Below are 115,343 nucleotides of genomic sequence, written 5' to 3'. Positions count from 1 at the left end.
TTGGCTCTCCTTTGTTGGTATACCGACAGTGCAGGCCGCCTACATCCTCATCCCGATGGACGACAACCAGACCAACCACCTCAAAGCCTATGGGATTGCTTATTGGGTCTTGGAACAGGGCACAGAAGTCGATTGGTTGCTCAACTACCGTGGGGGGAGTTTTATGTGTGCCTACCAAGAGAAATTTGAGCGGGAGCTGATTATCCGCGATGTGTCGTACCAAATCCTTTCTGACGCGCAGGCCAACAGCATTTTGAATCAAATCGCCAGCCCCGATGTCAATATGGATGCCGTGCGCCTCGAAAAACCACCCAAAGTAGCCGTCTACTCCCCCAAGAGCAAACAACCTTGGGACGATGCCGTAACCCTCGTGCTGACCTTTGCCGAGATTCCCTACGACATTGTTTTTGACGACGAAGTGCTCACCGACCAGCTTCCCAAGTACGATTGGCTCCACCTCCACCACGAAGACTTCACGGGGCAGTACGGCAAGTTTTATAGTGCTTACCGCCACCAACCTTGGTACATCCAGCAGCAGAAAGAGTACGAAGCCTTGGCCAAGAAATACGGTTTTGCCAAGGTGTCACAGTTGAAGTTGGCTGTGGTCAAAAAAATTCGTGATTTCTGTGCCTCCGGCGGCTTTCTGTTTGCGATGTGCTCTGCCACGGATACCTACGACATCGCACTCGCTGCCGATGGGGTAGACATCTGCGAGTCAATGTATGACGGCGATCCCGCCGACCCAAGGGCACAAGAAAAGCTCAACTTCAACAATACTTTCGCCTTCCAGAATTTCACCATCAGCCGCAACCCCTACGAGTACGAGTATTCCAACATCGACAACCAGCAGTTTGAGCGCGGCCTCAACGAGTCGAACGACTACTTTACCCTCTTCCAGTTTTCGGCCAAATGGGATCCCATCCCGACGATGCTGACCCAAAACCACCAATCGGTCGTCAAAGGCTTTATGGGGCAAACAACCGGCTTTAAGAAGCGGCTGATTAAGTCGGAAGTGGTGATTTTGGGCGAAACCAAAAAGATTGATGAGGCGCGTTATATCCACGGCACCTTTGGGCGTGGTACTTGGACTTTTTACGGCGGCCACGACCCCGAAGACTACCAGCATTTTGTGGGTGAAGAGCATACCGACCTGAGCCTCTTCCCCAACTCTGCCGGGTATCGGCTGATTCTGAACAACATCCTCTTCCCTGCCGCCCGCAAGAAAAAACAAAAAACTTGATTGGTATTGGTAGGTCATCTAGAGGGCAAACCCACAGCCCTCTGATGCTAGCCCTCTCCAAACGCTTCAGGCAAGACCATCACCACCTCTTCACGCTCCACAATGACCTGCCCATCGGGTAGGTCTTTGGTTTTACGTACATACTTTCGGGGCGTAACAATCACAGGGCACACGCTGTCGTGGCTTCGTTTGGAATAATATGCAGCCAATGAAGCAGCCTTTTCGATGACATCCTTGGGAAAGGGCTTGCCTGCTTGGTATTTGATGAGTACGTGCGAGCCCGTTACATCCTTGGCGTGTAGCCAAAGGTCTTCTTTGAAGGCGTATTTTTGGATGAGTAGGTCGTTGTTTTTGGCATTTTTGCCCACCCAAAACTCAAACCCTTGATAATGAAATCGCTTAAAAGGAAACATTTCGACCTTTACGGCAGCTTGTGCTTCTATGTCTATTTTATTGGTTTTAAGGAATTTGCGCAATTCTTTGACCTGCGTAATTGCTTCCAAGGCCAACAATTGCGTTTCGAGTGCTAGGACTTCGGTCTCTTTTCGGGCAATATTGTCTTGAAGTTTGGTACGTTCAATTTTTTGATTTTTGGCTTTGCGGTAATAGTGCTCGGCGTTTTTTTGAGGCGAAAGGTCTTTTTTTAGCTTGATGACGTGCATCTGCTGCGGGTCATAGAAGTCTGGCAATACTACCTGCGTTTCGCCCTGTGGTATTTGGTGTAGGTGGGCCATCAACAGATGCCCTGTGGTTTCGTGGTCTATGCCTTCGTCTAGCTCGCGCAGTCGTTGTGTGTGTTTTTGGACATAAGCTTGTGCCTGTCGCAAGCGGCGCTGTAACAGCCTCTGCGCGGCACTCTTCTCTTGTGTGAGGGTGCTGAGTCTTAGGTAGGCAAAGAAAAACGCATTGACAGCCTCGTGCGCCTCTTCAAAAACTTCGAAGGGAGTAGTCTGCTCTGGCGGCGGCAGGAGCATCAACTGTGGCGCTTCTTGGGGTTGCCACAGATAATATTTTGGGTTTTCTAATTGCGTCACCAACCTTTCGACGATAGCCCAACGCTCTGGCAAGTCTGCCTCAACAAAGGCAGGCTGTGCATCGAGATATGCCTTGATTTCTGTACCTAGTGTAGGGTAAATTTTAGCCAAATTGCCCTCTACAGCCTGATATGCCTCGAAAGTCTGTACCAATGGACGGTCAAGCGCGGCAAGTTTTAACTGATAATCGTTTTCCATCCGTTTGTGAAAACTGATTAAAAACTGCTCCTGCTCAAAGAGGATGACATTGGCACGCCTGCCGTGCATTTTGAATAACAAGGTATGGCCTTCTTCAAAGTGTAGGGCGAAGCTGCGCTCGTTTTGGTATTGGGTAATGGCTACTACCGCCTTATTGAGGATAGGCCGAAATAAGTCAATACTATTGCGCTTGGCACGCTGAAAGTCAGAAACCACGGCCAAACAAGCAAGCTCCGGATTGAGCAAAGCCCTGAGATACAGCTCTTCTTGCAGGCTGAAAAAGCCCAACACTAGTTCGTCTTTGTTTTGACTAAAACAAGCCCCCAAGCGCATTCCTTTGGTCAGCTGGGTTTCATCAATGGGTCGGTAACCTATATGGTAGGCCAACGAGCCCAAACGTCGAGCAAGTTGTTGGGTAAATTGGCGTAAGAAGTAATAATTGTTTTGCATCATATTTGTACAGCCTAAGCTTACAAAAGTACACAAGCTCTTTGTGAATGCAAGGCTTTTTTTCGTACCTTTAACGAGTATAAGCCCTTCCTTGTATGTCTGTGTGGATATGCCGAGCTGGCTGTTTTTCTTAACCCCTAGTACCCAAAACGTCTATGACCCCGAACATTCGTCTGTCTGTTTTATGCATTTGCGGTCTTTTATGGCTTACCCCTGTAGGCTTACACGCCCAGCAAATGTCCAAGCAAGACCGTAAGCGACTTAAAAACGAGCTTAAAGCTTACCAACGCAATCCTCAAGAGCTGCACAAATTCAAAGAAGAACTCAAAGAACGCGAAAGCACACACAGCCAGTTGCAACAAGAATTAGAACGCGCCAAACGCCTGACCCCTTCCAGTACTGAAATCCAAGAATTGGAAAGCGAAAAACAACGCCTAGAGCGCGAACACGAAGCCCTTAAAGCCAGTAAAAAAGCTTCTATCCCAGACAAAGCCAGCCAAAACATCAACGAAGGTGGCTTTCGTGTAGTACTCGAAATTGCCAACCTTGACCAATACCAAGCCACAGATGAGGAAAAGCTGCGCCTAGCGCCGCACCTCTCCCCAGAGGGAACACTACATCTTGTGTTGGGTACTTTTGGGACAGAGGCCGAGGCCAAAAAGTTTCAACAACACCTGCACACGCTGCGCATCAAATCCACCAAAATTGTAACTTCTACCGCTAAAAACGGATAATCGATATTTTTTATGAAGACATCTTCTTTTGTTTCTCTCACCCTACTTTTGGGAGCTTTGTGTATTGCCCTGGGCACACAAGGAGCTCAAGCCCAACAACTCACCAAGGCAGAGCAAAAAGCACTAAAAAAAGAGGCTAAAAACTTACGCCGCAACCCCGAGCAATATCTCCAAATGCAGGATGATAAGGCCAATGTAGAAAGCCAAATCCAACAAACTCAAGATGAGCTCCAACGCCAACAACGTGAAAAAAGCCAACGCGCCGACCAATTAGACCGCCTCCGCGCCGAGATTCGGCTGCTCCAAAGCCAAATTGATGCGCTCAAGGCTGCCCCCAATGTCATCTTCAGGGTACAGATAGGCGCTTATACCAAGCTCCACCAAAATAACAACTACGCCGGGCTACACCCCAACTTCAGCGTAGAAACTACTGAAGGCGCTACCCGATATAGTATCGGCTACTTTATGTCTTACCGAGAAGCCAAGTTTATCCGAGAATATCTCAGCGCACAAGGTGCAGAGGCCTTTATAACCGCCTTTAAAGACGGTAAACGCGTGCAAAGTATGGAAGAATTTAGCTCTCTGGCAGGCGAATAACCGGCCACGTCGCATTTCAATCATCAGCCAAAGGAGAGGCTACACGGCCTCTCAGGCCAAAATAAAATCCTTATGCAACTCATCGACAACGAAGGCCACCAAGACCCCCGAATCAATCTAGCCTTGGAAGAGTATGCCGTTCGTAATTTTGACCCAGACCAAGAGTATGTGCTCTTTTATGTCAACCAACCATCGCTGATTATCGGCAAACACCAAAATACCATCGAAGAAATCAATGCCGATTATGTATCTGAGCACGAAATCACCGTGGTAAGGCGTATTTCGGGCGGGGGAACGGTCTATCACGATTTGGGTAACCTCAATTTTAGCTTTATGACCCCCTTCGATGCACAGAAGGTCAATAACTTTGCTCACTTTACTGCCCCTATTGTGCGCGCATTGCAGGCGCTAGGTATAGAGGCCGAAATGACTGGTCGCAATGATATTGTTACGGCTGATGGCCGTAAAATATCGGGCAATGCGCAGTTTTCGACCAGCCAGAAGATGTTTAGCCACGGAACCCTGCTCTTCAACTCTGATATGAGCCGCCTAGGGCAAGCACTGCGGGTGCGCCCAGATAAGATAGAGTCAAAAGGCATCAAATCGGTACGTAGCCGTGTAGCCAATATCTTATCGCTCCTACCCAAACCAATGAGCCTAGGGGAGTTTAAGACGCATATCAGCCGTCATATTTTTGAAGCAGACACCCCCCCTTTGCGCCGCCTAACCCCCCAAGAATGGAAGGAAGTACACGCCCTAGCGCATAGCAAATACTTTACTTGGGAGTGGAACTATGGCAAATCGCCAGCGTTCAATATTCAAAAAACACACCGCTTTGACTTTGGCCAAATTGATGCCCGCCTACACATCAAAAACGGTAAAATAACCAACCTCAAGTTTTATGGTGACTTTCTCAGTATTGGTAACTTGGCCGAAGTTGAGCACTCCCTGACAGACTGTAGCTACAATGCCGATGCGCTAGCACAGGCTCTGGCCTACATAGACCTAGAGCACTACTTCGGCCCTATCAAAGTCGATGAGTTTGTGCGCTTTTTGTGCTAAGTACTCGCTAGCCTGCTTCGATTTCTGATTCCCAAAATTTGTTGTTATGTACAAAACTATTGACTTAGCCCTCCAAGGTGGAGGCTCTCACGGCGCTTTTACTTGGGGTGTATTGGAGCGCCTGCTCGAAGTGCGCAGCCTCGTTATTGAGGGTGTTTGTGGAACAAGCGCTGGCGCTATGAACGCCACCATTATGGCCTATGGCCTCCATACCGGCGGTAGGCCGGGCGCTATCAAGTTACTGGGCAAATTCTGGAAACGGATTGCAGATGCCAATCAATTCTCACTCCTCAGACCCGGATGGGTAGACTTATGGCTTAGCAATGGCCGAATGGACTATTCGCCCTACTATTATGCGTCTGACTTTTTTACGCAGCTGTTCTCGCCCTATCAATTCAACCCCCTTGACTACAACCCGCTCAAAGACCTACTCGAAGAATTTGTGGACTTTGAGGTATTGCGTGGTAGCGATGCGATGAAACTCTTTATCTGCGCAACCAATGTCCGTACAGCTCGCGCCAAGATATTTGACAACAGCGAACTCAGCGCTGAGGCTGTGCTGGCTTCGGCCTGCCTACCACACCTTTTCAAAGCTATCGAAATTGATGGAGAGGCTTATTGGGATGGTGGCTATATGGGAAACCCTCCTATCTATCCGTTGATAGACAATACCGAAACAGAAGATATTATGTTGGTGCAAATCAACCCAATTTATATCAAAAACATCCCCCGAACGGCTGTCGAAATTCGTGACCGTGTCAATACGCTCAGTTTCAATGCCAGTCTGATGCACGAGATGAGACGCATCAATTTTATTCAAAAAAACTTACACTTAGGCCTGAGCACACACGACAAGTTGCGCAACTTGTTCATACATCTCATCAGCCCTGAAGAAGAAATGGACGGCCTAGGCATCTCCAGCAAATACAACACCCGGTGGGAGTTTTTATTGCGTCTGCGGCAATTGGGTCGAAAAATGGCTGACCAGTGGCTCGAAAAAAACTATGACAAGCTGGGGCAAGAGTCTACTTGTAATATTCAGGATATCTTTTTGTAGGCATTAGCGCTTGTGTACTCCCCAATCAACATTGGCTTGGGCAATGTATACACAAGCACTAAGAGGGGACAATACGCTAACACAAGGCGCGCTATACCCAAGATGTTCTTTATCTGAACCGAGTATCCCTGTTTTCTATCTTTTTCTGTATTTCCTGCACAACTTCATCCAAGTCCTTGACGCTTTTTTCTATTTTGATGTATATCTCTTCGATAGCCTCTTCGGTTTGATATTCTTTGAGTGTAAGCAAATAATACAAGCCCAAAATAGTCGCTACGGGAGCGCGGAGTTTGTGGGCATTCCAAAAAGCATACTCTTGTAATTGTTGGTTTTGCTCTTCTATTTTTTGCGTTCGCTGTTGTACAAGTGCCTCTAATTGGTTGTTGATGGTGCTCAGCTCTTCTTGTGTGCCGGCGAGGGCTTGGTTTTGAGCCTGAATTTCTTCGTTTTGCTGCTGTACCTCTTCGTATAGCGAAGTTATTTGACGTTGGTACTGCTGATTGACCATCTTGAAATATATAAAAGCAAACGAGATGATGATTAGAAAGGAGATAGAGTTTTGGGTCATCAAGTGCGCATAATCTAGGTGTAGCCCAAATTGCTCCATATTGATTCCCAGAAGGTAATGAATAGGGTCATAAGCTACCACAAACAAGACATTGAGCAAGAAGGTGCAAAAAAAAGCCCAGCGCTCAAATCGATAGCTCAAGAACATAAAAGGGAAAAACACACACATAATCAACGGAATGCGCGGCGAGAGGTAGTGAATCAGCATTGGTGGGCTCATATAAAACTTGATGATGACCCCATATACAAATACAAAAGAAGCAAAAATAAAGGCGCTCAAAAAGCGAGCTATGAACTGATAGCCGTACTTACTCAAGGCCAAGGCGATGATTGAAAAGCTGATGATGGCAAATGTGGTGCCCGAACGATATAGATTGCCTATCCGATAAAAGTCTACCAACAAATAGGCGGTATTGACGTGAATAATAAGCCAGTTCATCAAGTTACACAGCGTGATACTCTGCTTGAGGTGTTCCTCTTGCTTCTGCTCGACCCCCCAGTTTTGGGGAATAGTGAGGTATTGGCATACCCTGTGAACGATGTCTGTCTTCTGAGCCAGCATATTGCTACTGTTGCTTTTATGGAAAATATACCTCCCTGCTTCTTACCTGACCATTAGCTTTTGTACCCACTGCCCCTCCGGCCATCGAATGAGCAGTACGTATGTACCCTTGGGCAAGCGTTCCCAATACCAAACACCAGCGGCTCCCCCTTGTGATGTTTGTGTGGCAAAAGCCGTACCGTCTATGCGATACAATATCCACTCATAAGTTTGTGGTAACTCAGGAATCTCTACCCATACCTGCCCTTGCGATGGGTTGGGGTATATTCTCAATTCTTCTTCTAGGCGTTGTTCGATACTTGTGAGCGGGTCTCGGTCGCGTACTTCATACATCAGGGTAGTATCTGTACGGCAGCCGTTAGGAGTAATGGTTTGTAAATAAATAGGGTAAATTCCGGCAAACACAAAGCTGCGAGACGCTTGGGCGGCAGTGCTGGTTTGCCCTGCTCCCAAATTCCAGAACCAAGCGGCGGCCTGTGGTGTAGTCCCTCTGAAAATGGCTGTCTGCCCAGTCCTCAAATCCAAGAAAGGCGGGTCAGCAATAAAGCTTGCGCGGCTATTGGCACAGTCCAACACCACTAAGGTCTTGGTGCTAGTATGGCGACAGCCTTGGGCGTTTTGGGTAGTCAATTGTAAGGTATATGTTCCCGGTACATAATTGGGAGGCAGGGGCTGTGCGACAGGGGCTGTTTGGCCATTGCCAAAATCCCATAAAAAACTGACCGCCTCTGCACTCTCTGCGACCAAGTGCAACGGCTGGCCGGAGGAGAGGTCAAAAGTATCAGGTGCTACCATCGTATGTGTGTATGGCAAAGGCACTATCCGCACCCTGATGGGCGTGCTCTCATACAGAGAGTCTATGTTGGTGATATAGTAGGTTTGTGCAGTTTTTAAGTTATTGATAAACAATGTTTTCCCTGTAGCCAAAGGGCTGGCCGGAGGAAGCTGTGTGTAAAACCTAAAGCGGCTTCCATTGGTAGGTGAGAGGTTGAGGCTTGTCCCCACACAGACCATAATCAGGGTATCGATATTGGGCACAGGGCTACGGCGGGCTTGCTGGTAGCGCCCCAATGCGGTATCGGCTACCATTTGTAAATCGGTGAGGTTGTCTCCGGCTAGGAGGGCAAACGCAACAATACTTGTCTGCCCAGGCTCTAAATTATTGATGCCGACACTGAGCAGTTGCGCAATGTCATTGCCTCCAGCGCCACCGGCAGTGTTGCGCGCATTGTTGAGGGCAGTCCATTTTTCGCTCAGGCTAAAGCCATCATCTATGTTGAGACTTCCCTCGGCTCCGTCTGTATCAAAGGCGTAAAGCACATTGGGTTGATCTGTCAGCAGGCGCAAGCCTCCATAAAGATTCTGATGTGGCTGGTCGAAGGCATAAGCCATCCGGCGCTCCGCATCCCAAAGGCTGCGGTTTTGGGTGATAGATTGGATGTTCCAGTCGGCATACAGCCCCACGCGCAAGGTTGGGAAAGTAACAGGGCTCAGGTTGCGCACTCGGTATTCTACAATCACATATTTGTCGGCTCCGCCGCCACTCCAAGCAAATACCTGTTGCTTCACCTCTACCTCGCTGCGGGCGATATTATTGGGAATATCAGTATATAAGGCTTCTACTACCTTGGTATCGAGTGCGGTTCCGGGCATTACTATTGCCGGATTTAGGGCCGTAAAAGCCTCATTGCGCAAGGTTGCCGGCTCCGCCCGCAGTGCGTCCGAGACCTGCGTGGCGCTACGCCCCAACACCAACCCAGCCTCTGTAAACAAAGCCTGCCCCCGGTATGTAAAAGGCAAAGGATCGAAATTATTCAGATAATCAGCACGCCCCAAGGCAGAGACATTATTCAGCCCCATACTGACTTGATTGACAGAAAAGTTGAGGTAGTTGGTTGGGTTGATATTGAGCCGTACATAGATTGTTTGGCTAAACGCTCCATCGGCACTGAATTGTAGGCCAAACATTGTCTGGCTGTTGGGGGCGGGCGTACTGCCCAATACAAACCGCAACCCATCGGCAGGCAGTAAAATATCGGCTCCCGCAGCCACATTGCCTAAGGAGATATTGCTCTGTATGGGTTGTACAAAGGCGCTATCGCAAATAAAAGCAACTTGTAGGTTGCTGAGCGCCGACACACTCTTGAGCGCAGCCCGCAAAACCCATTGCCCTTGGTTGTTAAAACCCAGCCAAGCCGACTGTAGGTGTATAAAATCGGGCGTTTGTGATAGCGCAGCAGCTACATCGAGTACTCCTGTTCCTAACTTGCCTGTTTGGTTGGCCACACTCTGAGCGCTTACTGTACGCGCTGTTCCCATCAACAATGCCCTTACCTCTAAGGCATTGAGTGTGGGGTATTTGCTCCGCACCAATGCCGCCGCCGCCGCTACTTGTGGTGCGGCAAAAGATGTCCCGCTCACAACCGCATAGTTATTGCTAATCAGGGTCGTAAACACACTTTCACCCGGGGCTAACAAGCTTACTTTATCATTAAAATTAGACCCCGACCAGCGCTCATCGTCCACATTGCTCCCTCCTACAGACAGTACCTGCGCATAGCTAGCTGGGTAGAAGTACCCCTCATCACCGTCGTTGCCGGCGGCAGCCACCAACACCACGTCATATTGCCCGACGAGGCTTTGTAACAAATCTTGCTCAAACTGGCTGGGGTTACCACGCCTCCCCCAAGACATATTGATGACTTTACAGCCGTTTTGAGCTGCATAAATCACCCCGGCATATGCGGCCACATAATTGTTTTGGTCGCTATCGGGGGCTACTTTGAGTGGCATAAAACGACACTGATAGCCCACACCAGCAATGCCTATCGCATTGTTTACTTGGGCAAACCCAACTCCGGCCACCGCTGTGCCGTGGTTGAAGGGTGCTTGGGGATTGGCATCGTTGTTGGCCAAATCATAGCCGGGCACGAACTGGTTGGCCAAATCAGGGTGTGTCAAGTCAAAGCCATTGTCTACCACGCCCACAATCACTGAGGCATCTCCCTGCCCTGCCGGCAACTGCCAAGCTTGTAGCGCCCGAATATTATCTAAATAGTATTGGCTTCCTATTAGGGGGTCGTTGGGTGGGAGCTGTATTAGGGGATAATGCTTATACAAAGGCTCTGCATATTGTACGGCAGGGTCTTGGTGCAAGGAATTCAGCACCATAGCCAACGGTAGGTTGGGGTCTATGTCGAGAATATATATCAGCGCCCAATCGGTAGGAAACGCTTGCTGAGGGGCACGCCTCCGGCTTGTGGTAGTGCGTGCTGGGGGCAACTCTTCCAAAAAACACTGCTGCCGCATTAGTTTGATTGTGTTACAGGTGTTGGAGGCCAATTCTTGAGCACGCACGGCAGCAGTTAGGCTATAGTCCTTGGTACTATGGGGCTTTAGCTTGACAACTACTTTCCCTGCAATATAATCTCCTTCGCTTTGCGCCCACAATGCGTCGCCTACATTGCAAGCGATGATACAAAGCCATACAAAAATGATACGGTAGAGGCGCATATCCCCCCCAACAACTTTTTCTCTCATCATAAGACAACCTGGCATTTGTCTTTTAAAACGTATCTATTGCATTGATGTAACCGCACAGGGCTAAAATTTTATCCTCAGGGTGATTTGGAGCTTTACAGGGTTTGAATTTCTTAATCTTCAAGGATTCTCAGCACATACATTTCCCGATTTTGATTGGGGACATCACAGGTGCCTCCAAACAACTAAGACAAAGAAAAACAGATTCATACACAAGCCCGAAAGTAAGTTGAAACGCATCGCTGATTTGTAATTGGCCGCCGCCGCATCTGCTATTACTGCCCGAAACCAATAGGCATAATACCCCAACAACGGAGACATAAAACCTACAAACAACAACGCTACATGCCAATGGTAATACCTGATGAAATATGCCACAAAGGCCAACCCCACAAGCCCCAAACCTAAGCCCACAAAGGCAAATGTGCCGCGTATGCCCAACAAGCGGCTAATGGTCAGGTCTCCACGGCGTGCGTCTTCGTCGTGTTGGTAGACTTGGGTCATTGGGTATGATGCCCAAAGCATCCAACAACTCAATACTGCCGCTCCCGTAACTCGGGGGCTATACCAAAGCAAATCACTCAGACTGTATTTGCCTACTGCCTGAGCGACAATCAAGATAATCCAAGCCCCTTGAAAGAGGCCGATTACTAACCAACTAGCCAAGGGATACTTTTTGAGGCGGATTTTGTCATAGCTATATGCTCTTGATACCAAGATGTATATCAATACCCCAACCCCAAACCGCCAATCTACCATTATGATGGCCAAGGCTATGGCCAAAGCATCCATCACCTGAGCAGTGTAGAGTAATTGTTTGCTGACTTGAGGAGGGTGCTCTAACCCTCCAATACTGCCTTCATCTTTATCATAATAAGAATTATAACCATTGCTGGCCGGATAGACTAGAAGATGCAAGATAAGAAACGCCCAAAGCGCCTCGGGGATACGCGGGACAGCCGCCACTGCTATGGCGAAAAAATACACTGGCATCAAGAAAAAGGAAAACGGGATGCGCAAGTGCAGCAAAGTGGCGCGTGTGAGCATAAAGAAAAAGGTTTAGGGGTAAATATGGAAAGTATACCAAGTTTATGTGATTTCAGTGTCATTGGATTGTCTTGATTTCCAATGACTTTCGGCGCATACATTCCCAAACTAATTTTGCTTGAGTATATATGGTGTTGGAGCACCAGTAAACCGACACCCATCTGATAACGAACAGTCGAGCAAAATAGCTTTTATTATCGAGAAAAACCTACTAGCTCATCAGTATAGTTGTTGTGCTAGGTGTTGCATAGCCTCCTTTACGGGGCGGCGCTCGTAGAGTACCCCATAGACCATCTCCGTAATGGGCATCATCACGTCTAAGGGCTGGCGCAGATGCTGTATGCTTTGTACGGCATAGTAGCCTTCGGCAATCATTCCTAGCTCCACCTGAGCCGATTGTACGGTATAGCCCCTGCCAATCATATTGCCAAACGTACGGTTACGACTAAACTGCGAGTAGGCCGTTACGAGTAAGTCGCCTAGGTAGGCTGAAGTGCTCAAGTTGCGCGTCTCTGTCGGGCTGATAGCCTGTAGAAACGCCGCTATTTCTTGCATCGCATTGCTGACAAGAACGGCCTGAAAGTTGTCGCCATAGCCGTGTCCATGGGCGATACCACAGGCCAAGGCAATGATATTTTTCATCACCGCAGCATACTCTATCCCCTCCCAGTCGTGGTGTGGAGTCGCCTTGATATAGGCACAGCTCAGGCGCTGGGCTACTGCCTCGGCTATGGCCGGCGTGGCAGCGGCAATGGTCAGGTATGATTGTTTTTCAAGAGCCACCTCCTCGGCGTGACAAGGACCTGCAATCACGGCCTGTTGCGCAAATGGTACACCCAAGGCACTCTGTAGGTAGCTGGTTACGAGCTGGTGTCGTGCCGGAACCACCCCCTTGACCGCAGAGATGAGCACCTTGCCCGCCAAATCTTCTGCTACAAGGGGGGCTAAAGCCGCCTCCACAAAGGCCGCCGGCACCGCTACTATCACTGCCGCCGCTTGGCTGACGGCCTGTTTTAGGTCGCTGAATAACAAAACTTTATGTGTATCAATCGTTACTGCGCTCAAATACGAAGGGTTACGCCCCTGTTGTTGGATGTGTGTGAGGGCTTCGGTATCGCGCAACCACCAATGTACTGCGCCCGCCTGCTCACTCAAAATCTTTACCAAGGCAGTAGCCCAACTCCCTCCACCAACCACCGCAATGGGTGCATTGTGTAAATGTGTCATATCTTGTTTGTCTACTTAATGATTCCCTCCTGTTGAGATACTGCTCAAAAAGCACAGTCAAAAGGAGGCTATGGGCGAAATAAGAGGGTTTTTTTGGCAATTCCTAATAAAGCTCCCCCCATAGGCTGTAGATGACGGTGAATAAAGCCATTATTTTGTTTAGCCAAACACAAGCATTCATTAAACAACAAATCTCAAAAGCCCCTACAGACTAAAAAACTTTATTTGACTATTATCTGCCTTTATCAGCTCAATAAGAGTATCTGAGGGGCTTTTTTAATTAAAAAAAACGGAAAATACTACAATATCGGACATAGATAGCCCAATAGTAAAAAAAAATAGGTGTTAAAACTTGGATTTTTGTTTAACCCTAGTTACCTTTGTTTAAACAAAAGCAGAAGAACACAGGACCTAAACTCCAAACTTATGGCAACTTTAGATTTCACTTCCATCAATGCCGTTTCGAAGAGCTTGAAGCCTTTCGCTTTAAAGCTAACCAAGGACTCCGAAGAGGCGAATGATCTGCTACAAGAAACGCTCCTCAAAGCGTTTACCAATCGCGATAAATTTACAGAAGGAACCAACCTGAAAGCGTGGCTATACACGATTATGAAAAACACCTTCATCACCAATTATCAGCGCTTGGTACGTCGTAATACTTTTATCGATACTACTGACAATATGCACTACATCAACTCTAGCGACAGCGTTACACAAAATGATGCCTACGCTACCTTTGCGATGGACGATATTCAAGGGGCTATCGATTCGCTAGATGAGGCATACCGTGTGCCCTTTATGATGCACTATCGCGGCTTCAAGTACCACGAGATTGCTGAGAAGCTGCAAATCCCTATCGGTACTGTCAAAAACCGCATCCACATCGCCCGAAAGGAATTGAAGGCGTCTCTCGCACAATACGCATAAGAACACCAACCGCAGGGGCACAAGCTTTTGCGGTTTTTTTGATTATTTTCAATATCCCGTCAAGAGTTAGGCTTAAATGTTGTATATTCGGCAGGCGTAGGGTTAGTAGTTGTCCGGCTGTTTATTTTTTAATCCCAACAGCCTAACAATTGCCCCAAACTCTGGTTTATACATTCGAATTCCGCCCATTTCAACTACATTTTTATGGCCAATATTTCATCTACCAACGGCACTATCAAGGATAATAATACAGCCCTCAACCAAAACCCTCATTATGGCAAGCGCCGCCCCACCCAACAACGGGGCAAAAAAGTGTGCGTTATTGGAGCGGGGTTCGCAGGCATTGCTGCCGCCACTAGTTTGGCCCAAGAAGGGTATCAAGTAACGGTATTAGAAAAAAACAGTGGCCCCGGGGGGCGTGCCCGTGTGTTTGATACCGATGGCTTCGTGTTCGATATGGGCCCCAGCTGGTATTGGATGCCCGATGTTTTTGAGGCCTACTTTGCCAAATTTGGCGCAAAGCCTTCTGATTATTACGAACTAATCCGGCTAGATCCTTCCTATCAGGTAGTTTTTGGCCAATACGATACCCTTCCCATCCCGGCAGATATGGCAGAGTTTGAGCAAATGCTCGAATCACTAGAGCCGGGCAGCAGCCTACAACTGCGTAAGTTTTTGGCACAGGCCGCCTACAAATACCAAGTAGGTATCAACGACTTGGTCTACAAACCAAGCCGCTCTGTGTTGGAGTTTGCGGATATGCGCCTGCTCTTGGCGCTTTTTCGGATGGATGTGTTCCAGTCATTCCACAAACACATTCGTCGCTATTTCAAACACCCCAAGATACTCCAACTGATGGAGTTCCCGATTTTGTTTTTGGGAGCATTGCCCCAAAATACCCCCGCGCTTTATAGCCTGATGAACTATGCCGACATCCAGCTCGGTACATGGTATCCTAAAGGCGGGATGCACAAAATAGTAGAAGGGATGGTGCGCTTGGCCGAAGAGTTTGGCGTTGAGTTTGCCTATAACCAAGATGTACAGCGCATAGAGGTACAAGGCCGTATGGCGCGTGCCATACATACCCAAGAACGTAGCTGGGAGGCCGATATCGTTGTGGCTGGGGCTGACTATCACCACGTAGAGCAAAACCTGCTACCTGAATCACACCGCCGATACAGTGCCAAATATTGGGACAGCCGCGTGATGGCTCCTTCCAGCTTGCTCTTCTATCTTGGCGTTAACCGTCGCATTCCCAAGCTGTTGCATCACAATCTCTTTTTTGATGTGCCTTTTGAGAAGCACGCCCGCCAAATTTATACTACGCCTCAATGGCCCGAAGAACCGCTCTTCTATGCCTCTTGCCCCTCCAAAACAGACCCTACGGTAGCGCCTAACGGTCAAGAAAACCTTTTCTTGCTGGTGCCCCTAGCCCACAGCCTGCAAGACCCCGAAGAAACGCGTGAAAAATATTACCACATCATTATGGATAGGCTCGAAGCCTACACAAGCATCGATATCCGCTCGTCGGTGGTATATAAACGTAGCTATGCCCACAGCGACTTTGTCAGTGATTATAATGCCTACAAAGGCAATGCTTATGGCTTGGCCAATACCCTGATGCAAACGGCCATTCTCAAACCGGGGCTTAAAAATAAGAAAGTTCAGAACCTTTACTTTACCGGTCAGCTCACCGTTCCCGGGCCTGGCGTTCCGCCTTCGCTTATCTCCGGGCAGGTAGTGGCCAAAGAGATTGTAAAGGAGTTTAAATAACCAACAAATCTATCTGATAGGATGCCTACAATGCAAGACCTCTACACAACTACTACGCTCAAATGCAGTAAATTGATTACGCAGCACTACAGCACCTCTTTTTCGTTAGGAATAAAAACCTTACACAAGAAATACCATTTTCCTGTGTATGCCATCTATGGGTTTGTACGCTATGCTGATGAGATTGTGGATACCTTCCACGAACACGACAAACGCGCATTGCTAGCACGTTTTCGTGAAGATACCTACCGTGCCATCGAAGAAGGAATCAGCCTCAACCCCGTTCTACATTCTTTCCAGCTGGTCGTCAATCAATACCATATCGAACAGGAGTTGATAGAGGCTTTTTTGCACAGTATGGAAATGGATTTGGACAAGAATGACTACACTCAGCAAGAGTACGAAAAATACATCTACGGTTCGGCAGAGGTTGTAGGGTTGATGTGTTTGCGTGTGTTCTGTGAAGGTGATGAAGCGCGCTACCAAGCACTCAAGGCTCCAGCCAAAAGCCTAGGTTCAGCTTTCCAAAAAATCAACTTCCTCCGCGATATTCAGAGTGATTACCAAGAACGGGGCAGAGTGTATTTCCCCTCCGTTGATTTTGAGGAGTTTACACCCGAAGTAAAAGCGGCTATCGAAGCAGACATTCAGAAAGATTTTGAGCACGGCTATGAAGGTATCTTACAACTACCCAAAGAGGCTCGCCTTGGTGTATACTTAGCCTATGTGTATTATATACAGTTGTTCAAAAAAATAAAACGCTTGTCTGCTACCAAAATTCTAAATGAGCGTGTGCGCGTACCCGACAACCGCAAGATGATGCTCTTGGTCAGCTCTTATGTCCGCAACAAATTTAGCTACCTATAGCCTATCAGACTTTCAATACTACAAACCAATTTGGTATACATTTAACTACAAAGAACGCAAAGGAGTGCAAACACTGGGGGGCTTTGTGAACTTTTCGAAAGTCCCTATGTAGTTAAGCAGCTTGTTGAATCAAAGCCAAATTCGAAAATGTCCAGTGGCAAGTCAATATTTTGGTGAAAAATACACGCCACTGGACATTTTTGGAAAAGTAGCTCGGCGCTCCAGCTCCTAGACAAACTGAAGCCTCATTTTGGGGGTAAATAAGATCTATTCCACTGTGGGATTTGCGAAATATCCAGTGGCGTGTGAAAAACATTCATACGCGTTTCTCTTCTACGGTCTCGGCTATGAGGGCAGTGAAATTTTACCCATTGTAAAGGCAGGCAATGGCCCTAAAGCAAGCCCTTGGCCGGTAAGTGTTTCGTTGGCCAACAGGGCAAACAACACAGCCTCCTTTGCTTCTGGAGCAATCCCCAAGCTATTACTTTGCTGTAGTTGTATGTGGGCAGGCAAAGCCTGACGAAGGCGCTCCATCATATTGTCGTTATATGCTCCTCCTCCGCTAACATATACTTGTACGGGTGTGCTACCAAGTGCTTTGTGCAACGCCTCCGCAATAACCTCAGCACTTAGCTGGGTCAGGGTAGCGACCAAATCCTGAGGGGGGATTTGCCTCAGCCCTGCTTTGGCAAAAGTCTGTCGTACCCAAGTCCAATCGAAAAGCTCTAGTCCTGTTGTTTTGGGCAAAGGTGCGTCAAAAAACGGCTCATCTTTAAACGCCGTCAACAATGTTGGGTTTACTTTTCCTGTAGCGGCTATGGCTCCTTGGTCATCATAAGGTTTCTGATAATGATGCCGCATAGCGGTATCTATCAGTGCATTGCCCGGTCCCAAATCAGAGGCCCAGACCAAGGCAGGGTCTGCACCGGCAGGCAAATATGTAGCGTTGCTGATACCGCCGATATTGAGCAAAACCCGCGATTCGGTATCGCTACGATACGACCAATAATCACCATAGGCTACCAATGGCGCACCTTCGCCGCCGTGGGCGACGTGCTTTTGTCTAAAATCACTGATTACGATTAAGCCCGTGCGGGTAGCCAAATGGTCTGCTTCGCCTATTTGCAAAGTCGCATTGGGCATACTTCCTTGCCGGTGTTGGTGTTTGGGAGCGTGGTAGAGAGTGTGGCCGTGGCTGGCAACACAATCTATATCAGTAGGTATGAGCCCCCATTGTTCTAGCGTCTGTAACAACATTGTCGCGTGTTGTTCGGCAAGCCAGGTGTGCAAGAGCGTTACCTTTTCGATAGAGACTAGGCGCTGGTGGAGCACCTGCCTGAGCAATACCTGCTGCAAGCGTGTATAGGGGACAGTGGTAAAGGCCTCTAATTGGCAGCGTGTTTGCAGTCCTTGCCCTTCAATATGGCACAAGGCTATATCAAGGCCATCAAGGGAGGTGCCAGACATTAATCCAACAATACGGCGGGAGGGTTGTTGGGCTATTTGATACAAACGTGCAATGACAGGGTTCATCAGGTTTTAAGGGCAAGATATATCAAAATTTACACCAATGATTAATTTTGGTTATTCCGAAACTTTGGCGTAAACCCTAGCGATAGGTTTGTAAACCTATGGCTAGGGAGATTTTTATACCAAGATTCCCTTGATTGTCAGAGGTTTTTTAACACATCCATTCCCCAAACCAATCTGGATTGGGTATACATCAAAAAGCGTCATTTATTGGTGCGATGCCGGAGGTTGCCTACGGTGCTGCTTCGCAGTTACAGCGCTTTTCTGAAAATATCCAATGGTATGAAAAGTACACATATTTTTTCAATCAGGCGTTTTAGCCTTCCATCAAGTTGGCTACCAATGTTTGAGGCTTGGTGCTGTATTCTCTTACCATCTGTTCTAGGGTGGCTACCCAAAGCGGGTCGGTATTGAGGCTCTCCACCAACACCCAATGTTCCCCTCCAGCCTCTTCAAACATTTCTTTGTACTCCTCCCCGATTTCGATAGTTGTTTCGAGACAATCTGCAATAAAAGCAGGTGAAAAAGCCAACACACGCTTCTTGCCCTGCTTGGGCAATTCCTTCAATACATCTTCGGTATAAGGCTGTATCCAGACATCATTCCCGAGCCGCGACTGAAAGCAGACCGTATAGTCTTCTTCAGCAATACCCAAAGCATCTGCCAATAAGCGGGTAGTAGCAAAACACTGTGCTCGGTAGCAGCTGCGGTTGCCAGTGTGTAGAGTGGCACAGCAGTTGGGTTTAGCTCTTAGCGACTTATCAGCTTTGGCGGCTTGGAGGCAAGTTCCTGTGTCATCACCTTTGCGTATTTGTCGCTCTGGCAAGCCGTGATAAGAGAAAATGTAATGGTCATAATCGTGCCCATCGACATAACGTTTGCCTATTTCGGTAAAGGCTTGGATAAAGCCCGGATGGTCAAAAAAGCTGTGGATAAACGTAACTTCAGGGATGATTTGCCAGCTACTCAGCACCCGCATTACCTCTTGTTGTACAGAGCCTGTGGTCGCTGAAGCATACTGCGGAAATAAGGGCAACACAATCAAGCGCCTGATACCTGCCTGACGCATTTGGGCAAGCCCTGCCTCCACGCTAGGATTCTTGTAGCGCATTGCCAACACTACTTTATACTCGTCGCCCAGAGCCTGCTGCAACATTTTCTCTACCTCAAAACCATATACTTTGATGGGTGAGCCTTCGGGCAACCACACTTCTTTGTATACTTTGGCCGACTTAGGCGCACGAAAAGGCGCAATAATCAAATTGACCAAGGCATAGCGTGCTGCTGCCGGAATGTCTATCACCCGCGCATCTGTCAAAAATTGGCGCAAATAACTGCGTACATCTCCGGTGTTGGGGCTGTCGGGCGTGCCCAAATTAACCAATAGTACACCGATGGGTTCTTTTGTAGAAGTATTCATATTGTCTTTAAAGCACTAAGCTGATGTGTTTGGAATATCTATAGTTTGGGGATGTCCGCCCAAAAACGCTACTAGGGGCAGATACAAATGTACATCTTATGGTTTGAAACAGCCAACATTTGTTTGCCCTTGAAAATAAACCGCACTCAGCTGATTTTGTTAGCAAAAATAGTCAATTTTGGTTATCTGAAGGCTCGCAGCCTATGCCTTGGCGCATTATTAGTGCCTACAGTTGTTACATATCCCCAATTGCTTGTATCTTTGTGCAATCACCTTTTGCTTACCCCCCTTTTTCCCCAACAGGGGATTTTTGGATTTTTAAGCCCACCTGATTTATGAGCAAGAAAACACAAGAAGAGCATAATCCGCTCAAACCTATCATAGCACACGCCAAAGAGTATGGCTTTGTATTCCCCTCTAGTGAAATTTATGAAGGCCTCCAAGCCGTGTATGACTACGGCCAAAACGGGGTAGCCCTCAAAAACAACCTCAAACAACTCTGGTGGGCAGCCATGACCCAGTGGCACGAGAATGTCGTGGGCATTGATGCAGCTATTTTTATGCACCCCACAGTTTGGAAAGCCTCGGGACACGTAGACAGCTTCAACGACCCGATGATTGATAACAGAGACTCTAAGAAGCGTTACCGCGCCGACAACCTCATCGAAGACAAAGCCGCCCAATATGAGAAAGCCGGAGATACGCAAAAATCTGCTGCCCTGTTGACCCAAATGGCGGCTTTGCTAGAGGCTGAAAATTTTGAAGGGCTGCGCCAACTCATCATCGATGAAGGCATTGTATGCCCTATTTCGGGTACAGCCAACTGGACTGAGGTACGTCAATTTAACCTGATGTTTTCGACCGAAATGGGCTCTGTGGCCGATGACAGCAACCGTGTATACTTACGTCCTGAAACGGCTCAGGGTATTTTTGTTAATTTTTTGAATGTACAAAAAACCTCCCGCCAGCAAGTGCCCTTCGGGATTGCCCAAATAGGCAAGGCCTTCCGTAATGAAATTGTGGCACGGCAGTTTATCTTCCGTATGCGAGAGTTTGAGCAGATGGAGATGCAGTATTTCGTAAAACCCGGCACCGAACTAGAAGCCTATGAATACTGGAAAGAAAAACGGATGCGTTTCTTGCAGGCTATCCTGCCAGCAGAAAAATTGCGCTTCAAAATCCACGAAAAGCTGGCGCACTATGCCAATGCTGCAGTGGACATTGAGTTCGAGTTTCCCTTCGGGTTTAAAGAGTTGGAGGGCATTCACTCTCGTACAGACTTTGATCTAAGCAGCCACCAAACGTTTGCCCGCACCAAGCTTCAGTATTTCGACGAGCAAGAGCCTGATAAAGACAAGCGCCATTATGTACCTTATGTGGTAGAGACTTCTATTGGGGCAGATCGACTGTTTTTGGCTGTTTTGAGCAATGCACTGACTATTAGCCAAGGGGTTGATGCCAAGGGCGAAACCAAGGAGCGCATCTTCCTGAAGCTTCACCCTGCCATTGCGCCTACCAAGGTGGCAATATTTCCGCTTACCCGCAAAGATGGGCTGCCCGAAAAAGCACGTGAGGTGTTCGATGAGTTTCGTTATGACCTCAGCACGGTGTACGAGGACCGTGGCGCTATCGGTAAAAACTACACCCGCCAAGATTTGGTCGGTACGCCTTTCTGCCTAACCATCGACCACCAAACCCTCGAAGACGGCACCATCACGCTACGCCACCGCGACAGCACCGAGCAAGAACGCCTCTCTGTGGCCGAAGCCAAAGCCAAAATTTTGGCCGCTACGTCGTTCAAAACTATCTTAGCTCAACTCTAACAACAAACTTGAGTGTAATGCGGTGGGTTGTCTGTGTCTTGAGTTTTTTGCTGTTTTGGGCAAGCCTCGGCTCAGTCGGGTTTGCCCAACAGCGAGATATTGTCTTGGTGATAGACCCCGGCCACGGTGGGCGCGATATTGGGCGTAAATCTAGTAGCAGCCAATATCGCCACGAAAAAGACATCGCCCTCTCCATCGCATTACAACTTGGGTATTATATCAACGATCATATGCCTAATGTGCGGGTGATGTATACGCGCACCAAGGATGTGTATGTAAGTCTGGAAAACAGAGTCAAGCTCGCCAACGATAATAAAGCAGATTATTTTATCAGTATCCACTGTAACGCACACCCCAATGCCACTGTGGCCGGTACCCGTACATATATCCATAGTCACCAACTGATAGCTAGCCGCAAGCTCGCACTATTGATAGAAGAGGATTTCGCCACTCGTGCTCGTCGTACCAGCCGTGGGGTACACGATGCTGTACAAGCCGGACACAACCTCTATGTGGTACGTTATACCAAAATGCCCAGCGTATTGGTAGAAACCGGCTTCTTGACCAACCCCCAAGAAGAGCAATACCTCAATACCAAGCAGGGCCAAGCCCATATAGCCTCGGCTATTTTCAGGGCTTTTAGACGCTTTTTGGAAGAACAAGCCCAAAACCCTGTCGAAGATAACCGTAACGCCGTCCCTGATAACCCTCTAGGAAGTGCCCAATCTAATCCGGTAACCCAGCAAACCACCGCTGTAAATAGCACCCAAGGGGGGCAGTTCAGGGTGCAAGTAATGGCTTCTATACACAAGGTATTCCCGGCTAACCAAACTCAGAAACAGTATCCGCAGCATAATCTTACCATTCAGGAAGAGTTCATCAGCAGTGATAAGTTTAAGTACAAGTACTTTGCCGGACAAAATTATGATTGGCAGGGCGCACAAAAGGTACTCAAGCTCGTGCGAGAGCTAGGCTATAGAGATGCGTTCATCAAACAAATTCGATAGGCACTAAGCCATTGCCAACTTTATCAAGGTAAATGCGTACATTCAAGCATTAAGGCATTTTAGCCCCTATCTCTTTCTCAAAACTGTATTTAAACATCACTCAACAATTATTTCTACCTATGATGCAATCACTTATCGAAGGCTTTGCCCAACAATTGGCCAAGGGTCTAGACATTGGCGGCCAAGTAGCCGACGCTACCCCCCGCCAACCCATCCACCAAGTAGTCGTGGCTGGCTTGGGTGGTTCGGGTATCGGTGGTGACTTACTAAGCGCTTGGGTTTCAGCAGAGGCCAAAGTACCCGTCATTGTGATAAAGGGGTATCAAGTGCCAGCTTTCGTCAATGCCAATACACTTTTCATTGCCTCTTCTTTTTCGGGAAATACCGAGGAGACCCTTAGCACGCTCAGCCAAGCCTTAGAACTAGGCGCACAGATAGCCTGTGTTAGCTCTGGAGGCAAAGTACTCGAAATAGCCCAACAACGCAGCCTTTTTTATATCCAAATTCCTCAGGAAGCAGCTTGCCCACGTGCTTTTGTGGGCTATTCAGTAGTATCATTGTTGTATACACTCAGCGCACACGGCCTCATTAGCAAGGCTTTTGAGACACAGGTGCAAGCTGCTGTTACACTCATCAAAGAAAATGTTATAACTATACGCCAAACAGCCCAACAACTGGCCAAAGCCTGTCATAAGAAACTGCCCTATATATATGCTGATGATCAGTTTGCTCCTGTTATTTTACGCTTGCAGCAGCAAATCAACGAAAATGCCAAGCAACTATGTCACACACATGTGTTCCCTGAGATGAATCATAACGAACTAGTGGGCTGGGAGCAGCCCAAAGTGCATTATGCTCCAATAGTAGTCTTATATGTACGCTCCGAGCTAGAAAACCCCCGTGTGCGAGCACGCATGGATATTTGTGAGCCTATTATTAAAGAAAAAGCTGCTGATTTTCAAGTAATCACCCCCAAGGGTGCCACACTACTCATACAAAGTATCTACCTGATCCATTTGTTTGATTGGCTTTCATTTGAGTTGGCCGAACTTAATGCCGTAGACCCTTTCCCTGTGAAGGTAATCAACTTCCTGAAGGACGAACTAGCCAAACAATAACACCTCGTGTTGCATATACCTTTACCAAAAAGCGCTTGAATCATTGACTCAAGCGCTTTTTGATTTTTAAAAATCCTATCAGCTGTTAAACCTTAGTTCAGGTTTTGGTCGAATCGGATAGAGAGGTAGTACATATTTCCTATAGACGGCCCACCGAAGTTCGTGCGATAGTCGTTGCCTAAGATATTGGTTCCCCCCAGTTTCACTACTGATTTGATGGCTTTCACCTTGTAGCTAAACTGCGCATCGAAAGTGCCGAAGGCAGGAATGACCCCAGTACCAAAAGACGACTCCCAGCGCAGAGAGTTCTGCCAACGATAGTTGAAAGCAAAGCCAAAGTTTTTGAACAACTCACGGTTGGTCAGGGCAAAGTTGTAACGATCGCTAGGCGTATTGAAGCCCGGCTCGAAGAGCGAACCAGTAGGGATGTCTACATTGAATTGCGCCCAGTCAGCATTGGCTGATACGATAAAGTTGCGTGGCAGACGATAAGAGGCCTCCAAGCCAACACCACCGGCAGTAATCTCTTGCTCTACATTGGTAGACACACGGAAGAGCGTTCCGGCAGGCAAAGTTACGCCTCGTTGTGTAGTGGCGTTTTCACTATAAATAGGCTGCCCTGCGATGAAGTTGTTGTAAATGTTGTAATACACATTGGCGTCGATGTAGAGGTCTCCATTCAACCAAGTACTCTTATACCCTACTTCAAAGGCTTGCAACTGCTCCGGTTGTACGTAATTGAGGTTGACACGTTGGCGGTTAGGTACGTTAGCAGGGGCATTAAACCCGCCACCTTCCATAATACCATAGCGCTCGGCATTGGCACGTGTGCCACCTAACAGAATACCACTGCTCGACCGGAAGTAGATAAACTGTGCCTGCGTATCGGGGTTACGGAAACCGGTTTGGTAAGAAGCACGGAAGTTGTGCTGGCGATCGTTGCCCGCAGAGTATACCACTGAGGCACGAGGCGTTACCTGACCGGCGAAGTTTTCGTTTTTGTCATAACGGATAGACGCGGTAATCTTCAATCGGTCATTGACAAGGCGCTTAGAGATTTGAGTATATACCCCAAACTCGTCGATGGTAATGCGTTGGGCCTCGCCTCCATCAGGAGACTCGTTGAACACGGTATTGTTGGAGAAGAGGTCGTAGCGGCGTACGTTACCCCCTACTTGCACATCGGCCCAATCGATAAACTCACGGAAGTTGTAGTTAAACTCTCCGTGAAAGAGGCGAGAGTTGTCCGTAAAACCGGCACCTCCCAATGGCAGGCCTGCCGAAGGTGTTTGGAACAAGCCCCCACGGACTCTATTCATCAACTCATTGAACTCAGGAGTACCCGCAGCAGGGCGGGGCTGGCCGCTAATAGAAGTAGCAAAAGCATTGGCTAAAGCAGTAGCTTGTAACGCTGGAATACCAGCCCCTTGTAACTGTTGTGAAAGTCCACCTACAAAAGCTGGAGTTCCTAATTGGCCTAAAGAAGTTACCCCACCTGCATCAGCAAAAGCACGTGCGGCAGCATGGTTGCCGGCAGGAATTTGAAACGGAGCAAAAAGACCTGAAAAGGCCGAAATATAGGCACCCGCCCAACCTCCAGGGATATTCCCTAACCCACCAGCAGGCAAGCCAGCAAATACACCTGGCTGACGAACAGTTGGGAAGAGGCTTTCATTCGAAATAGCCCCCAAGGCCGTTAGGTTATAAGAGTTTCCGGCATCGGTTTGGGTCATATAGGCACGGGCAAAGAAATTGGCTCCTTTCAGCTCCAGCTTATGAGACTGTTGGGCAAAATCGCGGAGAGCATAGCGCTCGCCACCTTGGTATACTGTGCTGCCTGAGCCAATGCGGTAGGCATACGAAAGTTCCATTTTGTCATTGATACGGTAGTGTAGGCCTATGTCCCCACGGATAGTACGGGCATCGTTGTTGTCCAAGATGTCTTGCTCACGCCATCCCGTACGTCGGATAGTGCCTATGGGTGTGGGCAGAGGAATGGGTGTCTCATCACCATAAGTATTCAACCCATCGAAGTTGGGCGCTCCCAGAGGAAAAGCCGTAGGATTGACTACATCAGTACGGAAAGTAGTGTAGTCATTGGCCCGCCAGTCGGTAGCCTGCATATACGAGAAGTTTACTTTGAAAGCAAACTTGTTGTTAAATGCCTTGGCATAGCGCATAGAGAAATCGTAGTAAGGGTCAGCTTGGCCTGCGGCTTGAGAGTTAGTAACCCCCACTTTGGCGAAAGCACTCAACCCTTGATACTCGAAGGGGCTACGGCTGTTCATCATCAAGATACCGTTGAAGGCATTGGGGCCGTAGAGCGCCGAGGCGGCTCCGGGTACAAGCTCCACACTTTCTGCATCTAGCTCCGAAAAACTCATAATACTCCCTGTAGGGAAGTTGAGCGTGGGCGCTGACATATCTACCCCGTCGATGAGCTGTACAAAACGCACGTTGGCGATGCCGGCAAAGCCACGGGTATTGAGAGTCGTAAAGTTCAAGCTGCCATTTGAGGAGTATACACCTTTGAGGTTTTTGATTTGGTCATAAAAATCAGCCGCAGGAGCTTGCTGAATCGCCAAAATATCCATCTTCTGAATAGATACCGGCGACTCCATGATGCTTTCCTCTACACGTGAAGCCGAGATAACCACCTCATTGCCCATCCGAACTTGGTCTTCTAGAGCGATATTTAGGCCTGATTGACTACCTGTGATTTCTATCTGCTGTGCAGCATAGCCAATATAAGAAACAACCAAGGTAAAGGGAGGTGGAGTGCGTACAGTCAAGCTAAAGTTGCCCCGAGCGTCAGTAACAGTACCCAAAACCGTTCCTTTAACGGTAATATTTACCCCGATGAGTGGATCTCCGCTCGATTGCTCGATAACAGTGCCCGAAACTACTGTCTGGGCAGACAGCTGCACACTCAGCAATAGCCCAAAAAAGGCTAACATTGTTTGGAAATAAAATTGTTTCATAGGTGAAAATTAAGTGTTAAGTTGGTTTATACGCGCATTCTATGGTATGCGTAGTTGTCCAAAGATAGGAAATTATTTATTCCAAGAACCTAGTAATCCCATTTTTTGCGCAAAAAGTACAAGGGCAAGGGATTTGCCATAAATAAATCAAGGGAGAGAGGAGTTAATACGCCTATGAACACAGTAGGATTTGGTGTCATAAACAAGAAAAGGAGGCTTTTATTCATTGCTGGATAATTTCAAAACCAACGGTTGGGGGAGTATTCAAAAAGCTATGCGAAGCTAGTCAAAGAAGCGCATCTTTATGCATATATCGCTACGGTGCCTTCTTTGGAAAATAGCATCAAAAAAGTCACCCCAAAAGCTTGAGATGACTGTTGTATGAAGACTCCTACTCAGACTGTTTGCCAAGCAGCCCTAACGTTTGTTATTTGGCGGCTTTTCTACGTCGCTGTACTTCTTTGCTCACAAGTGTGTATTCGCGGCTGCTTTGACCTGCAACAGAGGTGTTTTCTTCTGCACGACGGATGAGATAAGGTATCACAGATTTTACAGGGCCATAAGGTACATACTTCGCTACATTATAGCCTGCATTGGCAAGATTATATGAGATATGATCACTCATTCCATAAAGTTGCGCAAAAAACACCCCTGAATCATCCGCAGCGATATTATGATTTTGCATAAGTTGTATAAGCGCATAACTACTGGCTTCGTTGTGTGTGCCAGCGCAAAAGTCTACCCAATCCTTGTTCATTACACAGAGCTGCAAAGCACGATCAAAGTCTTCGTCTGTGGCGGCCTTGTTTGGTTGTACAGGGTCTTGATACCCTTTTTCTTTAGCTCTAGCCCGCTCTTTTTCCATATAAGCGCCCCGAACCAACTTAGCCCCTAAGAAATAGCCTTGTTCTTTGGCTTGTTGTATGTCTTTCTGCAACTTGGCGTAGCTGGCCTGAAGATAGAGTTGGTATGTATTGTAGACGATGACCTGCTCACGGTTGTAGCGCTCCATCATAGTATAAGCCAGCTGGTCGATGGTCTGTTGAAACCAACTTTCTTCTGCATCAATAAAAATACGCACCTTATGTTCGTAGGCCTGTTGACAGATACGGTCTACTCGGTTCTGAATATTTTGCCAGCCTACTTTTTCCGATTCTGTCATGGCAACGTTGGCCTGTACTTTTTCCAAAATCCCACTGTAGCCTATCCCTGTTACTTTGAAGACAGCAAAGGGGATTTTGTCTCGGTGTTGGGCTGCATACTGAATTGTGCGGATAATTTCGTCTGTAGAGGCCTCAAAGCCTTTCAACGATTTCTCGCCTTCTACAGAATAATCCAAGATAGTACCGATATGGTACTTGTCTAGGATTTGAATGGTAGGGAGGCAATCGTGAATATTTTCGCCGCCGCAAAATTGTTCAAAAATTGTTTTTTTGACCATATACCTTACAGGCAGCCGCAGCTTGAACGCTGTTTTGAGCAAGCCTGTTCCCATTCCAACCAACCAAGGGCGGTTCATCAAAGCAAATAGCCAATGCGTTTTGCGTAGCGCGGCATCCGATTTGGCCGAGAAGGCGATTGAGGTGTCCTCAAAAGAAAGAGGGGTATTGGTGAGAGTATCCATACTTTTTGTTGTCGCGTATTGAGGTGCAAATATACACACAAAGGGCTGTATTTGTGTCTTGTGTGGAGAGTTTCTGGGGTGTCTGTCCCATACGAAACAAACCCCTGTATAGTTTCAGCTATACAGGGGTTTGGGAGTTATACCCAATCAACATTGGTTTGGGATATGAATCCTCAAATCAAGTATATCTTGGTATATTTTCTCTTCGCGGAGGCCTATTCTTCGGCTGCTCGCTTTGATGAAGAGAGATACAATATACGGGCGTTTACTTCGCGCAATTGTTGCTTGATATCACTGATAATCCCCATCTTGGTTTGGCGGTCTACTTTCAGTGAGATAATGATTTTGTCGTGGTCTTTTTCGGCCATCTTGCTACGCTCATTTTGAATAAAGCGTGGGATACCGTTAGGGTCGATAAAAACATCATTCACCTGAATGCGAGGCTCAACGCCAAAACGCTTTTCTTTAGGCTTACCCACGTAAATTTGTGTTGCCAATGACTTCTTCTCGATAGCTTGCAGCTGCTCGGCCTGTGGCAGGCGTTGCATTACCATCAGGTCTTGCTCGCGCAATACGGTAGAGACCATGAAGAAGAACAACAACATAAATACAATATCGGGCAAGGAAGCCGTAGAAATGGCAGGGTTTGCTTTTTTCTTCTTTTTAAACTTGGCCATATTAACCTCCTATTTTACTTGGTTCGGCTTCAGAAATCTGCATTGGGTACTTATCCTTAGCAGCCTCAAAGGCTTTTTGTATGCGGGTAGATGCTTTCTCAGGGTCATAGCTCAAATAATCTTTGAGTGTAAATCCACTGATAGTTCGGGCTATCTCCTCTGTACGTAGCTCGTGATAAGCTCCTTTTAGTTCATCTAACACACGTACGTATACATCGTAACGTGTTCCACGGTCAGTTTTGAAAGTGATGACCGCTTTGTCGGGGCTTTCAGACGATTTGGGGTCTGCGCCATTATTGGTAATAAAACGCTTGGTAGTCTCTTTCAGTTGGCTGATGTTCAACGGCTCACCGTCTACCAAAAGTTGGTTTTTGGTATTGACAATCACCTTGAAGAGGTTACGTTCATTAAACTTTACTGGCGGAATATCCTGCTCCTTTTTAGGAGGCAGAATAATATTCACCCCTTTGTCGGTGGCAATAGTGGTCGTTACGAGGAAGAAAATCAAGAGCAAGAAGGCAATATCTGCCATTGAGCCAGCATTGATTTCCGGTATTCCCCGGTCTTTTGATTTACCCATAATTACTTATTTTATAACGCGTAATACAGAGGCGAACAAGATGCTGCCGATAGTCAAAAAACCTAAAGCATAGGTCAGGTTTAGGAAAGATCCGACCATTTTAGACTTTGACTCGTCTATGTTGAATTGTTGGTATAACGCTGTTACTTCGGAGCCGGCAATCGCATAAGATATTCCAAAGATAACAACCAATACACCTAAACCTATCAGGCTGCGGAGCGTGCCTTGGGGGTTGCTGATAGCGCTCACCAAGAAACCTGCGACCACGCCTATTACTGCTCCTATGCCAAGGACATAAGAGAGGACAAAAATGGTATCCGTGTCTTGTGCATAGAGTGCATATAGTAGTATTACAACTACTACACCCAAGATACCGGGTAGTAAATATTTTTTAAGATTTTCCATTGTTAGTACAAAGGGTTAGTCCAAAAGTCAAAACAAACCGAAAGATTACTTCTTGGTGATATTGTGTTGTACCAATACGTCTACCAAGGCGATAGAAGCTTCTTCCATTTGGTTGACAATAGAGTCCACTTTATTAACAATGTAATTGTAGAAAATCTGTAGGATAATCGCTACGATAAGACCGCCTACTGTTGTCAAAAGAGCTACTTTGATACCACCGGCTACGAGTGAAGGAGAGATATCACCAGCAGCTTGGATAGCGTCGAAAGCACCAATCATACCGATTACCGTACCCATAAAGCCCAACATAGGTGCAAGTGCAATAAAGAGTGAAATCCATACGATACCTTTTTCGAGTTTGCTCATTTCTACTGAAGCATAAGAAATCACAGATTTCTCTACTACTTCAATGCCTTCGTTTACGCGCAAAAGGCCTTGCATAAAGATAGAAGCTACAGGGCCGGTAGTATTGCGGGCCAAGTCTTTGGCTGCTTCTACACCACCGTTGCGGAGCGCTTCTTCAACATTGTTGATAAATTTCTTGGTATTGGTGGTAGACAATGAGAGGGTAATGATACGCTCCAAAGCAACAGCCAAGCCTAAAATCAAACAGATAAGTACCAAACTCATAAACTCCCAGCCACCTTCGATGAACTTATCTTTCAAAATTTGGTGAAAAGTTTTTGACTCTTCTACTACAGCTTTCGCATCTTCGTCTAAGTCAAGCTCAGTGCTTTCTACTTGTGTAGCAGCAGCTTGTATAGCGGCGCTATCTACTTTTTCTGTTTTGGTTGTGTCAGCATCATTGCCACCTTGCGCAAAAGACTGTACCATTGAGCCAAAAGAAAGGCAAACAGTCAGCAAAAGGAAAGTGAGTAACTTCTTCATAAGTGTAATGGCTAATTTGGGAGATGATAGATTGTGTTTAAATGAACTAATGATGTGAATAATTTTGAGGTAAATGTGCTTATAGCATTTTTGTGGTTGGAACTAATGTTTTGGGTTACTAATCAAGATATTGCAGAGAGGAAGGGATTCGAACCCTCGATACCCTCTCGGGTAAACACGCTTTCCAGGCGTGCGCCTTAAACCACTCGGCCACCTCTCTGTTAGGTGTTAGAAGCAATAACTCATCAGTAAGACGAGCGCAAAGTTATAGATTAGTTTCGATTATGCAACAAAATTTGATATTATTCGTTTGTTAGCTCGCCTCGCAAAGAAGTAGCAAAAAGCACCTTTCTATCTGATGGCGAATAATCTTTGGCTAGTAGGTACATCAGCTTGGTCAGTGCGGCTTCGGGAGTAAGGTCATAACCGCTCCAAACGCCCAATTCGACCAAATGTTGGCTGGTTTGGTATAGACCTTGCTTTACAGCGCCGCCCACACATTGGGAGATATTCACGACCACAACGCCCTTGTCTAGCCCTTGGGCCAGCGCAGCAATCAAGGCTGGGTTAGTAGGTACATTGCCTGCGCCGTAGGTCTCCAACACAAGTGCTTGAAGCCCCGGGATAGCCAATGTGGCCTCCAATATAGTAGGCGAAAAGCCAGGAAACAACTTTAGCAAAGCAATATTTTCGGACATCGTCAGCTGCACAGATAGGCTTTTGGAGCTAAGCTCCTGATGTACATAGGCTTCCTGGTATTCTATTTTTATTCCGGCAAAGGCCAAAGGAGGATAATTGCGCGACTCAAAAGCGTTGAAATGGTCTGCTTCGACCTTTTGAGCGCGATTGCCCCGCAGCAAGTATCTATCAAAAAAAATACACACTTCGGGCACTAGGGCCGAGCCATCGGGTCGCTTGGCAGAGGCTACTTCTATGGCTGTCAAAAAATTGCGCCGTGCGTCATTCCGTACTGTTCCTATGGGTAGCTGTGCACCCGTAAAGACTACAGGCTTGCGCAGCCCCTCCAACATAAAGCTCAGCGCAGATGCGCTATAGGCCATAGTGTCTGTGCCGTGTAAGACCACAAAGCCATCATAATCAGCATAGTGTAGCTCTATCAGCTGGGCAATCTGCGCCCAATGAGCCGGAGAAGCATTGGCTGAGTCTATCAATGGCTCTATCGATACGACGGTAAGCATGCATTCTAAATGCGCCAATTCGGGGATTTTTTCTAAGATATGCCCAAACTCAAACGGCACTAGGCTTTCGCCGCCATCAGCTTGCGGCTCCGATACCATCCCAAACGTACCTCCTGTATATATGATAAGCACCGCAGTGCGTGGGGGTTTGGGGCTAGCCGTATCAATATGTATGAGTTGCATAAGTTCGGAATAGGGCTTGGGTGTTGGCCGTAGTTTGTTGCGCTACCGTTTCGAGTGGTATGTTTTTTAGCTCTGCTATGCGCTCAGCAATCAAGGGGATATAGGCAGGGCTATTGCGTTTGCCCCGATGTGGTACGGGGGCGAGGTACGGGCTGTCTGTTTCGAGCAGCAGGCGCTCTAGTGGGAGCTGTGGCAACACTTGATCTAGCCCACTTTTTTTGAAGGTAGCCACCCCGCCAATGCCTAGATAAAAGCCTTCGAGCGCCAACACCCGCTCTGCATCGGCCACAGAGCCAGTAAAACAATGGAAAACCCCACGCAGGCGCTCATCATAGAGCGGTTCGAGCAGCTGCATTGTCTCTTCAAACGACTCCCGACAGTGAATCACAATCGGCAGGTCGAGCTCCTTGGCCCAATTGACCTGTACCTTGAATGCTTCGGCTTGTTGGGCAAAATACGTCTTGTCCCAATACAAGTCTGTACCCATTTCGCCCACAGCCACAAACAGCTCGCGGTGCTTGTGTAGCCAATGCTCGACCTCATACAGCGCCTTATCTACGTCTTTGTCAACAGAACAAGGGTGTAGCCCCATCATCGCAAAGCACTGCTGCGGGTAGCGTGTGCTCATTTCAAGCATAGGCTCTACAGAGCTATGGTCGATATTGGGTAAAAATAACTGCAACACGCCGGCCTCTTGGCATTGCGCCACGACAGTCTCCCGGTCTGTGTCAAACTGTCTAAGATATAGATGGGTATGTGAATCGGCAAACATTTGTTTGAAAAATATGGCACAAAAGAGGCGTAACCTTCTTTCTGCCTATGATGATGACTTGATAATGGCACAAAAGTACGGCTTATTCTCCAAAGCTTCAAAAACCCCTCAACGACGCTCCCACAGCTTTGGTAAAACCCCTTGACAATAGGCTTGTAACCCCTATCACTCAGAAGGGTTTTGTACCCAGATGCCATCGATTCCCCCTACGATTTTCGGTGTATATGTCCCAAACGGATTTTGATTGAGTATAAACGCTTCAAATTTGGTAATTACGTTTTTTTTGAATACATTTGCCTCAATGAATAACCGCATTGTATATACCACCTATCGCTACTATATAGCTTATTACCCCGCTGCTTATTTTAGCACTCGGTGTTGTGGTTATGTACCTTGCTGAACTTATTTCATCTGATAAAAAGTTTTGTGGTTAAAGCCTAATACTCCCTGTGCAAAGAGTGTTAGGCTTTTTTGTTGACCAATGCTGTCGAAATAGCATTATTTAACAAACCATTGGCACTTTTTGTTGAATTATTCACAAACCTAAAACCCCCTACCTGTATGAACAACGATTTCAGAAATCTCGTGCAGAGAGACCCTAACACTGGTTACTATGAGTACAACTCTTCGCTCGTACTCAAGCAAGAGTATGACCAATATACAACAGAGGACCACAAGGTATGGCAAATTCTCTATGATCGCCAGATGGAACAACTACCCGGCAAAGCAACTGCCGACTACATTACAGGGATTAAGACGGTCAAGTTTGAGCGGGAGCATATCCCTAACTTTGAGGCCGTCAATGAAATTCTTCAGAACATCACGGGCTGGCGCGTACACGTAGTGCCGGGCTTGATTCCAAACCGCGAGTTTTTTGAGCTGATGCGTAGCCGCAACTTCTGTGCTACGACTTGGCTACGAACAATGGAGCAACTCGACTACCTCGTGGAGCCGGATATGTTCCACGATGTGTTTGGGCACGTTCCCCTGCTCACCAATCAACCTCTTTGCGACTTTTTGGTCGACTTGAGCGATATTGCTCTCAAATACCTCGATAGTGAAGTAGCCATCGAGTGTGTAGCGCGCCTCTATTGGTATACCGTAGAGTTTGGTCTGATTCAGGAGGCCGAAGGCTTGCGTATTTATGGTGCAGGGATTCTCTCTTCGAGCGGCGAAACCAACTACTCGCTCTACAGCGAAGCACCCAAACGCCTCCCCTATGATGTCAAAACAATCATCAACACGCCCTACATCAAGGACCGCTACCAAGAGCAGTACTTCGTCATCAACTCTTATGAGCAGCTCTACAGCTCTGTAAGTGAGATTGATCGCTGTATTGCGGAGGCTGTCGAGCTAGAAAAAGCCGGCAAAAGCCCTATCGAAATGTAAGCTTGCCCCTGAGCCTGTTACTCCAGCAAAAAAATCACCTCCCAATCAAGAGAGGTGGTTTTTTGATGTAGTTCGTGTTGTGCCATTTTGGCTTATGAAAAACTATTTGGCAGTTTTGAGTGTGTGAAGCTCTGCCAATCCGATGCCTATTACTCATCATCGTTTCTTGTGATTTGGATAATGCGCGGTTTAGTCCCGTCACGCCCCTCACGAATAGGTGCAATAATGCGTAAAAGCCCATCGTCATACACCGCTTCAATTCCTTCTGCATCTACAAAAGGTGGTATAGGAAATATGCGTGCAAATAGTGGTACTTTACGATCATTACCGTTGGGCACATACTTGAAAACAAATAAGCGCAGCTGATTGTCGGTGATGTCTATATGATAATTTTCTTCTGTAAGAGTGGGAGTATGCACTTCAGCAATCAGCTGTTTGTCAGCCTGCATCAATTGTAGGCTGGTGGCTACTGCCCCGCCGTTGATAGCGCCAATGAGTGCCAATTCTTCTCCCATCCCTTTAAATGCGTCCAGTTTCATAGCTTCCTCCTTTTTGGTTTGGTAACAAATAGTAAGTATTTCAACAAATATCAAACCTTGTGCCAAGCACCTTACCTGCCAAGATGGCTTGCCTTGAGGGTGGCAAAAGCGCTTTTTATACGAAAATGGCACACCCAGCGTCATTTTGACAGTACTTGTTTTTTGGTTTTGGTGTTACAATCGGAATGAAGTTTGAGGATATACAAACCGGAGGTTCATCTTTTTTGTTTTATGGCTTTCACGCTTTTTCTTTGCCGTCCGTTTTCAACCGATTGTTACCCATCATTTATGAAGCACACCTTATTTAATGTCCGACGAACGCTGTTGTGGAGTATTGTTTTTTGTGCGGTTTTTGGCATAGAAATGTATGCACAACAGGGGCGTTTGTTTTTGCACAATTACACCCTTCCCTTTGACAATTTTGACACCCAAAATCAATCTAGCCTGCAAATGCAGTCAGGCGAAATGCTTTTTGCCAATACTCGTGGCATCTTACACTACAACGGTACGGGCTGGAACCTAATCCCCACCCAAGGAACACCCTATACCTTGCGCCAAGACACAGAGCAGCCCGGTAGGGTGTGGGTAGGTGGCGACAATTATGTGGGGTATTTGGCACGTCAAGCCAACGGTGCTCTGCGTTATTATAGCCTGCCACAACCCGAAACATCCTTTGAAATCGTAACACACAATGCCCAAGCGGGGGCCAAAGTTTATTTTGCCACACCATTCAAGCTACTGACCTTTGATGTGGGGCAAGGCAAATGGCTCAAAACCTTACTAGCCCCTGAGGGCAGCCAGTTTGCCGGCTTATTTGTATACAACAAGCAGGTGTATGTCCACTTACTCAACAAAGGGCTACACCGCTACAAAGATGGCAAGCTGGAGCCTTTGGCTGCTACCCCGGAGGCACTACAAAGCCAACGCCTTGCCTTTTCGCGCCTATTAGCTGATAAAAGCCAACTTTTGGGCACACAAAACGGTAAGATTTATCGCTTCGACGGCCAAAACAGCCAACCTGTCGTGTTGGCTGAGGGTATTGCCAGCTACCTTCAAAACCATTTGCTGTCTTCGGCGGTATTGTTGGACGACAAACACGTGGCGCTAGGAACACGCTCCGGCGGCTGTGTGATTGTCAATCTCGAAACAGGACAACGCGAGCAGGTCATCAATTATGAAACCAAGCTACCCGACGATGACGTACAGAGCCTTGCTGTAGACCGGCAGGGCGGCCTCTGGATTTGCCACGCCCTAGGTATCAGTCGGGCAGATTTTAATATCCCTGTTGAGAGTTTCTCGGCTTACCCCGGGCTGGTTGGCTCTATCCAAAGTACCGTACGCTATCAAGATAAGCTATATGTGGGGACTACCGCCGGGCTGTATGTGTTGGAGCAAACCCAAAGTCTAGAAGACATCAACCAATATTTGCGCAAAGAAAAGATGATCATTACGGCTACCGAACAACGTATTGTCAAACAAAAAGTAGCCGTTACTTATGAGAAAGAGAGCACCAAGGTTTCGGACTTAATCAACAAGACCTTTGGCAAGAATAAAGTCGTACAGACCAATGTCGAAACCCAACCGGTAGAAGAACGTGTGGTGATTGTGCCTACAGAAACCAATACACAAAAAAGCGAAAGCTATGAGGTTTTCAAAAGCCCCGACACCCGCCGCAACTATGCCCTAGAGTCTTTTCCATATTACTTCAAAAAAGTAGAAGGTGTTTCGGGCAAATGTAGGGTACTTTATGAGCACAATGGGCAATTGCTGGTAGGTAGTTCTAACGGACTTTTCTTGGTAAGCCAGGGAAGCGCTCGCAGCATTATTGGGGAGTATGTGCAATATTTCATCCCCTCTCCCACACAGCCAGACTTGTTTTATGTGGCTACCTTAGAGCACCTCTTTGTCTTGCAGCTGGCCGCCGGACAGGGATACAATGTTTTACAGACTATCCAAACAGCCAATACCGAGATTGCCTCTATTACCATAGATACCAAGCGGCAAATGTTGTGGATGGGTGGGCGCAAGTATGTATTGGCGGCACCACTGAAAAAAGACGGCACCTTGCACCCAGTACAGTCTTATACTCTGCCCAATAGTTATGCAGAGAGTATTGTGGTCAGTATCCCCCAACAACGCCCCACCTTCTTTACCTATTCGGCTGTTTATGAGTACCATAGCCCCTTGGTAGGGATTGTGCCCAACTTTGAGGCCTCTCTACAGCAGCAACAGTCGCGCATCCATACCATTCTGTATGGACAACCGGGCTACTACTGGCAGTTTGACGGGGTTCGTTGGCGAGCGCTCCAAACCCCTGCTAAAGCACCAAAAGTCTCCACAGATTACTTGGGGCTTTTCCGTGATATTCAACACATTTATGTTGATGGAGACGGCTCGCTGTGGGTATCGGGCAGCCAGTATATCTACAAAATCAGAAATAGCCAAGCCCCAAAACTCAAAGAACAGTTTACGTTTATCAATAGCATCACCGACCAAGCCGGCGACTATTTGCCCAAAGAAGGGCTGCGTATTCAACGTGGCTCGGGACAAGAAGACCTGACCTTTCATTTTCATTTGGCCAATACTTTTTACCTCAACGAAACCGAAAAAGAATACAGCTACCGCCTCGAAGGCAAGGGGGCTGCACAATGGACTCCTTGGAGCACCCAACACCTCATCAGTCTGCCCTTGTTGGCAGCGGGCAAATACACCCTACACGTCCGTTCCAAAAATACCCTAGGGCAGATACAAGAAATAGCCCCGCTTCAGTTTCAGGTAGTCCCGCCTTTTTGGGAAACGTGGTGGTTTTATGGGCTAGAGACCCTCTTTTTTGCAGGTCTTGTGTTTGGGTCTTATTTGTTGAGCAAACGCGATACCCACACCCGCCGCTCACAAATTTTGACTATCTTGACCCTGATTACCTTCTTCGAGTTTTTTGTATTACTCCTAGAGCCTTGGGTCGAGAGCTTCAGTGGAGGGATTCCTTTCTTCAAGCTGGGGATGAACGTACTGTTGGCGGCCTCGCTCTATCCGGTAGAGCGTTTTGTTCGGATTCATATCTTCAAACAAAATGAGCCGCTCTAACCTCCAATAATCAGTAAAACTTCTTGATAGACCTGACAAGTTTTGGAAACTTGTCAGGTCTAAAGTCAAATAGTCCGAGATAATTCCTTTGCCCAAAACCGTGTCAAATTGAATTTTTGCAGCTAAATTTGTATTATTTACGTTTAGAGCGCTTGGCGCTAATCCTGACTATTCACCTAAGCACGGTTCCCTTTGGTTACAAAAGAAGAAAATATCAGACTTATATTTGGCCTAAAAATCAGGCAGTTGCGTCAAGAAAAGCAGCTCTCACTGCAAGATGTGGCACAACAGGCCGGCATTTCGGTTTCGTATCTCAATGAGATTGAAAAAGGCAAGAAATATCCCAAGGCCAACAAAATTGCGGCCTTGGCGCAAGTATTGGAAGTATCTTATGATTGGTTGGTTTCGCTACAACTCAACCAAAAACTGATGCCCATTGCCGAGCTGCTTCAATCGGATTTGTTGACTTCCCTGCCCTTAGAGATTTTTGGGATAGAGCCTAGCGATTTGATTGATATTATCTCCAATACCCCCACCAAGATCAGCGCATTCATCAGTACACTCATCGAGATTGCCCGCAACTATGATATGAGTGTAGAGCGTTTTTACTTTTCGGTGTTGCGCTCGTATCAAGAGATGCACGAAAACTATTTTGAGGATATTGAGCGCGCTGTCGATGACTTTCGGTATCGTTTGGGGCTGATGCCCGACAGCCTGCTACAGCTCAAGGATCTCAAAGACTTGCTCAGCAACCAATATGGATATGTCATTGATGAGCAATCCTTGGCAGATTATGAGGACTTACAGTCGCTACGTTCCGTAACTATACCGGGTGCTAGACCCAAACTGCTCATCAACCCTCGCTTATACGACAACCAAAAAGCTTTTGTATTGGCACGCGAGATTGGTTATCAGCATCTCGAAATCAAGGATCGCGCCTATACCTCTTCTTGGATTCGAATCAAGTCTTTTGAGCAACTCCTCAATAATTTTTATGCCTCTTACTTTGCCGGGGCAATGTTGATTCCCAAAACAAAGTTGGTGCGGGATATGAGTTACTTTTTTGAACAACCTGAATGGAGTCCAAGGATTCTGCTGACGATGCTCAATCGCTATCAGGTATCGCCCGAAATGTTGACCCAGCGCTTGACCAATGTATTGCCCCGCTTTTTTGGGTTATCACAATTGTTTTTCTTGCGCTTTCATCATCAGCGCGGTACAGAGCGCTTTGACCTCAACAAGGAGCTGCACTTGGCCGGCCTCTACAACCCCCACGGCACGATGCTCCACGAGCACTCTTGCCGCAAGTGGGTCTCCCTCAATATTCTCAAAGACCTAGACCAGCAACAGCGCCACAACAATAAAAATACTGACATCGTGTTGGCAGATGTACAACGCTCGCAGTATTTCGATTCCGAAAACGAGTTTGTGTGTATTTCGCTTGCTACCAGCGCACACCCAAGCCCCGATACCAATACTAGTGTTACGTTGGGTTTCTTGCTCAATGAGGATATGAAGGAAAAGATTTTGTTTTGGAATGCAGACAGTGTGCCTATCCGGCAGGTAGGGGTGGCTTGTGAGCGATGTACTGCAACCAACTGCGAGCTGCGTGTAGCCCCTCCTTTGGGCGTTCAAGAAAAGTTGAAAGCCAAAAAAATGCTGAAAGCCTTGGCCGAATTACACCAAAAACACCGCTAGTGTATGAAAAACCTGTATTATGGTCTACTCTTGGGTTTCTGCTTAGGAGCCAGTGTCCAAGCCCAAACAGCCAATAGTTTGGTCAACGTACCGGGAGTATCGCCCGATACATTGGCTACTTTGTTGCAAAAAATATATCAGACAGACCCGCCCAACGAACTACAGCTGGGTAGCATCTATTATCAAGGTGCGGCTTGGTATGCCAAACAAGCCAGCCCCAACTATACGACGGTCATCGATTTGTTGCGCAAGTCCGAAACACACTATGCCGAAGCGGAGGCGGTCGAAAATGTGGCCCACATCAATATTGCCTTAGCCGAATACTACCTACTCTTGGGTATACCACAACGCAGCTTAGCCTGCCTACAAAAAGCCCATCAGTTTTTCCAAGATCTCTCCCAAACAAACAATGTAGCTATCGTGGATGTGCTTTTGGGGAGCTACTACCTCCAACACGCCGACGCAGCCTTGGCCAAGGTATATTATCAAAAAGCCTTGCCCTACCTCAGCTCTCCGCTCAAAGAAGAGGTAGCCGCTCAGCTTGCTTCTATGGCAGAAGAACAACGATGATATTTTCATTTTGAGGCCGAATGCCTAAATTTGCCCCTTCGTCAGGGAGCTAGCCTGCTCCTACCTTTTTCATATACGCCAAAACTCCACCCATACTAATGATACAAAGAATCCAAAGTGTATTCCTAGCCATTGTGGCTATCTGTATGTTACTTACCCCTTTCAGCACTATCTGGCTGCGCATCCACGGCGAATCACGTGTAGAGTTGACCTACCTGTACCTCATTGAGCAACACGGAGTCAAAATCGCACACCATACCACACTCTATGCCCTGTTGGTGGCTTTGGCGGCGGCGGCGATTGCGATTTTTTCTCTTTTTAGCTACCGCAACCGACTTCGCCAAATGCAGCTTGGCCTAATCAATACCCTGATGATGTGTGGGGTGTTGGGCTTAAATGTAGGGCTTTTTGTACCTCAAGCCGAAAAAGCATTGGGTATTACCGACATCCAAGCCAACCCTTGGGAGGCTTACCAATGGGGCTTTTTCTTGCCTATTATTGCCCTGATTGCCAACATTTTGGCCAACAGATTCATCCGCCGCGATGAGCTTTTGGTGCGCGCCTCCGACCGCATGCGCTAAGCCCCCACCACCCAAACTTTTGTGATATATCTTGGGTTTATTGGGCAAACTGTTTGAAATATGTATCTTCGTTGTATGTAGCCTAGGGACATCCCAAAGCTACTACTCCCCTCTATCTACCTAAGCGAGCTGATTATGAGTCGTCAAGCCGTACAATTTGCGCAAGCCTCCGAAGCCAAAACCTTTGACTTACGCCACCGCAATACCATCAACTTCAATATCTCTAAGTATGACAATGCTGTGGGAGCGGGGATGGTCTATTATCAAGATCACGACCTTGCGCGTAGCCGTGCGGCCTATATCAAAACCCAAACGCTCGAAGCCCTCGACAAACACCTGCTCCACTTCGAAGAAAACTTCACCAAACGCGGCGGAAAAGTAATCTGGGCCGCTACAGCCCAAGAAGCACTGGCAGCCGTAGACAAGATTTTCAAGGAGAAATCCGCCCGCTGTGTGGTCAAATCCAAGTCGATGACAACCGAAGAGATTCACCTCAACGAATATCTCGAAAAACAAGGACTGGAGGTAGTAGAAACAGACTTGGGCGAATACATTGTTCAGCTGGCAGGCCAAAAACCTTATCATATTGTTACGCCTGCGATGCACCTCTCCCGCAAGGATGTAGGCGAAATATTCCATCAAAAGCTCGGTATCGCCCTCACAGATGATGCCCAAGCTCTGACGGGTATCGCCCGAACATTACTTCGTGAAAAATATACTACTGCCGAGATTGGCATCACCGGAGCCAATTTTCTAGTAGCCGATGTCGGCGGAATTGCCATTACCGAAAACGAGGGCAATGCCCGGCTTTCAACCACATTCCCCAAGACACATATTGCCATCGTAGGGCTTGAAAAAATTATCCCCTCTTATCAAGACCTCGGGCTGTTCTGGCCGCTGCTTTCTACTAGCGGTACCGGCCAACGAATGACTGTTTACAATACCTTACTCACCGGACCAAGACAAGAAGGTGAGCCCGATGGGCCAGAAGAGATGTATGTCATCTTGCTCGATAATGGGCGTACCAAGCTCCTAGCCGACCCTCAAAAGCGGCAAGCGCTTAACTGTATTCGCTGTGGTGCTTGTCTCAATGCTTGCCCTGTATACAAAAATATCGGGGGGCATACTTATGAAGCTACTTACAGCGGGCCAATAGGCTCTGTCATTACGCCACACTTTGAGGGGATGAAGCAGTTCAAACACCTGAGTGATGCCAGCTCGCTTTGTGGCGCTTGTGGCTCGGTATGCCCTGTACGGATTGATATCCCCAATCTGCTCCTGCTCAATAGACAAGAAGGAGTCAATAAAAAATTAGTGTCTAAGGTAGAGCGTATTGGCTTTAGGCTTTGGCGAATGGCAATGCTAAAACGCCGCCGAATGGACAGTGTGGGCGCTGGTTTGAAAAATACGGTTATCAAGCGCCTATTCAGTAAGTCGTGGGGCAAACGCCGAACGCTACCTCCTATTGCCAAACAATCTTTTGCACAGCGCTGGAAAGCTGAGCGCGGTGTTAAATAAATTGTTGGCACTTCTGTGGTTGAAGGTACTAAGGTCATTAAAAAATTCCTGCGGGATAGGGCTACTCATTTATGATTAGGGGCTTATGCCAAGGTTACGATAGAGCATATATCGCTGTAAATCAATAGTTTACATTTGTTTGATAATTACTATTCTGACCCTATCAACAAGGCATCAGGGTTGTGCTTGTGCTAGAATTTAGGCATCTTTGAATCTAAAACATAGAACAACCCGTTTATGAAACAAGTGCAATGCTATTCTTAATGATAGTATTTGCCTCATCAATACACCAACCTCCCCAAATTGCTATGGTATTTTTTCGCGCTTACACATCTCCACAATACATTGGCCTGATGGTGATACTCTCACTATGCTGGTGCAATACAGCAGTAGCCCAACAACTGATTCAGCCCGGAGCTTTGGGTTATTATCGGGAAGCGTTACAGTTTTCACAGACTTTCAGCACTGGCTCAGCGCGCATTCAGGGTCTAGGTGGCGCTCAGAATGCTCTTGGCGCAGACCTCAGTGCATTAGCACTCAACCCCGCTGGTATTGGGATGCTCAATACCTCCGAATTTTCGATAGGCGCTACCCAAATGCTCAATACCTCCAATGCCAATTATCTAGGCAGCAATGTTACCGATAGCCGTCTAGGCTTCAACGTAACCAATCTTGGTGTAGCCTTTTCGTTTTTGAAAGGCAATGCCAAACCCAATGTGTGGCGCGGAGTAAATGTCGCTATCGGGCTCAACCAAGTAGCCAACTACCGCGATGTACAAAGCTTTGAAGGAATCAATACCGAAAACTACCGCCTTGACGCTTTTGTCGAAGCTGCTGATGGGATTCCGGCGACGGCGCTTGATGCGGAGTTTGGGCAAATCGAATCTATTCAAGCACTGACCTATTTTGCTTTTTTGATAAACCCTATCGAAGGCGACCCTGACAATCGCTACTTCCCCCCTGTAACAGATCAACCTGCTCGCCAAACAGGTAGTATCATCACCAAAGGTAGCAACAACAATATTTCCCTAGCTATTTCGGGCAATTATGCCAATCGGTTCTATTTTGGTATAGGACTGGGGGTCAATACCTTGCGCTCTACCCGTACCGAGACTTTTACAGAAACTATCCTCTACGCACCCGGCGAGCGGCGCGAGCTAGAAACCTATACAATGGAAGAGATTCTCGAAACACGGGGCACGGGCTTTTCCTCAAGCCTGGGGGTCATTGTCCGCCCGCTGGACTACTTCCGCATAGGTGCCTCTGTACAGTTTCCCACGTTTTATTTCCTCACCGAGCGCTATGAGACCTCTGTCATTGCACGATATGATATCTCAGACTTTGGCGATGGTATCGTGCGCCCTGTTGAAGAATTTCAAACCCTGCCGGCTTCCTTCAATTACCGGCTTCAAACTCCGCTCAAAGCCTCTGGTGGTGCTGTTGTTATGTTGGGCAAGTTAGGTTTTTTAAGTGCTGATATCGACTACATCGACTATACGACAATGCGCCTAAGCAGCGCTGAGTTCCCCTTGGTTTTTGAAGACGACAACCTCACCATCCAAAGTCTCTACAAACCGGTCTTCAACTACCGTATCGGAGCCGAAGTCCGCCTAAGTTGGTGGCGACTACGCGGCGGATATGCCATTTATGGAGACCCTTTCAATGCAATTGATGATATCGACCGCTCAGTACGGCTCATTACCGCCGGAGTAGGCCAGCGTCTGCCAAACTTCTACTGGGATTTGTCGGCTATGTATAACACCCGCCAAACAGGCTACTCACCTTATGTGCTCAGCGATGCTACCCAGCCCTTTGCTGATATCCGTACCCAACAGTTTCGGATAGGCTTTACATATGGGGTCTATTTCTAGGGCTTGTGTACCACTCACGAGTGAAGCAGTGGGCTTAGACGCGAAAAAACGTATTTTAAACCAAAATACAGTCTCTCGCGGCATCATAGCTGAAGCCTACCTTCAGTAGTCGGGCTACTTTTATGTAGTTGGTGTGGGCTAAGAGCTTGTCTAAAACGCTCTTCATCGACACCAAAACGCCGCTTTTTGGCTGCTACTTCGTTAAAAATGCTCACCGTAGCCCTCCCACGATTAAAATCGTGGGCTAAACAAGCGCCTGCGCTTTTTGCCTATAATCAGCGCAAAAATCAGCTGTTTTGAGTGCCGCGCTGAAAACTTAGACAAGCTCTAAAGCCGCCAATAAGACCTTTATATCGCGATACTTCATACACCTTTGTGCATTTTCCTATCAAAAACTGTATGACCTCTAACAACACCAACCCTACTCAACAATATGCTGCCGATGCGCTTCAAGCCTTTGTGGAAGCAGTTTTTAGCAAAATCGGCTGTAGTGATACCGACGCAACCAAAGCCGCCCGTGTCTTGATAGCCGCTGACTTGCGCGGCATCGACTCCCACGGTGTAGCGCGACTGTCAGGTTATGTAAAGCAATGGGAAATGGGTAAGCTCAACACCCGCCCCCGAATGCAGATTGTTCACCAAACACCGTCTACGGCCACAATTGACGGCGACCGAGGGCTTGGCTTACTCATTGGGCAGTATGCTATGCAGGTAGCCATCGACAAGGCCGGCCAAGTAGGCTCCGGCTGGGTGGCAGTGCGCAACTCCGGCCACTACGGTATCGCCGGCTACCACGCTATGTTGGCGTTGGCTCACGATATGATTGGCATCTCCACTACCCACGCCTCCGCCTTGGCGGTGCCTACCTTTGGGATTGAAAAAATGTTGGGAACTAACCCCCTAGCGGTGGCTATTCCGGCAGGGCAAAAGCCTCCCTTAGTAGCAGACTTTGCCACCACAGCCGCCGCCTATGGCAAGCTTCAAATCTTGCAACGCAAGGGCCAAGAAGCACCTATTGGGTGGGCGCAAGACGCACAAGGAGCGCCTACTACCAATCCACACGCTCCCAAAGAAGGCGGCGCGCTCCTGACCCTAGGAAGCGATGAGCTGCGCAGTAGCCACAAGGGGTATTGTATGAGTGCTGTAGTTGACATTTTATCAGGGGTATTGCCGGGAGCCAACTATGGTCCTTGGGTGCCCCCTTTTGCTACTGCTGGCAGTACTTCTGAGCGCCAGCCTCCGGTAGGCAAAGGTACAGGGCACTTTTTTGGCGCTTTGCGCATCGATGGGTTCCAGCCGGCAGAGGTCTTCAAAAGCCATATAGATAACTGGATTGACGCTTTTGAGCAAACAAAGGCCATCGAGGGCAAACGTGTACTGATTCCGGGAGAGCCAGAGCGCCTTGCTGAGGCCGAACGACTAGAAAAAGGTATCCCTATTTTAGCCCCTGTGGTGGCTGATCTTGAAAGTCTTGGCCAAAAGCTAGGCATTGAGTGGATACAAGCAATATAGGTTTTTCAACGGCTACATTTCCCCAACCAATGATGATTGGGGAAATGTGTATGCTGATAATCCTTGTGAATCTTGGTATAGGACACCTACCACCTACTTCGCACGGTACTTGTCTACAATCAGCTCACTCAAGAGGCGGTATACCTGGGCTGCCTCTGGTTTTTGTTGGAGCGTTTCCAGATGTTTTTCAATCAGTTGCAAGTCTCCCCTTCGGGCTGGGCCTGTTTGGGCAGTGTGTGGGCTATCGAGCAGTGCTTTTTGGATAGTTTCTTGAATCAGCGCAGTCAATAATTGTAAAGAAGCTCCTTTTTCAGTCAAGATTTCGTCTGCTAAGCTGAGCATATAGTTTGTGAAGTTACAAGCAAATACAGCCGCTAGATGTAAGACACGGCGTTGTTCTGAAGAAACCAGCTTTACTTGTTGGCTGAGGGCTTGTGCCAATAGTTGTAGTTGCTTTTCGGCTTCGGGTGTTTGCCCCTCGATACAAAAAAGCACTTGGGTAAAGTCTACTGTTTTCTGCTTGCTAAAAGTCTGTAGGGGATAAAAAACGCCTGCCGGTCTTTGTTTTGCTGCCAAAATAGCGAGTGGCAAACTTCCTGAGGTATGTGCTATAAGGGTATTTTGGGGCAATTGGAGTCGGGACAATACAAGCTCATAGGCATCATCAGCCACACAGAGTAAAAAAAGTTGAGCCTTGCTTGTTCTCAAATCAAGGTCATCAGTAGCTTGAGCACAGCGCAGTCGGTTGGCCAACCGCTCGGCATTGGTCTTTTGGCGGCTGTATACTTCTTCAATCGTATGTCCGGCGCGTTCGAGGGCTGCGCTCAAATGCCAAGCTACATTACCGGCACCAATCAGTGATATTTTCACGGCCAATAGTCGGGCTAGTTAGTCTGTATCAGCAGTCGCTTGGTTTTCGTCACCTTCGAGGCTGTCGAGCATATCAATTTTGACAGTCAGTTCAAACAAGGTATACCGTTCGTTCATTTCTGTAAAAACAACATCGAGTGGATTGTCGGCAGTAATGGCTGACTGAATAAGCCCTATGCCTGCGCCACGGCTACGTTCTCTTTGAGGGGCATTTCGTTGTTGGCGTTTATAATCGCGCAGCGAGTCCCTATCTAGTGAGTTGATGATATTGCAATTTTCGACTAGCTCGGGTACGTAGGGATTTTCGACTAAATTGCCACACCCAAAAGTATAGCCCTCTTGTAGGTCAAAGCTCAAAAAAAGCATTCCGATGCTGTTGGGATCTTGCCCAAAATATGTCTTCTCGGCGGAGTAATAGAGCATATTTTGTGTCAACTCCATAAAGACCGCAAATACTTTTTTCCCAGTTTTTGGGGTATGAGCTGTTTTTTGGCGCACCTCTCGGCTCAGCTCCGCAATCATTACATCCGTAATAGGGCCGCGATAAGCTATGACTAGGCCTTGACGGGCTAGCGCTTTATAGTATGCGTAAAAAGGAGGGAGCATCTGCATAAATAATGAACAAACAATGATTAGCCCAAGAGTGGCAAAAAATTTACCAAAACTAGTAAAAAACCATAGCTTTTGCATCTTTATGAAAGATAATCGATGAAAATGTAGTTTTCATCTCCCAGAAGTGGACTTATGTCGTCAAGAGTGGTTGTTTGTCTTATCAAAAGCTTGGGGTTTGGGTAGTTATCATCAAAAATACTAACTTGTCTATAGACACCTCTTTGTCCATTTTGCTAACTAATTTGTTGATTGGCTAGTTGCAGTTCCAATCAATGATATATTTTCCAAATGCTTATGTTACTACCATACTATTCCCGATGGGCAGCCCTCTGCCTTGTGTGTTTTCTAAGTTTGGGTGTTAGGTTATCTGCCCAAGACCGTGTTACGGGGCGCACTTTTGCGACCCGCTCAGAGGTCATCGCTCAAAACGGGATGGCTGCTACAAGCCATCCATTGGCTACCCAAATCGCCCTTGATGTACTCAAGCAAGGGGGCAGTGCTGTTGATGCAGCCATTGCGGCCAATGCGGCACTAGGCTTGATGGAGCCTACTGGTTGTGGTATTGGGGGTGATTTATTTGCCATCGTTTGGGATCCCAAGACACAGCAGCTCTATGGGCTCAACGCTAGCGGGCGCGCTCCCAAGGCGCTCAACATCGATTATTTTACATCGCGAGGGATGGACAAAATCCCCGCCTACGGTCCACTGCCAGTTAGTGTGCCGGGATGTGTGGATGGTTGGTTTGAGCTACACCAGAAGTTTGGCCGCCTCAAAATGAGTCAAGTATTACAGCCAGCCATTGGCTATGCCGAGCAGGGGTTTCCCGTTACGGAGCTGATTGCCTTTTATTTGGAGCGTTCAATCGCTTTTTTGGGTAAATACCCCAACGTAACCGATGTGTATGCACCCAATGGCCAAGCACCAGCGAAGGGGGATATCTTCAAAAACCCGGCTTTGGCCAATACCTACAAGCAACTGGCCAAAGGCGGACGCGATGCTTTTTACAAAGGAGAGATGGCACGCACCATTGCGGGGTTTATCCAAGAACAAGGTGGTGTGTTGAGCTACGAAGACCTTGCCACACACCGCTCAGAGTGGATTACCCCGGTATCGGCCAATTATCGTGGGTATGATGTATGGGAGCTGCCCCCCAACGGCCAAGGAATTGCCTCTCTTCAGATGCTCAACATCCTCGAAGGCTACGATTTTAGCAAAATTTCTTTTGGCTCTGCTGAGCATATCCACTATTTTGTGGAAGCCAAAAAACTAGCTTTTGAAGACCGAGCCAAGTACTATGCCGATATGGATTTTGTAAAAGTCCCCGTACAAGAGCTGATTAGTAAGGAGTATGCCGAAGAACGCCGGGCGCTGATCAACCCCAGCCGAGCAGGGCGCAGTTATGGAGCAGGCAATATCACGGCTGGAGAAACGATTTATATGACCGTAGCCGACAAAGACGGGATGATGATTTCGCTCATCCAGAGCAACTATCGCGGGATGGGTTCGGGGATGGTGCCGCCGGGTTTGGGCTTTATGCTTCAAGACCGAGGCGAGTTGTTTCACCTTGACCCCACCCACGCCAATGCGCTACAGCCCGGCAAACGCCCTTTTCATACCATCATCCCTTGCTTTATCACTAAAGACGGAAAGCCTTGGGTAAGCTTTGGTGTAATGGGAGGCGATTTTCAGCCCTTGGGGCACGTACAGGTGGTGATGAACCTGATAGATTTTGGGATGAATTTGCAGGAGGCAGGCGATGCACCCCGCATCGACCACAATGGCTCGGTAGACCCTACGGGCATCCCTGCAGATGCTGCCGGAGGCCAAATCACTCTTGAGCATGGCTTCGACTATGCGACCATCCGCCAACTGATGGCTATGGGACATAAAGTAGGCTTTGCATATGGGATTTATGGAGGCTACCAAGCGATTATGTATGACGCACAGCGGAAGGTATATCTTGGTGCTTCAGAATCACGCAAAGACGGCCACGCCGCCGGATATTGATCGCCTTGACTTTCAGCAAAGGGACATCGCCCCATTAATTTTGGGATGTCTTGTTACTGTTGTTGGTCGAAGCTGCAGAGGGCTTTATCAAACGCTTCTGAGGGTTGGTAAAAAAAAAGCATCTTCGGTAAAATGGTAGAGGATTATTGTGTACTTTCAAGTATATTGCAAGACTTGTTTAACCCAAATTCTTTAAATAAATGAAATATCCTGTTTTTATCCTACTTTGTTTGATAGGCCTATCACTTGGTACTGCTTGTGGTTCCAAAAACACCGCTGGCACACAGACCGAGTCACTAGAAACCACCGACAGCCTCACGTCTCCAACATCGACAACGCCAACAAAGTCTGACAATCCGCTTGAGGGGATTTGGTACAATACTGATACAACCGCAATGATGGGCCAAGTATTGGAGTTCAAGCCTGACAACACCATCGATCTCAGCCCTATGGGCGTATATCGCTACAAACTCGAAAACGGCAAGATTACCTACACTCCTGTAGATGATGCAGGTGTTTATTTTGAAGAACCCATCCTCGTGTTGAGCCAAGACTCCTTAGTCATTGGAGATGAAACACAGCGCCTCAACAGCTATGTCCGTAAACGATAAGCTTGTTCTGGACATTCCTACCTTCCCTCACTAGCCCCCAACAAGTCGCTTGTGAGGGGATGTATGTTGTCCTAGGTTTTGTTTAATGTTTATTTTATTGGCCATAGTCAGAAAAGTGTACAATTGCGAATAAAAAAACAAGCTGACACTCCTAGTTGAGTTTGCCACCACACAACTTTATGATTTATGCCAAAACTTTCTCACATTTGTAGTACAAACAAATGCTTATTGGCAACGCCTGTGTAGGCTTGGGCTGTTTGTGAGGCCGAAGATGCACAAGCGATAATCACCCACTCTATGAGTCAAATCAATATTACCCTGCCCGACGGAAGCGTACGTAGCTATCCGCAAGGGGTTAGCGGGCTAGAAATAGCCCAAAGCATCAGCGAAGGCCTGATGCGCAACGTGTTGGCCGCTAAGGTCAACGGAGAAGTATGGGACGCTACCCGCCCCATCCAACAAGACAGCACCGTGCAGCTGCTCACCTGGAAAGACACGGAAGGGAAAAACACTTTTTGGCACTCATCGGCTCACCTTTTGGCCGAAGCCCTCGAAGCCCTCTATCCGGGAGTGAAGTTTGGTATCGGCCCCGCTATCGAAACGGGCTTTTATTATGACATTGACCTCGGCGAAGGGCGCATACTCTCACAAGAAGAGTTTGAGAAAATTGAGCAGAAAATGCTAGAACTTGCCCGCCAAAAAAACGAGTACCTGCGCTCAGAAGTCTCTAAAGCAGAGGCAATCCGCTACTTTGAGCAAAAAGGGGATGAGTATAAGCTCGAACTCCTCGAAGGGCTACAAGACGGACACATTACTTTTTATCAACAAGGTGCGTTTACAGACCTCTGTCGTGGGCCACACATCCCACATACGGGCTTTATCAAGGCCGTAAAGCTGATGAATGTGGCCGGAGCTTACTGGCGCGGCGATGTAAGCCGAAAGCAGCTCACTCGTGTATATGGGGTGGCATTCCCACAAGATAAAGAGCTGAAAGAGTACCTCAGACTACTCGAAGAAGCCAAAAAACGCGACCATCGCAAGCTAGGCCAAGAACTAGAACTCTTTGCCTTTTCAGAAAACGTAGGCAAAGGCCTGCCCTTATGGCTGCCCAAGGGTACCCTCTTGCGCGAGCGCCTAGAGCAGTTTTTGCGCAAGGCACAAGTACGTGCCGGCTATGATCCTGTCGTAACGCCTCACATCGGCAGCAAAAAACTATATGAGACCTCTGGCCACTGGGAGAAGTATGGCGAAGACTCTTTCCAGCCTATTCATACCCCCGAAGAGGACGAGCTGTTTATGCTCAAGCCTATGAACTGCCCGCACCACTGCGAAATCTACAAGACCAAACCCCGCTCTTACAAAGACCTTCCGTTGCGTCTGGCAGAGTTCGGTACCGTCTATCGTTATGAGCAAAGTGGCGAGCTACACGGCCTGACCCGTGTGCGTGGCTTTACCCAAGATGATGCGCATATCTTCTGCCGTGCCGACCAAGTAAAAGATGAGTTTGCCAAAGTAATTGACTTGGTGCTTTATGTCTTCAATGCGCTTGGCTTTGAGGAATTTACGGCGCAAATATCATTGCGCCACCAAACCGAACGCCAGAAATACATCGGACACGAAGAAGACTGGGATCGCGCCGAGCGCGAAATCCAAGAAGTGGCCGAAGCCAAAAACCTGCGTACAGTGGTAGAGTATGGTGAGGCGGCTTTTTATGGCCCCAAGCTAGACTTTATGGTGAAGGATGCGCTAGGTCGCCGCTGGCAGTTGGGTACTATTCAGGTAGACTATCAGCTACCGGAGCGCTTCCAGCTCGAATACATCGGAGCAGACAACCAAAAACACCGCCCCGTGATGATTCACCGTGCGCCTTTTGGCTCGCTGGAGCGCTTCGTAGCCGTGTTGATAGAGCACTGTGGGGGTAACTTCCCGCTTTGGCTCGCACCTGACCAAATCGCCGTGTTGCCCATTTCGGAAAAATACCACGACTATGCTCGCCAAGTACACCAAAGCCTCGCACAGCAAGACATCCGAGGTATTTTAGACGAGCGCGACGAGAAAATCCAACGTAAAATTCGCGATGCCGAAGTCCGAAAAATCCCGTATATGCTCATCGTAGGCGACAAAGAACAAGCCGAAAACGGGGTTTCTGTTCGCCGACACGGCACAGGAGACCTTGGCAGTATGTCGTTGACCGATTTTATGGAGCGCTTTGTCGAAGAAGTCGCCATTGCACAATAAAAAATAGCACAAAGGCTTGATTTTCTCCATAAAATCATCCACCTTTGTAGCTCATAGCTGGTTGAAGGATCTTAGGGGTCGAGTTGACTTTGTCACTCCCCCTAAGTTTTTTATGCCCTCTAGGAAAGGGAGTGGCTAAAATCAATTGCCAACGACAACTTTATTATCCTAACAGAACACCAAACGTTTTTGGAAACATCACCTTGGCCTCGAAGCAAGATTGTAAGCAACCTCCAACCTCGGGGTAACAATGTTCTATAACATAAACAAGCTTACTTGATTTGAGGCCTCACAGAGTGCGTTTTTTTTGATTCCCAAGGATTTTTCCATACATACACTCCCCAAAGAAATTGCCTCTTCGGAGGCTTTGAAGCAAAACCTTGCACATCTGGTAAGTCATTTGCAGTAAATCTTGGTATCAAAGGCTTAGCAAAATTTTCGTATCTTTGCGTTCGTACATAGACTGCTAAAAAGTCTCTCCATTACCCTAAATGTTTAACAATGTCAAGGCGATTGACTCTCTATTACCCAATGCAACTTATCTGGAGTTGCTTTTTTGTTTATGTGTTATTGTGGATTGGCTTACCACACTATCATATACCGGGTTGCGAGATTGGACATTCAGTCTCTCGGGCTATTTTGGCGACTCCGGCCAAGGTGAGCTATTTATCAATCCTGATAACAGCCAAACGGGGCTTAACGCCAATATCCAACTATGGACAGGCTATGCCAAATATGAGCGCGAACGCTTTCGTTTTGTAACCGTTGGCGCTGCCGGGCGTTTGAGCGACACAGATAAAATCTACGAGTTGACACGCCAACAAACCGGACAAGGCCAAGTGTTGGGAGCCCAAACGTTTGGCTACTTGTTGGAGGCTGGTTATGACCTATGGCCTTGGCTGTGTAGAAGCCCCAAACGCCATCGAGAAAACTGGTTTTATGACAGCCAAGGCGTAAAACTTAGCTTGTTTGCCCGGTATGAACGCCTCAACACGCACCAACACGTGTTGCCAGCGCTTGAGGCTTTGCCACGCTCAGCCAACGACTTAGATGTTTGGACAGTAGGGATGAACTTTAACCCCCGCGAAAACATTGTATTCAAAGCCAATTATCAATACCGTTTCAATAGAGCGACTCAGGCACTGACTCCTCAGCAAGACCTTATCGAAACCGGAATTGGCTTCATATTTTAACAAATTAGCACAAAACACTTCCTCTTATGGCAAAAATATTCCTACTTCTGGGAGCACTCCTTGGCGGACTGGCCGTTGGGCTGGGTGCTTTTGGCGCACACGCCCTCAAGGCGATGCTGAGCGCCAACCAACGCCTTGATACCTTTGAGCTGGCGGTGAAATATCAGTTTTACCACGCCCTAGCCTTGCTCATTACAGGTATCTTGCTCTGGCAAACAGCCGCCAAGGCATTCGTGTATGCCGGTTATGCCTTTACGGTGGGCGTACTGATTTTCTCTGGCTCGCTCTATATCCTCTCGCTGAGTAATGTAGGCAAGTGGGGAGCTGTTACACCTATTGGGGGTGTAGGATTGATTTTGGGTTGGGCTTTTTTGCTTTGGGGAATTGCCTCACAGCCTTGGAAATAAGCACAACAAATATTTTATCGCAAATTATAGTTCAGAAAATATGCCCTCATTAGACGATTATTATGCCATTGGCCATATCGCCAAAACCCACGCCCTACAAGGCGAGGTGTCGGCAGTGTTGGATGTAGATAACCCCGCTGATTATCAGCAGCTAGAGGCGGTATTGCTGATGGTTCGAGGGGCCTTGGTTCCTCATTTTGTAGAGCGGGTGCGCATTTCAGGCAAATATGCCATCTTTAAGCTCGAAGAGGTAGATACCCTCGAAAAAGCAGAAACCTTGGTAGGCTTGCCGCTTTATTTGCCCCTGACGGCCTTACCCCCCCTCTCCGACGACGATTACTACTACCACGAGCTAGTGGGCTTTAGGGTCGAAGACGAAGCCCTAGGCGATGTAGGCACCGTAGCCACTATTTATGATAGTACGCCGCAGGTCATCTTGGGAGTAGCACACCCCCAAGGCTCAGAAGTGTTGGTTCCGGCAGTGGATGCAATGATACAGCGCGTAGATAAAGCCGCCCGATGTGTTTATGTAACCCTGCCCGACGGCTTGGTAGACATCTACTTGCAAGATATTAAAGAAACTCCTGACGACTTAGACGAAGAATAACCGCCTGCCTTATGCGTATCGACATCATCACTTGTGTGCCTGACTTGCTCGTCAGTCCTTTTGCCCATTCTATTATGCAGCGTGCACAAGACAAGGGGCTAGCGACTGTACACCTACATAACCTGCGCGACTACGCCATCAACAAACAAGCTCAAATAGATGACTATATGTTTGGCGGCGGCGCAGGAATGGTCTTGATGGTAGAGCCTATCGCCAAGTGTATCCGGGGGCTACAAGCCGAACGAGACTATGATGAGGTTATCTATCTTACGCCCGACGGTGTACCTTATACTCAGGCAGCGGCTAACCGGCTGTCGCTCAAACAAAACCTTATCCTGCTCTGTGGGCACTATAAGGGCATCGATGAGCGCGCCCGTGAGCTTTTTGTTACGAGTGAAATCAGCATCGGAGATTATGTAATCTCGGGGGGAGAACTGGCAGCGGCTGTAGTGGCCGACTCGGTGATTCGCCTGATTCCGGGTGTGCTTTCTGATGAGACCTCCGCCCTGACAGACTCCTTTCAGGACCAACTCCTCTCACCGCCGGTATATACCCGTCCTGCGAGCTTTGAGGGGCTAGAAGTACCCGAAATCCTGCGCTCCGGCGACCACAAGCGCATCGGTCAGTGGCGTGAGCAGCAGGCCATCCAACGAACACGTCAGCGCCGCCCAGACTTGTTGGGAGAGTAATTTCGCACACTGCCAAAACCCACACAATCAACCCCGTATACGCTACAAAACGCTGCCCTTGTATCCCATCTTCATACAAAAGCCCTGTTGTTTGTAAGAAAACAACAGGGCTTTTTGGAAATAAGAAGCCGGTAAGACTAGCCAATCAAATTGCGCTTGACAAAATCTTGGATGTCAATCATCCCTACAGGTTGGTTTTTGTCGTTAACCACAACAATGTTGTCCACCTGAGCAGATTTGAATACACTTACTGCATCATACAGCAGGGCGTGCTCAATGATTTGAATCGGAGCTTTGCCCGAGAGGATAGTGCTCATTTTTTGGTCAAGTACAGCTTGGCCACCTTCATTGAGCTTGCGGCGCAGGTCTCCGTCGGTAAAGATTCCCACGAGCACTCCCTGTCCGTCTACCACACTTACCGCTCCTAGGCCAGAGCTAGTCATTTGGCTCAGGGCGCTGAAGATAGTGTCTTCTGTTTTGATAACAGGGTTGGCGGTGGCGATTACTTCGCGTACACGGGTGGTCATCAGTTCGGTGTCGCGTACAAACTGGTCTGTTCCAACATCCGTGAAGTGGTTGGCCGTCAAGGTCTTCATCACCTTCCAAGGCGCGGTGATGGTGTGTACTCCACTGATAATGGCTGTACGAACGTGCTCTGAGTGGCGTACAGACGAGAACATAATCTTGGTATCGTATCCATAACGCTCGACCGTATCGACACACTGCTCTATAAGGGCAATAGCATCGTGGCCTTGGTCTTGCCAGCGTCCTACCAATGGGCAGACATACGTCGCTCCGGCTTGCATCGCCATATAGGCCTGCGCGAGGGTGTAGACTAGGTGCACATTGACCATCAGGCCTTTGTCGCGCAACATTTTACAGGCGCGCAAGCCTTCGTTAGACACAGGGATTTTGAAGACGGTCTTGTTTACGTCCAAACCTAAAGCCAACTGGCGCTCGGCCTCTGCCAAAATCTCTTCGGCAGTATCGCCAAGGGCTTCAATCTGCAATACAGGTACCATCTTAGACAATTTGACGATAGCGCCATCAATATCCTTGATGCCCTCACGGTGCATAAAAGTAGGAGTGGTAGTTAGGCCGTTGAGAAAGCCCAAACGGAAAGCCTCTTCTATTTCTTGAAAGTTGACAGAATCGAGGTATAGTTCCATAATTGCTGAAAAATATTAAGGGGTAAATATTTGTACAAAAAGGCGCGCCAAGCCACCGGGCCGTTAAGCGCTAAATAACTAGGTATATCGACGCACGACCGTGTGAATTTCGAGCAAAGGCTTGAGAAACTCTTCGAGGTCTGTTACACAGAGTTGGCTGGCAGCATCACAGAGTGCGGCTTCAGGGTTGGGGTGTGTTTCGACAAAGAGGCCGTCGACCCCAGAAGCTACTCCGGCGCGGGCAAGCGTAGGCAAAAACTCACGCGCTCCACCTTTGGCATCAGCACTTGGGATACCATACTTGCGGATGGCGTGGGTTACGTCAAATACGACAGGATACCCCATTTGATTGAGGTGATAAAAACTACGAGGGTCTACAATCAGGTCATTGTATCCAAAAGTATAGCCGCGTTCGGTCAAGATGATTTGGTTGTTGCCACTGGCTTCAATCTTCTTGACAGGGTGCTTCATATTCTCAGGGGCTAGGAACTGCCCGTGTTTGAGGTTGACCACACGCCCTGTTTTGGCGGCAGCTACTGTCAGCGAGGTCTGCATACAGAGGTATGCCGGAATCTGCAACACATCAATGACCTCGGCAGCGGCGGCAGCCTGATCAGCGCTGTGGATGTCGGTCAGGAGTGGGAAGCCAAATTCGGCCTTGATACGTGCCAAAATCTTGAGTCCTTCGTCGAGGCCGGGACCTTGGTAGTAATCCAAAGAACTGCGGTTGTCTTTTTGAAACGAAGACTTATAAATAACTTGTATGCCTAGGCGCTCAGACACTTCTTTGAGCTTCTCGGCGGTTTGCATCATAATCGACTCATCTTCGATGACACAGGGACCAGAAATAAGAAAGAGGGCATCTTCCCCACAAGAAATATCGCCTACTTGTACTTTTTTTAGAGCCATATTGGTGTTGTATTAGGCCCAAAGTAAGGAGTAATCAAGACCTTGGGCAAGAGATTCACAAACGGCTCAAAGTTAAAGAAAGTTTTTCTAAAATCGTGAACAAGGGGCGCTTTTGGGGAGCTGATTTAGGAAAGCCGAAGAGATTGCTTTATTTTTGGAAAAACGATTTACTTCTATGAAACAATACTATATCAAAAACCTAGGCACATTATTTATCGCCTGGGCAATGTTTTGGCTTGTGGTTGTACCGGCATCAGGGCAAGACCAGACCGCCATCCGCTACGCCAAGGTCATCACCCAAGAGGCGCTTTCCAAACACCTACACGTCATCGCTGCCGATAGTATGGAAGGACGAGACACCGGTAGCAAAGGTCAAAAAAAAGCTGCTGACTACATCCGCCAACATTTTAAGACTGTAGGGCTGGCTGCTCCAGTGCCTACCCCAGAGGGGAATAGCTATTTTCAGCGATTTCAGATAGGTCGTAAAAAAAGTACTGAAGGTACGTTGACCCTCAACGGCCAAGACTTTGTGTATGGCAAAGATTTTTTTAGTCCTTCTGATTATCAGACACCGGCCACAGTGCTACAACCTGTATTTGTGGGCTATGGCATTCATACGGCACAATACAGCGATTATGAAGCATTAGAGCAGCTCAACGGCCAGTGGGTCATTTGTTATCAGGGCGAACCACTAGATGCCAACGCCAACTCTCGTATTACGGGAGCGGCGCAAGAATCGGAAGCAGCTCGCTGGGAAACCAAGTTGGCAACCGCCCAAAGCCGTGGAGCCAAAGGGCTGATTATCATTGCTGGCGACAACGACCAAGACCTTGGCGCAGCCTATAGCCAATATAAAGCACAACAGCGTAAGCGCCCATCGAACTTGTATAACCCCTACCCTCAGTCGCCTGCTGTCCTGGTGGTGAGCGCCAGTGTAGCGGCGCAGTGGCTCAATACTACTGCTGACCAGCTCAAAACACAACGTAAAAAAATAGGCCAAAGCGGCAAAACGACTGCCGAAACCTTTACTGCCCAACAAGCCACCCTCTCACTCCAGCAACTTTGGGAGATAGAGCGAGATACCGAAAATGTATTGGGCTTTTTGGAAGGAACAGATAAAAAGGACGAGCTGCTTGTCATCAGTGCACACTATGACCACGTAGGGATGGAAGGGGATAAAATATTTAATGGTGCTGACGATGATGGCTCCGGAACAGTAGCCGTAATGATGATGGCCGAAGCCTTTGCCAAAGCTGCCGCCGAAGGATACCGCCCCCGCCGTAGTATCTTATTCATCACTGTAGCCGGAGAAGAAATCGGGCTCTTTGGCTCGCAATTTTACACCGATGTCAACCCCATTTTCCCCCTCGAAAACACAGTGGCCAACCTCAATATCGATATGATAGGCCGCATCGGTGGAGAGTATATCCGCAAGAATGACCCTAATTATATCTATCTCATTGGCTCTGATAAGCTCTCCACAGAGCTACATCAATTAAGCGAAAAAGCCAATGATACTTATACCCAGCTCAAGCTCGATTATCTATACAATAGAGACAATGACCCTAACCGGTTTTATTACCGCTCCGACCACTATAATTTTGCTAAAAACCGCATACCAGTTATTTTCTACTTCAATGGCGTACACCCCGACTACCACCAGCATACAGATACTGTAGAGAAGATACACTTCCCAAAAATGGAAAAAATAACCCGACTTATTTTCCATACCGCCTGGGAAATCGCCAACAGAGAAGAACGACTAAAGGTGGATAAGTAGGTAAAAAATATCGCTAATCACTTGTTGAAAAAGCCCTGAGAGCCCACCTCAGGGCTTTTTTTATTAAACAAGTCAGCCACTTATTTATTTCTATATTTGATTAAGTTCACTCATTTTAAACACCTCTAAAACCAAATACTGCTTACATCCCAATAACTCGACTTTAATTGATATGGCAGAATAATATTTTGTATAAATATTTTATATATAAAAAAATATGCATATTTTTTGTTTTTTATAAAATGTAGCATTAGCATTGCATCTACAGCCCGCCTAAAAAGCCGGTAAATTCTCCAAACAATAATTTCAAAAAATTCACTAAAGTCCTATGAAACACATTTTACGCTTATTGTTTTTTTGGGTGCTTAGCTGCGGACTTGTTTTTGGGCAAGGACGTATGATTACAGGCACTGTAACAGACGCAGAGGGTAACCCAATACCCGGAGTTACTATTCTTATCAAAGGCAGCACCCAAGGGGCGGCTACCGGTATGAATGGTGAATATAGTATCAATGCCAATGAGGGTGATGTCTTGGTTTTTAGGTTTATCGGATTTGCCTCACAGGAGGTTACTGTCGGTAACCAAAGTAATATCAACATCAGCCTGGCTGATGACAACAGACAGCTGGATGAAGTAGTGGTTACGGGGTTAGCTACGAGTGTCAAACGCTCCAATCTAGCCAATGCAGTGTCGACTATATCCGCTCAAGATTTGGTTGGGGTAACCAACCCTGCCACTTTTGATGCAGCACTATATGGCAAGCTGACAGGAGCTAATATTACCCAAAGCTCTGGCGCGCCAGGGGGCGGCATCTCAATACGCCTACGCGGTATCTCCTCTATTGTAGGGCAAAATCAACCCCTGTTCATTGTAGACGGGGTATATATGGATAACTCAGAGCTACCCAGCGGGGTGCGTTTTGCCTCAGGGGCAAACGCCGGCAACGAAGAAAATACTTCCAACCGTATGGCCGATATAGATCCACAAGATATTGAGAGCATCGAGGTTTTGAAAGGGGCATCAGCCGCCGCAATTTATGGAACACGTGCCAACGCTGGGGTTGTTATTATCACGACAAAGCGCGGCTCAGCCGGTAAAACAAAGTTTACGTTCTCACAAGATATCGGAGGCTCAAGGGTAATTCGGCTCTTGGGGCAACGAGACTTTACCGAAGATCGTGTTTTGGCTGACTTTGGAGAAGTAGAGCGGCAGCGGTTTGTAGCTGCCCGCAATGCCGGACAACTGAGAGACTATGAGCGCGAAATTTATGGCAACACTGGTCTTATTACTGATACACGTTTTACGGCTGTAGGTGGCGATAACAAAACCAAGTTTTATGTCGGAGGAGGATACCGCAGCGAAGAAGGGATTATCCGCTTTACTGGTCATCGTCGTCTCTCTTTGCGTTTAAATATTGATCATAAAGTATCTGATTTCTTTGATATTGCTGTGAGTTCTAGCTTTGTCAACAGCAATGCAGATCGAGGTTTCACTGGCAATGAAAATGAAGGCGGACTAAGCTACGGCTACAACCTAGCCTTTACCCGTCCTTGGGCGCAGCTGATGCCTGTCAATGGGAATTATCCAGACAACCCCTATGCTTCGGGTAACCCCCTATTGGTTAGGGATTTGGCCAAAAACCAAGAAACTACTTACCGTACTATTCAAAGCATCAGGACTAACTTCAACCTCCTTCGCCGCGATAATATGTTCTTAAAAGCAACCATCAGCGGTGGTTTGGATTACTTTTCTCATCAAACCTATGTCTTTGTTCCCGAAACACACCAAGCACAACGCGGAGTACAAAATGGCTTTTTGGGCGTGGGCAATAACAAGGTGCTCAATACCAACTATCAAGGCTTGTTGGTGTTTAATGCCTCAGCCATGAACAATCAGCTAGACTTGACCACCCAGGCTGGTTTTACGACCTTGCGTATCGATCGTGATTTGATATACAATCAAGCAACACAATTGGTACCCGGACAGACCACGCTTGGGCAGTCTGGTGCACAATCTTTGGCGCAAACCTTAGAGTTCGAACAAGATTTTGGCTTTTTTGCCCAACAAGAGGCTAACTATGATGATAAAATCATTGCCACACTCGGCATCCGCCTAGATAAGTCTACCCGAAACGGAGAACCTAACCGCTATTATGCCTTTCCTAAAGCCTCATTAGCCCTGAACCTAGCCAACTTCGATTTTTGGACTATCAGCCCAATCAATCAGTTCAAGCTAAGAGCAGCCTATGGCGAAACAGGAAGTAGCGCCATTTTTGGGGCCACTTTTACCGGCTTTAACCCCAATAACATCGCAGGCACAGGTGGCTCTATCATCAGCCCTCAGTCTGGCAACACGGCCTTACAACCCGAACGCGCACAAGAGTTTGAAACAGGGGTAGACATTGGTTTCTTGCAGAGCCGCATCTTCTTAGAAGCTACATACTACAACCGTAATGTAACTGACCTAATCTTACAGCGCAGCACCCCAGCTTCTTCGGGCTTCACCAGCGAGTTTGGAAATTTTGCCGACCTAGTCAACCAAGGAATAGAGCTGTCTTTGGGTGCTGCAGTATTGAAAAGCGAGAACATCGTATGGAACACCACCTTCAACTTCTGGTTTAACCGCTCCAAAGTTACCCGCCTAGATGTTCCTGCTTTTGCACCTGCCGGATCGGCATTCGGCTTAGGACTTGGTACTTTTTTCATTGAAGAAGGCAGACCTGTTACACAGCTTAAAGGCATAAATTCTCTTGGTGAAACTATTACCGTAGGAGATGTCGAGCCTACTTTCCAACTCGGCTGGATGAACTCTCTAACTTTCTTTAAGCAATTTGACCTAAGCTTCCTATGGCATTGGAAGGAGGGAGGGAATAACCTCAACTTGACAAATTTATTGACAGATATAATAGGGCGAACTAGTGCTGACTATGATACCCCTGCGGGTATCGCCCGACGCAATACAGTCGGAACTATCAGATACATTGAAGATGCAAGCTACATACGCCTACGAGAAGTTTCTTTGTATTATCGCTTTAAGGGCGATTTCCTACGCCAAAATCTTGGCAATACACTTACGGGCTTAAAGATAGGCGTATCTGCATACAACCCATTGACGTTTACCAATTACAGTAGTTATGATCCTGAGGTTTCTACCAAAGGTGGTGCAGGGCTTTCTACTGGAATTGAGGTTGCTCCATTCCCAACAGCACGCAGGGCATTCTTTCACCTAGTGGCTAATTTCTAAACAATCCCAAACTCGACTCTTATGAAATCATTACATATTTATTTTGCCATATTCTTGGTAGCGCTTTTAAGCTCCTGTGAGTTGAAGCGTGTCATTGACCCCAACCGACCCAGCGTAGATGGATTCCTAGAAAATGCCTCTCGGGTAGAGTTGAATAACCTTGCCAAAGGTACCGAGGCGCATATGCGTGTTGGCTATGATGTGTTCCTAAAGTCTGTCGCTGTGATTGGGCGCGAGGCATATCTCTTTGATGCTGACCCTCGTAATGTTCAGGACTTACTTGGGGCTAATGGAACTAGGTTAGACAATAATACATTTTATCTGACATCTCCCTACAATAATGCTTACCGGACTATCAAGAACGCCAACTTGTTGATAGAGGCTGCCGATCGCAGCTCGCTTGTCAATGCTTCGGAAAAAAACGGTTATAAGGGTTTTGCCAGAACTGTCAAAGCACACTGTCTCTTAATTGTCCTAAATATGTTGCATGAGAACGGTATCCGTGTTGATGTAGCCAACCCGACAGCTCTAGGCCCCTTTCTGACCCGAGAGGCCGCCCTAACAGCCATCCGAAATCTCCTCAATGAGGCTGTTGTAGATTTGGATGCTGCCGGTGAGGCTTTCCCCTTCAGCCTCTCTAGTGGATACAATGGATTTAACACTCCGGCCACATTCAAACAAATCAATCGTGCGCTCGCCGCAAGGGTGGCCGTATACCAACAACGATGGGCTGATGTACCGGCGTTATTGGCAGCTTCGTTTTATACTGTCGGGGGAGACCTACAGGCTGGACCTCGATTTGTGTTCTCTACCGCACCCAACGACTTCCTAAATCCTATGTTTTATGGAGAGGCATCGGATAACATCTACGTACACCCTTCATTCCTCACAGATGCCACAGTTGGTGATACACGTGTAACAAACAAAACACGCTTACGTCCTGGAGGTTCTAGAGACGTAGATGGGCTTACAGGGACTCATATCCAGAATTTATACCCTACCAATACGACTCCTATCCCCTTTATTCGTAATGAAGAGCTCGCACTCATTGATGCCGAAGTAAAAATACAAACTGGCGACTTGCCTGGTGCTGTTACGATTCTCAACACCATCAGAAGCGCAGCAGGCTTAGCAGCCTATAGCGGCACTGTCGATCAAGCCGCCCTCATCGATGAGCTGCTTCGCCAACGACGCTATTCCCTCTGGCTAGAAGGCCATCGGATGATTGACCTCCGCCGATACAACCGCCTCAATGCTGCTAATGTACCCATCGACCGACCAGGAGATATTGTACATCAACAGTTCCCCATACCTCTGAACGAATAACCAGAATAAAATACCCCGCTTAGTCGGGGTATTTTTTATCAAAAAAAGCCTATCATTTTGTAGAGCGCAGCAGCTTGTGTAATATTGCTAAGTATTTCGGCTTGCAAAGGCTTATTTTTCCACCCAATGAATTGCTCCCCTATGTTACAGTTCAAGCTTCAAAAACAGGTTATTTTAAGCTTTTTGATTGCTTTTGCCGTGTTATCGGCCTGTAAGCCGGTCAAGCCTATCAGTACTGCCAAACAAGGGCTCACATTAGTTATTCAAGAAAAAGAACGTGGTTACAATGGCGCTGCCGTAGCCTATAACCCTCTGAAGAGCTTGTATTACACTGTTTTTGCTGGCAATGCCAACTTTATGATGGAAGTGTTTGATGGTCAAGGCCGCCCCTTATACCAAACCCCAACTGGGCAAGATGCACGCGGCCTTTGGTGGAACCCCGATAGCCGCCAACTGGAGATGAACTTGTATAACTCTGCCGGCCTCGCAACAATCCCCCTCGACAGCAAGGGCTACCCAATGACCAAGGAAAGCAATATCCTGTTTGGGCAGCTGGCACGCCCCGAAAACCAAACCTGCGCTGTTTATGACACAGAGGCCAAAGAAGTGCTTTTTTATGAAGACGAAGGCGTTATCACGCGCTACACCCGCAGCACGATGCGCAAAGTCGGTACGTATACCTTACAATTGCCCGCAGGAGAAGACTTTTCTTCTTTCAATGTTACGAGTATGCTCTACACTGGGAAGAAAAAACACGAGTTGGGGCTAGTTAACTATGCCCAAAAAGCGGTATACTTATTTGATAAGGCTAACGGCACACTGACCCAGAAAATCACGTTACCCTCCAATGCTCCCGTAGATATGTCTTTTAGGGTAGCTTATGACAACCTCCGCCTTTGGCTGTACAATACAGATACCCGCACTTGGTTGAGCTATCAATTGTTTGAAAAGTAGTCTGTCAAAAAATGGTCATCACGGAACTGCCGAGATGACCCAAACTTTGTTTTCTAACAATTGGTAAGCCTTGGTTATTCTCCGTAATACTCCACAAAGTTTTTGTTGGTCTCAAACAACTGCAACTTATGCAACTGTACGTGTGGGTAGTCGCTTAAGGCTTTAGCCAAGATTTTCCAAATCTCTATCACCACTACTTCGCAGCTCGGAATTTTGCCCTGCAAAAAATCAACTTCGATGTTCATATTTCGGTGGTCGAGCTTGTCTATTACCTCTCGTTTGATGATACTGCTCAATACTTTGAGATCTATCACACAGCCGGTATCAGGCTGTGGATGCCCTTTGACAGTTACGATTAGCTCAAAATTATGGCCGTGGAAGTACTCATTGGAGCAAATGCCGAATACCTCTTGGTTTTTTTCTTTGGTCCAAGCCGGGTTATATAGACGGTGAGCCGCATTGAAATGCTCTTTTCTGCAAACGTATACCATAGTTTTATTGTGCAAAAGCTTTTGCTACCTGATTCGTTCAAATAGAATATCCGCACTTTGATGATTGCGGGTGCAAATTTACAAAAAAAACAACAGCTAAGCCTGCTTCATTTCACCTGTTTTGGGCTAGTCGAAACAAAAGCGCTGCAATCTTTGTATCTTTGCAGCCCGTACTGGATTTATCGCTCATGCGCCCAACCATATACCCACCGCCACCTACCCAGAAAAGCGTATACACCGCTGAGGTAGGCTTACTTTTTCTGAGTACTTTTCTCTTCTTTGCTAGTTTCAATATGCTCATTCCTGAGCTGCCCAATTATTTGCGCAGCTTGGGCGGCGAAGCCTATATTGGGTTGATTATTGCCCTTTTTACAGCTACAGCAGCCATCTCAAGGCCTTTTAGTGGCAAGCTTGCCGATACCATAGGCCGTATTCCGGTGATGATGTTTGGGGTGGCGGTTTGTTTTATGGCTGGATTGCTTTACCCAGTGCTCAATTTTGTATTGGGTTTTTTGGTTTTGCGGTTAGTCCACGGTTTTTCGACAGGCTTTACGCCTACCGGCAACTCCGCCTACTTAGCCGATATTGTGCCATTCGAGAAACGTGGCGAGGCGATGGGCATACTAGGCTTGGCCAATAGCATTGGGATGGCAATGGGGCCGGCCATAGGCAGTATGATTGTCCGTTTTTTTTCTATCGAAATCTTGTTTTTCACCTCCTCAGCCCTAGCCTTATTAGCTGGCTTGGTACTCCTAAGGATGCGCGAAACAGTTGCCCAGAAACAACCCTTTCGGTGGGCGCTTCTCCGTATTCGCCGCGAGGAAATATGGGAGCCCCGTGTAACACGTCCTTCGGTTGTGATGCTCTTGAGTGCGATGCCTTTTGGTGCTGTGTTGACGGTCTTACCTGATTTTAGCGAGCACTTAGGCGCTGATAAAGGGCTGTTTTTTATGAGTTTTACCCTTGCTTCCTTGGTGGTGCGGGTTGTTGCCGGAAAAGTTTCTGACCGCATCGGTCGGGTGATTGTTGTCAGGGTAGCCAACCTCGGTATGGCTGCTGCCTTTGTATTTCTCAGCTTCGTAGATACCACCATGGGTTTGGTGATGGCGGCTGTGTTTTTTGGTTTTTTCTCCGGAATGAACTCCCCAACGCTCTTTGCTTGGACTATAGATCTCGGCCACCCCAACTATAGAGGGCGTGCTATGGGTACTATTTTTATTGCCCTAGAGCTGGGTATCGGCCTGGGAGCCTTGGGTTCGGCCTGGGTGTATGGTAGCCAAGTAGCCAACTTCCCCCTTACATTTCATTGTTGTGCCGGAGCCACAACGCTGGCCTTACTCTATACTTGTTTGCCCAAGAAGAAAACCATCGGATCATCCCGCACACATCTAGACCTATAATACCGCCTTCAGGTATGCTTGTGTCTAGAGGACACGCTAGCACAAACAATAGCAGGAGAAGCTCCCCAAACCTACACCATCTCAAAATCAGACCGCTATAAATTCTCATATCAGGTGAGTCTTGGGATACCTTGTTGAGCGTATGGTATCCCCTGAAGCTCCAAAACAGAAAGCCCCTCCGAAATATTTTCGGAAGGGCTATCATTATAGGGCAAGTCTGTGTGGCGGGTTATTTTACGCGCTCTACCACAGCTTTGAAAGCCTCAGGGTGGTTCATAGCAAGGTCAGCCAATACCTTACGGTTGAGCTGGATATTGCTTTGGCTCACCTTGTTCATAAACACAGAATATGACATACCGTGTAGACGTGCTCCGGCGTTGATACGCTGAATCCACAAGCTACGGAAGGCACGCTTCTTTACTTTTCTATCGCGGTAGGCGTATAGCAATGCTTTTTCGACGGCATTTTTGGCAACCGTCCATACATTTTTTCTACGGCCAAAAAAACCTTTGGCGCGCTGTAGCGTCTTTTTTCTTCTCGCTCTAGAAGCTACGGAATTGACCGAACGTGGCATATTAGGAGATGATTTCGACCCTTGGCGATGTGCTGTTAAGCGCCATACTTAGTACCAAACGTCTGTGAAACAATGTGATAATGAAAAATACAAATGAACAGACAAATTAAAGGTTCAGCATTGCCTTTACGTTGTTCATATCTGACTCGTGTACCAAGCCTGAGTGCGTTAGCGCGCGCTTTTGCTTAGTGGTTTTTTTAGTCAAGATGTGACGCTTGAAGGCGTGCTTACGCTTTACTTTGCCGGTGCCAGTGAGGCTGAAACGCTTTTTTGCGCTTGAGTTGCGTTTTACTTTCGGCATTGTATTGGGATTTGAGTGATAACAGAATAAATTTTGAGCCTGCAAAGTTAAGTATTTTGCTCAAAATAAAAAACAAGTGTCTCGAAACTTTGGCACTCATTCAAAACAGCTAGCAGGCTCGCTTTCAGTACTCCCAAGGCAGGGTAAGAGGTGGTTTGCCAAGCCACTCCAGCCCTTCGGCAGGGTCTGCAAAAGATTTGCTTGTGTATCCGGCGATAGCCCGTAGTTTGGCGGCCTCTTCGATTGTCTGCTCAAAAGCCAAGCTTTCGATAAAGCTTTGAGGCATAATGAGGGCATACTTTTTCAGACGTACCTCTTTGTAGAAGGCCACCAGCTCACGAGCAGCCCACTGTTGTAGCTCGGGCGAAATCGAAAAATACATTTGCCTGCTATCGTCCAATACATAAGAAAACTGGAGTTTTTGTTGATTTACCTGCTCCCAAAACAGCTTGATGACTGTACTGAGGTGTTTTTGATAAACTTCTTCGGTCATGTCTGTAGAGGCTGGTAACCAGCGGCTCAGGATCAGATCGTCGAGAAGATACACCTCCATTTCTGCTGTCTTATAAAGTTCTACAATGGCATGCATTACTTGCTTGTGTTTGGTGTTAAAGACCTGATAGCTATATCCAATCAAAACTTGGTTTGGGAAAAGTCTGCCCCGAAAATCCTTGTGCATCAAGAAAATCAAAGCTTTTGAGAATCCTCAAATCAAGTAACTCTTGGTATCATGTCTCAATATACGACAATCACAAAAGTTGGTGTGATAAACACTACGGAGGCAGCTAGGTGTTGTTCCTGCTCTATTTTACAGCCAACCATCACGAGAGCCGACAAAGGCTCTTGATAAGCTGGGTGTGTTGGGGGTATTGGGCACTGAGCGATTGAGCCGAAGCCAGCTCAAAGTCTGCGAAATCAAAGCCCGGGGCAACCGTGCAGCCTACTAAGGCATAGGCCTCTGCTGTGGTAGCCTTCAACACACGAGAGGCAAACCAAGCCCCAGCAGGAACAACGGCCTGAAAGCTTTGCCCTTGTGTAGGGTCTGGGCCTAAGTACAACTCTTGTAGCCTACCATCAGGGTGAATGACCAACACCTCCAGCGGATGTGAGCCGGTATAATAGTGCCACATTTCATCGGACTGGATGCGATGAAAGGCCGAAAAAGTATCGCCTGTAAGCAAAAAGTAGATTCCCGTAGCATAGCTGCGGTTGTTAGCACCTTGCCCCTGCATAGGGCTTGGCAAAGACTCGGCCTGTATTAGCCCCGTGGCACGGTAGGTTTCTTGATAAAAGCCACCCTCAGGGTGAGGGAGTAGCCCTAGATGGGCTACCCAATAATGAAGTGGACGAATGGTCTCCGACATTAGCGTTTGTCTTTCATAAGCTGTACAAAATCATCGAAGAGGTAGCGCGAATCGTGAGGGCCCGGCGATGACTCGGGGTGGTATTGTACCGAAAAGGCCGGCGCATCCTTGATACGGATTCCCTCGATAGTCTGGTCGTTGAGGTTGATATGCGTTACCAATACGCGGCTGTTTTGCTCCAAAGAGCTTTTGTCTACCCCAAAGCCGTGGTTTTGGGAGGTGATTTCGGCCCTGCCGGTGATTAGGTTTTTGACAGGGTGGTTCAGTCCTCGGTGCCCGTTGTGCATCTTATACGTACTCACGCCTACTGCTTGCGCCAATATCTGATGCCCGAGGCAAATACCAAACAGTGGTACTCCAGCTTCGAGAATGGCCTTAACGGTTTGGGTGGCATAGCTCATCGCAGCAGGGTCGCCGGGGCCATTAGAAATGAAATACCCGTCGGGCTGCCAGGCCTGCATCGTCGCAAAGTCCGTACGTGCTGGAAATACTTGGCAGTAACTGTCGCGGCTGATGAAGTTGTTCAAAATATTGCGCTTGATACCCAAGTCAAGTACGGCTACCTTGAAACGGGCATCAGGATTGCCCACAAAATAGGGCTTTTCGGTCGTTACGGCAGAAGAAAGCTCCAGTCCTTTCATTGAAGGAACCTGAGCCAGCTGCGCCTTTAGCGCCTCAAGCTCAGTAGTCTCGGTAGAGATAATGGCATTCATCGCTCCTTTGCTGCGGATGTGAGTTACCAGAGCGCGGGTGTCGATATCCCAAATTCCTACTAGGCCGGCGCGGTCTAGGTAATCTTGTAGCGAGGCTTCGGCCTTGGCACGCGAGAAAGAATGGGAAAAAGCGTTGCAAACCAAGCCGCTAATCTTGACACTATCCGACTCATTGTCCTTGGCTGCTGTGCCATAGTTGCCAATGTGTGCATTCGTATTGACAATAATTTGCCCATAATACGAAGGGTCTGTGTAGATTTCTTGGTAGCCCGTCATCCCGGTGTTGAAGCATAGCTCACCGGTGGTGGTGCTAAATTTGCCCAAGGCCTTACCCTTGAGGTAAGTGCCGTCTTCCAATAATAAAATGGCTTCTTTCATAAGTGCAAGAGGGGTGCAAAAAGGCGGTAAAACTGAAACAACCGATACTCAAAATTCTTGCAAATTACGGGATTTAGGCTTGAAACGCCAACCTTTAGGGGCTAAAAATTACGCTCGAGGGGCTTATTGATAAAATTTTTTACGCTCAATATAGGCAATGACATCATCAGGAACCAAATAGCGGATGGACTGCCGCGCCTCGATACAGCGCCGGATGAAAGTAGCCGAAATATCCATCATTGGAGCCGCTACCCAACGCACCTTCGGGTGATTGTCCCATTGGGTAGCTTCGCTATCGGGGCGTGGGTATACATAAAGGCTGAAGTATTTCAGAATTTTGTCGTGGTTTTTCCACTTTTCAAAGTGCCGCAGGTTGTCGCTTCCCATGATAAGTACAAACTCGTGTTGGGCAAAACGCTCCTGTATGACCGTCAGGGTGTCGATGGTATAGCTAGGCTTGGGTAGGTGAAACTCAATGTCGCTGACGCGAAGCTTTGCATTGTCAGCAATGGCTTGCTGTACCATGTCATAACGGTCAAACTCGTGAAGGAGGTTTTTTTGCTTTTTAAACGGGTTTTGAGGAGAAACAATCATCCAGACTTGGTCCAGGTCAGTGGTTTCGGCCATGGTATTGGCGATGACCAAATGTCCGATATGAATAGGGTTAAAAGACCCAAAAAATAAGCCTATCTTCATCGTGTGCTTCTGATTTGTTTTGAGTAACTTGGCAATTGCCGGGAATAGACAAAACCCATATTAGCTCAAAAAAGTTGAAACCACAAAACTACACAGCCACAATGAAGCGTCAAAACATTTCTTCGGGTGCGCCTTGGGAGAGCCGCGTGGGCTACTCACGTGCCGTACGTATCGGCCAAACTATCGAGGTATCCGGTACGGTAGCCTCCGACGCAGAGGGCAAGCTCATTGGCACGGGTGATGCCTACGCGCAGGCCATGTACATTTTCCAAAAAATTGGCACAGCGCTCAGCCAAGCCGGGGCGGGGCTGGAGGATGTCATACGGACGAGGGTGTATCTCACGCGCCTCGAAGACTGGGATGCTGTAGGTGCGGCGCATGCCGAGGTGTTTGGCGACATTAGACCCGCCTCCACAATGCTGGTCATCAGCGCATTGGTAAACCCCGATATGTTGGTAGAAATAGAAGCCTCAGCAGTATTGCCCTAGGCCTAATCGCTTTTGAAAAAGGCAATACAGGACAAAAAGCGTAAAGCTATTGTATTTTTAGATGCAGATACCTAATTTTGTTATCGGCTTGCCCTACAAGTAAAATATTCTCCCTTGATGACAGAATGCAATACAATAGCGCGTTTTTGCGCCAAGATTCATTTTATTTGATTTTCTTGACGCTCAAGGACTGTCAGTACATACCTTTCCCAAACCAATATTGATTGGGTATAACCTATTTTAACGCCATGTTGAACCCTACTACAATTGCCATCCCGCTCTACTTCCTGCTGATAGGTTTGGAGCTTATGGCCGCCCATTATCAAAAGACAAAGCTCTACCGCCTCAATGATGCCATTACCAATATCAATACTGGGGCAAGCCAACAAATTGTGGCTGTATTGATGCGGCTGATAGGAGTCAATATCTATGCTTGGCTCTACACCTCCCCCATCAATCTGCAACTAGTCGGGACTACGTTTAGCTGGCTGAACTTTATCATCCTGTTCATTGCTTGGGACTTTTGCTACTACTGGGCACACCGGATGAGCCACGAAATCAACTTGATGTGGAGCGGGCACGTCGTTCATCACCAAAGCGAAGACTACAACCTCTCAGTGGCTTTGCGCCAAAGTTGGTTTCAAGGTATCTGGACTGCTCCTTTTTACCTCCCGCTGGCCTTTGTAGGCTTTCGCCCAGAAGACGTGGTGTATGTATCAGGGCTGAATCTCATCTACCAATTCTGGATTCACACCGAAATAGTGGGCAAACTCGGGCCGCTGGAGTGGGTCTTCAGCACTCCTTCACACCACCGCGTACACCACGGGCGCAACCCCGAATATATTGACAAAAACCACGGTGGCGTTTTCATCATCTGGGATAGGATGTTTGGAACTTTTCAAGAAGAAAAAGCCAAACCTGTCTATGGCATCACAACACCGGTCAAAAGTTGGAATCCTGTATGGGTCAATTTTGCCCACTTCAAAACCATCGGCCAACAACTTTCTGAAGCCCGCTCTTGGCAAGATAAGCTCAAGGTATTGTTTTACAAACCAGGCTGGAGCGCCAAAATGGCAGCCTATCTGCCAATACCAGAAGTAGACCGCCAAACTACTCCCAAGTTTGTAACCCCTACTACTCCGGGGCTGAATGCCTATGTGCTGATTCAATACCTGCTGGCCATGGTGGGGACAGCCTTGCTGCTGTTTCAGGTCGAAACGCTGCCCCTGTTGCCCAAGGTCATCGGGTGTTTGTTGGTGATATGGTATGTGGGCAGCACAGGAGCGTTGTTTGAGTATCGTTCGTGGGCCTATGCCCTAGAGCTCACCCGGCTTTGGGTCAGTGTGGGTGCTGTGAGTTATTTGTTATACACCCAGCCGCTGATTGTCTGGCTAATGCCTGCTATGGTTGCACTGGCCTTAGGTTCTTCGTTGTGGCTGCTGTACTTGCGTCGGCAAGCCGCCGGCCAACTCGAATTGTTGGGGGTAAAATACCCGATGCTCAAATAAGGCAAAGGCGGCAGCCCCCTTCTTGTTATGGCCTCACAACAGGCACGCTAAAGCTCAAGGTAGTACCTTTGCCTAAGTCGCTTTGGAGGATAATCTGCCCCCCGCCTTTTTCTACAAACTCCTTGCAGAGCAACAGCCCTAGGCCAGTACCTTTTTCGTGCTGAGTACCTCGGCGGGTGAAATGTAACTGCGGATTAAAAATCTTATCCAAGTCTTCGGCACTGATTCCGATGCCATTGTCCTTGATTTGTACCCAAACCAAGGCTCCCTCTTCTTGGGCACAGATTTGGATGGTACCGCCGCTGTCCGTAAATTTCAAGGCATTGACTAAGGCATTGCGCAGTACAAAAGAGAGCATATTGCGGTCTGCAAATACAGACAAATGTTCTGGGATGTGGGTTTGTACAACGATATTTTTTTCTTGGGCACTGACCTCTAGCAGGCCGATAATCTCTTGTACCAAGTTTTCCAAGGGCAGTTGTTGTGGCTCAAAATGGCTCATGTCCATTTGTGAAAGCGCCCATTCGAGGAGATTTTCGAGCAAATCGGAGAGATTATTGACCGACTGGCGGGTTTTGCGCGCCATCAGCTGAAGTTCATCCGCACTGAAGTTGTCCGAATAATCAATCAGAATATTAAGAAACGATGCCAAGGTAGCCAAGGGGCTGCGCAAGTCGTGGGAAATAATCGAAAAAAAGCGGTCTTTGATATGGTTCAGCTCTTGGAGCTGGGCAACAACACGGTTGAGATCGGCAGTACGCTGGGCAACCTCTTGCTCTAGCGCTACTTTTTGTTCTTCTATCAGGCGTTTACGCTCTGTTTCTTTTTCGAGGGCGAGTCGTTCTGTTTCGAGAGCCTGCCGTGCCAGCGCTTGTTGGGCGCTATTGAGGCGGTCGGCCAAGCCCAACGAAAATAAAACCACCTGAACTACTGCGCCTATTTGTACGCTATAGCGTGTGAGCAAAGTATCGGGGAACACACCTACTTCTCTGATAATAAACAGAATAGAGCCAAAACTGAAAATAATGTTGGCAATCAAAAAAAAGGCCGCAGGCCGATACCCCTCTCGCCAAACCAAGATACCCAATACCACCATAGCCGACAATACCACAATCCCCATCACTCCAATCCAGTCTACTGCTAGGCGGCTCAAATCCCACCCCCACAGCAAGGCCACCGTCCCCAAAACGGGCGGCACTAGGTAGAGGTAAATCACATAATTGATTGCCTTGTTGGCCGATGGTAGGTTATGAGACAAGTTGAGGTAGGTTTTGGTAAACATCACCCACGAAATACGCGAGAAAGGTACAATAAAGGCAAAGCTGTAGGCATGCCATCGGGGGCAACCGGGCCATAGCCACTCCAACGAAAACCCATAGTAAAACATAAAGTACATTCCCAAACCCGTAATGGAAAGGACATAATACCAGAAGCTAATATCGCGCACAGCCCAGAAAATAAGGAAGTTATAAAGAGCCATTACGCCCAATATGCCCAGGAAAATCCCTTGATAAAACAAAATATTGCTTTGTTCTTCCTGTACTTGAGCCGGATTGAGAAGGCGTATACGTAGCTTTTGTTGCTGGTAAAACGCCATCTCCTCCCGCAAGCTCAACCGCAGGCGGTAAATCTGTTGGGGAGCCAATTTGAGTGGGAAATATTGTTCGTGTTGGGGGTAAGTACGGGCTGATATGGGCAAAAAGCGTCCGGTCTGTAAACGTTGGCCAGCTTTTGTTTCTAAGTCATCCATCAACAATGTTTGGTAAGCCCAGTTACCCGCATCAAGCAGATAATGGAGGGTATCGCTGCTTTGATTGTGTAGCCAAAACTCTAGCCTATGTGTCTGATAAACACCCCACTGCCCGATGCTGTCAACAACAAGCCCTAGCCCCTGATGGTATACCTCTGCCCCAAGGTCGAGCGAAGCAATGCCAGAGTGTAGCCTGACTGTATCTGCGGAGATGTGTTGCGCTTGCAGCCCCATATTCCCCATCAGCCACAGCCACACACAGATGCCCCAAAAAAGCTTGTGGTATTTCAATGGATGGAATAGTTGTATAAATGGGAGATTGTTTTTAACTTCAACAAGCAAAGTAGGAAAATTTTTGGCGCTTATACAATCAAATCATTTGTTCTCTTTGTAGCGTACAATAAAATATTCGCAGACAGCCTCTTAGGCTTCGGGCGAAATGACCAATATACTTTTATGAAAAATCAAGGCCCTATTCAAATTGCGATTGTTGAGGATGATATCATCATTGCACAAGAGCTTAGGCTCAACCTCCAGAAGCTCGGCTATGAGGTTTTGGCAGCGGTATCGTCAGGAGAGGCGCTGCTCGAAGTACTCCAAACACAGATACCCGACCTCGTATTGCTCGACATCAACCTCGCCGGCGCTTGGGATGGCATCGATACGGCCCAACAGCTTCGCCAACACGTAGACCTTCCCTTTATTTTTCTTTCGGCCTTGGCCGACCGGCAGACCTTGGAGCGCGCCAAAATCACAGACCCGGAGGCCTACCTTGTCAAACCAGCCAAAATAGAAGACCTACAACGCGCTATAGAGCTGGCCTTACATCGCCACAAAAAACAACAGAGCCAACCCGCCCCCCAAAGTGCCCAACAAGGGCTTTGGCTCAACGAGCAGCTGTTTGTCAAAACCAAGAACCGCCTAGAGCGGGTAGATTTGTCCAAAATCCAATGGATTGAAGCCCGGGATATTTACTGTGTGCTCAAAACCACCCACGAAAAACACGTAGTCAGTATGGCTCTCAAAGCCTTTGAACAATTGCTGCCTATGCCTCCCTTTTTGCGCGTACACCGCTCATATATTGTGGCCATTGATAAGATAGAGGCCATCGAAGACAACAACCTACTCATCGAGAAGGAGTATATCCCTGTTGGCAAAACCTACCGCGAAGCCTTGCTCAAACACCTGCGCATTGTCTAAAGAAGGCCACCCTTTTGGCCTGAAATCCACCGCACAAAGCATACACCTATGCCTTTTTTCCGTATATTCGTGTATCACCTCATTATTGTAAAGCCCCTTAGCACAAGATATGAATTTGACCCAACTCAGCCGCGAGGTTGCTGCTGCCGCCCGTGAAGTAGGACAGTTTATCAGGCAAGAATCGAAAAACTTCAGCCAAGACAAGGTAGAGTATAAAGGCACCAACGACTTGGTTTCGTATGTGGATAAAGAAGCCGAAAAACAAGTGTTGAAGGCGCTACACCAAGCGCTGCCCGAAGCAGGTGTCGTTTCTGAAGAAGACCCAGAAAGCCATAAACTAAGCCAAACAAAGTATCATTGGATTATTGACCCCCTCGATGGTACGACTAACTTCATCCACGGTGTGCCGATATACTCTGTCAGTATTGCTTTGTTGGAGGGCGAAACACCGATTCTAGGCGTAGTCTATGAGGTCAACCAAGACGAATGTTTTAGCGCTACCAAAGGCGGCGGCGCTTTTCTCAACGAGCGCCCCATCCAGACTTCGTCTATTGCCAAAGCCAAACAAGCACTGCTCGCCACTGGCTTTCCTTATACAGATTTTGAGCGGATGGACGAGTATATCGCGGTCTTGCGCCACCTCATGCAACATACCCACGGGCTGCGGCGGATGGGCTCGGCAGCGGTAGATCTGGCCTATGTGGCCGCCGGAAGATTTGATGCTTTTTTTGAATACAACCTCAATGCTTGGGATGTGGCCGCCGGAGCACTGATTGTGCAAGAAGCCGGTGGAGAGGTTAGTACGTTCAATGGTGGGCAAAATTTTATCTTTGGCCGTGAGATTGTCGCCACCAATGGCCACCTAATGCCACATCTATTGCCGCTCATCCAGCAGTTTTGGGTTTAATGTAGAGGAATTTGATTTGCCCGACTTGATGCGCAAAGGTTTTGAACCAAGAACGTGCAGCCCCACTTGGCAAACCAATCCCTTGTAACTAAATAGCCTTTCGGGCTGGATAGCGCTATTATTCCAAGGTATTTATTAGGCCAATAAGGTAGAGACATCATACCAGATTTGCCCATTGCGCTCATCGAGCTCCGGCAAGAGGGCATATTTTTCGCGCATATCTTCTAACACGCGTTGCGCTTGGCTAACCGGAATGCCAGCATCCTTGGCCAATAACGCCGCCGATACGCGCCCCTGATTGCGCTTGGCAATCGCCAGCGCCTTAGGCTCTAGTTTGTTGTAGAGCGCCTGATAAGAGACCCTGCCAGACAAGCGCCAAAGCCCAACAGCAATCCCTAATGGTGAAAGCCCAAAAATAAACAACAGCCCTAGGTCTTCGAGAATAGGGTAGTGTGAGGTGCCGGCCAAGAGCGCAAAAAGATGCCCAAGAGTATTGCGCCCGCCAAAAAATGCAAAAATAACAGCGATTACTTTGAGGATTAAGTCCATAATGAGATCAAACCACAGGGATGAAAAAGGCGAAAAAGACTTCTTTATCAAACTGTAACGCTCCGCAAAAAGTTGCACAAGTGGCTGGTTTTGGGCAATAAAAAACGCCCTCAGTAAGACCAAGAGCGTAGTAATGATGTCGGAATGAGACTTGGTAGGCACCATTCCGAAGGAGTGTTCAAACGCAAGCTTATTTGCCCTGTGGGGTTTTTTCGGCTACTTTCTTCAGCAAGGCAGCACGGTGGTCGTGGATGGCTTTCAGCTCTTTTACGGCGGCCTCTAGATCTTCCATTAGCTCCTTATTACTTGCTTTTTTCTTTTGAGTGCTCATAGGTGTAGCGATTTAGGGGTGTTTGAAAATAGAGGCTTGCCTTTGAACAAACCTCCGGTTATTGGGAAGAGGTGTTTTTGATTTGCTCTTTCTTCTTCGCGACCTTATCTAGGATATTTGCGCGGTTTTGGTGAATTTCTTTTAACTCTTTAACGGTTGCCTCTAAGTCAGACAATAACTTTTGAGTACTTTGTTGATTGGCCATCACTAAAAAAGTTTGTTGATAGTTTTTGATTAACTTTGAGGTATGGCTACCTGCTGATAACACTTATGTATGATTATTAATACAAAAATAATAGCGATGTAGGATATGTGCAAGTTTTTAACAGATATTATTTATCTCAAAATGCTATCTGTTTGTTTATGAGTTGTTCCTTTGTTTTTATTACCAATATTCCCTCTTTGATGATGCAACTTCGTTACACCTATTTGTTGCTTTTAGCCTTTTTCTTACTCTCTTGTCGCCAAACACCCCGCGAGAAGATGACACACTTCTTTTTGAAAGGCAATAAATCTCTCCAAAATCAAGAATATGAGATGGCTGCGCGCTATTTTAGTGATGCCATACGTGCCGATACTAGCTTTGCCGATGTGTATAACAACCGTGGGGTAGCCTATCTAAATCTGCGTTTGTATGCGCAAGCAGCTCAAGATTTTGACCAAGCCTTACATCTCAACAAAGACTATACTGATGCCTATTTCAACCGTGCCAATTTGCGCTATGCCCTAGGGGAATATGAGTTGGCTTTGCAAGATTTGGCCAAAGTCGAAAAAGTATATACCGATACCGCCCTTGTGTATCTGGCCAAGGCCCGTGCCCTGATGCAACTAGAGCGCTATGAGGAGGCTGTTACGGTATTAGATCGGTTTTTAGTTTTAAGCCCCAAGGACGCTGTCGGGCAAGACAGCCGAGGCTATATGCACCTGCTGACGGGCAACTGGGAGGCAGCCGAGCAAGATTTGCAGGCCGTGATTGCCCAAAACCCCAAGGCGGATTTTGCTCTCACCAATCTCGGCAGGCTGGCCTTGGTACAAAACGACTTGCCCAAGGCACAAGATTATTTCCAACGGGCTATTGCCTCCCGCCCGTATGAATCCTACAACTTGGCACATCAGGCGCTGTACTATATCACCCAAAACAAGCCCGACAGCGCCGCCTACTGGCTTATAAGAGCGCAAAAGCTAGAGGCCGACAATGCCCACGCGGCGCTCTACCGTGCAGGGCTTTATCTGCAAACACAACAAGCTGATAGCGCCGCCTATTGGCTCGAAAAAGCCTCTCGCAGCCCCAAACCTATCAGCTTGGCAGGCTATGAAGCGCTGCTACACCAACTCAAAGGCGAAAGCCAAAAAGCCAACGCCCTCTGGGCGCGTATGCCAGAATATCAGCGCAAGTTTATCCCTAAAAACTTGGCCAAAAATTTGCCCTAAACATCGTAGTGTTTTCGATTGACGATTTGGGATTGACGATTGAAAGTTTTTAACATTTTCTATACCACTAACCCTAGCCCTCAAATAATACTATGGACGACCTGTCTGCTGACCTTTCCTATATCATCAATCATTTGGGCGAAGACCGCTCACAATTTTTGAATGCTGCTGCGCCGCCGATTTACCAATCGGTGATGTTTGCCTTTCAAACCGTGGCCGAAATGCGCCATACCATCCAACACGAATCAGAGTTGCCCTTTTATACCCGTGGGCATAACCCTACCACTGACATCTTGCGCCAAAAAATGGCCGCCCTAGAAAAAGCAGAAGATGCCCTCATCTTTTCTAGTGGGGTAGCGGCTATCTCGGCAGCGTTGTTGGCCAACCTCAAAGCCGGAGACCACGTGGTGGCTGTACAGAAGCCCTACTCTTGGACCAACCGCCTTCTGACCGAATGGATGCCCCGCTTCGGGATATCGGTTACACAAGTCGACGGGCAAGACATCGCCCAGTATGAGGCTGCTATACGGCCCAATACGCGCATTCTCTATGCCGAAAGTCCCAACTCTTGGACCTTCGAGCAGCAGGACCTGCGGGCGCTGGCGCAATTGGCCAAAAAGCACCAGCTCCTGACCGTAGTAGACAATAGCTATGCTACGCCACTGCTCCAAAATCCCATTGAGATGGGCATCGACATTGTCTGCCACTCAGCCACTAAATACATTGCCGGACACAGCGATGCCGTAGCCGGGGTAGCCTGTGGCACCAAGGCGATGATGCAGCAGATATTCAACGCCGAATATATGACGATGGGCGGCGTAGCTTCGCCCTTCAACTCGTGGCTCTTGCTGCGTGGACTGCGTACCCTGCCCCTTCGGATGGAGCGTGTGGCCAAAACTACCCCCGAAATCGTACGTTTCCTCGAAGCCCACCCAGCAGTAGCTGAGGTATACTACCCCTATTCGCCCAACAACCCTCAATATGAGCTGGCCAAAAGCCAAATGAAGCAGCCCGCCGGGCAGTTTTCTATCCGCCTCAAAGCCGACCAGATGGAGCAGGTAGAGGCTTTCTGCAACCATCTCAAGCGTTTCTTGTTGGCGGTATCGTGGGGAAGCTATGAATCGCTCATCTTCCCGGCTTGTGTATTGTACGATTCTGAAAATTATCAAGGTAGCGTACTGCCCTGGGATATGATTCGTTTTTATATCGGATTGGAAGAGCCAGAAAGTTTGCTCGACGACCTACGTCAAGCCCTTGATGCCGTGTGGCCACAATAGACACCTTGACCAAACCTAGTCCATATACTATCCGTTTGCTACAACGATAGCCCAACCCTTGAAACCCCAGAAGAACCCATCGCCCAAAATCCTATAAGTGTATGTTTGAGATTAGAAAAGAGAAGTTTGGTAATTACAATTATTACAAAATTGTCAATGAACAAACTGGCGAATATGTCGCCTTTATCCCCGAAAAAGGAGCCTTGCTCAATGAGTTGGTTTTGCGCCACGAGAGCGATACGGTTTACCCTCTACTACAAGGCTACCCTAGCCCAGAGACGCTAGAAACGCTGCGCGGATACCGGGGTTGTAAGTTGTCGCCGTTCCCTAACCGCATCCACCAAGGGCAATACCAATATCAAGATGAGGCCTATCAGCTACACATCAACCGCCCACAAGAGCAGAACAGCATCCACGGCTTTATGTACGAGATTCCCTTTGAAGTCAGCCGTACTTTGGCCGATGCCCGCTCCGGTTCGCTCACACTGATGTCTAACTACTGGGGCAACAAAGAAGGATACCCATTCCCCTACCGTATAGAAATCACGTATCAACTCCATAGTTCGGAAGGGTTTCGGTGTACGACCCTCATCGAAAACATTGGCTCTACCTCTATGCCCATTGGCGATGGCTGGCATCCATACTTTACTACAGGCAGCCCTGTGGACGAACTGATGCTCAAGTTTGAGCCAGTCAGCCAACTCGAAATGGATGATGCACGCACCCAAATTAAAGAAATGCACGCTTTCAAGGATTTTCAAAAATACCAAGCCATCGGTGATCGTAATTTTGATGATTGTTTTGAGTTGGATGCACGCTTCCCTTGGAGCGAGTTGTACTTGTTTGACCGCCAAAAACAACTCAAACTCAAAATATGGCAAGAATGTGGTAAAGGTAAGTACAATTATATACAACTGTACATCCCCGCTGACAGGCAGAGTATCGCCATCGAACCAATGACCTGCCCTCCAAATGCGTTTAATCACCACAAGGGCTTGATAGAGCTTAAACCTGATGAACAGATTATCCTCAGCTGGGGAGTAGCATTGGTTTAATCGAAGCACTTGGATTGACGAGATACGATTGACGAACTACGAATCCGTAAAATCATAAATCATAAATCGTAAATGTCTCAAAACACCTCCAGCACTACCGAGTCAGCATCGCCTTATCGTGATTTAGAGCAACAATCTATCGCTACATTGTTGCAGTATATCAACCAAGAAGACCAGACCGTCCCCTTGGCCATTGCTCGCGCACTCCCTCAGATAGAGACATTGATAGCGGCCATAGTTCCTAGAATGCAAGCAGGCGGGCGCTTATTTTACATCGGTGCCGGCACTAGCGGGCGCTTGGGGATTGTAGATGCCTCGGAGTGCCCACCTACTTTTGGTGTACCTCACGATCGGGTCATTGGTTTGATTGCCGGAGGCGATAGCGCCATCCGCAAGGCGGTAGAATTTGCCGAAGACGACCCCACACAAGCTTGGCAGGACTTACAAGCCTATCAGCCCCAACCCGAAGATATCCTCATCGGGATTGCCGCCTCGGGGCGTACGCCCTATGTGATTGGCGGGGTAAGCCAAGCCCGTGCCTTCGGGATGCTTACGGGTTGTATTGTCTGCAATACAGGCTCTGCTTTGGCCAAGGCGGCTGCGCTGCCTGTAGAGGTTGTCGTTGGACCCGAGCTTATCAGTGGTAGCACCCGGATGAAGGCTGGAACCGCACAAAAGCTGGTACTCAATATGATTTCGACCGTAACGATGATACAGCTAGGCCGCGTGGTAGACAATAAAATGGTCGATATGCAACTCTCCAACCACAAACTCATCGAGCGAGGAACTAAAATGCTGGTCGAGTTGCTGCAAATACCCACCGTAGAGGCCGCTGATTTATTACAAAAACACGGGAGTGTACGCGCTGCCGCAAAGGCATTTGAAGAAAATAATATGCGTCAGAAAGGCTAAGAACAACTGCGGCTGGACATAATCTCATCGATTGATGCCAAGGTTTACTTGATTTGAGGATTTACAAGGATTATACAAATATTCGCTTCACTAACCCCCTACAAAAATGCAGCAACAATGGGAATACGCTTCGTTAGAGTGGCTTTGGGAAGCCAACAGCATCCGTTGTAACCTGCCCGATGGCAGGGAAGAGATACTCAGCGGATCTTACACCGAACTGGTCGCCATCTTGAATGATCTGGGCAAGAATCGCTGGGAAGTAGCTACCTGTGTGGCCGGAGCCAACTGGATTTTCTGGACACTCAAACGTAGCCACTAACTACCATGCTCACGCCGAGGCTATCAAGGCAAAAATCGCTCATAGGCTTGGAGTTGCGCCTTGATAAGGCGCAGCCTCCAGATAGTCAATCCATAGGCTACAGCCCATAAAGCAGCAAAGCCGAAAACGACCGGCATAGCAACATAGGCGGCAGTCGGCGGCCATATCCATCCGAAAACCACACCACCCACCATCAAAGCCACCCAAGCGCCCAAAACAGCTTGTTCTAATCTGTTATGTCTGCGCTCCAACAGTGTGTGTAGCGCTGCCGTAAGCGGATAGCTTTGGTTAGGAATAGGTGTTTTGGGCGGTACTTCCTGAAGTTTGCGGGCGTGTTGGCGCATCAAGTCGTCTTTAAGCCACTCATATGATTTGAAACCAAGGAAAGCCAATAAGCCTATACTCTTAGCTATCCTGACTATTTCGGGCTGCCAAAGCGAGGGCTGCGCCCACCAATACACCGGAAAAAGCAACAACAGCATAGAAACCCCAGCCGCAATTTTGAAAAAAAGTGGCTGCCAAGGTGGCGGATACGTCCAGCGCTCAAAAGAGAGATTGGGGTGTACTAGTCTGACGGCGGCGGCCAAGCGGTGGAGGCGTTCTTCGATGGGGGCTAACATCACTTCGACAGTCTTTTAGGTTAAGGGAGTTTGTGCGAGGCGTTGCTCGGGCAGCGCCTGCCAATCGGCAGTGGGGGCAGGAGCGCCGGCGACTTCTTTCAGGGTATCCTTGGCGTTGGGGAACTTGTTGACCCCTACCATCACGAGCTTGCCGGCTGCAAAATCTTGTCTTTTACGGGTGGCTACCTCCGCTATATCGTTTTGGGGAATATTTTTGGCAGCAGCCTTCAGAAAGCCTCCGGCAGCCTCTAAACTTTGGAAGTATGCCCAAGCTTTGTCAGCCAGTTGGTCGCTGAGTTGCTCTACAAAATAAGCTCCGGCAGCAGCATCGGCCACCTTGTCAAGATGAGCTTCTTCGCGCAGCAATAACGCAGTATTGAGGGCGATACGGTCAGCAAAAGCACTCTGCCCTTCTCCGATGTGGTTGTGTGGCCAGACAGACAGCACATCCGCACCGCCAATCACAGCCGCCATGGCTTCGGTGGTATTGCGCAACATATTGTTATATGAATCAAGCAAGCTCTTGTTCCAAGTAGCTGTATGTGCTTGTATTTCGAGTTGGGTGTTTAGGCCAAAGGCATCAGCTACCAGCCTCCATAACAGGCGCAATGCGCGCAGTTTGGCTATTTCCATAAAATATTGGCTTCCGATTGCGACCTGCCAGCGTACGGATACTTTGAGGGTGGCTGGTTGAAGCAACTGGGCTTCACTAAGTTGGTGTAGATTTTCGACCAACATTGCTAAGCCAATGCCCAGTTCCTGTGTGGCGCTGCCACCAGCATTATGCACAGGCCGGATGTCGACGCTGAGCACAGCATTGTTTTGTTGATACAAAGCCCCTTGCGCCTGCCAGTCTGCTTGGCTAGGCGCTTTGCCGCTACGCAAGGCTAGCGCCAAGGGGTCAAAACTTAGACTTTTGGCCGCCTGTGTGTGAGGTAAGGCTGCCTCCAACGCCGCCCGATTGTCAAAAAATAAGTGATACCGCTGTGGAGCTTGCGCCAAGGATAGAGAATGGGCCTCCTGCCAGTCGGCAACCCCTATCCAGACACTGTCTGCGCCATGAGTCAACAAGGCGGTAGCGCTAGCCCAAGAAGCCGGTGCGGCTATTTGCCAAGCACCATTGGTGCGCAAAGGTAAGGGGCTGCGCCCTTGTGGATGATAAAACGGAGTAATATCGATACCCTCGTAGCTTTGTTTGTGCAAGCTTTCGAGAGGTTTGTCTTTGAGCTCAGCTTGAGCCGCTTTTACAAGCGCTTCGATATCATGGGTCTTGAAGGTATCAAAAAGATTTTTTGTGGCAGACATACACAGTGGCGATTTTTGAGTGGCAATTTTGGGAACAATCGGCTGCCGTAGCGCTAGGCATTCGACGGGAGAGATATTTTGATTTTTGAATAGCGCATGTTAACTTTGACAAGCTACGCTAAAACTGCTGCGCTACAGTCCAAGATTAAATCTGAGTGTTGTTCATTACCTCTGCCTCCCCACTCAAGACCAGCTCTTCGGTTCCGGCGAGGTAAATATTAGTTTCTATGGTAGCACGGTGGCGGGCGTGGTGAAGGCTCAGTACTTTGAAAACAGCCTCATACTCTTGCTCCACAAACATCGGCTTTCTGAACTTGAGGTTCTGGCTCAGGTAGATAGTCCCCTCTCCGGGAAACAACACCCCAAATACTTTTGAAAATACGCTAGCACTCAAAAACCCGTGCATAATCGGTTTTTGAAAGGGTGTTTGCGCCGCATAGTTGGGGTCAAGGTGAATGGGGTTTTTGTCCCCGGTGATTTCTGCAAACTTGGCCACCTCTGCTTGTGTGAAAGAGAATCGGTGGCGGTAGACTTGGTTTTGTTCTATCATGTGGGGTGGCGAAAGGGTTCACAATCAGTATCGGTAAGATACAATTGTACACTTTTTTTTAGAATTCACCAAACATCCTTAGAGAAATACAATAGCAGCTTAAAATTAGTGCAAATGAAAAAAAACTCAGACCCTATAGTTGGATTTTTTCGGGGATTGCTTTTAAAAGCAAGGCCTAGTCTTTATTTTTGAACAACAACGACAATGCTCGATACCTATGGATAGTACAAAAAACTTTTTCGATGCTTGGTTCAATTCTCCGGCAAATTTGATGGGCAATATCGTAGATACCTCTCAAAAACTCAAAGACTCTTTCAATAGCCTCCAACAACTCAAACACGATACGGCTCAATATCGCCAATGGATTGACCAACAACAGCAGGCTCTACACCATACTGTCCACGACTTTACGGAGCAACTCAATCATACTGCTTTGCCTAACTTGATGGGCGCTTGGCTCGAAATGCAATTTACTATGAGCCAAGACCTACTCCAGATACTCAAAAAACACCTTTCCACTCAATTGATTACTCATCAAACAAAACCTATGAAAGACATGCAAGCCCAATGGAACCAGATGTACGAACAGTTTTCGCAGCAGTTTGGCCAAACTTTTCAACACCCGATGACCTCGCCCGAAGGCTTGAGTAGCTTCTTGCAAAATAGCCGCACTTACTTGTCGATGCTCGAACTATGGCAACCTATCTATAAATTCATTCAGAGCAACTCCCTCGGCATCGAATCCTTCCAACAGATGCTTGATATGAATAAATATAACGCGCTTCTGAGCCAGATGATGGGGCAAAGCGCGCCGCTTAACCTAGGGCAATTGCAGGATTATTTTAAACAATATAATGACTTTTTTGGCCAACGCGGCTCAGCTTTTGGCGACGAGGGCATACAGGCTATGGTCGGAACAGGCCTAGGGCTTTTGCTCCGCATGCACAACTTTGTTACTGGGCAGCTATACAACCCCTCGGGGCCGGCTATGACGATGATGCCCGCCGGTAGGGACAAAGAAATGACCCTACTCTCAGCCGAAATCCAACAACTGATGATGCAGTATTATGTTCGCGCTACCGAAATCCAGACAATGGTACAAGTTCAGGGTTATCGCTCGCTCGAAAATGTCGTCCGCAAGCTGATGGAAAAAGTAGGCCAAAGCGCCCAAGTAGTAGGATTTGATGAGTTTTATGGTTTCTGGATTAGCACTTTTGAATCGGATATGATTCAGCTATTTGCCAGTGATGCCTACTCCAGAGCCCAAGGTGAAATGGTCAATGCCAGTATGCTGCTCAAAACCAAGCTTGACAAGCAAATGGAGTATTTCTTGGCTCCGCTCCCCATAGTTCCACGTTCAGAGGTAGATGAGATGAATAAAACCATCTATGAGCTCCGTCAGAAGATCCGCCAGATAGAGCAACAACTCCAACAACAAGCGCCAACCAGAGCCACCACCCCTACATCGACAGCCAAGGCGACTCCTGCGGAGAAAACCCCAACGCCCAAAGCCTCCGAAGAATCCCCAGCTCCCAAAACTACCACTCCTCGCAAGACCTCTACCCGGCGCAAAACCGAAGAAGTGAAGGCCAACAACTAGATTTAGCCCCCGAACAGTGCTTCATACCTCTAAACTCTTGAAAACCTATGCAATCGACTTTTTATAACCCTTTCGAAGAAATGGCCAACACTGCCCAACGCCTTAGCAAAGGCGCACAGGCAATGAGCAACTTACCTGAACCCGAAGTAGGCACAAGCCCCAAACATCAAGTGTGGCAGCTCGACAAGGCGCGCCTTTTCCGCTATGACCGCGAAACGCCCCCAACTGTCAAAACACCTGTCCTGATAGCCTACGCCCTTATCAATCGCTATGATATGATGGACTTGCAGCCCGACCGCAGTCTAGTACGCAAGCTCCTCGGTCTGGGACTCGATATCTACGTGCTCGACACCGGATACCCTACCCGCAGCGACCGATACCTCACGATGGAAGACCATATCCTAGGTTACATAGGTGGTGCCATAGATTTTATCCGCCAATCACACCAAATTGACCGCGTAAACCTGCTCGGAGTCTGCCAAGGTGGGACTTTCTCCACCATCTATACGGCCATTCATCCCGAAAAAATAAAGAACCTCATCACCCTCGTAACTCCGGTAGACTTTGCCACTGACGAAGGCCTACTCTTTCGCTGGGCACGAGACCTCGACGTAGACGCTATCGTAGAGGCTTTTGGAGGGCTCATCCCCGGAACATTCCTCGATACTGGTTTTCAGATGCTCAAGCCGGGGCTCAAAGCCAACAAACAGCGCCGCCTGATGCAGATTATGGACAATGAGGACGAGCTGCTCAATTTTATGCGGATGGAACGCTGGATCAACAACCTCCCCGACCACCCGGGCGAAACCTACCGCCAGTTTATCAAAGAACTCTATCAAGAAAATAAACTCACCAAAGGAACTTTCGTATTGGGACAACACCCCGTAAAGCTAGAACATATCACTGTGCCCCTACTCAATATCTATGCCTCCGAAGACCATCTTGTGCCGCCGGCGCATACAAAGCCTCTCAATGATTTGGTAGGCTCTAAAGACAAAACCCTGTACGAGTTTCCCGGGGGGCATATCGGTGTGTTTACGGGTCGCCGTTCGCAATCAGAGCTAGGCCCTACAGTATTTGAATGGCTCAAAGCCAGAGATTAGTGCGGCTACCGTCCGCTCCAAACCACAACGCCATTGCCTGTTGAGACACAGACAATGGCGTTTGCTTTTGAATTTCACTTGGTGAATCTATTGCCTGACTCCCAACATCAAGTTAGAAGTTCCCTCCTGATACTGATAGCCAATGCCAAAGGGAAGATTACGTACCCCGTTGGCTTCCTTATCGATATAGATTTTGCGCAAATCAGCCTGATAGCGCTCTCTGAACAAGGGGATAGGTGCCACATAGTTGCCATAGAATATCAGCTTCCAGCGCTCCCTGTTGATTGTGTTGATAGGCATCCCGGAATCGTCTTGGAGCAAATAGCGGCTATTGTCCAGAATCAGGTTGCGGATGCTGCTGAAGCTATCGCGATACATCAGGTACGAAGCCGACTTGAGGTATGTAGCACGGGGGTTGAGGCTACTCAAAAAGCCTTTGAAGTCAGCCCGCTCATCGATCCCAGGACGTGCGCCATAAGCCGTATTTTGGAGGTTGGCAGAGAAGTAGTACACAATGCGGTACTCATCGGGGCGGTCTTGGTGGCAGAAGGCCACCTTCGTAGCGATATATTTGCCCTTGTCTTTGAGTGCTGTGCTGTCGGCAGTGATGGCCTTGCCCTCGTCAGTGAGTACTACCTTTTCGTAATGCAAGATTTTGTGATTGGTACGCACCATAAAGAGCATCAATACAGGCAACGTGCCGTCAATATCCGACACCACACGCCCTGTAAAGTCATTTTCCATAGCCAAAGTTCGGAAAAAGCTATAACTCAAAATAGTCGACAAACTCTGTTGCAAGCCACCAAAATATCCGGCCAAGGATTTTTTGGTAATATTGTCTGGGTTGGGCACAGAGCCGATTGGTTCTAGGCCTACCATCACAATGGTATCCATTTTGGGGAAGAAGGTGATGGCGTGTAGGAAATCAGGCCCGCTGAAGGGGTAAAAAAGCGTTCCGCCTCCGGTGTTGATGTCTTTCAACTCTTCGTCGCGCCATTTTTCGATTTTGGGTAATTTTTGTGTAGTAATACTACTCCAACGCCCATCCATTGTTTGGGCATAATTTTTCCACACACTCTCCTCTTCAAACTTGGCGTAGGGGCTTCCTTCGCGTGAGGGGAGGCCGGCGATAAAGCGGGCGATATCGTCAAACTGGCGGTCTTGTGGTTTAGGAATTTCGACCTTGGCGGCCACCGTATCAGCATCGGCACTGTCTTGTGTATTTTGCCCATTATTAGAAGTAGAGGAAGCGTCTCCACAGGCAGTCAAAAATAACAGCCCAAGGGTGTAAGTGCTCGCGGTTTTCAGCATTCGCTTGGCTAACATATTGTGTTGGTTTTTTGGTGTTGGTATGAGTTCAAAATTAATGATATTTCTGAAAGCTGAGTATAGATATGCGCTTTTTTGGTAAAAACATACGTGCCATACCTGACAACTAGCAGGCTTTAGCCTCATTTGTAAGCTCAACTAGGGCTATGCTACGTGCAATTACGGCAATAAGTTGTAATTTTGTGGCTGATTCATTCTCAAAATTCATCAATGGCCGCGCTGTGTTTATGAATGCCGGCTGGCCGGGTTGTTTCGAGGTTAAAACCCTTGCACATTATGTCCGCTCATACAATAGAACTGCGCCTCGTGCCCGAGGAGGCATTTGCGCCCCAAGCCCTTGAGGCAGCCATTGCTCGTCAGCTAGGGAGGCGTTTGCCTGCTGATTTTTCTTACCGCATACTACGCCGCTCCATCGATGCGCGCAGCCGTCAGATATGGATACAGCTTCAGGTGGGTATATATCCCCCCACAGCGCTCCCACCACTGCTGAGTTATGAGCGCAGCGCCTACCCTGATGTAACACAAGCGCCTCCAGTCATTGTCGTAGGAGCGGGGCCTGCGGGGTTGTTTGCTGCCCTACAATTGGCCGAGCTAGGTTACCGCCCTATCCTGATAGAGCGTGGTAAGGATGTACGCGCCCGTCGTCGTGATTTGGCCGCTATCAATAAAGACCAACACGTCAACCCTGAATCCAACTACTGCTTTGGTGAAGGCGGCGCAGGTACTTATTCCGACGGCAAGCTCTACACCCGCTCCAAAAAACGGGGCGACATCCGACGGGTACTCGAAATCTTCGTAGCACATGGTGCGGTCGAAGACATCCTCGTGGATGCCCACCCACACATCGGCACCAACAAGCTGCCTAAAATCATTCAGGCTATGCGCGAAACCCTGCTCGAAATCGGTGGGGAGGTACTTTTTGATACCCGTGTAGAGAGTCTGATACGTCAAGGCGACGAAATCCGTGGTGTCATCACCGCCGACGGAACCCGCATCGAGGGCCTAGGGGTGATTTTGGCCACCGGACACTCTGCCCGCGATGTATTTGAACTGCTCCACCGACAGCAAATCCTGATAGAAGCCAAACCCTTTGCCCTTGGGGTGCGTGTAGAGCACGCCCAAGCGCTGATAGACCAGATCCAGTACCACCGCAGCGAGCGCCCCGACTACCTCCCAGCGGCGGCCTACAGCCTCGTAGCCCAAACCCAAATAGGTGGGATAGAGCGCGGGGTATTTTCGTTTTGTATGTGCCCGGGGGGATTTATCGTCCCTGCGGCTACTGCTCCGGGCGAGGTTGTTGTCAACGGGATGTCGCCCTCTAGGCGCGACTCCAAGTATGCCAACTCGGGCATCGTTGTCGCCATTCAACCCCAAGATTGGCAGTCTTATACCCACCCCGACGAAGCCGCCCTTGGCGCACTGCGCTTCCAGCAGGCTGTTGAACAGCAAGCCTGCCTTATGGGGGGAAATACCCAACAAGCCCCTGCTCAGCGCCTAGCCGACTTCGTAAAAGGCAAGCCCTCCTCCTCGCTGCTCCCTACCTCATACCAACCCGGCTTAGTCAGCACGGTTATGGACGAAGTACTACCCGGCTTTGTAGCCAAAGCCCTACGCGAGGGCTTTCAGGCCTTTGGCAAAAAAATGAAAGGCTTTGTCTCTAACGAAGCACAGATTGTAGGCGTAGAGAGCCGTACCTCCTCACCCGTGCGCATCCCCCGCGACAACGAAACTTGCGAACACCCCCAAGTCAAACGCCTCTTCCCTTGTGGGGAGGGCGCAGGTTATGCCGGAGGTATTATGTCCGCAGCAATGGATGGTGAGCGCGTAGCCAAAGCCTTTGCGCAACTTTATCCACTAAAATAGGATGATTATGTGCTAACGCTGAGTATACAAAATATTTTTATATTGGAACAATATGCCTATATGTTTTATATGTAATTATATATTTATTAAAATATTTTTACATTAATATTTATATTAAAATGCAATTAGTTTGGGGAATATTTGCGCTGAAAATGCTTGATAATCAACAAAATCAAATTCTGCAAATCCCAAAATCTTGTGAATCTTGGTATAACTTTCATTGTTGTTGTGTACGTTCATTTCGTCCCCTTATTATTGAAGTATATCTAACCACAAAGGAGCGCTTGGGGAGCTTTGTGAATTTGTCGAAAGTCCTTATGTGGTCAAGTAGCTTGTTGAATCAAAGCCAAATTAGAAAATGTCCAGTGGTGTGTTTCCCAAACCAATTTTGATTGGGTGTAATTCCCCTTCCCACAAACACAAAAGCGCAGCAAAGTTATCTCCGCTGCGCTATTACATAATTGGACAAAAGATGTGTTGGGGTATTTATCGGTTTACAAACCCAAAACTTGTAGGCGCAATACCTGATTGAAATTCTCCTTGTAACTGGCCTTCGGCATTGTAGCGTAAAACAGTGCCATTAGAAGAAAAATTAGGGGCAATACCGATATATACTGTACCATCATTGGGATCAGTAGACAAACTATAAATGCTTGGTTGGTTAACAAACACCCTAGATGCTCCTCCATCAATAGAGACACTGTGCACAACCCTTACAGCTGATGGCCAAGCCTCAGAGGTCAAGTAATAGAAGCGGTCTTTGCTTTGGTTGAGCGCAAGAGCACTGCCCAGTGATTGGCCGGTTGGGATTTCTAGCGTGATGGTAGCTTCTACACTACGGTTGGTAGGATTGATGCGCACCAATTGGCTTACTCCACGGTTACACAGTGCCCACACTTTCTCATTTCGGTCTACTACCAAAGCTCTAGGACCACGGGGCACTTCTACCGTGCCTACTATTTCATCGCTGGCAGCGCTGATAATGTTGATTTGAGTTCCTTGGCTCTGAGCTACCCAAAGCTCATTGCCAATAGCTAAGATAGCATCTGCTCCATTAGGTACTTCAATACGCTTGACAATGGCATTGTTGGTCAAGTTAATGACCAATACAAAAGCATTGGGGTTATTAAAATTACTGTCATAAGGCCCCCAGTTGGTTACATACAGCTTAGTGCCTACTACCGCACTTTGACGGGGGATAACCATTTTGTTATTACCTTCTCCAGGGACAGTCCCCACCACACGGAAGTCGGGAAGGTTCACGATTTCGATTTTGTCATTCGCCTGACCAGCAGTCTGTACGGCCAAGAAAGCACGATTTCCGACGATAGTCATAGCATTGAGTGAGCCACCCAATCGTGCGCCATTGGCCGCCTCAAAAAGATCGCCGCTGACAGTATTGTCTTGGGGGTTATATCGCACTACAGAGGCATTATTGTTGCCAAAAGCGCCTTCACTAGCCACATAGACATTGCCGGTAACATTGGGGGTGTTTTCCTCGGGGCGGTTACAGGCTGTGATAGCCGCCACAAAGCTCAAAGCCAATAAGGCATTGCGCATAAAGATAGAACGGTACTTCATATAGACACGGTTATTTAGGGTAAGAACAAAGAATAAAATTTATATCAAGACACAGCTTGTTTGAGACTTCATAGGGGACTGTAAGTACCATATACTTCCCAAACTAACTTTGGGTACATTTAGCGACGCTGCCAGTCGTAGCGTAAGCTGAGCTGGAAGTTGCGCCCGGGCATAGCCCGAAAGGCCATATTTTGGTAGCTAGTGCTGAGCAAGTTATTGAGCCTTAAACTTAGTTGCCAAGCAGATGCGCCTTGGGGTAGGCGTGTACCAAGGGCGAGGTTGAGCAGCCAAAAATCGTTCAAAAACTGGCTGTTATCTGAGGTTGTAAATCGGAATCCGGTATACCCATAGTTAGCCTGAGCAAAGAAAGATTTGTATTGTAATTGGCTCAAAAAGACTGCCCGGTGTTCGGGAGTATAGGGCAGTTGTTTGCCCGCAGAGCGGTCAAAAGCACCCTGCGCACGCTGGTTGATGGCCTGAGTAAGAGCATACTGCAACCCCAGTTGCCAATGCCAGCCAGCACTGTGTTGTCGTTGTAAGTTCAACCCTGCTTCTAGGCCTTGGCTATGAACCTCTTGGATGTTTACAGGAGCCCAAAAAGCTGCCAGAGGAACCCAAGCAATCCAGTCTTGCACCCACATTTTGTAGAGCTGTACATCGGCTTCTAAGCGCCACCCCTCTGATGGCTGGAAAGCATAGACTAGGCCACCCTCTGCACTCCAACCTAGCTCAGAGCGTAGCTCAGGATTGCCTCCGGGTATCCAATAGCGGTCGTTCAGTGTAGGCACACGATAGTTGCGAGAGCCTAAGAGCTTCAACCCAAGGTAGTGGGCATTATATTCCCAAAGACGTGCCTCAAGCCCTAACGAGGGGGCTATTGGTGCTTCAAAGCCCGTTACCCAAGCCTGGCGGACATTCAGACTCATCGCTATTCGGGGGGTGGTTTGCCAGCGCAGTGAGGCGAAAGCATCTTGTCGTTGCTCCGTAACCACATCGCCATAGTTGCGTACCAAGGCTGTGATGTGATTCCAAGTACCACCTAGTTTGAGAATCCAATCTTGCCCCAAAGGCCGCTCATACTCAGCAGAGCCTATCCCACGGTTCACTGCTATGGTAGAGTTGCGGTTATACACCTGCTCATCAGCAACCCAAGCAGCGCGCACCAACAACCGCCCCCAAGCTTGGTCTTCATCCCATTCGAGCATCAGGCGTAAGCTTTGATCTTGCAAAACCTCCCCTGTATTCTGTACCGACATGTCAGGTTGTATCTGTCGGTAATTGTGATGGTACCAGCTACGCATCGATAGTGTGCGTCCTTCGCGTGGGCGATAGCTCAGAGTCTGGCGCATCCCATAATATTCATACGCTGCATTGGTTTGACGCTCACGCGGGCGGCCTTGCTTGGCTGTATTCTCAAAAGGGAAATCGTTCTGAGCCTGATGATAATACACTTGACTGTAGCCCGCCCAACGCTTGCCTCCATATCGGGTATATGCTTGGGCGGAGTATTGCCCAAAGCTCCCTAAGGTTTGCTGTGCACCCAACGATAACTGTTGGCCTACAGGCAAATCCGTGTGTAGGTGTACGCTACCGCCGATAGCATCACTACCATAAAGGGATGAGGCAGAGCCATACTGGAGGCTAATGCGGTCGCTGGCCGCTACAGGGAGGTAACTAAAATCAGAAGAACCTAGTGTAAAGGAGTTGATGTTGATGCCGTTCCAAAGAACAGCGGTATGGCTGGCGCTCGTACCGCGAAAGCTCAAACTAGATAACATCCCCGAACCATACTCACGCAAGTAGAGTGCTGTCCGCTGGTGAAGTAATTCTTGGAGCGTAGTAGCCTGATACAGTGCTGTTTCAGCGCTGTCAAGCGTAAGGCGTTTGCTGCCTGCGGTGTACTTTTCCCAAATAGGGGCTTTGACCGAAATCTCAGGTAAGGAGATAACAGTCGTATCAGACTGCCCCATAGCAGGAGCAGCCCAAGCGCAAAATACAACCACAGCAGCCCATCCGGCCAGAAGCCTTTGGGAGATTGCCATGAGCAAAATATGTCTTCAATGATAAAACCTTAACAGCGGCTTTTGTTCCCGAAAGCACTACTGCCTGACTACGGCTGGGCAGGTCTCCTGGCTTACCGACTTATTACGGCCTTCCCATCTGTATCACAACAGACAGTGGCTAGAGGTTTGTAATAAGCATTACAAAAATCGGCTTACAGTAGCGGGCACTGCTCCGGATTTACACCGGAATTCCCTATTAAAGCACATCCACAGAATAGCAGATGTATTACCAAGCATTACAAAGGTAAAACTTAGTCCCAAATTCACCAAACCTTTATAAAAAAATTAGCTGCCAATAGCTCAAGCCGCTACAACAATCCACCCAGACCTAAAAGCACTACAAACAACAAGGTTGTCAAGGCTGTTTGCTTGAGATAGGGGTCGATGGCGGCGGCTTCGGTATGAGTGGCTACACCTTGCCATTGTTTCCAAAACAAGGGAGCACTCAGCACAAACAACCAAGCCCAAGGACTAAGACCTTGGGCAAAAACATAGGCTACACCTCCACCAAAACCCAACAACAAGAGCGCTGCATGATACCGCACTGCCCATAGCCGTCCCATACGTACTGGTAGCGAGCGTTTGCCGGCCAGGGTGTCTGAAGCGATGTCGCGGATATTGTTGACATTCAGCACTGCGGTGGCAAAGAGTCCGCTACTCAGTGCCGGCAACAGTACTCCCCAATGCCATTGATGGGTATGGAGGTAGTAAGTACCGCCTACAGCCACTAGGCCGAAAAAAATCAGTACTGACAAATCGCCCAGCCCTACATATCCATAAGGTCTGCGCCCGGCAGTGTAGGTAATGGCAGCCAAAATAGCCAGCAGCCCTAAACCCAAGAAGGCCAAAAAATCTTGCCAAGTTTGGAGCGCAACCCAGAGCAACAACAGCCCACTCAACAAAGCCAGAAGTGCAAACAACATCACTGCCCGCCACATAGCCGCCGCTGTAATAGCACCAGTCTGCACGGCTCTTGAGGGGCCTTGCCGCGCTTGGCTGTCTGCGCCGTGGATGCTGTCGCCATAATCGTTGGCAAGGTTAGAGACAATTTGCAAAAAAATAGCCGTCAGGGCTGCCAAGGTCAACACCTCCCAACGGAAGCCTTGGTGGTGAGCAGCTACAAAGCTGCCCATAATAATGCCGGCCAAGGCCAAAGGCAACGTACGCAAACGCAATGCGCTTATCCAAGCTTGGATCATATTTCTCTCAGAAAGGGTAAACAAACTGCAACAACACAGACAACAAATCTCTTGTGTCCTTGGTTTGGCAAAAGTAGGCAAACCCTTTTGTTGAAAAAAACCAGATATGGCTTATGAGCAAAAAACAAAGCCCTTCTCTAAGTAACGAAGCCCAAGACCGCATTATAGAAATGGCTTGGGAAGATCGTACACCCTTTGAGGCCATCAAAGCGCAATTTGGCCTTTCCGAAGCAGAGGTGATTGTATTGATGCGCCGTGAGTTGGCTCCGGCTTCGTGGAGGCGTTGGCGTGCCCGCGTACAGGGTCGCAACACCAAACATCGTCAAAAACAGCTCGAACCCACCAACCGCTTCCGATGTAGTCGTCAACGCAATATCAGCAACAACGCCATCAGCAAACGTACTACAAGGTAAACATCAACCTAACATAGGCTCGCGGCCTGATGTATTTGCCCAAAAAAGCCCCCAACCAAAGCTCAAGTAACATTGTCGATACCCAAGCCAAGTTGGTGTGGGCAATTATATGCACTGAAAATTATACCAAGATTCACAAGGTTTGAGAATTTACAGGATTTGATTTTCTTGATTCTCAGCACACACATTTCCCAAACCAATTTTGGTCGGGTGTAATTCTTGAGCGTCAAGGAAATCATATTCTATAAGCCCTTAAATCAAGTGAATCTTGTTATGATTTTCGGCCTGTTAAATATTACTCTTCAAAAAATTTCTCCAACTCTTTGCGGCGGGTTAGCTTAATGTCTTCGGAGATGAAATATCCGAAAACGACCAAGGAGCTGATAATGCTGAAAACAACAGCGATTGATACTTTAAAATCGCGAACTAGCAACACGACCGCAAGGTATCCCAAGGCAAAGATTAATTGGATGACAGCCCCAACAAGGGCAAAATGACGTACTTTGAACATACGGACTTGAATTTGGGGGTATATGTATGGTTATTTGGCTCTCCAGACGACAAACTGCTGTACTTGCGCAACCGTATCATCCCAATTGCCTTTGAAAGCGAGGGCACGGTCATCTACATATATCTGTGCACGCGGCTTGCCGGTGGTACATATTTCGTGATACGGGATTTGGTGTTTGCGCAGCCACTGTTGCATCTCACGGACAGGGTTGTGCCCTTTTTTGCGGTAGATGCGGTTGGCGCGGGTGCTGAAAATAATGAGATAATACCCTAGCTCTTTGAGGCGCTGCATAGCCTCGCGTGCGCCATCGATGGGGTCGTCATAGATAGAGCCATCTTGCCAGCCCTTGGAATAACGATGCAGCACACCGTCGAAGTCGATGGCTATTTTATTTTTACCTTGCAAATATAGGTCTTTAAATGATTCGGTAGCGCTAATAATCCCCTGAATGACACAAGCTTCGTGGGAAGTGTGGCCTACACTCTGCAAAATTTGGAGATCGGCATTGGGCAGCACTTTGGCCAAATCCCAAGCAGACTGGACGGGGCTGACGACATCGTAGCGGCTGTGGATGATGATGCAGGGCAGGTGCTGGAGCTTATCAGCGACTTGTGTGAGCAGCCAGTCATCGCTTTCAAAAAAACAATTGTTGGCAAAATAATGCGCTTCAATTCGGGCAAGGCTAAGGGCTTTGCCACGGTCTTCGAGGGCCTCAAACTTACCGAGGCGGTACTCGAAGGGCATCGTAGAGGTCTGCCAATGATTCCAGGCGCTGGCGGCTTGGCCTTGCTCCTCTTCGTCGCCTTGGGTAAGGCGAAGATAGTAGGCCTTGATAAGGTCATCTTGCTCTTGCTCAGGAATAAGCTCTACAAACTGCTCCCAAGCTTCGGGGAAAAACTGGTGTGCGCCTCCGGCCTGATAAAACCATCGTTTTTCTGCCTCACGGCCTAGGAAAACACTGCGCAAAATCAAACCCAATACCTTGCAGGGGTAGGTTACAGCATAAGTCAGGGCTAGTGTACAGCCCCAGCCTTCGCCCACCAACACCCATTGGTCGGCGTGGAGGTGTTGGCGTAGCTTTTCGAGGTCTTCTACAAGGTGTTGGGTCGTGTTGTCGTCTAGGCAACCTACGGGTTCGCTGCGCCCGGCTCCGCGTTGGTCGAAGAGGATGATGCGGTAGAAGTTGGGGTCAAACAAGCGCCTCACACGGCTTGAACAACCAGCACCGGGGCCTTCGTGTAGAAAAACTACGGGGTAGCCATCAGAGTTGCCCGATTCCTCAAAGTAGAGGCGGTGCTGCTCCGACACAGGCAAGAACCCCTTTTTGTAGGGCATAATGTCCGGAAACAGTTCGTTGGATAGCATCATATCAAATTCAGTATTTATCGCGTCTTTTGGGACTGTAAGGCTTCGTTCAGTTCTTGATAAAAAGGCATTTGCCGCACCCTTGGGTAGCGTTTGCAGGCTGTGCAGGGGATGTCTTCGCGGGCGGGAGCTTGGTTGAGCAGCATCGCCTTGGCATATTGGTAACGTTCAGACTGTAACAATTGTGCCAAGGGGACTTCAAAAGCATTGCCAAAGTCGTCAAAATGATTGACACAACATCCCAATAATTTACCGTCCCAATTGACTTGGGGGGCTGTCCAGAGTTGGAGGCAAGCCGGGGAGTATACCCTTCGGTGGCGTTGCTCGTAGCTGCGCACATCCGCTACGCCCAGACCACTTTGCTCGGCCACGAAGTCAGGGTTTTGGACAGGAAACTGCTCGGGCTGGTAGTTGAGCTTTACCTTAAAGGCCATTCCCAGCTCAGCCGCCATTTGGCGTGCCAGCGGTAGCTCGTGCTCATTGTGCCCAAAAGCAATGAATTGCCATTTGAGCGCAGGATATGGGCTTTGGTATTGGGCTTTGTAGGCGTTGATAGTACGGATGTTGGCCAGTACTTGTTCCAAATTGCCTCCAACCCTATACTGCGCATAGGTCTGTTGGGAAGCGCCGTCAATGGAAACTTTGATGCCCCGCACGCGATAACGCACAAGGGCCTCGGCCATTTCTTCGCTCAGGTGATTGAGGTTTAGCCCGTTTTTGATGTATACTTTCACCTTTAGTTCGCGTGCCAGTGCCAATATGCGCGGCAAATCGGGATTGAGCACAACCTCGCCATAGTTGGATAGCTCCAAGCGTTTGATGGTCGGGTTGAGCGCCAAAAAGCGCTCAAAGTTTTCGAACGACAAATGTCCCCAACCTACCGGATGTTCTTTCTGGCGGGTAGTGCCCACGCCCGTAATGCACAGCGGGCACTTGAGCTGGCACTTGCTAGAGGCTTCCAGCCGCACGCTGCGCACTTGGTAGCTGCGTATCAGACGCTGGAGCTGCCGGTGCTGTAGCCAATGACGAATAGGGGAAAGTTGGAGACCCATAGGCGCTGCTAAGTTTCGGAGATATGCTGCATAATACGGTTGACCTTGGGGGGCGTGTAGGCGCGCATCTTGGCAATCAGGGCGGCGGGGTCTTGGTCTACCAACACAATCTTCATAAATACTTCCTTCACAAAGTCCTCCTCTTGGGTATAGGTCAGAAAGTCCATCAACTTGTCATAATAGCCGCCCACATTCAGCACGCCGATGGGATGAGGGTGTAGGCCTAGTTGCCCCCAAGTCAAGATTTCGAAAAACTCCTCCAGCGTGCCCACGCCACCCGGTAGCATTACAAAGCCTTCGGAGAGGTTGGCCATCGTCGATTTGCGCTCGTGCATCGACTGTACCGTAATGAGGCGTTGGATTTTGTCGTGTCCGATTTCTTTGTATTTCAAAAATCCCGGTATGACACCCGTTACGTGCCCTCCGGCTTCGAGTACAGCATCAGCCACTGCGCCCATCAGCCCGTTTTTGGAGCCTCCATATACCAAGTCGATTTTTTCTGTGGCCAATACCTGCCCAAAAGCCCGCGCTTGTTCGAGGTACAAAGACTGCCGCCCCGACGACGACCCACAGAAGACACAAATGCTTTTCATAAGCTACAATGATGATTTTGGTGAATGATAACACTACCTTTGTAGTGTCCATTGGCACAATATAAGCACTTTATACCAAGACTCACTTGATTTGAGGATGCATAGAATTTGGCTTACTTAATGCTCAAGGGCTTTCAGTGCAAAGATTTCCCAAACCAATTTTGATTGGGTATAAAAGTGATATGGCTAATGATTGAACAGGCCAAAGATACAGACTTGACCGCAAGCGGCGTAATTTGACCATCATTCAAACGACTAATATATGTAAAATGAAAAAAAATCTACGCTTAGTACCGTACTTATTTTTGCTCCTTTGGGGCGCTCAGGCCTGCGGCAGCGCCACCAATGCCCAACGTCAACAAGAGGCTTCGGACAGCGTCCCAGCACAAAGTCCCGAAACTACCCCACTGTTTGTGGTAACGGGCTATGGCCGAACGGTAAACAATTACCCTCTCGATAGTCTCAAGGCCGATTATTGTGCCGGCAGGGTATATGTCTTGGAAGCGGCCAAGCCTTTGGCCGATGTGTTTTTTGGGTGTGCCAATGCCCAAACAGTACCCACACTCAAGGCATTTGCACAGTTGGCCAAAGAAGCTTGCCTCGTTACAGATCTTCATCACCTTGTGGCGCAATACAAGGCCTTGGCCGTCGATGGGGTCTCGTTTTGGGAGCAAGCCGATAAGTACCCTCTTGTTTACTTAGACGATGAGCGTACCCCCTTCGACTTCCAAAAACACATCACCAAGTTTATGCTTACAGGCGTAACGGCCATCACCCGAAATACTGGATTTGCTGCCGATGCCCACGGCACAGCATTCTTGACCCAAAACCTCCTGCCCTACTTCAAGGGTGCCGAATGGGTACACATCAGCAACGAGGTTAGCTTTGCCGAAGGGTGTTATTACAAAAGCTACGACCCTAACTACTTGTTTTGTACCAAGAAAGAGCATTTTCAGACACTCATCGATCTGGGCACCAATATCGTAGAGCTAACCGGCAACCATAACCTCGATTATGGCAAGGAGCCTTACCGCCAGACTTTTGAGTGGTATCAGGCGCAGAAGATGCAAACCTTTGGCGGTGGCCTCAGCCCCGAACAAGCCAATACGCCCTTGGTCGTTACGCTCAAAGATGGCAAAAAACTTGGCTTTATCGGATTCAACGAAAAGTGCCCCTCTGGGGAATGTGCCGATGTACAGATGGGTGCCAACCGCTATGAGCGAGAGAAAGCCCGACAGGGCATCCGTAAGATGCGCCAAGAGCTGAGGGTCGATTATATCATCGCTACCTGCCAGTTTGGGGAGGTAGACTCCTACCAGCCTACCCCTACACAAGCCCGCATTTCGCGCGATTTGATTGATTTTGGCGCTGATATGGTGTATGGCTCACAAGCACATCAACCACAAGAAGTAGAGTTTTACAAGGGCAAGCCTATTTTTCACGGCTTGGGCAACTTCCTCTTCGACCAAGTACACCGCTTGGGCGTACGGCAGGCCTTTTTCTTACAAAACTACTTCTACCAAGGGCAGCTCATACAGGCCGTGCCGGTATTTACCTTTATGGCGATGAACCGTCAGCCTACCATTGCCAATGCCGAAGAAGAGGCCGGCATTCGTAAGGTCATCTTTACCGACAAGCAGCTCTACAAGTGGGAATAGGGGCTGTGTTACATTAGCCAGCCTAAATACCAAAACCTACTAACAACAAATCATCGGGGCGTGGAGCCTTGCCTGCCCACTGGGCAATGGCCGCTTCTATGGTTTGTTTTTGCTGCCCTGCTGATTGTTGGGCAACTTGGGACAACAACTTTGGAAGCGCCTCCTGTCCAAAAAATGTTGGGTTTTCGGCCTGTGGTAGTTGAGTCAGCCCATCTGTACAGGCATAAAACATCGTTCCGGCGATATCTTTTAGAAATTGTTTTTGGAATCTTTTGGGTGCTTTGGTGCTATTCCCAATGGCCACGGGAGCTGTGGGCAACTGGGTAGCCTGTCCGTTTTGTACTGTCCAGAGTGCGTTGCCGGCAGAGGCTATTTCAATACTCTTTTGGGGGTGATTGATACAAGCCACCACGGCCTGCATCCCCTCATAGGGCTGGGAGTCATTGCGCAAGATGCGCTCCATCTGCTCGTCTAGGCGATAGAGTATGTCTGAGGGGTCAGTAATTTGCTGGTGTGTAACGATATCGCGCAGCAAACCCGTAACGGCCACACTGACCAAAGCGCCGGGGATTCCGCTCCCGCTACAGTCGGCAGCCACGACAATGCTCTTGTGTGCAATTTGTTTGTACCAAAAAAAATCGCTTGAAATCTCATCCTTAGGCACGCTGAGCACAAAAATACGCTGTACCGGGCATTGTGCCAGAGTGTCTTCTGTGGGCAACATCGCCTCTTGTAGGCGTTTGCCATAGCGAATGCTTTCAGATACTTGTTGACTTTGCGCTCGGAGCACCTGTAGGTTTAGGCGCAATTCCATTTGCGTAATCACCTGATTGGCAATAGTTTTGATTGCCTTGCGCTGTTCGTCGCTGAGCGCTCGGGGCTTGTTGTCAATGACACAGAGCGTCCCGAGATTGTAGCCATCGGGTGTAGTCAGAGGCATTCCAGCATAAAACCGGATATCAGGATGCCCCGTAACGAGCGGATTGTCTTTGAAGCGGGGGTCCTTGGTCGCATCGATTACCTCAAACAACGTAGGCTCCATAATTGCATGTGCACAAAAAGCCTGACTACGTGGGGTTTCGGTAGCTTCTAAGCCAACGCGAGCTTTGAACCATTGTTTGTCTTCGGCAATCAAGGAGATCAAGGAGATAGGCACATCACAAATATAAGAAGCCAACTGCACCAGCTCATCAAACTCTGATTCGGCTTCGGTATCCAATACCTGATACCGATACAAGGCTTGCAATCGTTCTACTTCGTTCTGAGGTATAGGAGGCGTTATCATAACAAATCAGGGTTGGTTAGCGACGACAAAAATGGGTGATTATTTGGTTAAGAAGCCTTTTCAGCAGCCAAAACAGCGGCTTTTTTGGCTTGCGCACGTTTATCGAGCGAAAGCAGCAAGGCCGGCAAGAGCAATAGATTGGCCAACATTGCACACAGGAGTGTGGCCGAGGTCAACCCACCCAAGGCTTTGGTGCCTTGAAAGTCAGAAAAGATAAAGATAATAAAGCCAAAAAACAAGATAATAGAGGTGTAAATCATCCCTGCTCCGGTTTCGTGTAGGCTAAGGCTGACAGCGTCTCTCACGGAGAGGTTGTTGAGCAGCAGGCCTTGCCGGTAGCGTGCCAGATAGTGTATTGAGTCGTCTACAGCTATTCCAAAAGCAATACTAAAAATAAGCACTGTACTTGGCTTAAGCGCCACACCCAAGAAGCCCATCATCCCTGCTGTAATGAGCAAGGGCAGCATATTGGTAATGATAGACACGATGATAATGCGTAGCGACTTAAACAAGAAGGCCATCAAGATGGCAATCAATCCGATGGCAATCAAGATACTTGTTTTGAGGTTATTGACCAGATAGCGGTTGCCCTTGATAAAGAGCAAGGTAGTGCCGGTGATGTGTACATCGTACTGCTCTTGGTCAAAAATCTGTGCTACCTGTGGGCGTATAACCCCCTCAATGAGGGAGTCCATCTTGATAGACCCTACATCGGCTACCTTGAGCGAAATACGCATCTGCTGGCCGGTGCTGTCTACAAAATTATTAAGCGCACTGATGTTATCACTGCCTTCCTCGCTCTTCTTGAGATAGTTGAGGATAAACACCCGGTCTTGGTTGGTGGGTAAGCCATAAAACGCAGGGTTGTTGTAAAATGCCTGTCTGCCAGCCTTTACAAAACTCACCAATGAGAGCGGCTGCGACACCAAGTCGATGCTGTTGAGCGAGTCCTGTAGCTGGTCGGCGCGGCGCAAAGTACCAAGGTTCATCACCCCTTTGGTTTTGCGGGTATCGACCACAATTTCGAGCGGCATAGCCCCTTGGAAGTGTTGCTCAAAAAAGGCCAAATCCTGTTTTAGCGTACTGTTCTGAGGAATATCATCTGCCATAAAGGACACTACTTCGAGCTGACTGAAACCTACCAAAGAAACGATGACAGAGAAGGCCACCACGGTGTAAATCAACGGACGGCGCTCAAAAATAAGCTGGTGGAAGCGGTCTAAGATTTTGTTTAGCCCCATTCGGTCGAGATGGCGCAGTTCCTTATCACCAGGAGCAGGCATCCACATCATAAACGTAGGGAGCAATATCACACTGACCACAAACATACTCATCACCCCAATACTTGACACTACACCAAACTCTCGCAAGATACGTGTGTCCATAAAAGAGAAGACAAAAAACCCAATAGCCGTCGTAACATTGGTCATCAGGGCCACTGGCGTGATATGGCGTACGACCTTTTGGATAACTAGCGCTCTTTCGGGGTTTTTCCGATACTCTTGGTGGTATTTGGTAATCCAATAAACACTGTTAGGAATCCCGATTACTACCAAAATAGGCGGCAGCAAGCCCGTAAGAATATTGATTTTATAGCCTAGGAGTACGATTACGCCCATTGTCCATACCACTACCACCCCAATCGTAATCAATGGGACGATAATGGCCTTGGTAGAGCGGAAAAACCACCACAACACAATCACTGTCATCACCACTGACAGCATCAAGAGCATCTTGAGTTCGGAAGCCATTTTGGTGGTCATAAATGAGCGGATTTCGGGCACACCGGCATAGTGTAGCTCAATGCCTGTTTGTTGGGTAAACTCGTCGCCTAGCTTTTTGATGTTGTTGGTCAATACTTGCCTTTGTGGAGAGTCGAGCACCTCTTTGGTAATCGAAACAGCAATCAGTGTAGCGCCTGTTTGCACATTGATGAGCTGATTGTCATAAAAATGCATCTCGCTGACCAAGGCCAAGGCGCTGTCAAGCGCGGCTTGAGTTTGGGGCATAGGCTCGAAAATAGCCTCACTGACAAATTTGCTTTCTGTAGTATCTTTCAGAATCACAATGGCTTGTGGCAATGAAAGCACCTGTTTCACCCCGTGTTGTTGGCGGATACGCTCCACCAAGGTATGCAAGGCTTTGAAATTTTCCAATTCGTACGCCCGCTTGTCGGCTAAGCCTACGGCAAACACATTGGCATCTTCGCCGAAGGTTTTCTTGAAGCGCTCGAAATACTGCATTTCGGGGTCATAAGAAGGGACAATGCTGGCGAAATTGTGGCTCATTTCGGCCTTGATGGCAAAAAAGCCAAAGAAGATGGTCAATATGCCAATAACGCCGGATAGCTTAAAGCGGTGTAGGATGATAAAGGAGGTGATGCGATTCCACATAATTCAATAACGGAGGGGGAGAGGCAAAGAGGTAAAAAATAAAAAGACAAGCCCTTGGGAAACTACAACAAGGGCCTGGCTAGCATTTGGCGCGTCAATCGAATAGCTCGTCGTCGCGCTCAATCATCAAAATAGCATTTTGAGAAACCATATAATACTGCTCGTTTTCGTACTGCAACTCTATGGCACCTTTGAGCAAGAAGATAGCCAAATCTCCTTCTTTGACTTGCAAAGGGATGTATTTGATAGCTTCTTCTTGGCCTTTCCAAAGCTCATCATCGTCTGTTGGTAGCGGGATAGGATACCCCGGTCCCACTTTGACCACATAGCCCTGTTGGATTTTTTCTTTTTCTTGTACACTGGGGGGAAGGTACAAGCCACTGCTAGTCATTTCGCTAGGGGCTTTGGGCTTAATCAGGACGCGATCGCCGATGACTACTATCTTCTTCAACTTACTTTCTTGTGTAACAAACATACTTTTTGTCTGCCTTTTGGTCGTTTCAATCGAATAGTAAACGCAGCTTTTTGGGGAATTGTTCGCCAAAGTGCGACCGCAAAGATACGATAATCTGACAAGATGCGGACAGATAGTGGCTTTTTTTGCCTTGACCCTTAGTACTCCAAAGGTTCCTATTTATTCCTCAAAAAGTCGTAACTTGCCCCCAAAATCATCCATTGTACTCGGGGCTGTGGCCGCAGTATTTTTCCAGCCCCCAATCCCCTTTGCGTTTATGACAGACCACTCAAACGAGCAGTTCAAGTTTGGCACCAAGGCTATCCACGCCGGCGTTACGCCTGACCCTACCACCGGAGCCATTATGACTCCCATTTTCCAGACTTCTACCTATGTGCAGCAAGGTATCGGCAAGCACAAAGGCTACGAATACTCCCGCACCCACAATCCTACCCGCACGCCGCTTGAGCAAAACCTAGCCGCCCTCGAAAACGGCAAATATGGCCTATGCTTTGCCTCTGGGATGGCAGCTACCGATGCTGTGCTCAAGTTGCTCAAAGCCGGAGATGAAATCATCGCCTGTAATGACCTCTACGGCGGCACTTACCGCATTATGACCAAGGTCTTCGAGCAGTTTGGTGTCAAGGCTCATTTTGTAGATATGAGCAACCCCGCCAATATCGAGGCACACATCAACGCTAACACACGCCTTGTGTGGCTCGAAACCCCTACCAACCCCTTGCTGACCATTATCGATATCGAAGCCGTAGCCAAGGTTACCCGCCAACACGGGCTGCTGCTTTGTGTAGACAATACCTTTGCCACGCCTTATCTCCAAAACCCACTCGATTGGGGCGCAGACATCGTGATGCACTCGGCTACCAAGTACCTCGGCGGGCACTCTGATGTGGTGATGGGTGCCCTCATCACCAACAGCGATGAGCTACACCAGCGTTTGGCCTTCATCCAGAACTCTTGTGGCGCTGTACCCAGCCCCCACGATTGCTTCCTGATGTTGCGCGGTATCAAAACCCTACATATACGGATGGATCGCCACGGCGAAAACGGTAAAGCCATCGCCGAATGGCTACTACAACACCCCAAGGTAGACAAAGTCTATTGGATCGGATTGCCCACCCACCCCAAACACGAAGTAGCCCGCAAGCAAATGCGTGGTTTTGGCGGGATGGTTTCATTTACCCTCAAAAGCGACAGCATCGAAGAGGCCGCTCAAGTTGTCGAAAGGCTTCAAATATTTGCTTTTGCCGAATCGTTGGGGGGCGTGGAATCTATCTGTACACACCCTGCCTCTATGACACACGGCTCTATCCCAAGAGAACACCGCGAAAAAACAGGACTGCGCGATTCGCTCATCCGCCTCAGTGTGGGAATCGAAGATGCACAAGACCTCATCAATGACCTAGCCCAAGCGCTGAACTAAATACCCCCTCAGTGGCACGAAGTCTAGGCTTCGTGCTGCTACATTGAAGGGTTTACTCGATTTGATTTTCTTGATTATCAAGGATTTTCAGCGGACACATTTCCCAAACCATTTTTAATGGGGTGTAAAAGATTTTTAGCACATCCATTTACTTTATTCAGCCAATTTCCATTGAGTACAATTAGGGGGGTATTAAAAAAACCTGCCCTATTAATAGACCCCGTAGGGGCTGATGTTGATAGCCAAATAATGTACAAGACATACCTTTGGGATGTGGAATACATACATCACTACTTTACCCTCTTTGGAAGTGGATACGTTATTTATTCAATAGTTCCCTATATGACACACCTCCCCGAACCCATCGACATTGTATTGGCCATCCCTGGTCAATGGCCTGATTTTGATACCCTACAGGTAGCCTTAGCCGAAGCCAAAAATGATTTTATCCTGACAGATGCCGAAATGCTGCATATGGTCAACGACCAAGCGTACGCCATCAGTTGGGAGACACACGAGCCCGCATTGGCCGCTACCTTCGAAACAACGGGGAAGGGGCTTATCAGGCCTGATATTATGGCACGCATAGAGGCGCATACCTTCACACTCTACCTAGCTCGGGCTTGTGATGATGCCGAAGAGCTACAACAAATGATGGAGGCCGCCGCCGCCATCCTCGAACAAGGAGGGCTGGCCGTAAAGCTAGAAACTGCCGGGCTGGCACATCCGCCCGCCACTTGGTTCAAACTTACCCGCCGCAAAGGAACAGACAAGCTGGTGGAGGCCTTTGTACAGTTGGTACGCGCCTCTCAACCCAATACTTTTTATTCCTGTGGAATGCATCAACTTTCTCTCCCTGACCTCTGCGTAGAAGCACCTCTGGAAGCCGAGCAAGCCGTGATGGTGATGCAGCGGGTACTCATAGCTGTTCAAGAACAAAGCCCTCAAAAACTACAACTGAATTTTGATATACCCTGCCCTTCCGGACAAAAATGGGCAGCTACGTTGGCGAAAGATGCTTTTTTTGAAGCAGATGACTTATTCCACAATCCTTGGGGGCGATATCTTTTGCAGACTGTCGCCAAATAAGTCCAATGTCATTTATAAGCTTGGCTTTGGGTTTATGAAACTACGAGACTGATGCTCCAACCATAAGGCTCGCGGTATTTTTATGCCAAGATTTACAACATTTAAAGGATTCATAGGATTTGATTTTCAGCGGATACATTTCCCAAACCATTTTTGATTGGGTATAATATAACCAAAAAGCAGTGTATTGGTGTTAATAAAGCACATTTTAAACAAGCGCCAAAGACAAATTTGTGCTTTCGGCTTTTTTGACTTAACTTCGTATCCGTTTTGAAGCGTTAAATGTCCCCACTTTTGTTAATTAATGCTGCGAAAGTGGGGTTTGTTTTGAAAACAGCGTAACCAATCTCCCAACAGCTTGTTTACATTTTCAGTACAATGGCTAAAAAAGCTGATTTTGTGCTGATATCAAGCAAAAACACTGGAAATTTCAGCCTAAAGTCGAAATCATCAGGGCTATAACCGGCGTGTTCAACGGTGTTGCGTCCAAAAAATATTTTCTTGACATAGAGAAAGAGCAGGTTAGCCAAGCGCTAACACACCCAATGGTAACATATTCATATTTACACCTTACAACAACAAAACACTGCTTCTTATGTACGATACCCTCAAACCCGTACTTGAAAAAGAATTGGCCGAAATCCGCGAGGCCGGCCTTTACAAATCAGAGCGTATCATTACTTCAGACCAAAAAGCAAGTATTGATACCCAAAATGCCGGTGCAGTGCTCAACTTCTGCGCCAATAACTACCTTGGCCTAGCCAACCATCCGCGTGTAATTGCCGCCGCTAAGCAGGCGCTTGACAGTCACGGCTTTGGTTTGGCTTCAGTACGCTTTATCTGCGGAACACAAGATATCCACAAGGAACTGGAGCAACGTATCGCCGAATTTATGGGTACGGAAGATACCATTCTTTATGCAGCTGCTTTTGATGCCAACGGAGGTGTATTTGAGCCCTTGTTTGGCCCTGAAGATGCCATTATTTCGGATGAGCTGAACCACGCCTCTATCATCGATGGTGTCCGCCTATGTAAGGCCCAACGCCTACGTTACAAACACAACGACATGGCCGACCTCGAAGCCCAGCTTCAGGCTGCCGCCGGTGCGCGTCATCGCATCATCGTTACGGATGGGGTATTTTCGATGGATGGTACCATCGCCCAACTCGATAAGATTTGTGATCTTGCTGACCGCTACCAAGCCCTCGTGATGATTGACGAATGCCACTCTTCGGGCTTTATGGGCAAAACCGGACGCGGCACGCACGAGTTTCGCAATGTAATGGGGCGTATCGATATCATCACCGGAACCCTGGGCAAGGCGCTCGGTGGCGCTTCTGGAGGCTTTACCACTGGTCGTAAGGAGATTATCGAGATGTTGCGCCAGCGTTCACGGCCTTACCTCTTCTCCAATACCCTAGCGCCCAGCATTGTAGGCGCTTCGCTAGAAGTGCTCAAGATGCTTTCTGAAACGACGGCCCTGCGCGATAAATTGGAAGAAAATACCCGCTACTTCCGCGAAAAAATGACGGCAGCAGGCTTCGATATCAAGCCTGGCGAGCACCCTATCGTGCCCATTATGCTCTACGATGCGCCGCTGTCGCAGCAGTTTGCCGAAAAACTGCTGGCCAAGGGTATTTATGTTATTGGGTTCTACTACCCAGTAGTACCCAAGGGGCAGGCGCGCATCCGTGTGCAATTATCTGCCATACATGAGCGCGAACACCTCGACCAAGCCATCCAAGCCTTTACGGAAGTAGGCAAGGAGCTGGGCGTGTTGAAATAAGCCAACCCTTGGGGTCGGGTGGTGAACCACAAGACGACTCCACGAAGTACTCCGCAATTCATCCAACTGTAAAAGCCTATAAAGTCGCCAAGACCTTATAGGCTTTATTCACAAAAACCTTAGCGTCGGTAAACCTCCTTGCCGGCTACAAAAGTAGCCTGAATGGGGATATTGCGCAGCTCAGTTTCGGGAGCATTCATCAGGTCTTTGGCCAAGATGACAAAATCGGCATACTTCCCAGCTTCGATACTACCCTTGATTTTTTCTTCAAAATTGGCGTGCGCCGCCCAGATAGTCATTCCCCGAAGAGCATCTTCACGGCTGAGTGCCTCTTGTTTCTGAAAACCGCCTTGCGGGAAGCCCTTGGCATCTTGTCTTACCACAGCGGCGTGAAAGCCATAGAGTGGGCTGATGTCTTCGACAGGAAAATCACTGCCTAGGGCTACCATTCCATTTTGTTGGAGCAGGGTATGGTAGGCATACGCATACGGAATGCGGTCTTTGCCAAGGCGCTCTTCGGCCCAGTACATATCAGAAGTACAATGTGTGGGCTGTACGGAAGGGATGACGCTGTATTTGGCAAACTTCACAAAGTCGTTGGGGTCCAATACTTGGGCGTGTTCGATGCGCCATCGGCGGTCATTTTGCTCTTGGAGATACTTGCCATAAATATCGAGCAAGAGGCGGTTGGCAGAGTCGCCGATACAGTGGGTATTGACTTGGAAGCCCTTGGAGCCAATCAAGCCCACGAGGCTGTCGAGCTGTGCCGGAGAGGCGAGGAGGAAGCCCATCTCATCGGGCTTGTCGCGATAAGGGGCGAGCAAACAAGCGCCCCGCGAGCCCAGAGCTCCGTCTGCATAAATTTTAAAAGAGCGGACATTGAGGCGCTCGGTGCTGTAAATACCTTTGTCGAGGTATCGGCTCAAATTGCCCCGTGAGGCGCTGAGCATCGCATACACCCGGATTTGCAACACCCCTTTTTGCTGCATCTGATCGATGAGGTCGATGGTACGGTAGTCCAGTCCAGCATCGGAGAGGGTCGTCAGGCCTACAGCAAAGCAATTTTGTTCGGCTTGTTGTAGGGCGCGACGGACGATGGCCTCGTCGGGCGCGGGCACAAGCGCTCCTACTTGCTTGAAGGCGTTGTCGATGAGTACGCCGGTAGGCTGGCCGTTTTTGAGCAATATTGCCCCCCCATCGATACGTGTACTGGCAGTGATGCCGGCTAAATCGAGGGCTTTTTGATTGACAAGGGCGGCATGTCCGTCTACCCGTACCAAGTACACAGGCTTGTTGGGAAATAGGGTGTCGAGTGCATCCTTGGTCGGAAACTCCTTGTCCAGCCAGTTATTTTGATCCCAGCCGCGCCCCAATAGCCAAGGCTGCTCAGGGTGGGCTGCTGCAAAGGCTTTGAGCGTATCTAGCATCGCCTCATAAGAAGCAATGCCAACCAAGTTGGCTTCTTGAAGCGCCATACCATAGCCATAAAAATGGCAGTGCGCATCAAAAAAGCCTGGGTATACGGGTTGCCCTTGGGCATCGATGGTGTTGGCGGCCTGATAAGCACTCAAGATTTCTTGGCTGCTGCCTACGGCCACAAACTGCCCGTCTTTGACAGCAAAGGCCTCCACAACGGCAAAACTACTATCTACCGTATAGACTTTGGCATTGTGCACAATAAGGTCTACCTGCTGGTGAGCACCGCCGCAGGCGCTCAGCCCTATGGCTAATAAGACTGTATACACACTAAACCGTAAAAGCGAAGATAAAGTACAGGATTGTATCATTGGGGTACAGTAGGGTTTGTTTGAGCAGTGAATAGGTCGCTAAGGCACGAAAAATTAAGCGCTATTGAGGTTTGTATGACTGTGGCTCAAGTGTGAAACCTAGTACTAAAATATCATCTACTTGAGGACACTCTAATGGTGCTTGCCATTCGGTTAGCGTCTCTACCAATATCTCTTTTTGGATTTCCGGATTTTTAAATGCTATTTTTTTCAACAATTTTTTGAAATTATTACGCATAAATTTTCTATCTTCTTTTCCACCAAATTGGTCTTGGTAACCATCAGAGGCTAGATAAAACTGCGTATTCTGTTGGAGTTTTATCTGATACTCTTCATAAATCGGTGTTTGGCCGCTCAACCCACCTACCCCAAATTTTGAACCTTTGACTTCATACAGTGTATTGTCTTGTATGTATAACAATGGCGTTTTTGCACCTGCAAAGTCGAGCACCTGTGCGCCCTCTGCCCACACACAAATACCCAAATCCATCCCATCACGATTGCCAGAGGCTTTTTGCTTGAGTAGTACCGTGATGTTTTCGTGGAGCGTGTCTAAGATTTGCGCTGGAGAAGTTATTTGTTTTTCAAGTATAATGCTTCGGAGCAGGTTAACCCCAATCATTGACATCATTGCTCCAGGGACACCGTGGCCAGTACAATCAGCCACGGCCAGAAAGTGGTGGGTTTCTGTTTTGAGAAAAAAATAAAAATCCCCACTGACGACATCTCGTGGTTGGTATAACACAAAATGCGTCGTTAGGAACTGCCCCAATACCTCATCAGTTGGTAAGATAGCTTCCTGAATGCGTTTAGCATAACTGATACTGTCCGAAATAGCAATATTGTTTGATTGTAATTCCGCTTTCTGTTGTTCGAGTGCTTCGAGTGTTACGGCTAGCTCTTCATTGATTTGCGATAACTCTTCGTTGCTTTCACGTAATGCTAGCGTACGCTCCCGTACTTTTTGCTCTAGTTCTTGCTTTGCCTGTTGCTCCACTTCTAATGCTTTCTTGGTAGCAGCATCTTTTTCTCTTCGGATTAATCGGTACTTATCAGCCAATGCGATGGAGATTAATACCACTTCAAGAGCAGATCCTATTTCAGCTCCGTGATTTGTCCAAAAGTTGATAGGCAAAGACCCACTATTACGTAAGGTAATCATTAAGCCTCCTACAGTGTAAGTAGCCCAAGCTACTACAAACAACCTTGCTCCTTTGTTACCCACCCTCCAACAATAGATACCGCCTATTAGCAGCAAAAAGGTTTGAGCACTGATGATTTTGTTGATTAGCCCACTCCAGCCCATCATATTCAACCCAAAAGCAACCATCGCAATGATGATAGTTGTCAAAAATAATCTATGTAGAAGCATACTATAACGCTTCGTCTCTAAAAAATAAATCGCAAATAATGAGGTAGTAACAACTGTACCTGCCATTGATCCACGAATCAGCCAAGTATTCAGAGCAGGAATATTTGGATGAATATACTTAAACAAAAATCCGCTGATACTCGAAAACACCAAAATAGTTGCGATGATTGTCAGGGTATAAAATAAGTAACTATTATCCCGAAGTACAAAAAAAATAAATAGGTTGTACACAATCATCACTAAGAGTACACCAAAATAAACTCCATAACCCACATGTCGAGTCAGGTTATTATGGTACACTTGATGCTCTTTAGCGATATAAATAGGTAATAATGATGAAGAGCTATTAGCAATACGCAGGTAATAGGTTTGCTCTTCGCCTGAAGCAAGGTCTAGGTAGTGAGCAAATGCATTATGTTCCACCACGCCTCTTGTTTTGTATGGAAAAGATGCTCCGGTGTGTTTTACCTCCCATTTTCCATTTTTATTAACATAGTATGAAATACTATCAGGAAATGCATTGTCTAATACCATCAACCAACGCTCATAGCTACTGCTATTTCGGATATGTACTCTAAGCCAAATAGGGGTTTTGGTATAGCCTAAATTCAAGTGTAGGGCAGGGTTGGGAGTCCATTTATCCCAACCATCAGCGGTAATTGTTTCTATTTGTAAGTACTCACCTGGCTGCTCGACATAATACTGCAACTTACCGCCTAAGCCTGTTATCTCTTGTTTGCTATCTTGTAAAATCACTGCGTCTTGGGCTTTTAGTGAACATACTCCTACTCCCATCAGTAGTAGAAATAATACAGTCCTTTTTATTTGTTTAATCGACATAGGGTAGTGATTATCATCTATTGGGCAAGTATTTATGGTATTGTAAGCTGTAAACTTAGCAAAATTCAAGCTAAAAATCCGCTCTTTAGTAGCGCTGCCGCATCAAAGTACTCCACCACAATCAAAATCCTTGTTTTTGTATTGTTTTGAAAGTTTAAGCATCAGTTAAAACGGTAAAATGGCCCAAATAGGTCTTGTTATTACTTCAGCAAAGGTAATCCTTCCATATTTTTGGCAGATTGACATATAGGCACCAAGATGTTTCAGGCAAAAGATTTGTGCTAAACAGTACTTTATACCCAATCAAAACTGGTTTGGGCATACATCTCTATTCCCACCTCGCGCAGCAAGTTCATTTGATTGGTGTGGCCAATCCCTCGAATTATTGCCGCCTCTCGGGTTTTTGCCTGAGGGGAAGTCGGTGATTTTTAGTGTCAAATTACATCAAAACTCCGATAACAAAACCGCTTCCCTATGCCTAACTTTGTTATGTAATCAGAAGAGTTGTGATACACAATGTACACAGTTCTTCTGCTTCACTCTCAGTGTAGCTTTAGTATTTTTCATTTGAGGTTTAGTTTTGAAAAAGGTTTAGTATGTGAAAAGCCAGTACTTATTGAGTACCGGCTTTTTTGTTGGGGTTTAGTCCTGATTTACAAAAGAAATACGGTCATACTCATCCATTTCAATCCGTACGGCAGACTCTTTGCGGATTTTGCCGGCCAGAATTTCTTTCGAGAGTTCGTTCAGGATGTGCTTTTGCAACACCCGCTTGAGTGGACGCGCCCCAAATTGAGGGTCATAGCCCATAGCGGCAAGGGTGTCGAGCACGCGGTCGTCGGCTAAGAGGGTAATGCCATTTTCAGTCAGCCTAGCTTGTATTTCGGCAAACTGAATGCCTACTATCTCGCGCAGATACTTTTTGTTGAGAGGTTGGAACATGACCGTCTCGTCGATGCGGTTCAAAAACTCAGGCCGGATGTTGCGTTTGAGCAACTCGAATACGGCTTCTTTGGTATGTTCTAGGCGCTCAAACACCTCTTCGGGGGGCAGCTCGTCTAGCCCGTTCCATTGTTGTTGGATGAGCTCAGCTCCCATATTGGAAGTCATGATGATGATGGTGTTTTTGAAGTTGGCCGTACGTCCTTTGTTGTCGGTCAGGCGGCCATCGTCGAGCACCTGCAAGAGGATATTGAACACATCGGGATGTGCTTTTTCAATCTCATCTAAGAGCACGACAGCGTAAGGTCGGCGGCGGATGGCCTCGGTAAGTTGCCCGCCTTCGTCATAACCTACGTATCCCGGAGGCGCTCCTATCAGGCGGCTCACGGCGTGCCTCTCCTGATACTCAGACATATCGATGCGCACAAGTGCATTTTCGTCATTGAAGAGGAAGGCAGCCAGAGCCTTGGCTAGCTCTGTTTTGCCTACCCCAGTGCTACCCAAGAAGAGGAAGGAGCCTATGGGGCGCTTGGGGTCTTGTAGGCCGGCACGGCTGCGGCGCACAGCATCTGATACAGCTTGGATGGCCTGCTGCTGTCCGGCTACGCGCTTGCCCAACTCTTGTTCCAGTAGGAGGAGTTTTTCGCGCTCGCTTTGGAGCATCTTGCTGACAGGGATGCCTGTCCAACGGGCGACCACCTCGGCAATATCCTCTGCCGTTACCTCCTCTTGGAGCATAGCGCCATTGGTTTGGCGCTCAGCCAATTGTGCTTGTGCTTCGGCCAACTCTTTTTCAGTTTGGAGCAGGAGGCCATAGCGTATTTCGGCCACGCGCCCGTAGTCACCTTGGCGTTCGGCCTGTTCAGCTTCAAGCTTGAGGCGTTCGATGGTTTCCTTGGCCTGACGAATATCAAGAATTATCTGTTTCTCTTGTAGCCAGCGCCCACGCAGTGTGTTGCGTTTTTCTTGTAGCTCGGCAATCTCTTGGCTGAGTTGATTTTCCTTGTTTTGGTCATTCTCACGGCGGATGGCCTCCCG

96 protein-coding genes, 1 tRNA gene and 1 riboswitch (2 of these 98 only partly in view) are annotated in these 115,343 nt (G+C 48.0%); of the genes, 48 read left to right on the top strand and 49 right to left on the bottom strand.

What is annotated here, in order from left to right; genetic code table 11:
• Positions 1-1,240, top strand: the 3' portion of a protein-coding gene (locus tag G499_RS0102695; RefSeq protein WP_026998665.1) for a hypothetical protein. 38 nt of this gene lie to the left of the window's left edge; only the last 1,240 of its 1,278 coding nucleotides appear in the window; the start codon falls outside the window, past its left edge; it ends in the stop codon at positions 1,238-1,240.
• Between the two features lie 47 nt (positions 1,241-1,287).
• Here the strand turns inward: G499_RS0102695 and G499_RS0102690 are convergent, their stop codons facing one another.
• Positions 1,288-2,925, bottom strand: coding sequence for an NFACT RNA binding domain-containing protein (locus tag G499_RS0102690; protein ID WP_154658289.1), 1,638 nt, complete (start codon positions 2,923-2,925; stop codon positions 1,288-1,290).
• A gap of 152 nt (positions 2,926-3,077) precedes the next feature.
• Here G499_RS0102690 and G499_RS0102685 point away from each other — a divergent pair, with 152 nt between their 5' ends.
• The 4 genes from G499_RS0102685 (at position 3,078) to G499_RS0102670 (ending at position 6,372) form a co-directional block, all read left to right on the top strand.
• Positions 3,078-3,656, top strand: coding sequence for a hypothetical protein (locus G499_RS0102685; protein WP_161627680.1), 579 nt, complete (start codon positions 3,078-3,080; stop codon positions 3,654-3,656).
• 12 nt (positions 3,657-3,668) lie between these two features.
• Positions 3,669-4,253 (top strand): hypothetical protein, encoded by a 585-nt coding sequence (locus G499_RS0102680; protein WP_026998662.1) that lies wholly within the window; start codon positions 3,669-3,671, stop codon positions 4,251-4,253.
• 72 nt (positions 4,254-4,325) lie between these two features.
• Complete coding sequence (gene lplA, locus G499_RS0102675; protein ID WP_026998661.1) at positions 4,326-5,315, top strand: lipoate--protein ligase; 990 nt, start codon at positions 4,326-4,328, stop codon at positions 5,313-5,315.
• A gap of 46 nt (positions 5,316-5,361) precedes the next feature.
• A complete protein-coding gene (locus tag G499_RS0102670; protein ID WP_026998660.1) occupies positions 5,362-6,372 on the top strand; it encodes a patatin-like phospholipase family protein in 1,011 nt (336 codons plus the stop codon).
• 109 nt (positions 6,373-6,481) lie between these two features.
• On the opposite strand, the gene G499_RS0102665 is transcribed toward G499_RS0102670, so the two are convergent.
• The 4 genes from G499_RS0102665 to G499_RS18455 form a co-directional block, all read right to left on the bottom strand.
• Positions 6,482-7,501, bottom strand: a complete 1,020-nt coding sequence (locus G499_RS0102665) for a coiled-coil domain-containing protein (protein WP_026998659.1) — start codon at positions 7,499-7,501, stop codon at positions 6,482-6,484.
• A gap of 42 nt (positions 7,502-7,543) precedes the next feature.
• A complete protein-coding gene (locus tag G499_RS20850) occupies positions 7,544-11,044 on the bottom strand; it encodes a S8 family serine peptidase (protein WP_161627679.1) in 3,501 nt (1,166 codons plus the stop codon).
• 162 nt (positions 11,045-11,206) lie between these two features.
• A complete protein-coding gene (locus tag G499_RS0102655) occupies positions 11,207-12,088 on the bottom strand; it encodes a UbiA family prenyltransferase (RefSeq protein WP_026998657.1) in 882 nt (293 codons plus the stop codon).
• 219 nt (positions 12,089-12,307) lie between these two features.
• Complete coding sequence (locus G499_RS18455; RefSeq protein WP_035726273.1) at positions 12,308-13,315, bottom strand: NAD(P)H-dependent glycerol-3-phosphate dehydrogenase; 1,008 nt, start codon at positions 13,313-13,315, stop codon at positions 12,308-12,310.
• A gap of 426 nt (positions 13,316-13,741) precedes the next feature.
• On the opposite strand from G499_RS18455, the gene G499_RS0102640 reads away from it, so the two are divergent.
• From G499_RS0102640 to G499_RS0102630, 3 genes are all read left to right on the top strand, one after another.
• A complete protein-coding gene (locus G499_RS0102640) occupies positions 13,742-14,242 on the top strand; it encodes an RNA polymerase sigma factor (RefSeq protein ID WP_026998656.1) in 501 nt (166 codons plus the stop codon).
• A gap of 204 nt (positions 14,243-14,446) precedes the next feature.
• Positions 14,447-16,015 carry a phytoene desaturase family protein gene (locus G499_RS0102635; RefSeq protein ID WP_081413607.1) on the top strand — a complete coding sequence of 523 codons (1,569 nt, stop codon included), beginning with the start codon at positions 14,447-14,449 and terminating at the stop codon, positions 16,013-16,015.
• Between the two features lie 30 nt (positions 16,016-16,045).
• A complete protein-coding gene (locus tag G499_RS0102630; protein ID WP_026998654.1) occupies positions 16,046-16,882 on the top strand; it encodes a phytoene/squalene synthase family protein in 837 nt (278 codons plus the stop codon).
• A gap of 345 nt (positions 16,883-17,227) precedes the next feature.
• Here the strand turns inward: G499_RS0102630 and G499_RS0102625 are convergent, their stop codons facing one another.
• Positions 17,228-18,415, bottom strand: a complete 1,188-nt coding sequence (locus tag G499_RS0102625; protein WP_026998653.1) for an anhydro-N-acetylmuramic acid kinase — start codon at positions 18,413-18,415, stop codon at positions 17,228-17,230.
• 313 nt (positions 18,416-18,728) lie between these two features.
• Positions 18,729-19,832, bottom strand: coding sequence for a ferrochelatase (hemH, locus tag G499_RS0102615; protein ID WP_026998652.1), 1,104 nt, complete (start codon positions 19,830-19,832; stop codon positions 18,729-18,731).
• Between the two features lie 335 nt (positions 19,833-20,167).
• Between hemH and G499_RS0102605 the strand changes: the two genes are divergently transcribed.
• The 3 genes from G499_RS0102605 to G499_RS0102595 all read left to right on the top strand — a co-directional run bounded on the left by G499_RS0102605 (position 20,168) and on the right by G499_RS0102595 (position 23,780).
• Entirely contained in the window at positions 20,168-21,655 is a 1,488-nt protein-coding gene (locus G499_RS0102605) for a glycine--tRNA ligase (RefSeq protein WP_026998650.1), read from the top strand.
• 17 nt (positions 21,656-21,672) lie between these two features.
• Complete coding sequence (locus G499_RS20845; protein ID WP_051295850.1) at positions 21,673-22,662, top strand: N-acetylmuramoyl-L-alanine amidase family protein; 990 nt, start codon at positions 21,673-21,675, stop codon at positions 22,660-22,662.
• Between the two features lie 119 nt (positions 22,663-22,781).
• Positions 22,782-23,780 carry a bifunctional phosphoglucose/phosphomannose isomerase gene (locus G499_RS0102595; protein ID WP_026998649.1) on the top strand — a complete coding sequence of 333 codons (999 nt, stop codon included), beginning with the start codon at positions 22,782-22,784 and terminating at the stop codon, positions 23,778-23,780.
• A gap of 92 nt (positions 23,781-23,872) precedes the next feature.
• On the opposite strand, the gene G499_RS0102590 is transcribed toward G499_RS0102595, so the two are convergent.
• The 9 genes from G499_RS0102590 to G499_RS0102550 form a co-directional block, all read right to left on the bottom strand.
• Positions 23,873-26,761, bottom strand: coding sequence for a TonB-dependent receptor (locus G499_RS0102590; protein WP_026998648.1), 2,889 nt, complete (start codon positions 26,759-26,761; stop codon positions 23,873-23,875).
• Positions 26,762-27,188: 427 nt separating this feature from the next.
• Positions 27,189-28,385, bottom strand: coding sequence for a proline dehydrogenase family protein (locus G499_RS0102585; protein WP_026998647.1), 1,197 nt, complete (start codon positions 28,383-28,385; stop codon positions 27,189-27,191).
• 215 nt (positions 28,386-28,600) lie between these two features.
• Entirely contained in the window at positions 28,601-29,062 is a 462-nt protein-coding gene (locus G499_RS0102580) for an ExbD/TolR family protein (protein WP_026998646.1), read from the bottom strand.
• 1 nt (position 29,063) lies between these two features.
• Complete coding sequence (locus tag G499_RS0102575) at positions 29,064-29,642, bottom strand: ExbD/TolR family protein (RefSeq protein WP_026998645.1); 579 nt, start codon at positions 29,640-29,642, stop codon at positions 29,064-29,066.
• Between the two features lie 6 nt (positions 29,643-29,648).
• Entirely contained in the window at positions 29,649-30,047 is a 399-nt protein-coding gene (locus G499_RS0102570; RefSeq protein WP_026998644.1) for a hypothetical protein, read from the bottom strand.
• A gap of 45 nt (positions 30,048-30,092) precedes the next feature.
• A complete protein-coding gene (locus G499_RS0102565; RefSeq protein WP_026998643.1) occupies positions 30,093-30,935 on the bottom strand; it encodes a MotA/TolQ/ExbB proton channel family protein in 843 nt (280 codons plus the stop codon).
• Between the two features lie 133 nt (positions 30,936-31,068).
• Positions 31,069-31,155 (bottom strand) — tRNA-Ser (locus tag G499_RS0102560).
• An 82-nt stretch (positions 31,156-31,237) separates the two neighbouring features.
• Entirely contained in the window at positions 31,238-32,317 is a 1,080-nt protein-coding gene (locus G499_RS0102555; RefSeq protein ID WP_026998642.1) for an asparaginase, read from the bottom strand.
• Positions 32,298-33,089, bottom strand: a complete 792-nt coding sequence (locus G499_RS0102550; RefSeq protein ID WP_026998641.1) for a TatD family hydrolase — start codon at positions 33,087-33,089, stop codon at positions 32,298-32,300. The genes G499_RS0102555 and G499_RS0102550 overlap by 20 nt, the downstream gene beginning before the upstream one ends.
• Before the next feature lie 561 nt (positions 33,090-33,650).
• On the opposite strand from G499_RS0102550, the gene phhA reads away from it, so the two are divergent.
• Positions 33,651-34,478, top strand: a complete 828-nt coding sequence (gene phhA / locus G499_RS18445) for a phenylalanine 4-monooxygenase (protein ID WP_081413606.1) — start codon at positions 33,651-33,653, stop codon at positions 34,476-34,478.
• Positions 34,479-34,627: 149 nt separating this feature from the next.
• On the opposite strand, the gene G499_RS0102535 is transcribed toward phhA, so the two are convergent.
• Entirely contained in the window at positions 34,628-35,017 is a 390-nt protein-coding gene (locus tag G499_RS0102535; protein WP_161627678.1) for an Hsp20/alpha crystallin family protein, read from the bottom strand.
• Between the two features lie 288 nt (positions 35,018-35,305).
• Here G499_RS0102535 and G499_RS0102530 point away from each other — a divergent pair, with 288 nt between their 5' ends.
• The 7 genes from G499_RS0102530 (at position 35,306) to G499_RS0102490 (ending at position 45,851) form a co-directional block, all read left to right on the top strand.
• Positions 35,306-38,101 (top strand): hypothetical protein, encoded by a 2,796-nt coding sequence (locus G499_RS0102530; RefSeq protein ID WP_161627677.1) that lies wholly within the window; start codon positions 35,306-35,308, stop codon positions 38,099-38,101.
• Between the two features lie 192 nt (positions 38,102-38,293).
• Positions 38,294-39,799, top strand: a complete 1,506-nt coding sequence (locus tag G499_RS0102525; RefSeq protein ID WP_026998638.1) for a helix-turn-helix domain-containing protein — start codon at positions 38,294-38,296, stop codon at positions 39,797-39,799.
• A gap of 3 nt (positions 39,800-39,802) precedes the next feature.
• Positions 39,803-40,369, top strand: a complete 567-nt coding sequence (locus tag G499_RS0102520; RefSeq protein ID WP_026998637.1) for a hypothetical protein — start codon at positions 39,803-39,805, stop codon at positions 40,367-40,369.
• Positions 40,370-40,467: 98 nt separating this feature from the next.
• Positions 40,468-40,950 (top strand): DUF4293 domain-containing protein, encoded by a 483-nt coding sequence (locus G499_RS0102515; protein WP_026998636.1) that lies wholly within the window; start codon positions 40,468-40,470, stop codon positions 40,948-40,950.
• Between the two features lie 135 nt (positions 40,951-41,085).
• Entirely contained in the window at positions 41,086-42,468 is a 1,383-nt protein-coding gene (locus G499_RS0102510) for a LutB/LldF family L-lactate oxidation iron-sulfur protein (protein ID WP_026998635.1), read from the top strand.
• Between the two features lie 308 nt (positions 42,469-42,776).
• Positions 42,777-44,339, top strand: coding sequence for an OmpP1/FadL family transporter (locus G499_RS0102505; protein WP_026998634.1), 1,563 nt, complete (start codon positions 42,777-42,779; stop codon positions 44,337-44,339).
• Positions 44,340-44,738: 399 nt separating this feature from the next.
• Positions 44,739-45,851, top strand: a complete 1,113-nt coding sequence (locus G499_RS0102490; protein ID WP_051295848.1) for an Ldh family oxidoreductase — start codon at positions 44,739-44,741, stop codon at positions 45,849-45,851.
• A gap of 93 nt (positions 45,852-45,944) precedes the next feature.
• On the opposite strand, the gene G499_RS0102485 is transcribed toward G499_RS0102490, so the two are convergent.
• Both G499_RS0102485 and G499_RS0102480 read right to left on the bottom strand, forming a co-directional pair.
• Positions 45,945-46,721 carry a Rossmann-like and DUF2520 domain-containing protein gene (locus tag G499_RS0102485; protein ID WP_035726438.1) on the bottom strand — a complete coding sequence of 259 codons (777 nt, stop codon included), beginning with the start codon at positions 46,719-46,721 and terminating at the stop codon, positions 45,945-45,947.
• A gap of 18 nt (positions 46,722-46,739) precedes the next feature.
• Entirely contained in the window at positions 46,740-47,333 is a 594-nt protein-coding gene (locus G499_RS0102480; RefSeq protein ID WP_154658287.1) for a SiaB family protein kinase, read from the bottom strand.
• Between the two features lie 294 nt (positions 47,334-47,627).
• Between G499_RS0102480 and ggt the strand changes: the two genes are divergently transcribed.
• The 7 genes from ggt (at position 47,628) to trmD (ending at position 55,085) form a co-directional block, all read left to right on the top strand.
• Positions 47,628-49,340 (top strand): gamma-glutamyltransferase, encoded by a 1,713-nt coding sequence (gene ggt, locus G499_RS0102475; protein WP_051295847.1) that lies wholly within the window; start codon positions 47,628-47,630, stop codon positions 49,338-49,340.
• Between the two features lie 200 nt (positions 49,341-49,540).
• A complete protein-coding gene (locus G499_RS0102470; protein WP_026998629.1) occupies positions 49,541-49,951 on the top strand; it encodes a hypothetical protein in 411 nt (136 codons plus the stop codon).
• A gap of 297 nt (positions 49,952-50,248) precedes the next feature.
• Entirely contained in the window at positions 50,249-52,189 is a 1,941-nt protein-coding gene (thrS, locus tag G499_RS0102465) for a threonine--tRNA ligase (RefSeq protein WP_026998628.1), read from the top strand.
• Between the two features lie 572 nt (positions 52,190-52,761).
• Positions 52,762-53,382 carry a hypothetical protein gene (locus G499_RS18440; protein ID WP_161627676.1) on the top strand — a complete coding sequence of 207 codons (621 nt, stop codon included), beginning with the start codon at positions 52,762-52,764 and terminating at the stop codon, positions 53,380-53,382.
• A 26-nt stretch (positions 53,383-53,408) separates the two neighbouring features.
• Entirely contained in the window at positions 53,409-53,789 is a 381-nt protein-coding gene (locus G499_RS0102455; protein WP_026998627.1) for a DUF423 domain-containing protein, read from the top strand.
• 40 nt (positions 53,790-53,829) lie between these two features.
• Positions 53,830-54,396 (top strand): ribosome maturation factor RimM, encoded by a 567-nt coding sequence (gene rimM / locus G499_RS0102450; protein WP_026998626.1) that lies wholly within the window; start codon positions 53,830-53,832, stop codon positions 54,394-54,396.
• A gap of 11 nt (positions 54,397-54,407) precedes the next feature.
• Positions 54,408-55,085 (top strand): tRNA (guanosine(37)-N1)-methyltransferase TrmD, encoded by a 678-nt coding sequence (gene trmD / locus G499_RS0102445; protein WP_026998625.1) that lies wholly within the window; start codon positions 54,408-54,410, stop codon positions 55,083-55,085.
• Positions 55,086-55,222: 137 nt separating this feature from the next.
• Here trmD and G499_RS0102440 read toward each other — a convergent pair whose 3' ends face one another.
• On the bottom strand, positions 55,223-56,254 hold the full coding sequence (locus G499_RS0102440) for a transaldolase family protein (protein ID WP_026998624.1): 1,032 nt from the start codon (positions 56,252-56,254) through the stop codon (positions 55,223-55,225).
• 78 nt (positions 56,255-56,332) lie between these two features.
• Positions 56,333-57,163: a 3-deoxy-8-phosphooctulonate synthase gene (gene kdsA / locus G499_RS0102435; protein ID WP_026998623.1), complete on the bottom strand. Its 831-nt coding sequence runs from the start codon at positions 57,161-57,163 to the stop codon at positions 56,333-56,335.
• Positions 57,164-57,338: 175 nt separating this feature from the next.
• On the opposite strand from kdsA, the gene G499_RS0102430 reads away from it, so the two are divergent.
• From G499_RS0102430 to G499_RS0102410, 4 genes are all read left to right on the top strand, one after another.
• Positions 57,339-58,943, top strand: a complete 1,605-nt coding sequence (locus G499_RS0102430; protein ID WP_035726271.1) for a M28 family peptidase — start codon at positions 57,339-57,341, stop codon at positions 58,941-58,943.
• Between the two features lie 328 nt (positions 58,944-59,271).
• Positions 59,272-62,187, top strand: coding sequence for a SusC/RagA family TonB-linked outer membrane protein (locus G499_RS0102425; protein WP_026998621.1), 2,916 nt, complete (start codon positions 59,272-59,274; stop codon positions 62,185-62,187).
• Positions 62,188-62,208: 21 nt separating this feature from the next.
• Complete coding sequence (locus G499_RS0102420; protein WP_026998620.1) at positions 62,209-63,513, top strand: RagB/SusD family nutrient uptake outer membrane protein; 1,305 nt, start codon at positions 62,209-62,211, stop codon at positions 63,511-63,513.
• Between the two features lie 141 nt (positions 63,514-63,654).
• The gene (locus G499_RS0102410) at positions 63,655-64,467 is read left to right on the top strand and encodes a hypothetical protein (RefSeq protein ID WP_026998619.1); all 813 of its coding nucleotides are present in this window, start codon (positions 63,655-63,657) and stop codon (positions 64,465-64,467) included.
• Positions 64,468-64,541: 74 nt separating this feature from the next.
• Here the strand turns inward: G499_RS0102410 and G499_RS0102405 are convergent, their stop codons facing one another.
• Entirely contained in the window at positions 64,542-64,958 is a 417-nt protein-coding gene (locus G499_RS0102405) for a 6-pyruvoyl trahydropterin synthase family protein (protein WP_026998618.1), read from the bottom strand.
• 188 nt (positions 64,959-65,146) lie between these two features.
• Here G499_RS0102405 and G499_RS0102400 point away from each other — a divergent pair, with 188 nt between their 5' ends.
• Positions 65,147-66,358, top strand: a complete 1,212-nt coding sequence (locus G499_RS0102400) for an MFS transporter (RefSeq protein ID WP_081413622.1) — start codon at positions 65,147-65,149, stop codon at positions 66,356-66,358.
• Positions 66,359-66,587: 229 nt separating this feature from the next.
• Here the strand turns inward: G499_RS0102400 and rplT are convergent, their stop codons facing one another.
• From rplT to nadD, 6 genes are all read right to left on the bottom strand, one after another.
• Positions 66,588-66,932 carry a 50S ribosomal protein L20 gene (rplT, locus tag G499_RS0102395; protein WP_026998616.1) on the bottom strand — a complete coding sequence of 115 codons (345 nt, stop codon included), beginning with the start codon at positions 66,930-66,932 and terminating at the stop codon, positions 66,588-66,590.
• A gap of 106 nt (positions 66,933-67,038) precedes the next feature.
• Positions 67,039-67,233 (bottom strand): 50S ribosomal protein L35, encoded by a 195-nt coding sequence (gene rpmI / locus G499_RS0102390; RefSeq protein WP_026998615.1) that lies wholly within the window; start codon positions 67,231-67,233, stop codon positions 67,039-67,041.
• 124 nt (positions 67,234-67,357) lie between these two features.
• The gene (locus tag G499_RS0102385; protein WP_026998614.1) at positions 67,358-67,822 is read right to left on the bottom strand and encodes a hypothetical protein; all 465 of its coding nucleotides are present in this window, start codon (positions 67,820-67,822) and stop codon (positions 67,358-67,360) included.
• A 232-nt stretch (positions 67,823-68,054) separates the two neighbouring features.
• Positions 68,055-68,597 (bottom strand): cupin domain-containing protein, encoded by a 543-nt coding sequence (locus G499_RS0102375; protein WP_035726269.1) that lies wholly within the window; start codon positions 68,595-68,597, stop codon positions 68,055-68,057.
• Positions 68,597-69,688: a glutamine-hydrolyzing carbamoyl-phosphate synthase small subunit gene (carA, locus tag G499_RS0102370; RefSeq protein ID WP_026998612.1), complete on the bottom strand. Its 1,092-nt coding sequence runs from the start codon at positions 69,686-69,688 to the stop codon at positions 68,597-68,599. Before carA ends, G499_RS0102375 begins: the two co-directional genes overlap by 1 nt.
• 123 nt (positions 69,689-69,811) lie before the next feature.
• Positions 69,812-70,384 (bottom strand): nicotinate (nicotinamide) nucleotide adenylyltransferase, encoded by a 573-nt coding sequence (gene nadD, locus G499_RS0102365; protein WP_026998611.1) that lies wholly within the window; start codon positions 70,382-70,384, stop codon positions 69,812-69,814.
• A 101-nt stretch (positions 70,385-70,485) separates the two neighbouring features.
• Between nadD and G499_RS0102360 the strand changes: the two genes are divergently transcribed.
• Together G499_RS0102360 and G499_RS0102355 are read left to right on the top strand one after the other, a co-directional pair.
• Complete coding sequence (locus G499_RS0102360) at positions 70,486-70,872, top strand: RidA family protein (RefSeq protein ID WP_026998610.1); 387 nt, start codon at positions 70,486-70,488, stop codon at positions 70,870-70,872.
• A gap of 248 nt (positions 70,873-71,120) precedes the next feature.
• Entirely contained in the window at positions 71,121-72,380 is a 1,260-nt protein-coding gene (locus G499_RS0102355; protein WP_035726267.1) for a sterol desaturase family protein, read from the top strand.
• Between the two features lie 25 nt (positions 72,381-72,405).
• Here the strand turns inward: G499_RS0102355 and G499_RS20840 are convergent, their stop codons facing one another.
• A complete protein-coding gene (locus G499_RS20840; protein ID WP_051295845.1) occupies positions 72,406-74,421 on the bottom strand; it encodes a sensor histidine kinase in 2,016 nt (671 codons plus the stop codon).
• Between the two features lie 165 nt (positions 74,422-74,586).
• Here G499_RS20840 and G499_RS0102345 point away from each other — a divergent pair, with 165 nt between their 5' ends.
• On the top strand, positions 74,587-75,330 hold the full coding sequence (locus G499_RS0102345) for a LytR/AlgR family response regulator transcription factor (RefSeq protein ID WP_026998608.1): 744 nt from the start codon (positions 74,587-74,589) through the stop codon (positions 75,328-75,330).
• Positions 75,331-75,439: 109 nt separating this feature from the next.
• On the top strand, positions 75,440-76,237 hold the full coding sequence (locus tag G499_RS0102340; protein WP_026998607.1) for an inositol monophosphatase family protein: 798 nt from the start codon (positions 75,440-75,442) through the stop codon (positions 76,235-76,237).
• A gap of 135 nt (positions 76,238-76,372) precedes the next feature.
• On the opposite strand, the gene G499_RS0102335 is transcribed toward G499_RS0102340, so the two are convergent.
• From G499_RS0102335 to G499_RS21655, 3 genes are read right to left on the bottom strand one after another with little or no spacing between them, the layout of a single operon-like run.
• Positions 76,373-76,951, bottom strand: coding sequence for a hypothetical protein (locus G499_RS0102335; RefSeq protein ID WP_026998606.1), 579 nt, complete (start codon positions 76,949-76,951; stop codon positions 76,373-76,375).
• Between the two features lie 25 nt (positions 76,952-76,976).
• On the bottom strand, positions 76,977-77,117 hold the full coding sequence (locus tag G499_RS21660) for a hypothetical protein (RefSeq protein WP_154658285.1): 141 nt from the start codon (positions 77,115-77,117) through the stop codon (positions 76,977-76,979).
• A 58-nt stretch (positions 77,118-77,175) separates the two neighbouring features.
• Positions 77,176-77,385, bottom strand: a complete 210-nt coding sequence (locus G499_RS21655) for a hypothetical protein (protein ID WP_161627675.1) — start codon at positions 77,383-77,385, stop codon at positions 77,176-77,178.
• 137 nt (positions 77,386-77,522) lie between these two features.
• Here G499_RS21655 and G499_RS20835 point away from each other — a divergent pair, with 137 nt between their 5' ends.
• The 5 genes from G499_RS20835 (at position 77,523) to G499_RS0102300 (ending at position 82,111) form a co-directional block, all read left to right on the top strand.
• The gene (locus tag G499_RS20835; protein WP_161627674.1) at positions 77,523-78,548 is read left to right on the top strand and encodes a tetratricopeptide repeat protein; all 1,026 of its coding nucleotides are present in this window, start codon (positions 77,523-77,525) and stop codon (positions 78,546-78,548) included.
• A 92-nt stretch (positions 78,549-78,640) separates the two neighbouring features.
• Positions 78,641-79,825 carry a trans-sulfuration enzyme family protein gene (locus G499_RS0102315; protein ID WP_026998605.1) on the top strand — a complete coding sequence of 395 codons (1,185 nt, stop codon included), beginning with the start codon at positions 78,641-78,643 and terminating at the stop codon, positions 79,823-79,825.
• A gap of 101 nt (positions 79,826-79,926) precedes the next feature.
• Positions 79,927-80,880: an aldose 1-epimerase gene (locus G499_RS0102310; RefSeq protein ID WP_026998604.1), complete on the top strand. Its 954-nt coding sequence runs from the start codon at positions 79,927-79,929 to the stop codon at positions 80,878-80,880.
• 72 nt (positions 80,881-80,952) lie between these two features.
• Positions 80,953-81,792 (top strand): N-acetylmuramic acid 6-phosphate etherase, encoded by an 840-nt coding sequence (gene murQ / locus G499_RS0102305; protein ID WP_026998603.1) that lies wholly within the window; start codon positions 80,953-80,955, stop codon positions 81,790-81,792.
• Positions 81,793-81,898: 106 nt separating this feature from the next.
• Entirely contained in the window at positions 81,899-82,111 is a 213-nt protein-coding gene (locus tag G499_RS0102300; protein WP_026998602.1) for a hypothetical protein, read from the top strand.
• Positions 82,112-82,134: 23 nt separating this feature from the next.
• On the opposite strand, the gene G499_RS0102295 is transcribed toward G499_RS0102300, so the two are convergent.
• From G499_RS0102295 to G499_RS0102285, 3 genes are all read right to left on the bottom strand, one after another.
• Positions 82,135-82,734, bottom strand: a complete 600-nt coding sequence (locus G499_RS0102295) for a hypothetical protein (protein ID WP_161627673.1) — start codon at positions 82,732-82,734, stop codon at positions 82,135-82,137.
• A gap of 12 nt (positions 82,735-82,746) precedes the next feature.
• Positions 82,747-84,036, bottom strand: coding sequence for a methylmalonyl-CoA mutase family protein (locus G499_RS0102290; protein WP_026998600.1), 1,290 nt, complete (start codon positions 84,034-84,036; stop codon positions 82,747-82,749).
• Between the two features lie 145 nt (positions 84,037-84,181).
• On the bottom strand, positions 84,182-84,586 hold the full coding sequence (locus G499_RS0102285) for a MaoC family dehydratase (protein ID WP_026998599.1): 405 nt from the start codon (positions 84,584-84,586) through the stop codon (positions 84,182-84,184).
• Between the two features lie 217 nt (positions 84,587-84,803).
• Here G499_RS0102285 and G499_RS0102280 point away from each other — a divergent pair, with 217 nt between their 5' ends.
• The gene (locus G499_RS0102280) at positions 84,804-86,186 is read left to right on the top strand and encodes a poly(R)-hydroxyalkanoic acid synthase subunit PhaE (RefSeq protein ID WP_026998598.1); all 1,383 of its coding nucleotides are present in this window, start codon (positions 84,804-84,806) and stop codon (positions 86,184-86,186) included.
• Positions 86,187-86,233: 47 nt separating this feature from the next.
• The gene (gene phaC / locus G499_RS0102275) at positions 86,234-87,289 is read left to right on the top strand and encodes a class III poly(R)-hydroxyalkanoic acid synthase subunit PhaC (protein WP_026998597.1); all 1,056 of its coding nucleotides are present in this window, start codon (positions 86,234-86,236) and stop codon (positions 87,287-87,289) included.
• 87 nt (positions 87,290-87,376) lie between these two features.
• Here phaC and G499_RS0102270 read toward each other — a convergent pair whose 3' ends face one another.
• Positions 87,377-88,600 carry a hypothetical protein gene (locus G499_RS0102270; RefSeq protein ID WP_154658283.1) on the bottom strand — a complete coding sequence of 408 codons (1,224 nt, stop codon included), beginning with the start codon at positions 88,598-88,600 and terminating at the stop codon, positions 87,377-87,379.
• 294 nt (positions 88,601-88,894) lie between these two features.
• Between G499_RS0102270 and G499_RS0102265 the strand changes: the two genes are divergently transcribed.
• Complete coding sequence (locus tag G499_RS0102265; protein ID WP_035726265.1) at positions 88,895-90,481, top strand: NAD(P)/FAD-dependent oxidoreductase; 1,587 nt, start codon at positions 88,895-88,897, stop codon at positions 90,479-90,481.
• 486 nt (positions 90,482-90,967) lie between these two features.
• On the opposite strand, the gene G499_RS0102255 is transcribed toward G499_RS0102265, so the two are convergent.
• The 3 genes from G499_RS0102255 to G499_RS0102245 form a co-directional block, all read right to left on the bottom strand.
• Positions 90,968-92,062, bottom strand: a complete 1,095-nt coding sequence (locus G499_RS0102255; protein ID WP_026998594.1) for a DUF5074 domain-containing protein — start codon at positions 92,060-92,062, stop codon at positions 90,968-90,970.
• A gap of 119 nt (positions 92,063-92,181) precedes the next feature.
• Positions 92,182-94,104, bottom strand: coding sequence for a TonB-dependent receptor plug domain-containing protein (locus G499_RS0102250; protein WP_154658282.1), 1,923 nt, complete (start codon positions 94,102-94,104; stop codon positions 92,182-92,184).
• Positions 94,105-94,164: 60 nt separating this feature from the next.
• Positions 94,165-94,374, bottom strand: a riboswitch (cobalamin riboswitch).
• Positions 94,375-94,433: 59 nt separating this feature from the next.
• Positions 94,434-95,324 carry a 1,4-dihydroxy-2-naphthoate polyprenyltransferase gene (locus G499_RS0102245; RefSeq protein ID WP_026998592.1) on the bottom strand — a complete coding sequence of 297 codons (891 nt, stop codon included), beginning with the start codon at positions 95,322-95,324 and terminating at the stop codon, positions 94,434-94,436.
• A 113-nt stretch (positions 95,325-95,437) separates the two neighbouring features.
• Between G499_RS0102245 and G499_RS0102240 the strand changes: the two genes are divergently transcribed.
• Positions 95,438-95,737 carry a TIGR03643 family protein gene (locus G499_RS0102240; RefSeq protein WP_026998591.1) on the top strand — a complete coding sequence of 100 codons (300 nt, stop codon included), beginning with the start codon at positions 95,438-95,440 and terminating at the stop codon, positions 95,735-95,737.
• A 295-nt stretch (positions 95,738-96,032) separates the two neighbouring features.
• Here the strand turns inward: G499_RS0102240 and G499_RS0102230 are convergent, their stop codons facing one another.
• Genes G499_RS0102230 through G499_RS0102215 form a run of 4 tightly spaced genes read right to left on the bottom strand, consistent with a single transcriptional unit; the run spans position 96,033 to position 99,258 of the window.
• Positions 96,033-96,248: a hypothetical protein gene (locus tag G499_RS0102230; RefSeq protein ID WP_026998590.1), complete on the bottom strand. Its 216-nt coding sequence runs from the start codon at positions 96,246-96,248 to the stop codon at positions 96,033-96,035.
• Between the two features lie 30 nt (positions 96,249-96,278).
• On the bottom strand, positions 96,279-97,616 hold the full coding sequence (gene pip / locus G499_RS18425) for a prolyl aminopeptidase (RefSeq protein ID WP_081413605.1): 1,338 nt from the start codon (positions 97,614-97,616) through the stop codon (positions 96,279-96,281).
• A 14-nt stretch (positions 97,617-97,630) separates the two neighbouring features.
• Entirely contained in the window at positions 97,631-98,665 is a 1,035-nt protein-coding gene (locus tag G499_RS18420) for a radical SAM/SPASM domain-containing protein (protein WP_051295842.1), read from the bottom strand.
• 8 nt (positions 98,666-98,673) lie between these two features.
• On the bottom strand, positions 98,674-99,258 hold the full coding sequence (locus tag G499_RS0102215; RefSeq protein ID WP_026998589.1) for an LOG family protein: 585 nt from the start codon (positions 99,256-99,258) through the stop codon (positions 98,674-98,676).
• A 269-nt stretch (positions 99,259-99,527) separates the two neighbouring features.
• Here G499_RS0102215 and G499_RS0102210 point away from each other — a divergent pair, with 269 nt between their 5' ends.
• Positions 99,528-100,916, top strand: coding sequence for a CapA family protein (locus tag G499_RS0102210; RefSeq protein ID WP_026998588.1), 1,389 nt, complete (start codon positions 99,528-99,530; stop codon positions 100,914-100,916).
• 22 nt (positions 100,917-100,938) lie between these two features.
• Here the strand turns inward: G499_RS0102210 and G499_RS21975 are convergent, their stop codons facing one another.
• From G499_RS21975 to G499_RS0102195, 3 genes are all read right to left on the bottom strand, one after another.
• Positions 100,939-102,201 carry a PP2C family protein-serine/threonine phosphatase gene (locus tag G499_RS21975; RefSeq protein WP_051295841.1) on the bottom strand — a complete coding sequence of 421 codons (1,263 nt, stop codon included), beginning with the start codon at positions 102,199-102,201 and terminating at the stop codon, positions 100,939-100,941.
• 47 nt (positions 102,202-102,248) lie between these two features.
• Positions 102,249-104,594, bottom strand: a complete 2,346-nt coding sequence (locus tag G499_RS18410) for an efflux RND transporter permease subunit (protein WP_051295840.1) — start codon at positions 104,592-104,594, stop codon at positions 102,249-102,251.
• A gap of 94 nt (positions 104,595-104,688) precedes the next feature.
• Positions 104,689-105,069 (bottom strand): co-chaperone GroES, encoded by a 381-nt coding sequence (locus tag G499_RS0102195; protein WP_026998587.1) that lies wholly within the window; start codon positions 105,067-105,069, stop codon positions 104,689-104,691.
• Positions 105,070-105,325: 256 nt separating this feature from the next.
• Here G499_RS0102195 and G499_RS0102190 point away from each other — a divergent pair, with 256 nt between their 5' ends.
• The 3 genes from G499_RS0102190 (at position 105,326) to kbl (ending at position 109,364) form a co-directional block, all read left to right on the top strand.
• Positions 105,326-106,489, top strand: a complete 1,164-nt coding sequence (locus tag G499_RS0102190; RefSeq protein ID WP_026998586.1) for a cystathionine gamma-synthase — start codon at positions 105,326-105,328, stop codon at positions 106,487-106,489.
• Positions 106,490-106,831: 342 nt separating this feature from the next.
• Positions 106,832-107,578, top strand: a complete 747-nt coding sequence (locus G499_RS0102185) for a hypothetical protein (RefSeq protein WP_154658281.1) — start codon at positions 106,832-106,834, stop codon at positions 107,576-107,578.
• Between the two features lie 595 nt (positions 107,579-108,173).
• Positions 108,174-109,364 carry a glycine C-acetyltransferase gene (gene kbl / locus G499_RS0102180; RefSeq protein ID WP_026998584.1) on the top strand — a complete coding sequence of 397 codons (1,191 nt, stop codon included), beginning with the start codon at positions 108,174-108,176 and terminating at the stop codon, positions 109,362-109,364.
• A gap of 119 nt (positions 109,365-109,483) precedes the next feature.
• Here the strand turns inward: kbl and G499_RS0102175 are convergent, their stop codons facing one another.
• The 3 genes from G499_RS0102175 to clpB form a co-directional block, all read right to left on the bottom strand.
• Positions 109,484-111,151: an amidohydrolase gene (locus tag G499_RS0102175; protein WP_035726263.1), complete on the bottom strand. Its 1,668-nt coding sequence runs from the start codon at positions 111,149-111,151 to the stop codon at positions 109,484-109,486.
• 61 nt (positions 111,152-111,212) lie between these two features.
• Positions 111,213-113,363, bottom strand: coding sequence for a 7TM diverse intracellular signaling domain-containing protein (locus G499_RS0102170; RefSeq protein WP_081413604.1), 2,151 nt, complete (start codon positions 113,361-113,363; stop codon positions 111,213-111,215).
• Between the two features lie 642 nt (positions 113,364-114,005).
• A protein-coding gene (gene clpB, locus G499_RS0102165; protein ID WP_026998581.1) for an ATP-dependent chaperone ClpB crosses the window boundary here: on the bottom strand, positions 114,006-115,343 show its 3' portion. Its footprint extends 1,269 nt past the window's final position; the window shows 1,338 of its 2,607 coding nt (coding positions 1,270-2,607); the start codon falls outside the window, past its right edge — the gene reads right to left on this strand; the stop codon is at positions 114,006-114,008.

Source organism: Eisenibacter elegans DSM 3317 (assembly GCF_000430505.1).
GTDB classification, from domain to species: domain Bacteria; phylum Bacteroidota; class Bacteroidia; order Cytophagales; family Microscillaceae; genus Eisenibacter; species Eisenibacter elegans.
This window is presented reverse-complemented; position numbering and strand designations above follow the sequence as displayed.

Excerpts from the sequence above, each read along its gene's own strand:
- G499_RS0102690 (WP_154658289.1), bottom strand. The coding sequence starts at position 2,925 with ATGATGCAAAACAATTATTACTTCTTACGCCAATTTACCCAACAACTT.
- G499_RS0102685 (WP_161627680.1), top strand. The coding sequence starts at position 3,078 with ATGACCCCGAACATTCGTCTGTCTGTTTTATGCATTTGCGGTCTTTTA.
- G499_RS0102680 (WP_026998662.1), top strand. The coding sequence starts at position 3,669 with ATGAAGACATCTTCTTTTGTTTCTCTCACCCTACTTTTGGGAGCTTTG.
- lplA (WP_026998661.1), top strand. The coding sequence starts at position 4,326 with ATGCAACTCATCGACAACGAAGGCCACCAAGACCCCCGAATCAATCTA.
- G499_RS0102670 (WP_026998660.1), top strand. The coding sequence starts at position 5,362 with ATGTACAAAACTATTGACTTAGCCCTCCAAGGTGGAGGCTCTCACGGC.
- G499_RS0102665 (WP_026998659.1), bottom strand. The coding sequence starts at position 7,501 with ATGCTGGCTCAGAAGACAGACATCGTTCACAGGGTATGCCAATACCTC.
- G499_RS20850 (WP_161627679.1), bottom strand. The coding sequence starts at position 11,044 with ATGATGAGAGAAAAAGTTGTTGGGGGGGATATGCGCCTCTACCGTATC.
- G499_RS0102655 (WP_026998657.1), bottom strand. The coding sequence starts at position 12,088 with ATGCTCACACGCGCCACTTTGCTGCACTTGCGCATCCCGTTTTCCTTT.
- G499_RS18455 (WP_035726273.1), bottom strand. The coding sequence starts at position 13,315 with ATGACACATTTACACAATGCACCCATTGCGGTGGTTGGTGGAGGGAGT.
- G499_RS0102640 (WP_026998656.1), top strand. The coding sequence starts at position 13,742 with ATGGCAACTTTAGATTTCACTTCCATCAATGCCGTTTCGAAGAGCTTG.
- G499_RS0102635 (WP_081413607.1), top strand. The coding sequence starts at position 14,447 with ATGGCCAATATTTCATCTACCAACGGCACTATCAAGGATAATAATACA.
- G499_RS0102630 (WP_026998654.1), top strand. The coding sequence starts at position 16,046 with ATGCAAGACCTCTACACAACTACTACGCTCAAATGCAGTAAATTGATT.
- G499_RS0102625 (WP_026998653.1), bottom strand. The coding sequence starts at position 18,415 with ATGAACCCTGTCATTGCACGTTTGTATCAAATAGCCCAACAACCCTCC.
- hemH (WP_026998652.1), bottom strand. The coding sequence starts at position 19,832 with ATGAATACTTCTACAAAAGAACCCATCGGTGTACTATTGGTTAATTTG.
- G499_RS0102605 (WP_026998650.1), top strand. The coding sequence starts at position 20,168 with ATGAGCAAGAAAACACAAGAAGAGCATAATCCGCTCAAACCTATCATA.
- G499_RS20845 (WP_051295850.1), top strand. The coding sequence starts at position 21,673 with ATGCGGTGGGTTGTCTGTGTCTTGAGTTTTTTGCTGTTTTGGGCAAGC.
- G499_RS0102595 (WP_026998649.1), top strand. The coding sequence starts at position 22,782 with ATGATGCAATCACTTATCGAAGGCTTTGCCCAACAATTGGCCAAGGGT.
- G499_RS0102590 (WP_026998648.1), bottom strand. The coding sequence starts at position 26,761 with ATGAAACAATTTTATTTCCAAACAATGTTAGCCTTTTTTGGGCTATTG.
- G499_RS0102585 (WP_026998647.1), bottom strand. The coding sequence starts at position 28,385 with ATGGATACTCTCACCAATACCCCTCTTTCTTTTGAGGACACCTCAATC.
- G499_RS0102580 (WP_026998646.1), bottom strand. The coding sequence starts at position 29,062 with ATGGCCAAGTTTAAAAAGAAGAAAAAAGCAAACCCTGCCATTTCTACG.
- G499_RS0102575 (WP_026998645.1), bottom strand. The coding sequence starts at position 29,642 with ATGGGTAAATCAAAAGACCGGGGAATACCGGAAATCAATGCTGGCTCA.
- G499_RS0102570 (WP_026998644.1), bottom strand. The coding sequence starts at position 30,047 with ATGGAAAATCTTAAAAAATATTTACTACCCGGTATCTTGGGTGTAGTA.
- G499_RS0102565 (WP_026998643.1), bottom strand. The coding sequence starts at position 30,935 with ATGAAGAAGTTACTCACTTTCCTTTTGCTGACTGTTTGCCTTTCTTTT.
- G499_RS0102555 (WP_026998642.1), bottom strand. The coding sequence starts at position 32,317 with ATGCAACTCATACATATTGATACGGCTAGCCCCAAACCCCCACGCACT.
- G499_RS0102550 (WP_026998641.1), bottom strand. The coding sequence starts at position 33,089 with ATGTTTGCCGATTCACATACCCATCTATATCTTAGACAGTTTGACACA.
- phhA (WP_081413606.1), top strand. The coding sequence starts at position 33,651 with ATGAACAACGATTTCAGAAATCTCGTGCAGAGAGACCCTAACACTGGT.
- G499_RS0102535 (WP_161627678.1), bottom strand. The coding sequence starts at position 35,017 with ATGAAACTGGACGCATTTAAAGGGATGGGAGAAGAATTGGCACTCATT.
- G499_RS0102530 (WP_161627677.1), top strand. The coding sequence starts at position 35,306 with ATGAAGCACACCTTATTTAATGTCCGACGAACGCTGTTGTGGAGTATT.
- G499_RS0102520 (WP_026998637.1), top strand. The coding sequence starts at position 39,803 with ATGAAAAACCTGTATTATGGTCTACTCTTGGGTTTCTGCTTAGGAGCC.
- G499_RS0102515 (WP_026998636.1), top strand. The coding sequence starts at position 40,468 with ATGATACAAAGAATCCAAAGTGTATTCCTAGCCATTGTGGCTATCTGT.
- G499_RS0102510 (WP_026998635.1), top strand. The coding sequence starts at position 41,086 with ATGAGTCGTCAAGCCGTACAATTTGCGCAAGCCTCCGAAGCCAAAACC.
- G499_RS0102505 (WP_026998634.1), top strand. The coding sequence starts at position 42,777 with ATGGTATTTTTTCGCGCTTACACATCTCCACAATACATTGGCCTGATG.
- G499_RS0102490 (WP_051295848.1), top strand. The coding sequence starts at position 44,739 with ATGACCTCTAACAACACCAACCCTACTCAACAATATGCTGCCGATGCG.
- G499_RS0102480 (WP_154658287.1), bottom strand. The coding sequence starts at position 47,333 with ATGCAGATGCTCCCTCCTTTTTACGCATACTATAAAGCGCTAGCCCGT.
- ggt (WP_051295847.1), top strand. The coding sequence starts at position 47,628 with ATGTTACTACCATACTATTCCCGATGGGCAGCCCTCTGCCTTGTGTGT.
- G499_RS0102470 (WP_026998629.1), top strand. The coding sequence starts at position 49,541 with ATGAAATATCCTGTTTTTATCCTACTTTGTTTGATAGGCCTATCACTT.
- thrS (WP_026998628.1), top strand. The coding sequence starts at position 50,249 with ATGAGTCAAATCAATATTACCCTGCCCGACGGAAGCGTACGTAGCTAT.
- G499_RS0102455 (WP_026998627.1), top strand. The coding sequence starts at position 53,409 with ATGGCAAAAATATTCCTACTTCTGGGAGCACTCCTTGGCGGACTGGCC.
- rimM (WP_026998626.1), top strand. The coding sequence starts at position 53,830 with ATGCCCTCATTAGACGATTATTATGCCATTGGCCATATCGCCAAAACC.
- trmD (WP_026998625.1), top strand. The coding sequence starts at position 54,408 with ATGCGTATCGACATCATCACTTGTGTGCCTGACTTGCTCGTCAGTCCT.
- G499_RS0102440 (WP_026998624.1), bottom strand. The coding sequence starts at position 56,254 with ATGGAACTATACCTCGATTCTGTCAACTTTCAAGAAATAGAAGAGGCT.
- kdsA (WP_026998623.1), bottom strand. The coding sequence starts at position 57,163 with ATGGCTCTAAAAAAAGTACAAGTAGGCGATATTTCTTGTGGGGAAGAT.
- G499_RS0102430 (WP_035726271.1), top strand. The coding sequence starts at position 57,339 with ATGAAACAATACTATATCAAAAACCTAGGCACATTATTTATCGCCTGG.
- G499_RS0102425 (WP_026998621.1), top strand. The coding sequence starts at position 59,272 with ATGAAACACATTTTACGCTTATTGTTTTTTTGGGTGCTTAGCTGCGGA.
- G499_RS0102420 (WP_026998620.1), top strand. The coding sequence starts at position 62,209 with ATGAAATCATTACATATTTATTTTGCCATATTCTTGGTAGCGCTTTTA.
- G499_RS0102410 (WP_026998619.1), top strand. The coding sequence starts at position 63,655 with ATGTTACAGTTCAAGCTTCAAAAACAGGTTATTTTAAGCTTTTTGATT.
- G499_RS0102405 (WP_026998618.1), bottom strand. The coding sequence starts at position 64,958 with ATGGTATACGTTTGCAGAAAAGAGCATTTCAATGCGGCTCACCGTCTA.
- G499_RS0102400 (WP_081413622.1), top strand. The coding sequence starts at position 65,147 with ATGCGCCCAACCATATACCCACCGCCACCTACCCAGAAAAGCGTATAC.
- rplT (WP_026998616.1), bottom strand. The coding sequence starts at position 66,932 with ATGCCACGTTCGGTCAATTCCGTAGCTTCTAGAGCGAGAAGAAAAAAG.
- rpmI (WP_026998615.1), bottom strand. The coding sequence starts at position 67,233 with ATGCCGAAAGTAAAACGCAACTCAAGCGCAAAAAAGCGTTTCAGCCTC.
- G499_RS0102385 (WP_026998614.1), bottom strand. The coding sequence starts at position 67,822 with ATGCATGCCATTGTAGAACTTTATAAGACAGCAGAAATGGAGGTGTAT.
- G499_RS0102375 (WP_035726269.1), bottom strand. The coding sequence starts at position 68,597 with ATGTCGGAGACCATTCGTCCACTTCATTATTGGGTAGCCCATCTAGGG.
- carA (WP_026998612.1), bottom strand. The coding sequence starts at position 69,688 with ATGAAAGAAGCCATTTTATTATTGGAAGACGGCACTTACCTCAAGGGT.
- nadD (WP_026998611.1), bottom strand. The coding sequence starts at position 70,384 with ATGAAGATAGGCTTATTTTTTGGGTCTTTTAACCCTATTCATATCGGA.
- G499_RS0102360 (WP_026998610.1), top strand. The coding sequence starts at position 70,486 with ATGAAGCGTCAAAACATTTCTTCGGGTGCGCCTTGGGAGAGCCGCGTG.
- G499_RS0102355 (WP_035726267.1), top strand. The coding sequence starts at position 71,121 with ATGTTGAACCCTACTACAATTGCCATCCCGCTCTACTTCCTGCTGATA.
- G499_RS0102345 (WP_026998608.1), top strand. The coding sequence starts at position 74,587 with ATGAAAAATCAAGGCCCTATTCAAATTGCGATTGTTGAGGATGATATC.
- G499_RS0102340 (WP_026998607.1), top strand. The coding sequence starts at position 75,440 with ATGAATTTGACCCAACTCAGCCGCGAGGTTGCTGCTGCCGCCCGTGAA.
- G499_RS0102335 (WP_026998606.1), bottom strand. The coding sequence starts at position 76,951 with ATGGTGCCTACCAAGTCTCATTCCGACATCATTACTACGCTCTTGGTC.
- G499_RS21660 (WP_154658285.1), bottom strand. The coding sequence starts at position 77,117 with ATGAGCACTCAAAAGAAAAAAGCAAGTAATAAGGAGCTAATGGAAGAT.
- G499_RS20835 (WP_161627674.1), top strand. The coding sequence starts at position 77,523 with ATGATGCAACTTCGTTACACCTATTTGTTGCTTTTAGCCTTTTTCTTA.
- G499_RS0102315 (WP_026998605.1), top strand. The coding sequence starts at position 78,641 with ATGGACGACCTGTCTGCTGACCTTTCCTATATCATCAATCATTTGGGC.
- G499_RS0102310 (WP_026998604.1), top strand. The coding sequence starts at position 79,927 with ATGTTTGAGATTAGAAAAGAGAAGTTTGGTAATTACAATTATTACAAA.
- murQ (WP_026998603.1), top strand. The coding sequence starts at position 80,953 with ATGTCTCAAAACACCTCCAGCACTACCGAGTCAGCATCGCCTTATCGT.
- G499_RS0102300 (WP_026998602.1), top strand. The coding sequence starts at position 81,899 with ATGCAGCAACAATGGGAATACGCTTCGTTAGAGTGGCTTTGGGAAGCC.
- G499_RS0102290 (WP_026998600.1), bottom strand. The coding sequence starts at position 84,036 with ATGTCTGCCACAAAAAATCTTTTTGATACCTTCAAGACCCATGATATC.
- G499_RS0102285 (WP_026998599.1), bottom strand. The coding sequence starts at position 84,586 with ATGATAGAACAAAACCAAGTCTACCGCCACCGATTCTCTTTCACACAA.
- G499_RS0102280 (WP_026998598.1), top strand. The coding sequence starts at position 84,804 with ATGGATAGTACAAAAAACTTTTTCGATGCTTGGTTCAATTCTCCGGCA.
- phaC (WP_026998597.1), top strand. The coding sequence starts at position 86,234 with ATGCAATCGACTTTTTATAACCCTTTCGAAGAAATGGCCAACACTGCC.
- G499_RS0102270 (WP_154658283.1), bottom strand. The coding sequence starts at position 88,600 with ATGCTGAAAACCGCGAGCACTTACACCCTTGGGCTGTTATTTTTGACT.
- G499_RS0102265 (WP_035726265.1), top strand. The coding sequence starts at position 88,895 with ATGTCCGCTCATACAATAGAACTGCGCCTCGTGCCCGAGGAGGCATTT.
- G499_RS0102255 (WP_026998594.1), bottom strand. The coding sequence starts at position 92,062 with ATGAAGTACCGTTCTATCTTTATGCGCAATGCCTTATTGGCTTTGAGC.
- G499_RS0102250 (WP_154658282.1), bottom strand. The coding sequence starts at position 94,104 with ATGGCAATCTCCCAAAGGCTTCTGGCCGGATGGGCTGCTGTGGTTGTA.
- G499_RS0102245 (WP_026998592.1), bottom strand. The coding sequence starts at position 95,324 with ATGATCCAAGCTTGGATAAGCGCATTGCGTTTGCGTACGTTGCCTTTG.
- G499_RS0102240 (WP_026998591.1), top strand. The coding sequence starts at position 95,438 with ATGAGCAAAAAACAAAGCCCTTCTCTAAGTAACGAAGCCCAAGACCGC.
- G499_RS0102230 (WP_026998590.1), bottom strand. The coding sequence starts at position 96,248 with ATGTTCAAAGTACGTCATTTTGCCCTTGTTGGGGCTGTCATCCAATTA.
- pip (WP_081413605.1), bottom strand. The coding sequence starts at position 97,616 with ATGATGCTATCCAACGAACTGTTTCCGGACATTATGCCCTACAAAAAG.
- G499_RS18420 (WP_051295842.1), bottom strand. The coding sequence starts at position 98,665 with ATGGGTCTCCAACTTTCCCCTATTCGTCATTGGCTACAGCACCGGCAG.
- G499_RS0102215 (WP_026998589.1), bottom strand. The coding sequence starts at position 99,258 with ATGAAAAGCATTTGTGTCTTCTGTGGGTCGTCGTCGGGGCGGCAGTCT.
- G499_RS0102210 (WP_026998588.1), top strand. The coding sequence starts at position 99,528 with ATGAAAAAAAATCTACGCTTAGTACCGTACTTATTTTTGCTCCTTTGG.
- G499_RS21975 (WP_051295841.1), bottom strand. The coding sequence starts at position 102,201 with ATGATAACGCCTCCTATACCTCAGAACGAAGTAGAACGATTGCAAGCC.
- G499_RS18410 (WP_051295840.1), bottom strand. The coding sequence starts at position 104,594 with ATGTGGAATCGCATCACCTCCTTTATCATCCTACACCGCTTTAAGCTA.
- G499_RS0102195 (WP_026998587.1), bottom strand. The coding sequence starts at position 105,069 with ATGTTTGTTACACAAGAAAGTAAGTTGAAGAAGATAGTAGTCATCGGC.
- G499_RS0102190 (WP_026998586.1), top strand. The coding sequence starts at position 105,326 with ATGACAGACCACTCAAACGAGCAGTTCAAGTTTGGCACCAAGGCTATC.
- G499_RS0102185 (WP_154658281.1), top strand. The coding sequence starts at position 106,832 with ATGACACACCTCCCCGAACCCATCGACATTGTATTGGCCATCCCTGGT.
- kbl (WP_026998584.1), top strand. The coding sequence starts at position 108,174 with ATGTACGATACCCTCAAACCCGTACTTGAAAAAGAATTGGCCGAAATC.
- G499_RS0102175 (WP_035726263.1), bottom strand. The coding sequence starts at position 111,151 with ATGATACAATCCTGTACTTTATCTTCGCTTTTACGGTTTAGTGTGTAT.
- G499_RS0102170 (WP_081413604.1), bottom strand. The coding sequence starts at position 113,363 with ATGTCGATTAAACAAATAAAAAGGACTGTATTATTTCTACTACTGATG.